88 protein-coding genes, 15 tRNA genes and 1 pseudogene (1 of these 104 only partly in view) are annotated in these 100,961 nt (G+C 40.3%); 55 read left to right on the top strand and 49 right to left on the bottom strand.

Going from position 1 to position 100,961, the window contains the following annotated elements; translation table 11 throughout:
• Positions 1 to 29 precede the first annotated feature (29 nt).
• The 6 genes from ND6B_RS06045 (at position 30) to ND6B_RS06070 (ending at position 2,861) form a co-directional block, all read left to right on the top strand.
• Positions 30 to 105 (top strand) — tRNA-Val (locus ND6B_RS06045).
• 167 nt (positions 106 to 272) lie between these two features.
• Positions 273 to 348 (top strand) — tRNA-Val (locus ND6B_RS06050).
• 49 nt (positions 349 to 397) lie between these two features.
• Positions 398 to 473: transfer RNA gene (locus ND6B_RS06055), tRNA-Val, on the top strand.
• Positions 474 to 624: 151 nt separating this feature from the next.
• Positions 625 to 700: transfer RNA gene (locus ND6B_RS06060), tRNA-Val, on the top strand.
• Between the two features lie 49 nt (positions 701 to 749).
• Positions 750 to 825 (top strand) — tRNA-Val (locus tag ND6B_RS06065).
• Positions 826 to 1,229: 404 nt separating this feature from the next.
• Positions 1,230 to 2,861 (top strand): response regulator, encoded by a 1,632-nt coding sequence (locus ND6B_RS06070; RefSeq protein ID WP_033103824.1) that lies wholly within the window; start codon positions 1,230 to 1,232, stop codon positions 2,859 to 2,861.
• Between the two features lie 357 nt (positions 2,862 to 3,218).
• Here ND6B_RS06070 and msrB read toward each other — a convergent pair whose 3' ends face one another.
• The 8 genes from msrB to ND6B_RS06110 all read right to left on the bottom strand — a co-directional run bounded on the left by msrB (position 3,219) and on the right by ND6B_RS06110 (position 12,158).
• A complete protein-coding gene (gene msrB / locus ND6B_RS06075; protein ID WP_033103821.1) occupies positions 3,219 to 3,659 on the bottom strand; it encodes a peptide-methionine (R)-S-oxide reductase MsrB in 441 nt (146 codons plus the stop codon).
• Positions 3,660 to 3,754: 95 nt separating this feature from the next.
• Positions 3,755 to 4,195 carry a hypothetical protein gene (locus ND6B_RS06080; protein WP_033103820.1) on the bottom strand — a complete coding sequence of 147 codons (441 nt, stop codon included), beginning with the start codon at positions 4,193 to 4,195 and terminating at the stop codon, positions 3,755 to 3,757.
• Between the two features lie 6 nt (positions 4,196 to 4,201).
• Positions 4,202 to 4,702: a DUF2919 domain-containing protein gene (locus tag ND6B_RS06085; protein WP_033103819.1), complete on the bottom strand. Its 501-nt coding sequence runs from the start codon at positions 4,700 to 4,702 to the stop codon at positions 4,202 to 4,204.
• The gene (locus ND6B_RS06090) at positions 4,699 to 5,043 is read right to left on the bottom strand and encodes a DUF3392 family protein (protein ID WP_013465302.1); all 345 of its coding nucleotides are present in this window, start codon (positions 5,041 to 5,043) and stop codon (positions 4,699 to 4,701) included. Before ND6B_RS06090 ends, ND6B_RS06085 begins: the two co-directional genes overlap by 4 nt.
• Positions 5,036 to 7,057, bottom strand: coding sequence for an NAD-dependent DNA ligase LigA (gene ligA / locus ND6B_RS06095; protein ID WP_013465303.1), 2,022 nt, complete (start codon positions 7,055 to 7,057; stop codon positions 5,036 to 5,038). Before ligA ends, ND6B_RS06090 begins: the two co-directional genes overlap by 8 nt.
• A gap of 79 nt (positions 7,058 to 7,136) precedes the next feature.
• On the bottom strand, positions 7,137 to 7,883 hold the full coding sequence (gene zipA / locus ND6B_RS06100) for a cell division protein ZipA (RefSeq protein ID WP_033103818.1): 747 nt from the start codon (positions 7,881 to 7,883) through the stop codon (positions 7,137 to 7,139).
• A gap of 73 nt (positions 7,884 to 7,956) precedes the next feature.
• Positions 7,957 to 11,358 (bottom strand): chromosome segregation SMC family protein, encoded by a 3,402-nt coding sequence (locus ND6B_RS06105; RefSeq protein WP_033103817.1) that lies wholly within the window; start codon positions 11,356 to 11,358, stop codon positions 7,957 to 7,959.
• Positions 11,359 to 11,426: 68 nt separating this feature from the next.
• A complete protein-coding gene (locus ND6B_RS06110) occupies positions 11,427 to 12,158 on the bottom strand; it encodes a TrmH family RNA methyltransferase (protein ID WP_028834951.1) in 732 nt (243 codons plus the stop codon).
• A 172-nt stretch (positions 12,159 to 12,330) separates the two neighbouring features.
• On the opposite strand from ND6B_RS06110, the gene ND6B_RS06115 reads away from it, so the two are divergent.
• From ND6B_RS06115 to ND6B_RS06125, 3 genes are read left to right on the top strand one after another with little or no spacing between them, the layout of a single operon-like run.
• On the top strand, positions 12,331 to 13,419 hold the full coding sequence (locus tag ND6B_RS06115) for a YjgN family protein (protein WP_033103816.1): 1,089 nt from the start codon (positions 12,331 to 12,333) through the stop codon (positions 13,417 to 13,419).
• Positions 13,419 to 14,459: a M48 family metallopeptidase gene (locus tag ND6B_RS06120; protein ID WP_033103815.1), complete on the top strand. Its 1,041-nt coding sequence runs from the start codon at positions 13,419 to 13,421 to the stop codon at positions 14,457 to 14,459. Before ND6B_RS06115 ends, ND6B_RS06120 begins: the two co-directional genes overlap by 1 nt.
• Entirely contained in the window at positions 14,456 to 14,749 is a 294-nt protein-coding gene (locus tag ND6B_RS06125; RefSeq protein WP_033103814.1) for a hypothetical protein, read from the top strand. Before ND6B_RS06120 ends, ND6B_RS06125 begins: the two co-directional genes overlap by 4 nt.
• 63 nt (positions 14,750 to 14,812) lie before the next feature.
• On the opposite strand, the gene speB is transcribed toward ND6B_RS06125, so the two are convergent.
• The 3 genes from speB to ND6B_RS06140 all read right to left on the bottom strand — a co-directional run bounded on the left by speB (position 14,813) and on the right by ND6B_RS06140 (position 18,255).
• Positions 14,813 to 15,736: an agmatinase gene (gene speB / locus ND6B_RS06130; protein ID WP_033103813.1), complete on the bottom strand. Its 924-nt coding sequence runs from the start codon at positions 15,734 to 15,736 to the stop codon at positions 14,813 to 14,815.
• Between the two features lie 3 nt (positions 15,737 to 15,739).
• Entirely contained in the window at positions 15,740 to 17,653 is a 1,914-nt protein-coding gene (gene speA, locus ND6B_RS06135; protein WP_013465311.1) for a biosynthetic arginine decarboxylase, read from the bottom strand.
• A 143-nt stretch (positions 17,654 to 17,796) separates the two neighbouring features.
• Complete coding sequence (locus tag ND6B_RS06140) at positions 17,797 to 18,255, bottom strand: GNAT family N-acetyltransferase (RefSeq protein WP_033103812.1); 459 nt, start codon at positions 18,253 to 18,255, stop codon at positions 17,797 to 17,799.
• Positions 18,256 to 18,457: 202 nt separating this feature from the next.
• On the opposite strand from ND6B_RS06140, the gene ND6B_RS06145 reads away from it, so the two are divergent.
• Positions 18,458 to 20,062 carry a methyl-accepting chemotaxis protein gene (locus tag ND6B_RS06145; RefSeq protein WP_033103811.1) on the top strand — a complete coding sequence of 535 codons (1,605 nt, stop codon included), beginning with the start codon at positions 18,458 to 18,460 and terminating at the stop codon, positions 20,060 to 20,062.
• 179 nt (positions 20,063 to 20,241) lie between these two features.
• On the opposite strand, the gene ND6B_RS06150 is transcribed toward ND6B_RS06145, so the two are convergent.
• A complete protein-coding gene (locus ND6B_RS06150; RefSeq protein ID WP_033103810.1) occupies positions 20,242 to 21,801 on the bottom strand; it encodes a BCCT family transporter in 1,560 nt (519 codons plus the stop codon).
• Positions 21,802 to 22,205: 404 nt separating this feature from the next.
• Positions 22,206 to 24,452, bottom strand: coding sequence for a putative bifunctional diguanylate cyclase/phosphodiesterase (locus tag ND6B_RS06155; RefSeq protein ID WP_033103809.1), 2,247 nt, complete (start codon positions 24,450 to 24,452; stop codon positions 22,206 to 22,208).
• A gap of 323 nt (positions 24,453 to 24,775) precedes the next feature.
• On the opposite strand from ND6B_RS06155, the gene cysZ reads away from it, so the two are divergent.
• Positions 24,776 to 25,486 carry a sulfate transporter CysZ gene (gene cysZ, locus ND6B_RS06160; protein WP_414704488.1) on the top strand — a complete coding sequence of 237 codons (711 nt, stop codon included), beginning with the start codon at positions 24,776 to 24,778 and terminating at the stop codon, positions 25,484 to 25,486.
• A 46-nt stretch (positions 25,487 to 25,532) separates the two neighbouring features.
• Here the strand turns inward: cysZ and rlmM are convergent, their stop codons facing one another.
• From rlmM to hemA, 12 genes and pseudogenes are all read right to left on the bottom strand, one after another.
• Positions 25,533 to 26,618 (bottom strand): 23S rRNA (cytidine(2498)-2'-O)-methyltransferase RlmM, encoded by a 1,086-nt coding sequence (gene rlmM, locus ND6B_RS06165; protein WP_024602652.1) that lies wholly within the window; start codon positions 26,616 to 26,618, stop codon positions 25,533 to 25,535.
• A gap of 17 nt (positions 26,619 to 26,635) precedes the next feature.
• Positions 26,636 to 27,004 (bottom strand): DUF423 domain-containing protein, encoded by a 369-nt coding sequence (locus tag ND6B_RS06170; protein ID WP_016900429.1) that lies wholly within the window; start codon positions 27,002 to 27,004, stop codon positions 26,636 to 26,638.
• The gene (locus ND6B_RS06175; RefSeq protein WP_033103807.1) at positions 26,997 to 27,653 is read right to left on the bottom strand and encodes an alpha/beta family hydrolase; all 657 of its coding nucleotides are present in this window, start codon (positions 27,651 to 27,653) and stop codon (positions 26,997 to 26,999) included. Before ND6B_RS06175 ends, ND6B_RS06170 begins: the two co-directional genes overlap by 8 nt.
• Complete coding sequence (locus tag ND6B_RS06180; protein ID WP_013465321.1) at positions 27,653 to 28,549, bottom strand: transcriptional regulator GcvA; 897 nt, start codon at positions 28,547 to 28,549, stop codon at positions 27,653 to 27,655. The genes ND6B_RS06175 and ND6B_RS06180 overlap by 1 nt, the downstream gene beginning before the upstream one ends.
• Positions 28,550 to 28,668: 119 nt before the next feature.
• On the bottom strand, positions 28,669 to 29,523 hold the full coding sequence (kdsA, locus tag ND6B_RS06185; RefSeq protein ID WP_008115184.1) for a 3-deoxy-8-phosphooctulonate synthase: 855 nt from the start codon (positions 29,521 to 29,523) through the stop codon (positions 28,669 to 28,671).
• A gap of 9 nt (positions 29,524 to 29,532) precedes the next feature.
• A complete protein-coding gene (locus ND6B_RS06190; protein ID WP_013465323.1) occupies positions 29,533 to 30,786 on the bottom strand; it encodes a DUF819 family protein in 1,254 nt (417 codons plus the stop codon).
• Between the two features lie 21 nt (positions 30,787 to 30,807).
• Entirely contained in the window at positions 30,808 to 31,635 is an 828-nt protein-coding gene (locus ND6B_RS06195; protein ID WP_033103806.1) for a tetratricopeptide repeat protein, read from the bottom strand.
• 131 nt (positions 31,636 to 31,766) lie between these two features.
• The gene (locus ND6B_RS06200) at positions 31,767 to 32,141 is read right to left on the bottom strand and encodes a SirB2 family protein (RefSeq protein ID WP_024602655.1); all 375 of its coding nucleotides are present in this window, start codon (positions 32,139 to 32,141) and stop codon (positions 31,767 to 31,769) included.
• A gap of 18 nt (positions 32,142 to 32,159) precedes the next feature.
• A pseudogene (locus ND6B_RS19665) lies at positions 32,160 to 33,714 on the bottom strand (DUF3369 domain-containing protein).
• 55 nt (positions 33,715 to 33,769) lie between these two features.
• The gene (prmC, locus tag ND6B_RS06205; protein ID WP_013465327.1) at positions 33,770 to 34,609 is read right to left on the bottom strand and encodes a peptide chain release factor N(5)-glutamine methyltransferase; all 840 of its coding nucleotides are present in this window, start codon (positions 34,607 to 34,609) and stop codon (positions 33,770 to 33,772) included.
• Between the two features lie 2 nt (positions 34,610 to 34,611).
• A complete protein-coding gene (gene prfA / locus ND6B_RS06210; RefSeq protein ID WP_008115176.1) occupies positions 34,612 to 35,697 on the bottom strand; it encodes a peptide chain release factor 1 in 1,086 nt (361 codons plus the stop codon).
• A gap of 7 nt (positions 35,698 to 35,704) precedes the next feature.
• On the bottom strand, positions 35,705 to 36,961 hold the full coding sequence (gene hemA, locus ND6B_RS06215) for a glutamyl-tRNA reductase (RefSeq protein WP_200882088.1): 1,257 nt from the start codon (positions 36,959 to 36,961) through the stop codon (positions 35,705 to 35,707).
• Between the two features lie 83 nt (positions 36,962 to 37,044).
• On the opposite strand from hemA, the gene lolB reads away from it, so the two are divergent.
• The 16 genes from lolB (at position 37,045) to ND6B_RS06295 (ending at position 43,575) form a co-directional block, all read left to right on the top strand.
• Positions 37,045 to 37,632, top strand: a complete 588-nt coding sequence (gene lolB / locus ND6B_RS06220; protein WP_028834962.1) for a lipoprotein insertase outer membrane protein LolB — start codon at positions 37,045 to 37,047, stop codon at positions 37,630 to 37,632.
• Positions 37,633 to 37,634: 2 nt separating this feature from the next.
• Entirely contained in the window at positions 37,635 to 38,492 is an 858-nt protein-coding gene (gene ispE, locus ND6B_RS06225) for a 4-(cytidine 5'-diphospho)-2-C-methyl-D-erythritol kinase (RefSeq protein WP_013465330.1), read from the top strand.
• Between the two features lie 86 nt (positions 38,493 to 38,578).
• A complete protein-coding gene (locus ND6B_RS06230; RefSeq protein ID WP_008115168.1) occupies positions 38,579 to 39,526 on the top strand; it encodes a ribose-phosphate pyrophosphokinase in 948 nt (315 codons plus the stop codon).
• 149 nt (positions 39,527 to 39,675) lie between these two features.
• Complete coding sequence (locus ND6B_RS06235; protein WP_013465331.1) at positions 39,676 to 40,290, top strand: 50S ribosomal protein L25/general stress protein Ctc; 615 nt, start codon at positions 39,676 to 39,678, stop codon at positions 40,288 to 40,290.
• 18 nt (positions 40,291 to 40,308) lie between these two features.
• The gene (pth, locus tag ND6B_RS06240; protein ID WP_008467968.1) at positions 40,309 to 40,893 is read left to right on the top strand and encodes an aminoacyl-tRNA hydrolase; all 585 of its coding nucleotides are present in this window, start codon (positions 40,309 to 40,311) and stop codon (positions 40,891 to 40,893) included.
• A 53-nt stretch (positions 40,894 to 40,946) separates the two neighbouring features.
• Complete coding sequence (gene ychF / locus ND6B_RS06245; protein ID WP_008467970.1) at positions 40,947 to 42,038, top strand: redox-regulated ATPase YchF; 1,092 nt, start codon at positions 40,947 to 40,949, stop codon at positions 42,036 to 42,038.
• Between the two features lie 311 nt (positions 42,039 to 42,349).
• Positions 42,350 to 42,426, top strand: a tRNA-Met gene (locus ND6B_RS06250).
• A gap of 69 nt (positions 42,427 to 42,495) precedes the next feature.
• Positions 42,496 to 42,580, top strand: a tRNA-Leu gene (locus ND6B_RS06255).
• A gap of 39 nt (positions 42,581 to 42,619) precedes the next feature.
• Positions 42,620 to 42,694 (top strand) — tRNA-Gln (locus ND6B_RS06260).
• Between the two features lie 5 nt (positions 42,695 to 42,699).
• Positions 42,700 to 42,776, top strand: a tRNA-Met gene (locus ND6B_RS06265).
• A 94-nt stretch (positions 42,777 to 42,870) separates the two neighbouring features.
• Positions 42,871 to 42,955 (top strand) — tRNA-Leu (locus tag ND6B_RS06270).
• A 41-nt stretch (positions 42,956 to 42,996) separates the two neighbouring features.
• Positions 42,997 to 43,071: transfer RNA gene (locus ND6B_RS06275), tRNA-Gln, on the top strand.
• 66 nt (positions 43,072 to 43,137) lie between these two features.
• Positions 43,138 to 43,222, top strand: a tRNA-Leu gene (locus tag ND6B_RS06280).
• 40 nt (positions 43,223 to 43,262) lie between these two features.
• Positions 43,263 to 43,337, top strand: a tRNA-Gln gene (locus ND6B_RS06285).
• A 39-nt stretch (positions 43,338 to 43,376) separates the two neighbouring features.
• Positions 43,377 to 43,461: transfer RNA gene (locus tag ND6B_RS06290), tRNA-Leu, on the top strand.
• 39 nt (positions 43,462 to 43,500) lie between these two features.
• Positions 43,501 to 43,575, top strand: a tRNA-Gln gene (locus ND6B_RS06295).
• A 124-nt stretch (positions 43,576 to 43,699) separates the two neighbouring features.
• On the opposite strand, the gene ND6B_RS06300 is transcribed toward ND6B_RS06295, so the two are convergent.
• Positions 43,700 to 44,881, bottom strand: a complete 1,182-nt coding sequence (locus tag ND6B_RS06300; RefSeq protein WP_033103804.1) for an FAD-dependent monooxygenase — start codon at positions 44,879 to 44,881, stop codon at positions 43,700 to 43,702.
• Positions 44,882 to 45,137: 256 nt separating this feature from the next.
• Between ND6B_RS06300 and miaB the strand changes: the two genes are divergently transcribed.
• Genes miaB through lnt form a run of 5 tightly spaced genes read left to right on the top strand, consistent with a single transcriptional unit; the run spans position 45,138 to position 50,597 of the window.
• On the top strand, positions 45,138 to 46,583 hold the full coding sequence (miaB, locus tag ND6B_RS06305) for a tRNA (N6-isopentenyl adenosine(37)-C2)-methylthiotransferase MiaB (protein WP_008467975.1): 1,446 nt from the start codon (positions 45,138 to 45,140) through the stop codon (positions 46,581 to 46,583).
• 54 nt (positions 46,584 to 46,637) lie between these two features.
• Positions 46,638 to 47,696 (top strand): PhoH family protein, encoded by a 1,059-nt coding sequence (locus ND6B_RS06310; RefSeq protein ID WP_008115160.1) that lies wholly within the window; start codon positions 46,638 to 46,640, stop codon positions 47,694 to 47,696.
• A gap of 4 nt (positions 47,697 to 47,700) precedes the next feature.
• Complete coding sequence (ybeY, locus tag ND6B_RS06315; protein ID WP_008115159.1) at positions 47,701 to 48,159, top strand: rRNA maturation RNase YbeY; 459 nt, start codon at positions 47,701 to 47,703, stop codon at positions 48,157 to 48,159.
• A gap of 22 nt (positions 48,160 to 48,181) precedes the next feature.
• A complete protein-coding gene (gene corC / locus ND6B_RS06320; protein ID WP_013465334.1) occupies positions 48,182 to 49,066 on the top strand; it encodes a CNNM family magnesium/cobalt transport protein CorC in 885 nt (294 codons plus the stop codon).
• Positions 49,047 to 50,597, top strand: coding sequence for an apolipoprotein N-acyltransferase (gene lnt / locus ND6B_RS06325; protein ID WP_200882087.1), 1,551 nt, complete (start codon positions 49,047 to 49,049; stop codon positions 50,595 to 50,597). The genes corC and lnt overlap by 20 nt, the downstream gene beginning before the upstream one ends.
• Before the next feature lie 67 nt (positions 50,598 to 50,664).
• Here the strand turns inward: lnt and ND6B_RS06330 are convergent, their stop codons facing one another.
• Genes ND6B_RS06330 through ND6B_RS06340 form a run of 3 tightly spaced genes read right to left on the bottom strand, consistent with a single transcriptional unit; the run spans position 50,665 to position 53,096 of the window.
• Positions 50,665 to 51,156 (bottom strand): hypothetical protein, encoded by a 492-nt coding sequence (locus ND6B_RS06330; protein WP_024601599.1) that lies wholly within the window; start codon positions 51,154 to 51,156, stop codon positions 50,665 to 50,667.
• A gap of 52 nt (positions 51,157 to 51,208) precedes the next feature.
• Positions 51,209 to 52,060, bottom strand: coding sequence for an alpha/beta hydrolase (locus ND6B_RS06335; RefSeq protein WP_033103802.1), 852 nt, complete (start codon positions 52,058 to 52,060; stop codon positions 51,209 to 51,211).
• Between the two features lie 25 nt (positions 52,061 to 52,085).
• Entirely contained in the window at positions 52,086 to 53,096 is a 1,011-nt protein-coding gene (locus ND6B_RS06340; RefSeq protein WP_033103801.1) for an RDD family protein, read from the bottom strand.
• A 186-nt stretch (positions 53,097 to 53,282) separates the two neighbouring features.
• On the opposite strand from ND6B_RS06340, the gene ND6B_RS06345 reads away from it, so the two are divergent.
• Complete coding sequence (locus ND6B_RS06345; RefSeq protein WP_033103800.1) at positions 53,283 to 53,807, top strand: CIA30 family protein; 525 nt, start codon at positions 53,283 to 53,285, stop codon at positions 53,805 to 53,807.
• A 56-nt stretch (positions 53,808 to 53,863) separates the two neighbouring features.
• Here the strand turns inward: ND6B_RS06345 and ND6B_RS20410 are convergent, their stop codons facing one another.
• The 5 genes from ND6B_RS20410 to ND6B_RS06360 all read right to left on the bottom strand — a co-directional run bounded on the left by ND6B_RS20410 (position 53,864) and on the right by ND6B_RS06360 (position 57,953).
• A complete protein-coding gene (locus ND6B_RS20410) occupies positions 53,864 to 54,142 on the bottom strand; it encodes a hypothetical protein (RefSeq protein ID WP_235420496.1) in 279 nt (92 codons plus the stop codon).
• Complete coding sequence (locus ND6B_RS20405) at positions 54,127 to 54,375, bottom strand: hypothetical protein (RefSeq protein WP_235420495.1); 249 nt, start codon at positions 54,373 to 54,375, stop codon at positions 54,127 to 54,129. The genes ND6B_RS20410 and ND6B_RS20405 overlap by 16 nt, the downstream gene beginning before the upstream one ends.
• 140 nt (positions 54,376 to 54,515) lie before the next feature.
• Complete coding sequence (locus ND6B_RS06350; protein ID WP_033103799.1) at positions 54,516 to 54,992, bottom strand: FKBP-type peptidyl-prolyl cis-trans isomerase; 477 nt, start codon at positions 54,990 to 54,992, stop codon at positions 54,516 to 54,518.
• On the bottom strand, positions 54,989 to 57,415 hold the full coding sequence (locus ND6B_RS06355; protein ID WP_008467997.1) for a Lon protease family protein: 2,427 nt from the start codon (positions 57,413 to 57,415) through the stop codon (positions 54,989 to 54,991). The genes ND6B_RS06350 and ND6B_RS06355 overlap by 4 nt, the downstream gene beginning before the upstream one ends.
• Before the next feature lie 79 nt (positions 57,416 to 57,494).
• Positions 57,495 to 57,953 (bottom strand): zinc ribbon-containing protein, encoded by a 459-nt coding sequence (locus tag ND6B_RS06360; protein ID WP_016898941.1) that lies wholly within the window; start codon positions 57,951 to 57,953, stop codon positions 57,495 to 57,497.
• 574 nt (positions 57,954 to 58,527) lie between these two features.
• Between ND6B_RS06360 and leuS the strand changes: the two genes are divergently transcribed.
• The 14 genes from leuS (at position 58,528) to ND6B_RS06430 (ending at position 71,647) form a co-directional block, all read left to right on the top strand.
• The gene (gene leuS, locus ND6B_RS06365) at positions 58,528 to 61,116 is read left to right on the top strand and encodes a leucine--tRNA ligase (RefSeq protein ID WP_033103797.1); all 2,589 of its coding nucleotides are present in this window, start codon (positions 58,528 to 58,530) and stop codon (positions 61,114 to 61,116) included.
• Between the two features lies 1 nt (position 61,117).
• Positions 61,118 to 61,609 carry an LPS-assembly lipoprotein LptE gene (locus ND6B_RS06370; protein WP_033103796.1) on the top strand — a complete coding sequence of 164 codons (492 nt, stop codon included), beginning with the start codon at positions 61,118 to 61,120 and terminating at the stop codon, positions 61,607 to 61,609.
• Positions 61,609 to 62,649: a DNA polymerase III subunit delta gene (gene holA / locus ND6B_RS06375; protein WP_033103795.1), complete on the top strand. Its 1,041-nt coding sequence runs from the start codon at positions 61,609 to 61,611 to the stop codon at positions 62,647 to 62,649. The genes ND6B_RS06370 and holA overlap by 1 nt, the downstream gene beginning before the upstream one ends.
• Before the next feature lie 10 nt (positions 62,650 to 62,659).
• Entirely contained in the window at positions 62,660 to 63,289 is a 630-nt protein-coding gene (gene nadD / locus ND6B_RS06380) for a nicotinate-nucleotide adenylyltransferase (protein WP_033103794.1), read from the top strand.
• Between the two features lie 62 nt (positions 63,290 to 63,351).
• A complete protein-coding gene (gene rsfS / locus ND6B_RS06385) occupies positions 63,352 to 63,669 on the top strand; it encodes a ribosome silencing factor (RefSeq protein ID WP_013465348.1) in 318 nt (105 codons plus the stop codon).
• 37 nt (positions 63,670 to 63,706) lie between these two features.
• Positions 63,707 to 64,177: a 23S rRNA (pseudouridine(1915)-N(3))-methyltransferase RlmH gene (gene rlmH, locus ND6B_RS06390; protein WP_002958522.1), complete on the top strand. Its 471-nt coding sequence runs from the start codon at positions 63,707 to 63,709 to the stop codon at positions 64,175 to 64,177.
• 9 nt (positions 64,178 to 64,186) lie between these two features.
• Positions 64,187 to 66,067 carry a penicillin-binding protein 2 gene (mrdA, locus tag ND6B_RS06395; RefSeq protein WP_033103793.1) on the top strand — a complete coding sequence of 627 codons (1,881 nt, stop codon included), beginning with the start codon at positions 64,187 to 64,189 and terminating at the stop codon, positions 66,065 to 66,067.
• Positions 66,064 to 67,170 (top strand): rod shape-determining protein RodA, encoded by a 1,107-nt coding sequence (gene rodA / locus ND6B_RS06400; protein ID WP_016898947.1) that lies wholly within the window; start codon positions 66,064 to 66,066, stop codon positions 67,168 to 67,170. Before mrdA ends, rodA begins: the two co-directional genes overlap by 4 nt.
• Positions 67,170 to 67,931 carry a septal ring lytic transglycosylase RlpA family protein gene (locus tag ND6B_RS06405; protein ID WP_028834084.1) on the top strand — a complete coding sequence of 254 codons (762 nt, stop codon included), beginning with the start codon at positions 67,170 to 67,172 and terminating at the stop codon, positions 67,929 to 67,931. The genes rodA and ND6B_RS06405 overlap by 1 nt, the downstream gene beginning before the upstream one ends.
• 53 nt (positions 67,932 to 67,984) lie before the next feature.
• Positions 67,985 to 69,145, top strand: coding sequence for a serine hydrolase (locus tag ND6B_RS06410; protein WP_029609897.1), 1,161 nt, complete (start codon positions 67,985 to 67,987; stop codon positions 69,143 to 69,145).
• A gap of 210 nt (positions 69,146 to 69,355) precedes the next feature.
• Complete coding sequence (gene ybeD / locus ND6B_RS06415) at positions 69,356 to 69,634, top strand: DUF493 family protein YbeD (RefSeq protein WP_016898950.1); 279 nt, start codon at positions 69,356 to 69,358, stop codon at positions 69,632 to 69,634.
• Positions 69,635 to 69,653: 19 nt separating this feature from the next.
• The gene (lipB, locus tag ND6B_RS06420) at positions 69,654 to 70,307 is read left to right on the top strand and encodes a lipoyl(octanoyl) transferase LipB (RefSeq protein ID WP_016898951.1); all 654 of its coding nucleotides are present in this window, start codon (positions 69,654 to 69,656) and stop codon (positions 70,305 to 70,307) included.
• A complete protein-coding gene (gene lipA, locus ND6B_RS06425; RefSeq protein WP_013465357.1) occupies positions 70,304 to 71,269 on the top strand; it encodes a lipoyl synthase in 966 nt (321 codons plus the stop codon). The genes lipB and lipA overlap by 4 nt, the downstream gene beginning before the upstream one ends.
• A gap of 138 nt (positions 71,270 to 71,407) precedes the next feature.
• Positions 71,408 to 71,647 (top strand): RNA recognition motif domain-containing protein, encoded by a 240-nt coding sequence (locus ND6B_RS06430; RefSeq protein ID WP_008109433.1) that lies wholly within the window; start codon positions 71,408 to 71,410, stop codon positions 71,645 to 71,647.
• Between the two features lie 105 nt (positions 71,648 to 71,752).
• Here the strand turns inward: ND6B_RS06430 and ND6B_RS06435 are convergent, their stop codons facing one another.
• The 5 genes from ND6B_RS06435 to ND6B_RS06455 form a co-directional block, all read right to left on the bottom strand.
• Entirely contained in the window at positions 71,753 to 72,826 is a 1,074-nt protein-coding gene (locus ND6B_RS06435; RefSeq protein ID WP_016898952.1) for a phosphotransferase enzyme family protein, read from the bottom strand.
• 475 nt (positions 72,827 to 73,301) lie between these two features.
• Positions 73,302 to 74,177 (bottom strand): nucleotidyltransferase family protein, encoded by an 876-nt coding sequence (locus ND6B_RS06440; RefSeq protein ID WP_033103792.1) that lies wholly within the window; start codon positions 74,175 to 74,177, stop codon positions 73,302 to 73,304.
• 15 nt (positions 74,178 to 74,192) lie between these two features.
• Complete coding sequence (locus ND6B_RS06445; protein WP_013465361.1) at positions 74,193 to 74,642, bottom strand: flavodoxin; 450 nt, start codon at positions 74,640 to 74,642, stop codon at positions 74,193 to 74,195.
• On the bottom strand, positions 74,643 to 75,407 hold the full coding sequence (truC, locus tag ND6B_RS06450; protein ID WP_013465362.1) for a tRNA pseudouridine(65) synthase TruC: 765 nt from the start codon (positions 75,405 to 75,407) through the stop codon (positions 74,643 to 74,645).
• Entirely contained in the window at positions 75,400 to 75,720 is a 321-nt protein-coding gene (locus ND6B_RS06455; RefSeq protein ID WP_013465363.1) for a YqcC family protein, read from the bottom strand. Before ND6B_RS06455 ends, truC begins: the two co-directional genes overlap by 8 nt.
• Before the next feature lie 103 nt (positions 75,721 to 75,823).
• On the opposite strand from ND6B_RS06455, the gene ND6B_RS06460 reads away from it, so the two are divergent.
• Complete coding sequence (locus tag ND6B_RS06460; protein ID WP_033103791.1) at positions 75,824 to 76,852, top strand: DUF3549 family protein; 1,029 nt, start codon at positions 75,824 to 75,826, stop codon at positions 76,850 to 76,852.
• Positions 76,853 to 77,152, top strand: coding sequence for a DUF3301 domain-containing protein (locus ND6B_RS06465; RefSeq protein WP_013465365.1), 300 nt, complete (start codon positions 76,853 to 76,855; stop codon positions 77,150 to 77,152).
• 597 nt (positions 77,153 to 77,749) lie between these two features.
• Here the strand turns inward: ND6B_RS06465 and ND6B_RS06470 are convergent.
• Positions 77,750 to 78,406: a GNAT family N-acetyltransferase gene (locus tag ND6B_RS06470; RefSeq protein ID WP_013465366.1), complete on the bottom strand. Its 657-nt coding sequence runs from the start codon at positions 78,404 to 78,406 to the stop codon at positions 77,750 to 77,752.
• A 295-nt stretch (positions 78,407 to 78,701) separates the two neighbouring features.
• Here ND6B_RS06470 and ND6B_RS06475 point away from each other — a divergent pair, with 295 nt between their 5' ends.
• From ND6B_RS06475 to ND6B_RS06485, 3 genes are all read left to right on the top strand, one after another.
• A complete protein-coding gene (locus tag ND6B_RS06475) occupies positions 78,702 to 78,938 on the top strand; it encodes a DUF2789 domain-containing protein (protein ID WP_013465367.1) in 237 nt (78 codons plus the stop codon).
• A gap of 97 nt (positions 78,939 to 79,035) precedes the next feature.
• Positions 79,036 to 79,302, top strand: coding sequence for a hypothetical protein (locus tag ND6B_RS06480; protein WP_024601586.1), 267 nt, complete (start codon positions 79,036 to 79,038; stop codon positions 79,300 to 79,302).
• Between the two features lie 13 nt (positions 79,303 to 79,315).
• The gene (locus tag ND6B_RS06485) at positions 79,316 to 80,089 is read left to right on the top strand and encodes a Zn-ribbon-containing protein (protein WP_033103790.1); all 774 of its coding nucleotides are present in this window, start codon (positions 79,316 to 79,318) and stop codon (positions 80,087 to 80,089) included.
• A 56-nt stretch (positions 80,090 to 80,145) separates the two neighbouring features.
• Here ND6B_RS06485 and syd read toward each other — a convergent pair whose 3' ends face one another.
• Positions 80,146 to 80,685, bottom strand: coding sequence for a SecY-interacting protein (gene syd, locus ND6B_RS06490; RefSeq protein WP_013465370.1), 540 nt, complete (start codon positions 80,683 to 80,685; stop codon positions 80,146 to 80,148).
• A gap of 59 nt (positions 80,686 to 80,744) precedes the next feature.
• On the opposite strand from syd, the gene queF reads away from it, so the two are divergent.
• The gene (queF, locus tag ND6B_RS06495; protein WP_013465371.1) at positions 80,745 to 81,590 is read left to right on the top strand and encodes an NADPH-dependent 7-cyano-7-deazaguanine reductase QueF; all 846 of its coding nucleotides are present in this window, start codon (positions 80,745 to 80,747) and stop codon (positions 81,588 to 81,590) included.
• Between the two features lie 43 nt (positions 81,591 to 81,633).
• Here the strand turns inward: queF and ND6B_RS06500 are convergent, their stop codons facing one another.
• The 3 genes from ND6B_RS06500 to ND6B_RS06510 all read right to left on the bottom strand — a co-directional run bounded on the left by ND6B_RS06500 (position 81,634) and on the right by ND6B_RS06510 (position 88,223).
• Entirely contained in the window at positions 81,634 to 82,518 is an 885-nt protein-coding gene (locus tag ND6B_RS06500) for a peptidylprolyl isomerase (RefSeq protein ID WP_033103789.1), read from the bottom strand.
• A gap of 291 nt (positions 82,519 to 82,809) precedes the next feature.
• On the bottom strand, positions 82,810 to 86,496 hold the full coding sequence (gene tamB, locus ND6B_RS06505) for an autotransporter assembly complex protein TamB (protein ID WP_033103788.1): 3,687 nt from the start codon (positions 86,494 to 86,496) through the stop codon (positions 82,810 to 82,812).
• A complete protein-coding gene (locus ND6B_RS06510; protein ID WP_033103787.1) occupies positions 86,496 to 88,223 on the bottom strand; it encodes an autotransporter assembly complex protein TamA in 1,728 nt (575 codons plus the stop codon). Before ND6B_RS06510 ends, tamB begins: the two co-directional genes overlap by 1 nt.
• Positions 88,224 to 88,415: 192 nt before the next feature.
• Between ND6B_RS06510 and ND6B_RS06515 the strand changes: the two genes are divergently transcribed.
• Entirely contained in the window at positions 88,416 to 88,748 is a 333-nt protein-coding gene (locus ND6B_RS06515) for a ribonuclease E inhibitor RraB (protein WP_008109396.1), read from the top strand.
• Positions 88,749 to 88,784: 36 nt separating this feature from the next.
• Here ND6B_RS06515 and ND6B_RS06520 read toward each other — a convergent pair whose 3' ends face one another.
• From ND6B_RS06520 to ND6B_RS06540, 5 genes are all read right to left on the bottom strand, one after another.
• Positions 88,785 to 90,536 (bottom strand): DEAD/DEAH box helicase, encoded by a 1,752-nt coding sequence (locus ND6B_RS06520; RefSeq protein WP_033103786.1) that lies wholly within the window; start codon positions 90,534 to 90,536, stop codon positions 88,785 to 88,787.
• Positions 90,537 to 90,794: 258 nt separating this feature from the next.
• Complete coding sequence (locus tag ND6B_RS06525) at positions 90,795 to 93,686, bottom strand: TonB-dependent receptor domain-containing protein (protein WP_028834069.1); 2,892 nt, start codon at positions 93,684 to 93,686, stop codon at positions 90,795 to 90,797.
• 493 nt (positions 93,687 to 94,179) lie between these two features.
• Complete coding sequence (locus tag ND6B_RS06530; protein ID WP_028834068.1) at positions 94,180 to 94,875, bottom strand: 2OG-Fe(II) oxygenase; 696 nt, start codon at positions 94,873 to 94,875, stop codon at positions 94,180 to 94,182.
• Between the two features lie 66 nt (positions 94,876 to 94,941).
• Positions 94,942 to 97,713, bottom strand: coding sequence for a TonB-dependent receptor plug domain-containing protein (locus ND6B_RS06535; protein ID WP_033103785.1), 2,772 nt, complete (start codon positions 97,711 to 97,713; stop codon positions 94,942 to 94,944).
• Between the two features lie 416 nt (positions 97,714 to 98,129).
• Positions 98,130 to 100,475, bottom strand: a complete 2,346-nt coding sequence (locus tag ND6B_RS06540) for a DNA polymerase II (protein WP_033103823.1) — start codon at positions 100,473 to 100,475, stop codon at positions 98,130 to 98,132.
• A gap of 60 nt (positions 100,476 to 100,535) precedes the next feature.
• Between ND6B_RS06540 and dinG the strand changes: the two genes are divergently transcribed.
• Positions 100,536 to 100,961, top strand: partial view of an ATP-dependent DNA helicase DinG gene (gene dinG, locus ND6B_RS06545; RefSeq protein ID WP_033103784.1) — the 5' end (the start) only. 1,650 nt of this gene lie beyond the right edge of the window; the window shows 426 of its 2,076 coding nt (coding positions 1-426); it begins with the start codon at positions 100,536 to 100,538; the stop codon falls past the right edge of the window.

Here is a 100,961-nt window from a genome sequence, read left to right as displayed (position 1 = left end):
TTTTAATAGTAGCGTTTTAATTTATATGTGGGTGATTAGCTCAGTTGGGAGAGCATCGCCCTTACAAGGCGAGGGTCACTGGTTCAAGTCCAGTATCACCCACCACATATAAAACTTATTATTATATTAATAGTCATGTTTTGAATTTGTAATATGGGTCGTTAGCTCAGTTACAAGAAATGAGAGCATCACCGCTATTTACAAGTAACGGCGAAGTTCACTGGTTAAAGTCCAGTACTATTTATTATAATAGTTTTGATTAATTTATATGTGGGTGATTAGCTCAGTTGGGAGAGCATCGCCCTTACAAGGCGAGGGTCACTGGTTCAAGTCCAGTATCACCCACCACATATAAAAACTTATTATATAAATAGTTACATGTTTAAATTTGTAATATGGGTCGTTAGCTCAGTTGGGAGAGCATCGCCCTTACAAGGCGAGGGTCACTGGTTCAAGTCCAGTACGACCCACCATTATTTGAATGGTGCATATTACAAGATGTCTAAATGGGTGATTAGCTCAGTTAGAAAAAGAGAGCATCACCGCTATTTACAAGTAACGGCGAAGTTCACTGGTTAAAGTCCAGTACTATTTATTTTAATAGTAGCGTTTTAATTTATATGTGGGTGATTAGCTCAGTTGGGAGAGCATCGCCCTTACAAGGCGAGGGTCACTGGTTCAAGTCCAGTATCACCCACCACATATAAAAATTTATTATATAAATAGTTACATGTGTAAATTTGTAATATGGGTCGTTAGCTCAGTTGGGAGAGCATCGCCCTTACAAGGCGAGGGTCACTGGTTCAAGTCCAGTACGACCCACCATTCTTTGAATGGTGCATATTACAAAAATCTAAATTCTCCAGTATCACCTTCCATTTTAATATTCATTATCTTCCACTCCTTTAGTTCACGTTCAGTATTAATTGCCATTTAGAAATTCGTATCAAGCAATTCTTTGGTTTCAAAAGATCAGTATTACCAATCACATGCTAAAAACCTATCTTCCGAGTTTTATTATCTCCAAAATCATTTTGTTTAAGCTTACTTTATTACGCGTGCTATCCATTTACTTTAAATGGGTTTTTAGCTCTTTTAAGATAAAAATATAAACCTTTAGAATTAATTTGCTTAATAAGCTCTCATCTTCGAAGCGAATCTTTAAATTACCTTGTAAGCGTCTAAACTGTTGATTATAGTCTGTGTTAAATTCAATTACGCTTAAGCCAATGTCTAAAAATATTTTTAATGAAGCAAAAATACTGATTGTAGAGGAGCAGCCACTTGCTCAAAGCTACATGAAACAGTCGCTCGAAAAAATTGGCTTTGGACATATGCGTTTTGCAGATCATGCTCTAGCGGCAAAAGAACAATGCTTACATGAAGAATTTGACTTGGTAATTTGCTCTTTTAATCTAAGCAAACGCCAAGATGGCTACCAGCTTTATGAAGAATTACGCGCTAAAGCATTAATAAAACACTCTACTGGGTTTATTTTTACATCTGCGGAAACTAGCGGAGAGTTAGTTCACAGTGTGTTAGAACTTCAACCCGATGACTTTTTAGTAAAACCTTTCTCTGTACAAGAGCTAAGAGTGCGCATAGAGCGTATTCTCAAACGCAAAAGCGACTTAAAAGCTATATACACTTTAATTGATGACGATAACCAGTCTAAAGCATTAAAACAAATTAATGCTCAGCTTGATAAAAGTAATAAATACAGCCCTATTCTGCTTAGATTAAAAGGTAATATTTTACTGGCGCTAAAACAAAACCAAGAAGCGAAAGACTTTTTTAAATCAGTTTTGAATATTCAAAAATTTGCATGGGCAAAAGTAGGATTGGTAGAAGCCTTAATTGCTAACAATGAGCATATTTTAGCTCAACGCATGCTTAAAACAATGCTTGAACGTAATGAAACACGACTAGTTGCATTAGACTTATTAGGCCGTTTAGAAATAAAACTAAACCAGTTTGAGTTAGCTCAAGAGTTTTTAAGTCAAGCGGCCCATATTGCTCCACGTAATATAGACCGTCAAAAGTCACTGAACAGCGTATCGCTCATTAATAGAGATTATGAAAGCAGCTACTTAACTCAAAAGGATATTGCCACTTTTGCTAAGTACTCTATGCATGATAGCCCAGACATTTATTTAAATGCCGCTCGTGCTGGGATTGATTTTGCACTAACCACAGATCAAAGTGATCAAATAAACAGAATTTCCCGTCAAACAAATAAATATATTAATGAGCTAAAAACACAATTCCCAACCAGTAATGCACAAACTCAAATCGATGTGCTCAATGCGCGCCTTTATTATTTAAAAGATGAACATAAAAAAGCGAAACAGTTGATTGAACAACTTGATGACAGCGATACTCAAATACGTTCAGTCGATGGTGCCCTAGATAAAGCAAAAGCATTACATGAATTAGGTTTTCATCAGAAGGCGCAAGCGCTATTTAGCCAAATTATTGATCATTGCGAACGCCACCCAAGTAGGAGCGACGCGACGTACTTGCGTTATATACAGCAACAGCAAAGTGAAAGACGTGATATTAAAATGGGGCCGAAGGAACTTAACAATCATGCAGTTAAACAGTTTGAGCGTGGCCAGTTAAATGTTGCTTTAGAGGCATTCAGTCAAGCCTTTAGGGTCATGCCACACAACCCAAGTATTGCGCTTAACTTATTACAGTGTTTAGTGGATAAATCAAAAAAACAGGGGGGCTCTTTCAATAGTCTATTGGCTCAAAAGTGCTTTAAACTATTAAAAAAATCACCCTTAGCAGAAGAGCAATCAGAGCGGTTCGATAAACTACTTCAGATTGCTAAAGAAATGAAACTAGAGATTAGCTAGGGCCTGTTGACATTTGCGGATTAAAACTTGTTCAAGCAAGGGACGATTTAATCGCGGCGTGAGGTTTGTAACCTAGTGGGCTCGATAACTGCTCCTGCGTTATTCTACTGGCTTACATCCATGTAAGAATAAGTAAAAGCCTAGCAAAGCTTCCGCGTCCTGCTCACGCCCCTTACCTACATCCATGTAGGCAACAAAGAGTTAATCGTCCCTTGGCAGAACCCTTTGGGCAGCGCCTGTTTGGAATTGATGCTACGTTATCGCCCATTTATGGGGAATAACCACACCACATAGGCTCTGCCTTGCCTAAATACCAAACAGACTGATGCAAATTTAACCTTGAAAGGCCAACAGGCCCTAGAGCTTTTTCATTGCCAGTGCGTTTACACAGTAGCGCAAGCCGGAAGGAAGTGGGCCATCAGGGAAAATATGCCCTAAGTGCGCATCACACACATTACAAACAACCTCAACTCGCTCCATGCCATGGCTGTTATCCATTACATATCCTATCGCATCAACCGTTGCAGGTTGTGTAAATGAAGGCCATCCTGTGCCACTATCAAACTTTTCATCCGCATCAAACAGTAGGTTGTCACAACACACACATACGTACTTCCCCGGTTCTAATAGTGTGCAACTAGTTGAACTATTTGGTCGCTCTGTGCCTTTTTTACGGGTCACGTAATATTGCTCTTCGTTTAACAGTTCACGCCATTGCTGATCTGTTTTAACTACTTTTTGAACCGGTGTCGGATTGCCATGGTTGGCAAAATTAACAATATCGTTCCATTTCAACATAACAACCTCATTGCGTTATTAATTTGCTTCATACTGAGCCAAAAGCATTGGCTGACAGCCTATCATTACGTCCGTGGCTAATACCACGATCAACGCTATTTAAACACTATACGGTGCTTCTCTGTTGCTGTAAGTATACGGCTTACATAAGCGTGTAATTGAGCTTGACTACCAGGAATACTCACGCTTAATTGCCTGTCATTATTACTATGCACTATTAGCTCATCGTCTTTTATCTCTATTGACTCAATATTGCTGATGACTAACCAATGCGGGCCATTCTTTTTATCAAACAACCCGGTTAAACTAAAAACAAACAAATGCTGCGCATCACGCTGGATAAAGTTATGCAGTGGGTTACGCATTTTAAATAACGGCGTTAACCGGTAACAGCACGAACAAAATACCACTATCCACAATAGCAATATCCCTTTAAACCAAATATGTTCGCCTAATGATAAAAAATAGCCAACGCAGATAATAATCAGCCCTATAAAGGCCACTACTTGCGCTATTTTTTTATTAATAGTGTGCATAATCTCTTACTTTTTATCGGTTGCTTTTTCTGTCGGCTCAGGCCAATCACGAAAAAAAACACTTAAATAACGACTTTTTGCCAAATACAGCAATACCCACAATACAATCACCATTTGTATGGCTAAAAACAGTGAAAAGCGATAATGACTATGGGCCGCCTGGATACTTAACCACGACAAGTCTATTAGCGCGCAAGCAATAAGCGGCCAACGCATGTATCGCCAAATACGCGCTAACCGTTTCGTAGCTTGATGCGAGTCTCTGGGTCTGCGTAAACAAAACAAAATAGTGGGTACAATTGCCACGGCACCAATTGCTATGGCAATAAAAAAATCATTTTTTGATTTAAAAAACAATGACATTAGATCAAGTTCAGGACGACGGCTCAGCGCGGCAATCACCCAAATAAAATAGGCCCGCAGTAACACTAAAATACTCAAATGAAACGCTATTGGCGTACGATAGCTGCCATATTTATCCCAATATTCAGGTCCATAACGGCTCACAACTGGTTTTTCCTATCGGCAATAGTGCCCAAAATAAAAAATGCAGCTAATAATGTGAGCCCCAACCACTTAGTACCAAAAAACAGTAAAGCTTTAGTTAGTAATGGGCTTAACCACACCACTAATAAACCAAACCCAAACGCGGTGATCAACACAAAACATGCCACTCTTATAATAAAGTGACGCCTAGCTACCACGCCTTTGGTGAGCTTTAAAATGTCATCCGCATAAAGCGACACTAAGCACACCATCAAAAGCAATGATAAATGCGGTAAATAGCCTTGTAGCCACTGGCCTAGGTCAATTAACAAGGTATTAAGTATATTTGTAAAACTAGCCATTATGAGTCTCTAACAAAGTAATTAAATCATCCTCTGTCAGTATTTCTATACCGAGTTCTTGCGCTTTAGTTAGTTTAGAGCCGGCTTTTTCGCCCGCCACTAGCGCATCCGTTTTGGCTGAAACACTGCCAGATACCTTGGCACCTAATTGTTGTAGGCGCGCTTTCGCATCATTGCGATTAAGCGTATTAAGCGTCCCAGTTAGCACATAAGTTAAACCCGCTAGCGGTTGTTCTTGCTCTGATGGCGCTGTTAACTGTGGCCAGTTAATGCCTTGGGCTATTAATTCGTTCACCACGGTTAAATTATGCTCTTCAGTAAAAAAGCCACGCACGTGCTTTGCCACTATTTCACCTACATCGCTTACTTCAATCAGCTGTTCAATGCTGGCATCGATTACGTTTTCAAGCGTTAAAAAATGATTAGCTAAGTTTTGCGCGGTTGCCTCACCGACTTCACGGATACCCAGTGAATATAAAAACTTTGCTAAGGTAGTCGTTTTTGCATCATCAAGTGCGGCAACTAAGTTTTTTGCTGATTTTGGCCCCATTCGTTCAAGTGATTCAAAATGTCCCTGCTTTAAAATAAATAAATCAGCCGGGGTTTTGATCAGCTCTCGGTCAACTAATTGATCAACAATTTTGTCGCCCAAGCCGTCAATATCTAATGCCTTACGCGATGCAAAATGCTTAATCGCTTGTTTACGCTGTGCTTGGCATACTAAGCCACCGGTACAACGTGCAACGGCTTCACCTTCAACCCGTTCAATATGCGAGTCACAAATTGGGCACATAGTTGGAAAGACAATCTCTTTTGCATCGCTTGGGCGTTGCTCAAGTACCACTTGAGTAATTTGCGGGATAACATCCCCTGCGCGGCGAATAATCACAGTATCGCCCACTTTAACGCCTAAACGAGCTATTTCGTCGGCATTATGCAGCGTTGCATTTGATACCGTAACACCCCCAACAAATACCGGCTCTAGTCGTGCTACGGGAGTAATTGCCCCTGTGCGCCCTACTTGAAATTCAACATCTAATAATTGCGTTATTTCTTCTTGCGCCGGAAATTTATAAGCGATTGCCCAACGCGGTGCACGAGCTACAAAGCCTAAGCGTTCTTGTAAGGCTTTTTTATTTACCTTTATTACTACGCCATCTATTTCATATTTTAGCTCGCTACGACGCGTTAAAATGTCATTGTAATAGGCAAGCGCAGCCTTTGGGCCTTCAACTAATTTGGTTTCTGGACACAGCGGTAATCCCCAATCGGTAAGCTTAGCAAGTTGCTGGTAGTGATCTTCAGGTAAGGTGCCATCGGCAACTAATCCGGTGCTGTAGGCATAAAACATCAATGGGCGTTTTGCGGTAATTTTTGAGTCGAGCTGGCGTAAACTTCCTGCCGCCGCATTACGTGGATTAACAAAGACTTTATCGCCACGTTTTTCTGCCTCTGCATTTAATTTTTCAAAGCCCGCGCTATCCATAAATACCTCACCGCGCACTTCAAGTTCACGAGGGTAATCATCACCGCGCAATTTTAATGGCACATTACGGATTGTTTTTACATTTTGAGTAATATTTTCGCCAGTAAAACCATCGCCACGGGTCGCCGCTTGAACCAGTACTCCATCGCGATAAATAATCGATACCGCTAAACCATCCAGTTTAGGCTCACAGCAAAATGTAAGCTCCTCAGTGCTCATTAAGCGCTCTTTAATACGACGATTAAAACCGCTAAATTCATCCTCACCAAAGGCGTTATCAAGCGATAACATAGGCACTTGGTGCGCTACTTGCTCAAACTTGGCAAGCGCCGCTCCTCCAACTTTTTGAGTGGGTGAATCGGCTGTTAAAAACTCAGGGTGCTGGGTTTCTAATTCACTTAGTGTCCGTAACAAGCGGTCATATTCGGCATCAGGTATGCTGGGTGTATCAAGCACATAATAACTATAATTGTGTTGCTCAAGCGTGGTACGAAGATGATTAATTTGCTCACTAATGCTGCTTGTCATGTAGACCTCAAAAAACATAAAAAAAGCCACTTTGACGAGTGAACGCCCAGTGGCTTACAAAATTTAACTTATGCGTATGTTACGCAGAAAATGCGCGAACCTGTTCAACATATTGACGAATACGCTCTACCGTCATTACATTTCGCTCTGCATCTAAAATATCGGCACCAAATTCATCCGCTATTTTTTTAGCGGCGCTGTGCAGCATGTTAAACGCGGCTAAACCGTCGCCATCGCATGGCAGAGTCATAAATAAGCTCACCCCAGCGGTGCTAAATTGTTCCATATTATCAATATCGAACGTGCCTGGGTTATACATATTCACCAGCCTAAATAACACCGGCCCTTGGCCTGCTGGGTCTAGGTGGCGATTAAAAAAGCCTTCTTCTGAATATTTAAAACCTAGCGTGTTAACAGCAGGCAGTAATTTACTGCCTTGCATAGTGAGCCCTTCTGGCATTTGAATATGCACAATGACAAAGTCTGCAACGTCTTTAGGGGCATCTTGTTGTGTGTCTGCGGCCTCTTCTGTTACCACTTCAAGGTCATCCTCGATAGGTGTATTTACTGGACTTTCGTCTATCTGTGGTTCATCAGCGCTGAAGTTTAACTCGCTCATTTGTGGCTCTTCTCGTTGCGCTAACGTTGGCTCTTGTGGCTCAGTATGTACAGATGAAGGCTGCTGTTCTTGAACAGGCTCGACTCGCTCATTTGCAGGGAGTTCAGCATTCTCTTTTTTTCTTACTGACCACAAACCGTGTATTAATAAGCCACCAATGACAAATACACTGATCACAATTAAAACCCATCTTAATTCTTCGGCCATCCCCTCACCTTTTATTATTAATATGCCTAACAGCCATCATTTTACCTAAAATAACCAGCAAATGACTATAAAATTATGCATGTGCAAGTTGCACCGCTTGTTCAATATCCACAGCAACCATGCGCGACACGCCGGGCTCTGCCATGGTTACACCCGTTAATCTACCCGCCATTTCCATTGCAATTTTATTATGACTAATATAAATAAACTGCACAGATTGTGACATTTCTTCAACCAAACGGCAAAAACGAACCACATTGGCATCATCTAATGGAGCATCTACCTCGTCCAGCATACAGAATGGAGCTGGATTGAGCCTGAATATAGAAAACACCAATGATAATGCGCTCAGCGCTTTTTCTCCACCACTTAACAAATGAATTGTCGAATTTTTTTTACCTGGTGGCCTTGCCATTATACTAACACCACTTTCGAGTAAATCGTCACTGGTTAATTCTAAGTAAGCACTGCCGCCGCCAAACACTTTGGGGAAAAGCTGGCCAAAATCGTGATTTACCTGATCAAACGTAGACTTAAAGCGCGTTTTTGTTTCACGATCTATTTTATGAATAGCGCCTTCTAAAGCTGTTAATGCTTGGGTTAAATCGTCCAGCTGATTATTTAAATAATCACTTCTTTGCTTCGCTTGTTCAAACTCATCAATAGCTGCAAGGTTAACGGCTCCTAATTGCTCTAGCTGATTACTTACTCCAGCAAGTTGACTTTGCGCCGCATTTAATGACAACTCTGCAGGAAGCTCTGCTAATACCTGTTTTAAATTTTGATTAAGCTCACTAAGTGGCTCTAGTACCGCTTGCGCTTTTATTAGTAAGCTTTGCTCTTCAATACTCAGCTTTTGATGCTGATCTTGCAATGCCACCAGCTCAGCTTGTGACGTTTTTAAACTCGCTTGTTTGTTTTGTAATTCTTGTTTTGCTTGAGCTAACTGCTGCTGAATATCCACAAGGGTTTGTTCGCCTTGTTGGTGCTGTACTAATAATTGCTCAATACTTAGTGCAAGCTCTTGCTCAGGAATAAGTAACGCTTCAATCTGCTCTATTATCTCTTGCGCACCCTCTTCGGCACTAGTAAACGCCTGTACAGCATGACTCAGTTTTGTTTGACTGAGCTGCCATTCACTTCGTGCTTTTTGCTCATTAAGGTTTGCCTGATGCGCTAGTGTTTTATATTGTTCAGCATTATTCAAAGCTTGTTTGTAACGCTCATCACTATTTATTCGTGTGCTATCGGCTTGGTTAAGCTCTTCAGCTAAGGCCTGTAACTGCTGTGCAAGCTGTTCATTTTTATCGAGCTCTTCGCTCAATAATTCGCTTAACTGCTGTTGTTGCTCTAGCAGAGGCAGACGCTGTTGTTGTAATTTTGTTAGCTGCTGCAGATGCTGATCAGCTTGCGCTTTAAGCATATCGCCACGCGTTGTTGCTACAGCAAGTTGTTGTGCTAATTGGTGAATAGTGTCTTTGCGCTCATTTTGCTGCTCGGTTATTAATGCAGCTTGCGCTTGATGATCTTCAAGTGTGGAGTGTGCGTTCGTCAATGCCTGTTGTTGTTGCTCAAGTAAGGTTTCTTGCTGCTTGAGTTTTTTGTGCATTAATAATAAGGAATTTTCTGCATTTTTATCGCCACTTACATGCCAGTTTCGACCGTGTAATGCCCCTTGCTTATCTATAACCGCAATATAACTATTGTCGTTAAGTGCGCTTATATCGCCGGCTTCATCATAAGAAATATGATTTAATAACTCAGGATACACGCCTGAGGTAATAAACGCGGCAATACTGTGCTTAGCTGCAGACTGCGATGAAATTTCCCACGTGCTATTTTCTGCTTTACCTTGTGATATATGAATATGCTCAAGTGATGACAGCGCCTGCTCGACTAAAAACTCATAACCCGACTGAACAGTTAACTGCTTAAATAAGGTTAAACTTTCATCGCTGCTTTTTTCAAGCCCAAGAGTAGTTTGTAGCCCCGCTATACCGGCTTTTAATTCATTTACTTGCTGAGATAAATGCTGCCAATCTTGCTGTGCATCATCTAGCTGTTGCTGCTGAGCAGTTTGCGCAGTTTGGCCTTTACTGTGAGCCGTTTGCGCTTTCGCTAGCTGCTCAGTCAGGGCTTGTCTGTGCTGTTGTTGCTGAGTTAATTGCTGCTCTATCTCACTGCGTTTTAACTCATCTATTTGCTCATCAAGCTGCATTAGTTGTTGCTTAACATAACTGATTTTCTGTTCTGTATGTTTTACTGCGTTGGTATGCGCTAACTGCTGATTATGCAATTGTTGATAATCTTCTGTTAGTGATTGCCAGTGTGATGTGTCAGCATTTTTAATCTCCAGCAGCCGATTAACCTCATCGCTAAGCTCTATAACCTGCTCGCTACACATTAAGTTATGCTCTACAGCCTGTTGTAAGCTGTCATCTAACTCTTGGCAGAGACTTTGTTGCTGCGTTTTTACTTCTTCACTTTGATTTTTTTGTTGCTCTAACTTGGCTAAATTTTGTTTCAGTGACAGCGTTTGTTGTTTAATACTAATTGCCTGCTGTTCACTGCGAGTCAATTCGGTATGTGTATGGTGCTGCTGTTGCTGTGCATCATTAAGTTTATCTTGCTGAACTTGTACTTGAGCTTCAAGACTTGCCAGAACATCATCATGGCCTGAATGCGCCGTTTTAAAAAAGCTGATTTGTTCATCCAGTTTTTTTATTTGTGCGCTTTTATCAACTTGTTGCTGATGCAGCTTTTGCCATTTTAATACCGCTATTTGCCCCTTTAAAGTGCGTTCTTGGGTTTTAAATTCGCGATATTTTTTAGCATCAACCGACTGTACTGCAAGTTTATCAAGCTGGTTTTGTAACTCTTGGCGAACATCGAGGAGTCGCTCTAGGTTTTCTCGGGTGCTCTTTATGCGGGTTTGTGTTTCACGGCGGCGCTCTTTGTATTTAGAGACCCCAGCCGCTTCTTCTAAAAAAACACGCAGCTCTTGCGGTTTGCTCTCAATTAAACGCGAGATCATGCCTTGTTCTATAATGGCGTAACTACGCGGCCCAAGCCCAGTGCCTAAAAATATATCGGTAATATCACGTTTGCGGCATTTGCTACCATTTAAAAAGTACAGCGATTGGCCATCGCGAGTTACCAAACGCTTAATAGCCACTTGGTTACGATCAGCAAAGGTATTGGGTAATTTACCTTGGGTATTATCAAATATGAGTTCAACAGAAGCTTGTGAGATGGGCTTGCGGTTAGTGGAGCCATTAAAAATAACATCCGTCATGGCATCGCCACGTAAATTTTTAGCTGAGCTTTCACCAAGCACCCATCGCACCGCATCAATGACATTTGATTTGCCACAGCCGTTAGGGCCGACAACACACGTCATTTGATCCGGAAATGGAATTTTAGTGGGCTCTACAAAGGATTTAAAGCCCGCTAATTTTATAGTGCTTAAGCGCATCTGTTTGTTTTACCAATTTTTATTATTTTTGTTAGTTGTTACAATTTAACCTATTTTTAGGCAAAAGGTTAAGCTTGGCGTTTAAAGTTATCTAAAATAATGCCCGTTGCCATTGCCACGTTAAGCGATTCAGCACCACCAAAGGCAGGGATGGTAATTTTATTTGTTACCAGCGCTGCGCACTGCTGACGTATACCATGTGACTCGCTGCCCATCAATAACACCCCTTTCCCAGCAAACTGGCAGTGATGAACATTCTTGCCCTCTAAAAATGCACCATAGATAGGCACATCCAAAGATGTTAAATAGCCAGGTAAATCAACTTGGCTTACCGATACACGAACAAATGACCCCATAGTGGCGCTAATTGTTTTTGGGTTATACGGATCGGCACTGTCAGTGCTGGCAACAATGTGTTTTATACCGTACCAATCAGCCACGCGAATGATGGTACCTAAATTACCCGGATCAGACACTCCATCTAAGGCCAATATTAAGCTGCTTTCATCAGGTAATGTGGTGCTTGGCATATCAACAATTGCAATCGCCGCATTATTACTTACCAAAGTACTGGCCTTTGTTAGCTGCTCTTCATCAGCAACAATAAAATGCGTATTGGGGTATGCCGCTTGGTTAGTATCAATAAAGTTTTGCGTTGCAAACACATCGGTTACTTTTAATGGGCTATTTAATAACTCCAATACGTTTTTTTCGCCTTGTACAAGATATTGATTAAGTTGCTTGCGGTACTTCTTTTGGCCAAGCTGGCGAATTAGTTTAAGTTGGTTTTTTGAAATCATGTCAGCCCCGTTAAATTATCTGCACAGTATACCAGAGGAGACTTAAAGTGCAGCCCTATAAACAGCAAAAGCAATAAAATTAGCCTACTTACAATCAGCTAGCTAATCATAAAGATTGTTTTTATTCTCTAAAAAGGGTAAATTTACAAAAAATTACAAGGACTTTTTTTAAATGGAATCAATACACCCAACTTCATCTGAGTCAAACCAAACACCCTCCTCTATTTTTAGCGGTAAAGTACAATTTAGCGGCAAAAGCGGCGAATTTTTTGGCATATGGAGTGTCAATATACTGCTAAGTATTATTACTTTAGGAATTTATTCTGCATGGGCAAAAGTACGCACCTACCGTTATTTTTACGGTCATACGCGTATCGACGGTCATAGCTTTGACTACCTAGCCACTCCTATACAAATTCTAAAAGGCCGCATTTTAGCGGTAATCGTGTTTTTAATTTACACCATACTAAGCAGCCTCGCACCGGCGATAGGCCTTTTATTTGCTATTGGTTTTTTATTTTTGTTGCCATGGATCATTAACCAAGGTTTGCGCTTTAACATGCGTATGACCCGCCATCGTAATGTACGCTTTGCTTTTTCAGGTAATTACGGCGATGCATTTATTAACTTTGTTTTATTGCCTATTGCAAGTGTATTCACATTACACCTATTACTGCCGTATGTATTAAAGCGAATTGATCAATATATGCATGAAAACATCAGCTATGGAAATAAACCACTTACAGTAAATCTTCAGGGCGAACGCTATTACATCGCAGCACTTATTACCCTAGGAGTTGCAATAGGTGGCTTAGTTATTTTTGGCTTCTTTGCTGGTGCAAGTGCCTTAACTATCGATAACTTAAACACACAAAACTTTAGCCTTTCGACAATTGTAGTGCCGCTATTAATTGCTGCGTTGTATGTTGCGTTTTTAACACTGGTAGGCGCTGTTTATCATTCGCTTATTCGAAATCATATTTTTAATAACAGTGAATTTACAGAAGTCGCTACCTTTGATTCGAACTTAAAAGCCATTGACTATGCCATCTTACTATTTACCAATGTACTGGCAATTATATTTACCTTAGGACTTGCCTACCCTTGGGCTAAAGTACGCAGAGCAAAGCTATTAGCATCAGTTACAGAAGTCACTATTTATAGCGGCGCACTTTCGTTGATTGATGTTGCACAAAATGAGCAGTCATCATTTGCTGAAGAAGCTGCCAATGTGTTTGATATTGATATTTCACTCACCTAATGAGTAATTATCCTATTTTTGGCTGTTATTATTACCCTAATAGCAGCCAGCATATTAAAAGCTATGCACACCTTTCCCATGAGCAAATAACACTTGTTGACTCTGAGAATACGACGTTACTTTCATCAACAATAGACGATTGCCAACTTGATAGCCCGTTACCTGGCATGGCATCAGAGTTAAATTTTGCTGATGGTGGGCGATTTATTCCTCAAGATGTAGAATTTAGGTGGCCATTCGCGCTTAAAAAGCATGGACTCAGTGAACGCTTAGAAAAAAATAAGATTCTTATTGTTGCATCCGTGCTGCTAATTCCCCTATTGCTTTGGTTAATTTTATACCGCTTAATACCATCAGTAGCCGTTTATAGCGTTAACTTAGCACCTGCCTCGACAATTGAAACGATGGGAGAGCAAACGCTCAGTGTGATAGAAAAAGTCGCATTAGAACCTTCTCAACTTTCTACTAATAAGCAATCAGAAATACAGCAACAATGGCGTTTAATGCTTAACTCACTCAATTTAGACAGTGCAAAATTTAAACTCTCTTTTTATCAGTCAGATTATTTTTCAGCTAATGCGTTTGCTCTTCCTAATGGGCGGGTTGTTGTGACTGACGAACTTGTTGAGCTATTAAAGAATGAACCTGATGCCCTGCGTGCTATTTTACTTCATGAAATTGGTCATGTTCAGCACCATCACAGCATTCGCCTTGCAGCACAAGCTGCAGCGAGCACCGTTGTATTTGCAGTTATTTTTGGTGATTTAGAAGGGATATTAGAGGTCGTGCTTGGCTCTGGTTCATCTTTTTTACAACAAGCGTTTTCACGAGATATGGAACAAGAGGCCGATGAATATGCTATTAAAAATCTTTTAAAATTAGGCTATTCTAACCACGACTTTGCTGATGCAATTGAAGCACTGGAAAATAATTTAAAAGCACAAGAGGCGACCCTTGATGATACTTGGTTAAAGTATTTATCAACGCACCCAAGCTCTCAAGAGCGAATAGAATATGCGAGGCAATATAAACCACTATGACCCCTGAACTGAATTTATTGTTATTAGTCATCATTATGATAACGCTTGGCTACGGGTTTATTTATCCGCGCTTTGCAGGCAGCAGCTTTAAAAAGGTATCGGTACAAGATTTATTTGCAACAGGCATTACGCTATTAATTGCATCTCGCCTTTATTACAACTCGGGCGTACAATTTAGCTGGTTACTATTTGAAGTTAATTGGTTTTGGTTTACTTTTTTAACTTACATAATAATCGAAATTCCGGTGTTTTTTATTTATGCTAAAAAGCACAATATGCAGTTTTCATAGTACTCTTATTTTTATACAAAAAAAGCGCCAAATTGGCGCTTTTTTGAGCTACATTAAAACATACTAATATTCATGCTTAAGTGCCCACAAATGCAATAATTCACTGGCAATCGTTGCTGCGGCAATGGCGGTGAGCTCACTTTGGTCATAAGAAGGCGATACTTCAACTACATCCATACCCACCATATTAATGCCTTTGAGTGCACGTAAAATTTTCAGCACTTTATCAGAAGTTAAACCACCACATACAGGTGTACCTGTACCTGGCGCAAAGGCAGGGTCTAAACAATCTATATCAAAGGTTAAGTAAACCGGTAAATCGCCCACTCGCTCAATAATCTGCGCTGCAATATCATTCGCATGAAGATCATTGGCTTGCATAGCATCAATCACTGCAAACTCATGCTTGCTTTGATCAAAGTCGGTACGAATGCCGAGCTGAATACTGTGATTAACATCAATCAACCCTTCCATTGGCGCATGATAAAACATAGTACCGTGATCAAAACGCGACCCATTACTGTAGGTGTCGGTATGCGCATCGAAATGCACTAACGCCATTTTTCCATGAATTTTTGCATGTGCGCGCAACAGCGGTAACGTTACGAAATGATCGCCACCTAAGCCTAATAATGTTTTACCTTGGCGAAGTATTTGCTCTGCCGCCATTTCTAGCTGGGCAGTAAAATACTCAGGATCGCCTACCGGATAGGTAAAATCGCCAGCATCCGCTACTTTTAGCCGTTCAAACAAAGGAAACGTCCACGGATATTTAGTATCTTCCCATGCTAAATGCACCGACGCTCTGCGAATTGCATCTGGCCCCAAGCGGGCACCAGGGCGCCCAGAGGTGGCTAAATCAAACGGTAAGCCTAGTACTACTACATCGGCTTCAATCGCGTTAATATTTTGTACCATAGGACGACGTAAAAACGTCATCCCATTTGAGTATAATGAGTGGTCAACATGACCAAACAAGCTAGACATTGCTTATAACTCTTCTAAATAAGTGTAGCCATCAAGGCCGCTTTGCAATTCGTCGAGGACGCTTTGCTGTTCATCTACTGCAATTTTTGCGCTGACTAACTGCGCATAAGACTGCTGAAAACCTTCAACATCTAAATGTACATAACGCATCATGTCAGCAACAGTATCACCGAGGTTAATTTCTGTAATGCTGGCAACACCTTGCTCATCCATATTGACAATAGCACTGTGCGTATCACCAAATAAGTTATGCATATCGCCTAGAATCTCTTGATAGGCACCCACCAAGAAAAATCCCATTAAATACGGTTTATCGGCTGAGTATTCAGGTACTGGTAACGTACTTTCAATACCTTGGCCATCTACATAATGCTCTAAAGCGCCATCTGAGTCACAAGTAATATCCAATAACACCGCGCGCTTTTGCGGTGCTTGCGTTAAACCACTTAATGGCAATACTGGAAACACTTGATCAATTCCCCACGCGTCTGGCAATGACTGAAACAATGAGAAATTTACAAAAAACTTGTCCGCTAAACGCGCATTTAGGTCATCTATAATCGGTCGATGAAAACGGTTTTTGTTATCCATTAATTTATTGAGTTCATAACAAACGCGTAAGTTTATTTGCTCTGCCCATGCACGCTGGGTTAAATCTAATAATCCCATCGCAAACTGACTATGCGCTTCGGCTAAATCACCTTGGCTGTCGTGAAAAATTTCAATTAATGCACGGTCATCAGTAAGCACATGTAATTGTTGCCATGACGTCCACATGTTTTTAAGTAGCTGCGGCGCTTCATCTGCTGGTGCTTCTATTTCTTCTGGTGTATACGTTTCGGTGCCAATTACATTGGAAATAAGCACTGCATGATGCGCCGTTAATGCTCTTCCCGACTCTGAAATAATGGTAGGGAAAGGCTGCTCATACTGCTTACAAATATCACCGATGGTGTACACAATATTATTTGCGTATTCAGCTAAACTGTAATTCATTGAGTTGTGTGATTGACTGCGCGTGCCGTCGTAATCAACCGCTAAACCGCCGCCTACATCAAGACACTCTATGTGTGCACCCAACTTACGTAATTCACAATAAAAACGCGCAGCCTCGCTTACACCTAAGCGCACATCACGAATGTTGGCCATTTGCGAACCTAAGTGAAAATGCACCAGTTGGACTAAATCTAGCTGATCTGTTTCTTTTAAACGGTTTACTACATACAGCACTTGAGAAGCAGATAAACCAAACTTAGATTTTTCTCCGCCACTGGCTTGCCACTTACCTTTGCCTTGCGATGCTAAACGCACACGAATACCAATGCGTGGTTTTACATTTAATTCTTTAGCTTGGCTAAGTACCATATCCAGCTCAGACAGTTTCTCAAGTACGATATACACTTTATGGCCCAGCTTTTCGCCAATCAACGCTAAACGCACATATTCTTTATCTTTGTAGCCATTACACACAATCACCGCACTGGTTTTTTCAGCCAGCGCTAATACGGTTAATAACTCTGGCTTGCTGCCTGCTTCTAAACCCAGCTGTTTTTTTTCTACTTGTGCTTGGCTGGCAACAATTTCTTCAACTACTTCGCGTTGTTGGTTAACTTTAATTGGGTAAACTAATAAATAGTCTTTTGGGTAACCATAGCTTTCTATAGCAGTATTAAATGCACCACATAAGCTATGCACGCGATGGTGTAAAATTTGTGGAAAGCGAACTAACGCCGGCAAACTTAAGCCTTTTTCTTCAAGCTGCTTAGCAATGTCTGTTAATGCAATGGTTTGCTGTGGGGCATCAGCCTTAGGCGCAACATACACATCACCTTGATCATTAATACCAAAAAAACCTTGGCTCCAATGACGAACGTTGTAGCTCGTACGAGCTTGTTCAAGTGATGTTGTCTCTTTCATTTATCTTTCTCTTTTATTTATGAATGCCAAACCGGCTAGTTGCGCGCATTAAAAGAAAAATAGCGATTCATGTCCAACAAGTATTTCTACTCGTAACGAGTGAGGATTAAAATTGATAAAGAAAAACAGTAAATAGCGTATTATTAGCTGAGCGCAAGCTCCATAAATAGGCTGTTCGGGTTTTCTGTGTATTCACCAAAAGGGGCACATTGTACAAACCCTAAATTCTCGTAAAGATGGATTGATTGTCTTTGCTTTGGCCCTGTTTCTAGCTTTATGATTGGGATTTCTTCTTCGCCAGCATGGTGTAATAATATTTGCATAATACGGCGCGATAAGCCTTTTCCGCGATAACTAGGTTTGACATATAAACGGCGTATCTCGCCATAGGGCTTGGTATCAAACTGCATAACAATCGCCCCGCAAGCAATAATCCCCTCTTCATTTTTCAAGCCTATTGCATAGACATTGGGTTGGCCCAATTGACTAACAGACAATGACTGTGCTGTCGCTACTGGATATAAAGAATTAATAAGTCTGTCGATATCAGAAAAAACATTAATCACATCGGGATCATCAGGGGTTAAATCTATTAACTGCATAGGTTATCTCTAATTTATTTTCTTATTTGTTAGCAAACTATAACGCATTGTAACAAATGAACAATAACTATGTTTTATGTCATTACTTTTAAAAAATACCGACACAAAATTATTATTGCAAAATAAAAAACAATAGTTTGACCTAGATGTACTATGACGGGCGTATAATGCAATCAATTAGAGTGTAAATTAGGAATAAATAATGTGGTTTAGCCCAAAAAAAAGAAAACAGGCGTTTGCAAAACAGCTAGTTAGTACACACGAAGCAGCTGCGATTATCGTTAACAACGACAACACTGTTATTGCAGTGAATGACGAGTTTACATCGCTAAGTAAGACACTTAACCAAACTAATGACACTAATACATTAACTTATTTAAATAAACGTTATAATCCAACAAGCAAAACCATTGCTTGTGGAAATAACTTGTTTTTAACCCAACACATTAGCCCGCTTACATTAAAAGAGCTTGATACATGCTCGCTCCATGTATTTAAGCCTGAGCCGATAAGAGTGTTAGATGAGCAAGCTTGGCAAACACTTCTGAGTTTAGGTGAAGATATCTATGCAGTCTTCGATGATAACTCAAAGCTTGTTGCGAATAATTTAGATACGTCGAACAGTGCCGACGCTGCACTACTGCCCAAAGAAAACACTAAATTGCTAAACGTTTTACAAGATGCTTTAAATAGCGAACACGGTTCACTGTGTTTATCTGTAAAAGACAATATTTATTATAATGTTGCCCACACTACTTTTAACTTCAATAATACCTTGTTGTCTGCATTTGTATTATCAAAACAATCACAAGTTGAAGACTATAAGCAATTTGAACTGTTATCTAAAGTGGTCAGCAATACCAGTACTAGTGTACTTATTACCAATAAAGATGGCTTAGTAGAATATGTTAACCCTGGCTTTGAAGTACTTTCAGGTTATACACTTGCAGAAGTAAAAGGCAAAAAACCAGGCAATTTCTTGCAGGGAGAACAAACAGACAAAGAAACCGTTAAGCGGATTTCAAAAAACCTTAAAAACAAACAACCATTTTATGAAGAAATACTAAATTTTGATAAAAATGGTGTGCCATATTGGATTGTTCTGTCGGTAAACCCAACATTTGATGATAATGGCCAGCACACAGGGTTTGTGGGCGTCAGTTCAGATATTCGCGAAATTAAGCGCCAAGTACTTGAACAAATAAACCAAAAAGATGCAATAAGTAGCCACTCGGCTGTGATTGAGTTTAATGAAGATGGCCAGTTCCTATCTGCCAATGAGTATACCAAAAAGCAATTAAACATATCTGAGGGCTCAAACATAGCGAGTGTGTTTGGTAATTTAAGGGATCATTTAGACGCTTCACGTATTCAAATACTCAACCAAGGCAAGCCGACTGAAGTAATGATGTCATTGACGCATCAAAATGAAGACGTAACGCTAGATTGCATTATTTCTTCTATTACCGATTTAAACGGTAAGGTTTCTAAATACGTTGTATTTGGTAGTAATGTCTCTTCTAGAAACAAATTGGTTACTGGAACGCATCAATCAATGTCAACCGTATTAGGGAAAATTCAAACTACGGTCACCACCATCAATGCCGTGGCAGATCAAACTAATTTACTTGCTCTTAATGCGGCCATTGAAGCTGCGAGAGCTGGTGAAGCTGGACGAGGTTTTGCCGTGGTTGCTGACGAAGTACGTAACCTTGCCAAAACATCAAACGAAGCAGCGGCACAAATTGGACTTTTAATAAATGAAACTCAAACGCACGTTGACGAGCTGGCTTCATTTTTAAAATAATTAAATAGTTTGAAAAAACTTAACAAACTTGCTCAATCAACAAATTAAACTGTTTGTTAGTGAATTATTTTAATCCGGTAGAGTCTGTGTGGCCTGAAGAAATGTGGCTGTTTTTTGTTAAAATTTAAGTGATGTATAAAATAGAAAAAGGCGCTAACGAGCGCCTTTTTTATGTGCTATTAGAGCCCTTGCTCATCTGCCATTTTTTTAACTATTTGTGGTGCTGTCCACAGTGACGGTAGTAACACAAAGGAAACTGGCACCGCGGTCACCACAATAAAGGACTGTAGCGCTGAAATTCCGCCCTCGCCAATTGAGATGAGTAATGCAGCCATTACCCCCATCATAACTCCCCAAAACACACGAATTGATGTTTGCGGATGATCGGTACCGGTCATCACCATAGATACCGAGTACGTCATTGAATCACCGGTTGTTGCCACAAAAATAGTGGTCAGTACTAAGAATAATACAGACACAACAAACCCCATGGGTAACTGCTCAGTAATGGCTAACAATGCCGCTGGTAAATTAAGCCCTGCGAAAGGTTCTGATATAACACCTGGATTATTTAACTCAAAAAATATGCCTGAGCCACCCACAATGGTAAACCAAAAGCAGGTGATCACTGGCGCAACCACAGAGATGAGTAAAATCATTTCACGAATAGTTCGGCCACGCGATATACGCGCAACAAACATCGCCATTAAAGGGCCATAACCTAAAAACCAGCCCCAAAAGAATACGGTCCACCAGTCTAACCATGGTTTATCGGCACGAAACGTAGCCATAGGAATAAAGTTATCTAAGTACAAACCGAAGGAGTGAATGTAGCTATCAATAATAAACGCAGTGGGCCCCATCAGTAATATAAACAACATCAGTACTACAGCCAAAACAACATTAAAACGGCTTAACAGCTGAATACCTTTAGTAACGCCACTTACCGCTGAAAGTGTATAAATACCAATTAAACTAAATAAAATAACCACTTGTGTGGTGTATGTGTCAGGAATGCCAAACAATTTATCTAGGCCAAAGCTCACTTGCAATCCCAAAAAGCCAATTGGGCCTACAGTACCGGCAACCACCGCTAATACACAACATGCATCAACGACAGTGCCTAGCGCGCCTTTCATTACGCACTCGCCAAATACGGGATAAAGCAAAGTACGAGGTTTAAGTGGTAAGCCTTTTTCGTAATGGAGATGCATATAAACAATGCCCGTTAAGCTGCCTAATATAGCCCAGGCTAAAAATCCCCAGTGCATAAAGCTTTGTGCAAGTGCGTTATAAGCGGCATCGTTAGTGCCTGTTTCACCACCAAATAGCGGTGGCGGAGAAATAAAATGTGCCATTGGCTCTGCTGCGGCCCAAAATACGCCGCCACCAGCAAGCAAAGTACACATAATAATACTTATCCACTTAAAGGTAGAAATTTCAGGGGTTTTTAAGCCACCCAGTACCACTGAGCCAGTGCGGCCGATAGCTAAGAAAATGCCAATCACAAAGGTTAATAAAAGTAGGACTTGCCAAAAGGCGCCAAATATTTTGGTTGAGAAGGCAAAGGCCGTATTTATCCAATCAGACATCAGTTTAATGTCGTAAAGGGCCAGCGCGGCAAATAAAACTAATATACCGCCACTGATTAAAAATACGGGTATATCAACCCCATCCAGAAACTTAACTCGGGAAGAATGTGTTTCACCCGACTTTAAAGTTGCTTTAGTGGTATTCATTTATCGCTCCTAATGGTTCTTTAAAGTTACCGACATAGCGACACACCATGACATCACACTAAACCCTAGTTTCAACAAACGACAAAGCAACTCAAAAGCGAGTTTTAAGTACTTGTCATGTTCACGTCTAGGTAATGTCACAACAAGTAGACTTATTGCCAATTCCTGACTAGTTTAACGCGTTAAAAACGCTAAACCAATGCCTCAGGAATGATTTGTGTAGTAGTTACACAATAATAAAAGATAAATTACATCACGGTATCAAACAAACAAAAAATATACATTTTTGCTTTAGCAAAAGCGCGGTACGTTATTAAACGTTGCTGCGCAGTGGGTACGCAAACAACGCGGCTTATCGATTAGGGCAACTAAACCTGTCGCCTCAGTTAGTGATAAATACAGAGTTATTGATGCTGTTTATGCCATGTTAAATAGTTGCTGTTCGTTAATGGTTTTGCAAATAAATAACCTTGCACTGCATTCACGCCCATCGACTTTAATATTGTTAGTTGCTCAGCACTTTCGACCCCTTCGGCCACAATGTTAATATTTAAGCTATGACCTAAGCCAATAATAGATTGCACAATACTTTGACCCGATGCGCTATTGAGCACTTTATCAATAAAGCTTTTATCAATTTTTAACTCATCAATAGGAAACACGCTTAAATGTTTTAAACACGAGTAGCCCGTACCAAAGTCATCAATTGAAAACACAAATCCCTGCGATTTTAATTCTTCCATTTGCTTTACGGTCCCCATCAAGTCACCCGCCAACATTGATTCAGTGATCTCTAATTTAATTCGAGTTGGCGAGACGTCAAACGCTTCAATTGCTTTAAATAGCTCACCTTTTAAAGTGGAAGAATTAAACTGACATTGGCTAATGTTAATTGATACGCTAAAGCTGTCATCGAGTAAGTTATTATCTCGAAGTGTTTCAAGTAAAATACAAATATCTCTTAATACAATATTTTGTAACTTTTGAATTAAACCAAATTGCTCGGCAATTGGAATAAATGCATTAGGGGGGATAAGTCCTTTGGTTGGATGATTCCACCTTATTAATGCCTCAGCACCCACAAGGGTTCCATCAATTGCTAATTGTGGCTGAAAATAAGCACAAAACTCATCGCACGCGATAGCCCTAACAATGTCAGTTTCAAGCTCAGTTTGATTTTCCAGTAAGGTTTGCAGTGCGGGGTCGTAAAAGCTACTACTATTACCGCCTTTCATTTTAGAGCGATACATAGCGGTATCTGCAAATTTTAAAATATTAGCGGTTATGGCATTGCTCGTGTTAATCAAACAAATACCAATACTACAACTGACCTGAAACGCTAAATCGCCCACTTCAAATTTTTCATAAAAGACACTTTGTACTTTTTTAGCAATCAACTCAGATTCACTATTAGCTTGCATGTGGCTATCACCGACATGCTCGATAAGAATAATAAATTCATCACCACCGACTCGTGCGAGGGTATCTGCCGGGTTCAAAATAGCTGTTAATCGTTGTGATAACTCAACCAGTATTTCATCGCCTGCATTATGACCTAGTGAGTCATTTATGCGTTTAAAATTATCTAAATCTAAAAATAAGAGTGCGCCAGAATGATCAGACTGCTTAATTCGCTCCACATACATACTGAGCCTATCATTGAGCATTCTGCGATTAGGAAGGTTAGTGAGCGGATCGAAAAATGCTAACCGTTGTACTTCTTCTTCGGCAGCTTTGCGATTAGAGATATCTCTGGCCATCCACACCACATGTCTCAGTGACGGGTTATTAGGCTGGTAACTTTCAAGGGGAGCTGTTCGCCCTTCAAATGTAAGCTGCTTACCTTTTATATTGAGCTGATATTCAAACACTTGAACTTCATTAGTTTGCAACGTTTTGTCAATCACCGCCAGAATAGGATTTGCATCTTCAGGAGGCATAATATCTCTGACATTTTGATTAATAACGTGCTCTTGGCTTAAATATAAACTTTCATTAGCTGTGCCGTAAACATTGGTATACTCCCCCTCTTCACTCAGAATGAGGGTTAGATCAGGAAGCACTTTTGTAAAGGCTTTAAACTTTTCATTACTTTGCTGTAATTCAAAAAGCAACGCGTTTAATCTTAGTGACTCGGTGTGCTTTTCAAGAGCAATACTGGTGAAATCAACAAAAAAATCTATTAATTCTAAATCTTGTGGTGTCGGTGACTTTGCGCTGTCATGATAAATTGCAAAAGTGCCTAATATGTCTGATTTTGTTGAAATTATGGGGGTAGACCAACATGACCTTAAACCATAACTTAACGCCAATGCTCTATAATCATCCCATAATGGCGATGTTGAAATATCTGCGGCTATAATGCGTTTTTTTTCATAGGCTGCAGTACCGCATGAACCGACAGTTGGCCCTATTTTCACACCATTAATTGCTTGGCAGTAACCCTGTGCAATATTAGGTGCCGCGCTATGAAATAGCTGCTCTCCTTTGAGCGTTAATATAGAGCACTTTGCAGAGGAGTCTTCAATAAGCTCCTCAATAGATAAACAAATATTTTCCAGTACCTCATCAAGTGGCGCACCGAGTGCTATTTTCGATAATATACTTTGTTGCTGAGAAAGCAGCTTTCTGACTCTCATTATTTCAATCAAATTATATTCCTCAACAATCACTAACGCTAAATGCGTCGCTCTATTTTAGGGCCTGTTTATAATAATTTATTATAGTCTTTTGACTATACATAATATTGAAATCAGCATCTATGCTATTTTCGTCTATTTCACGAGCGTTTGCCATTCAATACAAGGTGGCGATTTGAAATGTACTTATCAACAAATCATTTATTTACATACCATCTGTAAATACCCTTTATTAAATACTTTGTTACTTAAAAGTACTGTTTAAAATCATCAAGCTATTTATAATAGCTAAAACATAAATAATCGATGAGGTTAGTGTGCAAATAACACAAGGTATGGAATATTTTTTTTCAGGGTTTAAGTTAATTAGTCAAAAAGGGCTAAAACGCTTTGTACTTATACCCCTACTTATTAATATTTTATTATTTGGTAGCTCCTTATTCTTTTTATTTGGCTGGCTTAGTGATGGCTTTAATGCCGTAAACGCCATGCTCCCAGAATGGCTAAGTTGGCTCGAATGGTTAATGTGGCCAATTGCTGTGCTGGTGGTGCTGTTTAGTTACAGTATGTTATTTACCGTTATTACTAACTTTATCGCCGCACCTTTTAATGGCTTACTAAGTGAAAAGGTAGAGCTTTACTTAACTGGTCAAAAAATTAACGACGACGGATTAGCTGATTTAGTTAAAGATGTTCCGCGAATGCTGGGCCGGGAATGGACTAAGCTTTGCTACTACCTCCCACGCGCTATCGGCTTTTTTATTTTATTGTGGGTACTACCTGTAATAGGCCAAGTGCTATGGGTGCTTTTTACCTGCTGGATGTATGCGGTGCAATATAAAGATTATGCTTTTGATAATCACAAAATTAGCTTTACACAAATGAAAAATGACTTAAAAAGCAAACAAGGGTTATCTTATGGGTTTGGCTTTGCCGTGATGCTGCTAACCGCTATCCCATTTGTAAATTTAATTGTTATGCCTGTGGCGGTATGTGGTGCCACACGATTATGGGTTGAAAATTACCGACCACAATACCGTAGTTAAAATAAAAAATGGGCCACTTGGCCCATTTTTTATACTCGCTAATAGATTAACTATATAAGCTCTGTGGCACTTTAGTGACATTTAAGTGCACCGTTATTTCTTCACGATCATGGTATAAATGCTTAGCTTGAAGTTCATAGCTTATGCCGTACTTCGCCATTTCTTCTCTGATCATTTTTAAACATTCATACACACTATCAAAGCGTTTTTTCATCGGTAATTTCAGATTAAAAATAAGCTCTTTTGCATAAGCATTTACTGCCCAATCAATCATCAAGTTAGTCACTTTAGTCGGCTTTTCTACCATATCGCAAACCAACCAAGTGATGTTTCTTTTTTCTGGACGGTATTTAAAACCATCTTCTCTAAAATGCTTTACCTGACCCGTTTCCATTAAACTTTCGTTCATTGGGCCGTTATCTATCGCGCTAACAAACATACCACGGCGAACTAACTGATAAGTCCAGCCACCTGGGCATGCACCTAAATCAACGCTGCGCATCCCAGCTTGTACGCGTGACTCACGCTGTTGCTCAGGAATAAACACATTAAACGCTTCATCTAACTTAAGCGTTGAACGACTTGGGCCATCGCTTGGCATACGTAAACGTAAGATCCCCATAAAAAAAGGAGAGTTGTTATAACTATATGAGTAACCCACATACGCAGTATTATTAGCTAAAAACAGCACATGCATTACTGGGCGATTTGCTTTTGGCTCACGCAATACAGTGTTTTGTTTCTCGAGGGCTTTTTTAAGCGGGGTCGATATTTTTTTACAAAAAGTCAGTAACTCTTTGCCCTCGTTGGTATCGGGTGTTTCTACTCGTAGTTCAGAGCATAAAGTAAAATCTTTTGCGGCATCTACAATAGCGCCTACTCTATCTTCTACGGGCATATTTTCAATTAGGTTACCGGCAAACCATTGGCGTGCAAACACCATATTTTTAAAATCAACTTTTTTGATTATTTCGTCGCTGTGCTGCGCTTCAAAACATTCATAAATAACATAACCGGTATTTGGTTTTGCTTTTACATACCCACCAAATCCTTGTTCGGCAGCGTGAAACGTTATTTCAGCAGCGGCATCGTTTTCAAAACCACTACGACAGTAAATCACAACACTAGACATATTAACCCTTAAACTCTTTAAAACTTAAATCGTGCAACTTGCACTAAAATAACTATCCAACCAATAATAAAGCACAGCCCACCCAATGGGGTAATTGGGCCCAGCCACTTCAACCCTGTTAAGGCCAATAAGTATAAGCTGCCACTAAATAACAATGTACCGGCAATAAAAAAACCACCCGCCATACTGAGGTGCATACCCCACTTAATTAAAATAGCCACTGCAATTAACGCCAGCCCATGTACCATTTGATACTCAGCGGCGGTTTTAAAAATACCAATGGAGTACTCTGATAAACGACTTTTCAGACCATGAGCAGCAAATGCGCCCAGTATCACTGAAAGCATGCAAAAAAAGCTGCCTGCTAATAAAAATAGTTTAATCATGTTTATCCTCTTTTAAATTTTCAAGCGTATTCATTATAAAGCTTGCTGCCTGTATTGCCGCAGCATTCAGGTTTTGTTGCTCAGTCACGCCACTTTTTTTACGCGGTTTTAGTGAGTGGTCACCATCCGTTAACCATACATACTTTGGCTGCTTTGGCATGGCCATTGTGGCAAGCTCTTCGCGGGTGCCAAAGGTATCCCTTTCCCCCTGTAATACTAAAAAAGGACACGGTATGTCTGCAAAATGATCTGTACGCAGTTTTTCTGGCTTGCCCGGAGGATGAAACGGATAACCAAACGCAAGCACACCTAAAACAGGATGAGAGGTCGAACAGGCAAGCATCGATGCCATGCGCCCGCCCATTGATTTACCCCCTATAAATAGCGGTAAATTTGCATCAGCTTGAGTCACTATATGTTCAAAATAAGTAAGTAGTTTAGGCGCTCGCTCTGGTGGGCGACGTTTGTTAGTTTGTTTAGCAATTTGCATATATTCAAAATCAAACAAGCCAACGTCAATACTGTACTCACTAAGTTGTTTAGCCATGATTTGCATAAACTCAGAATCACTGCCAGCCCCTGCGCCATGAGCAAATATAAACTGTGCGATTGCCGGTTGCTGACTACTTCTAACCCATTCGATGCTCATTAATATTCTTGCTCCTGCTCAACTAAACTTAACATCCAGTCTTTAAACGATACAATTTTGCCTAACTCATTTTGTGACTCACGGATCACTAAGTAATAGGCATTCTTACTCTCTAAACTGTGATTGAACGGGATCACTAAACGTCCTGCATCAATATCTGGTTTTGCTAGTACGCTGTTACCAATTGCAACACCTTGGCCATGTACCGCAGCTTGTAACACCATAGAAGAATGACTAAATATAGGTCCTTGGTTAACTTGTACATTACGTACGCCGGCGGTTTTCATCCAGGTTTTCCAGTTTTTACGGGTGGTGTCATGTAGCAAGGTATGGTTTGCTAAATCACTGGGTTGGTTAAGCGCTCTGGGTCCATTTAACAGTAACGGGCTACATAACGGCACTAAATACTCAGTGTGCAGTTTATAGGCTTGCACCCCACTCCAATGACCGCGACCATAATAAATTGAAATATCAACATCGTCTGTTAACGAGTTTTCATCCTGATCTTGGGCTTTAATTCGCACATCAATTTCTGGGTGTAATTCGTTAAATAAGCTCAATCGAGGAATGAGCCATTGAATCGCAAAACTGGGGGTTAAACTTACGGTTAACGAGCCTTTGGCACCACGGGCTAGTAGCTTTTCAGTTGCATCTATTAGCTGAGTAAAAATCTCTTTAATATCTAAAAAGTAACCTTGGCCTTCTTCGGTTAATAATAACGAGCGATTTTTACGTAAAAACAGCTTTAAGCCTAAATGCTCTTCAAGCGTTTTTATTTGATGACTCACCGCAGCTTGCGTGACATACAACTCTTCTGCGGCTTTAGTAAAGCTTAAATGACGTGCTGCAGCTTCAAAAGCTTTCAGCGCGTTTAATGGAGGAACTCGTCTTGACATGGCAACCAAGCTTAGAATTAGTTTTTCTTATGCGGTGAATTATATACCTATGCTAGGAAAGAGTATATTCAAGCCATAAAAAAAGCGACCTAAGTCGCTTTTTAAAGTGCTAATCAACTTTATAAATCGCTAGCACTGGTATCAAGAGGGGCAAAGCTCTTGATTAAATCATCCACCGCTTTCATTTGCGATAAGTACCCTTCTAACTTGCTCAATGCTAATGCACAGGGGCCATCACATTTTGCTTCATTTGGATTGGGGTGCGCTTCAATAAATAAGCCTGCAATACCCAGTGCCATACCGCTTCGAGCAAGTTCGGCAGCTTGGGCACGACGACCATCGGCTGAGTCTGCTCGACCGCCAGGACGCTGCAGTGCATGAGTTGCATCAAATATAACGGGAGCCATGGTTTTCATATCATCCATACCTAGCATATCAACCACCAGGTTATTATAGCCAAAGCTTGAACCACGTTCACATAAGGCCACATTATTATTTCCGGCTTCATTAAATTTAGTAATGATATGACGCATTTCATGCGGAGCTAAAAACTGTGGTTTTTTCACATTAATGATCGCGCCTGTTTTAGCCATTGCAACCACTAAGTCTGTTTGACGAGCCAAAAACGCTGGTAGCTGAATAACATCAACAACCTCTGCAACCGGTGCTGCTTGATGAGGTTCATGCACATCGGTGATAAGCGGAATATTAAAGGTATTTTTAATCTCTTCAAATATCTTTAAGCCTTCTTCCATGCCTGGACCACGGTAAGAATTGATGGACGAGCGATTGGCTTTATCAAATGACGCCTTGAATACATAAGGAATATTTAATTTAGTGGTCACTTCAACATAATGCTCGGCAATACGCATCGCTAAGTCGCGTGATTCAAGCACATTCATGCCACCAAATAAAACAAAAGGTTTATTATTTGCCAGTTCTATTTGATTAATATTTATAACTTGGTTGTTCATTTTAATTCCTTATGGTGCAACTGCTTGCATCATTAATCCACAAATATACGCCATATATGTACCTACACCATAGCCAAGTACAGCTAATAATACGCCGACCGGTGCCAGTGACGGATGAAACGCAGCGGCCACAACAGGGGCAGAAGCTGCGCCACCTACATTGGCCTGTGAGCCAACAGCCATATAAAATAACGGCGCTTTAATTAATTTAGCCACAATGAGCATTAAGCTTGCGTGAGTTAACATCCAAATTGCACCAATAACAAAATACATCGGTGAATCAAAAATCGCCATTACATTCATATGCAGGCCAATCGATGCCACTAAAATATACAAAAAGGCTGACGCCACTTTCGATGAACCAAACGCCTCAATATGGCGTACTTTGGTAAACGATAAGCAAATACCTATCGTCGTTGATATAACAATAAGCCAAAAGAACTTACTGTTTAAACTGTATTCTTTTGCCCACGCATAATTATTGGCAAAGAAGGGCCCTAAAATATCTGCACAAAAGTGCGCTAAACCGGTAATACCAAAGGCAATAGCAATAATCATCATGTAATCATTTAGCGTTGGCATACGCGCATGCTCTGCATGGTATTTTTCAACACGTTGCTTTAAGTCTTCAATCGCGGTGGTATCTGCACCGGCTTTAGCGTCAATCGCTTTATGATTAGCTGCCATTAATAATAATACTGCCATCCATAAATTAGCCACTATCACATCCACGGTGACCATGGCTGAGAAAATATCGCCACCCACTTCAAACATTTCTTTCATAGATGCTTGGTTTGCACCGCCACCAATCCAGCTGCCTGCAATGGTTGTCATACCACGCCAAACAGCGTCAGGGCCATGTCCCCCTACCGCTTCTGGATAAACAGCACTCATTATTAAAATAGCTAATGGGCCACCAATCACAATACCTACGGTGCCGGTTAAAAACATAATTAATGCTTTAGGACCTAAATTAATAATCGCTTTTAAATCAATACTGATGGTAAGCAAAATTAAACACGCTGGCAGTAAATATCGCGAAGCGACGTAATATACGTTAGATTGAGAACCATCAACAATACCAAAGGTATTTAACAATGACGGCAAAAAATAACACAGCAATAATGCCGGTACATATTTATAAAATGCCACAAGACCTGGGCGTTGACTATTTGAGGTTTTGAAAATAAACCCTAAAATAATCGCCAATAAACCAAGTACAACGGCATCATTGGTAATTAATGCAGTTTGGGGATCAGCCATAACATTTCCTATTTTTTATTCTTAGTGGTGAGTTTTATGATTGTCTTCAAGTTCTTCAATTTGATGTAGAATGATTTCAATAGCAGGATCATCAGGACATTCATCAACAAAAAACTGTAAATCATCTCGTGCCATTTTAGGGCAGCCAAGCTGATTTAGTAAATAACCTCTGTCGCGTCGCTCATAGGGATCATCACCTAACATTTCCATTAATAAATCGACGCAAGTTAATGCATGACCAAATTTATTTTCACTAATGAAAGACCATTTTTGCTGCGCTAAAAATAATTTATACACTTCGTCTTCAAAAATAAGCTCTAAAGGCTCTTGTTCTTGAGGATTTTCTTCATCAATATTTTCAGGAATGATGTACCAACTTTGTTGGCCACTGCTAGGGTCGACAAGATAACCCTCTTCATCACTCATTGCGACGTGAATGCCCACTTCGCCTTGAGTTATGCTTACACTGGCATCGAGTTTAGCATGCTGTAAAAAGTGGCATAACAAAATAGCTAAGGTTGTCGGTGTGCCACTGCGCATACACAAGGTGTAGCTGATGCTATTTAACTTATACTCAGGAACTTTCAAGCTTGATGCACTAAATAGCCACTCACTATAAAAGCTATCAAGTAGTTTATCTAGGCGATCGTGTTCGTCCGGCATCTGCTGACAAATAGACTCTATTTGCTGCTCAAACGCAGTGAGTATTTCAAGACTTGGTGTTAAGTCAATTTGAGGGTCCCATTTAGCTTCCGCTTTGATACAACGATATATAGCCGGCGGCAAAAAATCATCGTAAGCATCTTCTATATAAGATTCATCGTGTTCATCAAACCCGAGGGTGGTCATTCATACTACAACATTCTAGAAAACGAGGACGTAGTTTACCTAATTTTAAAGCTAGATACCAATAATCAGAAATGAATTGAAGAGGTAAGCTTTACACCTTTGGTGTGCAAAGCTTAAATAGGCATTGTTAATTATAACAACAGCGGGGCTTTCGCTGTTGCTAAGTAACCAATAGCTAAAATAACAGCGGTGTTAAGTACTAAAAATACGACTTTTGGAACGGTTGTCGTTTGTTTAGCGCTAATAATACCCACAACAATATAAACGATAACTAGAATAATTTTTTCTAATAACCAAAGCTGCTCTAATGGGTTTATTTTAGCCATTGCCATTAAGCCGATGGCTGAGACAATTAATAAAGTGTCTATACTGTGGCTACCAATAAAAACCAATTTATTTTTGGCAAGGCTGCCACTGCCCATACGAGAAAAAGAACGTACGTAAAATAAAATAATACTCACTAGCGCAATGGCCATGTGTGAGTGTTTTAATGCTAAATAATCCATATGTATTGTTACTTCTGTTTAGTTATGTGTTTTGTCAGGAAAGCGTAAAAGTACCGCTTCGAGGTCTTCAAGTTTATCATTAAATACATCAACAAGTTTAGGATCAAAATGCGTTCCTTTATTTGCGTTGATCTCCGCAACCGCTTCTTCAAGTGTCCACGCACCTTTATAACAACGTTTATGGCGCAGTGCATCATACACATCAGCCAATGCCACTATTCTGGCAAAAATATCAATACGCTCCCCCTTTAATCCACTAGGGTAACCAGAACCATCCCACTTTTCGTGGTGCTGCTGTGCGATTAATGCCCCTGCGCTGACTATTTTACGCGGTGAATCTTTCAAAAATAGCATAGCCTTTGCCAGCATGAGTTTTCATAACTTCCCACTCTTCGCTATTTAACTTGCCAGGCTTATTTAAAATTGCATCCGGAATACCTATTTTACCCACATCATGTAAAGGCGATGCAAAGCGAATTAAATTCGCTTGCTCTTCAGATAACCCGTAGGCTAATGCTAATTCATAGCAAATATAAGCAACCCGTTTTACATGATTACCCGTTTCGCACGAGCGCTGTTCAACGGCTTCACTTAAACGATAAACAAGCTCTTGTTGTGTGGCTTCAACTTCAGTATGTAACTGCACATTTTCAAATGCCAACTGCACATTTTGAGAAAAGATTTCAATTAGGTTTCGTTGTGTATCCGTCAACTTTGACGGCACACCTGATACAAACAACATTGAATTATGGTTAAATTTACTGCTGCAATAAGCAAACAAATAATCATCTCTGTACACAATTGCTTTGTTAGCAAGGGCCTCTTGGCATGCTAACAGTTGGTCTTCTGCTAGTACGGTTTCTAGCTCTTCTCCCTCGCGCTTAGCAAAATCGCCGGTACCAGAGCAAACAATCAGTTTTTTATTCATCTCCTCTGACGGATTTTGTGCAACTAAGGTGGTGGCATACATGGCTTCATCAGCAACGTTTAGTAAAGAAGTAAGCTGCTGCATCACGCCTTCAATAAAGTTATCCATTGAATGGGTTGCAAAAATATTGCGCGAAGCGGTGATTATTTTTTCTAGCCCTTCACGCGATTGCTCAATCGAAATAATATCGCGATACGAGCGAAGACTTGCCATCATAACGGTGAATAATTTTTGTGCGGTAAGTTCTGTTTTAGATTTATAGTCATTAATATCGTAATTTACGATTACTTGGCGCTCGGGTGCTTGGCCTGGCTGCCCGGTTCGTAGAATAATGCGAATATAATTATTTTTAACGGTATCACGAATGTATTTTGCTACTTGCAAACCCGCATCGTCTGTTTCCATAACAACATCGAGTAGGATGATGGCCGCATCAGGATGATCATCAATCAACTTTTTCGCTTCTGCGCCGGAATAAGCACTAATAAACTCCAAACGTCTATCTTGAAACTTAAAATCACTCAACGCTAAACGCGTAACAGCATGAACCTCGGGTTCATCATCAACAATTAGAACTTTCCATGTTCCTTGCTCTTCACTTACTACTTCAGGTGGTTGTTCATTTGAAAATAAAAAATCTTCCATCACAAAGAGTTCCTTAAAACATATGCAAACAAACAACGGGGCTATTTTTAATAAGTTAAGGCCATTGTCCGAAAGTTACGCGGTCGTTATTACCAAGATCTTTCACTGTGCTTACATTTATAAACGCCATTTGGTTGAATATATGGCGAACAGCTGCACTTTGCTCAAATCCGTGTTCAATTAAAAGATAGCCATTAGAATGTAAATAGTCACGTGATTGTGTAATTATTTGTTTAATATCAGCTAATCCAGCATCATCTGCAACCAATGCAGACAAAGGCTCAAAGCGCACATCACCTTGGTGCAAGTGTTTATCGTTATATTCTATATAGGGAGGGTTGGTTACAATTAGATCAAATTTTTTATTATTTAACGCGCTAAACCAATTGCTTTGTTCAACACACACATTATTTATCGCTAATCGTTTTTGATTACGTTTGGCCAGTGCCACCGCATCATCAATACGATCAACGGCAATAATATCCCATGTAGGCATTTCACTACCAAGCGCAAGTGCAATTGCTCCAGTGCCTGTGCCCAAATCGAGCACTTTGGCGTCATTTGGTACATTACATGAAAGCGCAAGCTCAACTAAGGTTTCTGTATCAGGGCGAGGAATGAGTGTTGTTGGATTTACTTCAAGCTGTAAACTCCAAAACTCACGATACCCTGTAATGTGCGAAACAGGCTCGCCGTTTAAACGACGCTCACATGCACGCTCAAACGCTTGTGATTGCTCATCCGTTAATTGTTTTTCTGGCCAAGTAAATAAATAACTACGTGGCTTTTGTAAAATATTAAGCAGTAGTACTTGAGCATCTAACTTTGCGCTATCACTACTTGATGCTAATAAATTAGCACCGGTAGTAATAGCGTTTTCAACAGTGAGGTTCACGATTAATCGTCGCCCATCGCTGCTAATAAGTCGGCCTGATGCTCTTGCATTAGCGGCTCAACCACAGCGCCTAAATCACCAGCTACCACTTCGTTTAAACGATAAAGCGTTAAGTTAATACGGTGATCGGTAATACGCCCCTGCGGATAGTTGTATGTGCGAATACGCTCAGAACGATCGCCACTGCCCACTAAATTACGACGTTCAGACGCCTCAGCTGCATGACGTTTTTCATCTTCAGCCTGTTGCAAACGCGCTGCCAATACCGACATCGCTTTTGCACGGTTTTTATGTTGAGAACGCTCATCTTGACACTCAACCACAACACCGGTTGGTAAATGAGTAATACGAATGGCAGAGTCGGTTTTATTAACGTGCTGACCACCGGCGCCCGATGCTCTAAAGGTATCAACTTTAATATCGGCGGTATTAATTTCTATGGCTTCGGCTTCTGGCACTTCTGCCATGACAGCAACAGTACAGGCTGAGGTATGTACGCGCCCTTGTGACTCAGTTTCTGGGACGCGCTGTACACGGTGCACGCCTGATTCAAATTTTAATTGCCCATACACACCTTCACCGCTGATGTTAGCAATTACTTCTTTGTAGCCGCCATGTTCACCTTCGTTGGTCGTCACAACTTCTACTTTCCATTTTTTTGTTTCTGCGTAGCGGCTGTACATTCTAAACAAGTCGCCAGCAAAAATAGCGGCCTCGTCGCCCCCTGTTCCGGCGCGAACTTCTAAAAACACGTTGTTATTGTCTTTCGGATCTTTAGGCAACATAAGCACTTGAATGTCGTCTTCTAAAGTCGAAATTTGTGCTTTTGCTTCTTTATATTCTTCTTGTGCCATTTCGCGCATTTCAGGATCTGAATCTTTTAGCATTTCTTCAGCGCTACTCAAGTCTTCTTGTGCTTGCTGGTATGCTAAAAACGTTTTCACCACTTCTTCAAGCTCAGAGTATTCTTTTGAAAGAGTACGAAAGCGGTTTTGATCACTAATGACCGATGGGTCACTTAGTAGCGCTTGAACTTCTTCATAGCGCTCAACTAAGGTTTCTAATTTACGATAAACGGACTCTTTCATTTAACTGTTATTCCTGATCTATACCTAACATTTTTTTCAATTGGTTTAACTGAGCCACTTCACCTTTTTTCGCTGCATCTTGGATGGCACGGGTAGGCGCGTGCATTAAGCGATTGGTTAATTTATTGGCCAGCTCTAAAATTACTTTTTCTGCGTCTTTACCTGTATTTAGCTGACTAAGCGCCCTATCTACAAGTTCTGCTTTTGTTGTTTGTACATCATTACGGTAGTGGCGAATTAAATCCACTGAATCAAGCGAGCGCAACCACATACAAAACTCTTTGGTGCGCTCACTAATAATAATTTGTGCTTGCTCTGCCGCTTGCTCACGAGCAGCCATGTTTTCACTAACAATGGCTTGTAAGTCATCGACCGAGTACAAGTAGGCGTCGTCGAGCTCACCGACTTGGCTTTCAATATCGCGTGGTACAGCTATATCAATAAACAGCATCGGCTTATAGCGGCGTTGTTTCAGTGCTTGCTCAACTACACCTTTACCAATAATGGGCAAAGTGCTGGCGGTGGAGCTAATCACAATATCAGCTTGATGCAAACGTTCAGGCAATTGTGCCAACGCAATAACATCGGCTGATACTTCATCGGCTAAACTGCGCGCTCTTTCTATTGTTCTGTTGGCAACAGTAATTTTTTGCGGCTCATTTTGGTATAAATGTTTTGCTACCAGCTCTATGGTTTCACCGGCACCAATGAGTAACACCTTGGTTTTATCCAGCTTTCCATAAATATGCTTTGCTAAATTAACCGCCGCAAAGGCAACCGATACAGCACTGGCACCAATGTTGGTTTCGGTACGGACTTCTTTTGCCACCGAAAACGTTTTTTGAAACAAACGGTCAAACGTAACGCCCACCGCATCATGGGTTTTGGCACTATTATAGGCTTGTTTTATTTGCCCTAAAATTTGTGGTTCGCCTAACACCAGCGAGTCAAGCCCACAGGCTACACGCATCAAATGATTTATTGCAGCGCTGTCTTCATGACAGTAGATATTTTTACTCAGTTCATGTTCATCTAAACCATGGAAACTGGCCAACCATTGCAACAATGTTTGGGAATTTTGCTGTGCAAGGCTACAATACACCTCAGTGCGATTACAGGTAGAGACAATAACCGCTTCATTAAAGTCGGCATGGCCACTTAATTGTTGTAGCGCCTCTGAAATTTGCTCAGGCGAAAAGGCCACTTTTTCTCGTAATTCTACGGATGCGGTTTTGTGATTAATACCAAGTGCTATTATGGTCATATCTGCCAAATATTGCTGAGCCCTACTACATAGGCGGCAATTTTATCAAAAATCTCAGGAATATGGAAAGTAAGGAACAACATTTGACTCGACAATATTTGATTTTAACACTGCTATTTGTATTTTTAACCGGCTGCGCAAGTAAAAACAATTACAAAACAGAGCTTTACGAAGACTGGAAGTTACGCCTTGGCGAGCAAAAAACTTGGCAAGTAGACGGTAAACTTGCGTTTATTAGCCCAGATGAGCGCCAATCTGCCAACTTAAATTGGCAACAAACACAAAATAGTAATTATTTAGTGTTAACCACGTTTATTGGCACACGGATTTTATCGCTTAAACAAACCGCTGTCGGCGCCGAATTAATCTTTGATGACCAACCGTATTTTGATAGTAACGCCAGTGCACTTTTACAACGTTTAACAGGGTTTACTTTACCGGTTAATAACGCAGGCCCATGGTTAAAAGCTACCATTGACGATCACACCTTAGAAATTGATCAGTTAGGGCGTGCTAAAAGCGTGTTATGGTTTGATGATAATGGTAAAAAGTGGCAAATAAGTTACACAAGTTACGTCCAAAAATACGGTTTTTGGTTACCGAATGCTTTAACCTTAACCCACGAAAAGATTAAAATTAAAATCAAACTCTATGACTGGCAGTTTAACTAACTATGTATACTCACTCTGAATTTTCGCTGATTGCCCCAGCTAAGCTTAATTTATTTTTACACATTAATGGCCGCCGTGATGATGGTTACCATGAATTAGAAACTTTATTTACGTTTTTAAATTATGGTGACGAGCTCCATTTTAAACTAAGCACGGATACTCTTATAAGTATTAGCGGCGACACCAATGGCATTGCGCTAACCGACAATTTGATTTACAAAGCGGCGTTATTATTACAAACCCACTGTAAAGTGGATATGGGTGCAAAAATAAATTTAACTAAACGCTTACCCATGGGGGGAGGTGTTGGAGGCGGTTCATCCGATGCTGCATCAACGCTTTTAGCTCTTAATACGCTTTGGAATACAGCCCTATCTTTAGATGAACTGGCTGATTTAGGCCTGAAACTCGGTGCTGATGTGCCTGTGTTCATTAAAGGTAAAAGTGCCATAGCACATGGCATTGGCGAGCAATTAGAGTACCTAGAACTGCCGCCGAAGTGGTATTGTGTTGTCTTCCCAAATCAACATGTCAGCACAGCACAAATATTTACTCACCCAGATTTAAAACGTGATACACCAAAACTTTCTGGCGACTGGCAACAGCAAATTTTAACCAACGATTGTGAGCCTTTAGTGAAAAAGCTGTGCCCCGAGGTTGAAAAAACCCTGCAGTGGTTGCTAAAATACGCTCCATCAAAGATGACCGGAACAGGTTCATGTTGTTTTGTTGAATTTGCTAGCCAAGTTCAAGCACAAGATGTACTTGCTAACCTCCCCCATACTTGGCAGGGTTTTATCGCATCCAGCGTTAGTACCTCTCCTGCTCATACGGAGTTAGCCGCCATCATTGATAAATGAAGTAACGTACAAGTAATCATAAGTTAACCTACTTTGTTCACTCAATGTAAGTTAGTCCAAAAATTCAGTGCCTGAGGAACCCTACCGTGCCTGACATGAAGCTCTTCGCTGGTAACGCAACACCTGACCTAGCTCAAAAAGTTGCAAAACGTTTATATATTGAATTAGGCGATGCTGTTGTTGGCCGTTTTAGTGACGGTGAGATCAGTGTTCAAATTAATGAAAATGTTCGTGGCTCGGATGTTTTTATCTTGCAATCAACCTGCGCCCCTACTAACGATAACCTGATGGAACTTATCGTTATGGTTGATGCGTTACGCCGTGCATCTGCCGGTCGTATCACTGCTGTTATCCCTTATTTTGGTTATGCTCGTCAAGATCGTCGCGTACGTTCTGCCCGTGTACCAATTACAGCTAAAGTGGTTGCGGATTTCTTATCAAGTGTAGGTGTTGACCGCGTTCTTACGGTTGATTTACACGCTGAGCAAATCCAAGGCTTCTTTGATGTACCAGTGGATAACGTATTTGGTAGCCCTGTACTATTAGAAGATATGAAAAACCGCGACTTTGATGACGTGGTTGTTGTATCACCTGATATTGGTGGCGTGGTGCGTGCCCGTGCAATTGCAAAACTATTAAACGATACCGACTTAGCAATTATCGATAAACGTCGCCCTCAAGCTAACGTTTCTCAAGTAATGCACATTATTGGTGACGTTGAAGGCCGCGATTGTATTATTGTTGATGACATGATTGATACCGGTGGTACATTGTGTAAAGCCGCTGAAGCCCTTAAAGAGCATGGTGCTAAACGTGTATTTGCTTACGCTACTCACCCTATTCTTTCTGGTACAGCTGCAGAAAACTTACGTAACTCTGTGATTGACGAAGTGATTGTAACTGACTCAATTCCACTGTCTGACGAACTAAAAGCGCTTGATATTGTTAAAGTATTAACGCTTGCAGATATGTTAGCAGAGACTATTCGTCGCATTAGCAACGAAGAATCTATCTCGGCAATGTTTGAACACTAAAGTTAAACATTAATGAGTATAAAAGCGCCTTTTGGCGCTTTTTTTGTAAGCGATGTTTATTTTATAAACCCGCAGTGGTATGATAGCGCGCCTTTTGGCTAGGGACCTTGGTCGCAAAGGCCCTAACACTTTTAATTATTGGAGACATCATGTCTAACACAACTTATACTTATGACGCTGAACTTCGCGTAGAAACTGGTACTGGTGCGAGCCGCCGCCTACGTCGCGAAGACAAAGTGCCGGCAATCCTTTATGGAGCTGATAAAGAAGCGGTATCGCTTACTTTTGCTCATAAAGATATGATCAAAGCACAAGAAGACGAAGGCTTTTACACTCACATCCTTACATTAAATGTAGGTGGCGAGAAAGTTGAAGCAATCTTAAAAGATATCCAACGTCACCCTTTCAAGCCTAAGCTTACTCACCTTGATTTCCAACGTGTAGACGCAACTCATAAACTAGTAACTAAGGTTCCTTTACACTTCATCGGTGAAGAGAAAGTAACTAAGTTAGGTGCAACTGTTGTTCACCAGTTAACTGAAGTTGAGATTTCTTGTCTTCCTAAGTCACTTCCAGAATTCATCGAAGTAGACGTATCTGATCTTGTTGCTGGTGATTCAATCCACCTTACAGATCTTGCGTTCCCTAAAGGTGTTCAATCTGTTGAGCTTGGTAAAGGCGAAGGCCACGATCAGTCTATCGTTACTATCAAAGCTAACAAAGCAGCTCCAACTGAAGACGACGCTTCAGACGCTGCAGAATAATATTTAAGGTCTCGCACCTTGAATTCTATTCAAATGCTTGTGGGCCTGGCTAATCCAGGCCCCGAATACGCAAATACACGCCACAACGCAGGTGCTTGGTTCATTCAAGAACTCGCTGCACGCTACAACTGCACGCTAAAACACGACCCTAAATATCACGGCCTTACTGGCAAAGTGATTATTCAAGGCAAAGAATTCAAATTACTGATCCCCACCACTTACATGAACTTAAGTGGCAAAGCGGTGAGTAGTTTAGCCAATTTTTTTAAAATCCCCGTGGAAGACATACTTGTTGCCCATGATGAATTGGATTTAGACCCGGGCGTTGCTAAATTAAAAAAAGGCGGCGGACATGGCGGTCATAATGGCTTAAAAGACATTATTGCAAAAATGGCAAATCAAAAAGACTTTATGCGCTTACGCATAGGTGTAGGTCATCCAGGACATCGCGAAATGGTCACCGGTTGGGTGCTTGGTAAAGCAGCCAAAGACGATCAAGAAAAAATGGATGCCGCAGTTGATGAAGCAGTTCGTTGTATGGAAATACTTGCTAAAGACGGTGTGTTAAAAGCACAAAACAGACTACATTCGTTTAAACCCTAATTTTTGGGTATACGGTCGCACGTATTAAACGAATCTAAACAAGGTATCTTACTATGGGTTTTAAATGTGGCATCGTTGGCTTGCCTAATGTTGGTAAATCAACACTTTTCAATGCATTGACTAAAGCGGGTATTGAAGCCGCTAACTTTCCTTTTTGTACCATTGAACCTAATACAGGTGTGGTACCGGTGCCAGATCCTCGCCTAGACGAACTTGCTAAAATTGTTAACCCACAACGTATTCTTACAACCAGTATGGAATTTGTGGATATTGCAGGTTTAGTTAAAGGTGCATCGAAAGGTGAAGGCCTAGGCAATCAGTTTTTAGCAAATATCCGTGAAACAGATGCGATTGGCCATGTAGTTCGTTGTTTTGAAGATGAAAACGTTATTCACGTAGCGGGTACTATCGACCCTGCTGACGATATTGACGTGATCAACACCGAGCTAGTACTTGCTGATATGGACAGTGCCGATAAAGCAATGTTCCGTAATGCAAAAAAAGCAAAAGGTGGCGATAAAGACGCAAAAGAGCAAAATGCGGTACTTGAAAAAGTAAAAGTGCATCTTGATGAAGGCTTAACTTTACGTTCTTTAGCGCTAACAAAAGAAGAAAAAGCAGCCATTGCGCCTATTAACTTCTTAACTATTAAGCCAACTATGTATATTGCTAACGTGGCTGAAGACGGATTTGAAAATAACCCATTGCTAGATCGTGTCCGTGAAATAGCGGCTGCTGAAGATGCGGTTGTTGTGCCTGTGTGTGCAGCTATCGAATCTGAGCTATCTGAGCTTGACGAAGAAGACAAATTAGAGTTTATGGCTGACCTTGGTCTTGAAGAGCCAGGACTTAACCTTGTTATTCGTGGTGGCTATGAGCTACTACATTTGCAAACCTACTTTACTGCGGGTGTTAAAGAAGTACGTGCATGGACTATCCCAGTGGGTGCAACAGCACCACAAGCAGCGGGTAAAATTCATACCGACTTTGAACGTGGCTTTATCCGCGCACAAACAATTGCTTTTGATGACTTTATTGCATTTAAAGGTGAAAGCGGTGCAAAAGAAGCAGGTAAAATGCGTCAAGAAGGTAAAGAATACATTGTTAAAGATGGCGATGTAATGAACTTCTTGTTCAATGTATAATTAAACACTGCACCACCTTGAGTGGCTAATTGTTTTAAAAGGCTCGTTTTTACGGGCCTTTTTTATTTTCAGCCGAATATTAGTCTACCCTAGTAATAAGCTTTCAAACGTAAAGCAAAGCTAAAATTATAATACTCAGCTCATAAGGAGTGTTAAAAAAGCAACGTTTTAATTAAAAAGTAGCCGGTTAGCCTATTTTTCCTGCAAACAAACCAACTTAAGTGTTTTTTTGCAAAAAAGGTGTTGACGAATTTGGGGCATATCAGCATAATACGCCCCGCACTCAGCGATGAAGTGTTAACAAAAAAGATGGCTAAGTAGCTCAGCTGGTTAGAGCACATCACTCATAATGATGGGGTCACAGGTTCAAATCCCGTCTTAGCCACCATTTATTTTTTGTTGCTCAATGAAGAGTTTAAAATAACTACCATTTCTTTGATTAATTCAAAGTGATAATGCGGGAGTGGCGGAATTGGTAGACGCGCTGGATTTAGGTTCCAGTATCTTAGGATGTGAGAGTTCAAGTCTCTCCTTCCGCACCATATTCTTGATAAGAATTAAAACTATCAATTGTTTATTGTTGGGATATCGCCAAGCGGTAAGGCACCAGGTTTTGATCCTGGCATTCCCAGGTTCAAATCCTGGTATCCCAGCCAACAATGGCTAAGTAGCTCAGCTGGTTAGAGCACATCACTCATAATGATGGGGTCACAGGTTCAAATCCCGTCTTAGCCACCATTTCTTTTTTAGAAGTGGCTCTGCAAGAGTTAAATTGCAGCTCAATGAAGAGCTTAAAATAACTACCATTTCTTTGATTAATTCAAAGTGATATGCGGGAGTGGCGGAATTGGTAGACGCGCTGGATTTAGGTTCCAGTATCTTAGGATGTGAGAGTTCAAGTCTCTCCTTCCGCACCATATTCTTTGATAAGAATTAAAATTATCAGCAATTTCTTAGTTGGGATATCGCCAAGCGGTAAGGCACCAGGTTTTGATCCTGGCATTCCCAGGTTCAAATCCTGGTATCCCAGCCAACTTCTTCTACCAAAGAATGTTGAATTAAGAAATACTCTGTTAGGAGTATAAACATAAATTTTTATGCGGGAGTGGCGGAATTGGTAGACGCGCTGGATTTAGGTTCCAGTATCTTAGGATGTGAGAGTTCAAGTCTCTCCTTCCGCACCACATTCTTGATAAGAATTAAAATTATCAGCAATTTCTTAGTTGGGATATCGCCAAGCGGTAAGGCACCAGGTTTTGATCCTGGCATTCCCAGGTTCAAATCCTGGTATCCCAGCCAACTTCTTCTACCAAAGAATGTTGTATAAGAATAAGAACTGCGGGAGTGGCGGAATTGGTAGACGCGCTGGATTTAGGTTCCAGTATCTTAGGATGTGAGAGTTCAAGTCTCTCCTTCCGCACCATGTTCTTAAGTAGAACTAAAACTCATCCAAATTTAGAGTTGGGATATCGCCAAGCGGTAAGGCACCAGGTTTTGATCCTGGCATTCCCAGGTTCAAATCCTGGTATCCCAGCCAATTTGCACACTTTTTTGATTGCCCCCCACATTAGCTTCAAAATCACTAATATTTTTACTTTTATAATCCAATACCACATTTTTTCAGATATAAAAAAAGACCCAAATTTGAGCCTTTTCATCAACTAACTAAGCTCACCACTTATTGCGTATTTTAATACCCAGTTTTTTACCGGCCCTGTATTATTAGCTAACTTTAAAAATGTGCTGCGCGCCCATTTTAATGGGGCTATTTGGTTTGAGAAACCAAAGTAGCAAGCATCCATCATACTCATCATTAATAAATTAGCGTTACGACGACTACGTTCGTACTCTTTAAGCATTAGCGGGCAACCTACATCATCAGCTGTACGCAACACTTCAGCTAAGGCAGCCACATCTTGAAAGCCTAAATTAACGCCCTGTCCTGCCAGAGGATTAATGGTGTGCGCCGCATCACCCACTAAAACGAGTCGCCCTTGTGAATAATTATTGGCATGCTGCCTTGCTAGAGGAAATATAGCATGACTTTGTACTTCAAAATCACCAGCAAGCTTTGGAAACTTTTCAATAATATGAGCCTTTAATTCGCTAGGTTGTAGGGCTTTAAATGCTTTGAGGGTATTTGCATCGTCATACCAAATTAAATTTGCATAAGGTGCTTGCATAGGTAAAAACGCAACAGGCCCTGTAGGTGTAAACTGCTGCCATGTTTTAACTTGTTGTGGTGCATCGAGCTTTATTAGCACGCCCATACAATGCTGCTGATATTGCCACCCAGTTATACCAATATTGGCTTTGCTACGTAATTGTGATTGCCCACCATCGGCTGCAATGACTAAATCAGCAGTATAGCTTTGTTCGTTATAGTGCAAGGTAATGCTATCAGGGTTTTGCTCTATTGCAGTTAAAGCCGATGAAGGATTAATCATTTCAATATTATGCTGCCCAAATTGCTGCCATAAGCTTGCTTGAATTAACTTATTCTCGATTAAATGACCTAAATGCGTGGTATTGATGGCATGGCAATCAAATAATAAATGATCGTTACCACGCTCAAAAGCTTCTAATTGCTCATAGGGAGCGAGTCTATTTTCGCGCAGCAATGGCATAGCACCAAGCTGATCAAGCAGTTTTTCCGAAAAGCGGTTAATAGCTGATACACGTATATCAACTGCATCACTACTAAGCACTAGTGATGCATCTATTGGGTGTTTTTCAATAACACGTACGGCTTTACCTTGTTGCGCTAATTTAATAGCCATAGCGGCACCAACCATGCCGCCCCCTACTACAATTACATTATTTTTAGTCATGTTTTTCATCATTTTAATTCTGACTTAACTCTGCTTAGATTGTATCGTAATTAGTTTGCTCAGTGTGAGCGCTTCGCTTAATTCTATTATTAAACCCATACTATATTGATTTCAGATCACAAACATGAAATCTATACTTGGTTTTGAGCGTGTATCCAGCTAAAATACGCGTCCTTTAAGTCGAGCAAAATTTAATAATTGCGCCACTTATACCTGTTTCTAGCACATGTTTGTGCCACTATCGAATTGAACACGAGGCTATATTTCAATGAGCAAAAAGCTGCATATTAAAACCTGGGGTTGTCAGATGAACGAATACGACTCTCAGAAAATGGCTGATCTTCTAGATGCGACCAACGGCTATCAGCTAACTGAAGAAGCTGCTGATGCTGATGTTATATTACTTAACACCTGTTCAATTCGTGAAAAAGCGCAAGAAAAAGTATTCCACCAATTAGGTCGTTGGAAGTTATTAAAAGATGACAAACCAGACCTAATTATTGGTGTTGGCGGCTGTGTAGCATCGCAAGAAGGCGATTCAATTCGTCAACGCGCGCCGTTTGTCGATGTTATTTTTGGCCCACAAACATTGCACCGTTTACCTGAAATGATCAAACAAGTGCAAGGTAACAAAGGGTCATCAGTGGTTGATATTTCATTCCCAGAGATTGAAAAATTTGACCGTCTTCCTGAGCCAAAAGCAGAAGGTCCTTCTGCGTTTGTATCAATTATGGAAGGGTGTTCTAAATACTGTACTTTCTGTGTTGTACCTTACACGCGTGGTGAAGAAGTAAGTCGCCCTGTTGATGACGTGTTATTAGAGGTTGCACAGTTAGCCGAGCAAGGCGTACGTGAAGTTAACTTACTAGGTCAAAACGTAAATGCGTACCGTGGTGATACACACGATGGTGAAATTTGCTATTTCTCAGATCTAATTCGTTTAGTGGCTGCAATTGACGGGATTGACCGTATTCGTTACACCACTTCACACCCCGTTGAGTTTACGCCTGACATTATTGATGCGTATGCCGATGTACCTGAGCTGGTTGATCACTTACACCTTCCAGTACAAAGTGGCTCAGATCGTGTTTTAAACTTAATGAAACGCGGCCATACTGCACTTGAGTACAAATCAACTATTCGTAAGCTACGTAAAATTCGCCCTAACTTAAGTATGTCGTCAGATTTCATCATAGGTTTCCCAGGTGAAAGCAAGGCCGATTTTGAAGCGACCATGAACCTTATCAACGATATTGGTTTTGATATGAGCTTTAGCTTTATTTACAGTGCACGCCCAGGTACGCCAGCGGCCGATTTGCCAGATGACGTAACCGAGCAAGAGAAAAAAGAGCGCCTGTACTTATTACAAAACCGTATTACACAAATGGCACAGCAAATTAGCCGCCAAATGTTTGATACCGAACAACGTATTTTAGTTGAAGGTCCTTCTAAGAAGAACCCAATGGAATTACGTGGCCGAACTGAAAACAACCGTGTAGTTAACTTTGTTGGCCCACACACAGTGATCGGTCAGTTTGTTGATGTACGTATTACCGAGGCACTACCAAACTCTTTACGTGGCGATTTAATTCGTACAGAATCAGAAATGAACTTACGCCGCGAAATTGCCCCTTCTGCTATTTTAACCAAAGCAGCGAGTGAGCAAAAAACCGAGACAGCTAACGAAATTGGCGTTGCTACTTTCGTACCTTAGTTGCAAAAATTCATTGTGCCAGTTAACGCTGGCGCACTGTAATAGGAAGTAATTTTGAGTAATCAGTTAAAAACATTAGAGATTTATTTAGAACCTGCCGACAACAAACGCCTTTCTTCATTATGTGGCCCGTTTGACGAAAACATCAAACAAATTGAACGCCGTCTAGGTGTTGAAATTATTCATCGTGATAACTTTTTTAAAGTAACCGGTAAACTACACAGTAGCGCCGGCGCGGTAGAGATCTTAAAAAACCTTTATATTGATACTCAGCCTGTCCGTGGGGAAATTGGCGAAATTGAGCCTGACAACGTCCATTTAGCCATCACTGAGTCTAAAGCGCTTGAGCAAGACACCTCAAGTAGCGCCTACGGCAAAGAAATGATGATTAAAACCCGTCGTGGCGTTATTAAACCGCGTAACGATAACCAAGGCTTGTATGTTGCTAATATTTTGCACCACGACATTACCTTTGGTATTGGCCCTGCGGGTACAGGTAAAACCTATCTTGCCGTTGCGGCGGCAGTTGATGCACTAGAGCGCCAAGAAATACGTCGTATATTGCTCACTCGCCCTGCGGTTGAAGCGGGTGAAAAACTTGGCTTTTTACCCGGTGATTTAAGCCAAAAAATAGACCCTTACTTACGCCCACTTTACGATGCCTTATTTGAAATGCTTGGCTTTGAGCGTGTTGAAAAGCTGATTGAAAAAAACATCATCGAAATTGCGCCACTGGCTTATATGCGCGGACGCACACTTAATGATGCGTTTATTATTTTAGATGAAAGCCAAAATACCACCACAGAGCAAATGAAAATGTTCTTAACCCGTATTGGCTTTAATTCTAAAGCGGTGATCACCGGCGACATAACCCAAGTTGATTTACCTCGTGGCGCGCGCTCTGGCCTTCGTCATGCTATTGAAGTATTAGATGGCGTTGATGAAATTAGCTTTAACTTTTTCAAATCGCATGATGTAGTACGCCACCCTGTGGTAGCACGTATTGTTGAAGCCTATGAGCGCAACGATGAACGTGAGCGCCTTAAGCGATTAGAGAAACAACAAGCTAAAGAAGCGCTTGCCGCCCATGAGCAACCTGCGACTAAAGAGTAATACCGTGAAAACAGAACTTGATTTACAAATAGCGTGTGAGTTTGACAACTTACCCAGCCTTGAGCAGTTTGCAATGTGGGCCGATAAAGTACTTAGCCAATACCGCGATGAGTCTGAGCTGACCATTGTCATTAGCGATGAAGCACAGTCGCAACAGCTCAATAATGACTACCGTGGTAAAAATAAGCCTACCAACGTATTATCGTTTGAATTTGAAGCGCCACCGGGCATTGATATCCCACTTGTGGGTGACTTAATTATTTGTCCAGCCATCGTTTTGGCTGAGGCGCAAGAGCAAGAAAAGTCATTTCATGACCACTTTGCCCATATGGTTATTCATGGATGCTTGCATTTACTTGGATTTGACCATATAAAGAGTGAAGATGCGTTAGAGATGGAAAGTATAGAAAAGCAATTACTTGCTGAACTAAACATAGCAGACCCATACCGGGACGATATTTAAATAAACGGAGCAATTAGACGTAATGAGCGACGATAACTCGCAATCTAGCCAGGGTTCTTCTGGCAGGACTTGGCTGGGCCGTATAACCCACATGTTGCAAGGGGAACCCCAGAATAGAGAAGAGCTGGTTGAGGTGATTGCCGATGCCCAAGAGCGGGATGTAATCGATCCTGAAACCAAAGAAATGATTGAAGGTGTGCTTGGTGTGTCTGAGCTTAAAGTGCGAGATATTATGATACCGCGCTCACAAATGGTCACTTTGGAAATTGATAGCCCGCTTGAAGAGCATATACCTATGATGGTTGACTCTACCCACTCTCGTTTTCCGGTTGTGTGTGAAGATAAAGACCATGTAGAAGGGATTTTACTCGCAAAAGACTTATTACCTCTCATTTTAAACAAAGATGAGCATTTACCATCGCTACGTGACTATTTACGTCCAGCTATGGTGGTGCCTGAAAGTAAACGGGTTGATACCCTGCTTAACGAATTTCGTCAGCAACGCTACCATATGGCGATTGTGATTGATGAATACGGCGGCGTATCTGGTTTGGTCACCATTGAAGATATTCTTGAGATCATTGTTGGCGAAATCGAAGATGAGCACGATGAAGAAGAAGAACAACAAGATATTCGTCAACTAGCTAAACATGTTTACGTTGTGCAAGCACTAACCCCTGTAGATGACTTTAACGAGCATTTTAAATCAGGCTATAGTTCGCAAGACGCCGATACTATTGGTGGTACCGTATTACATGCCTTTGGCCATATGCCGAGTCGTGGCGAAACCATTGATATAGACGGATTTCAGTTTAAAGTAACTAATTCTGATAACCGTCGTATATTACAACTGCAAGTCACCATTCCTAAGGCTGATGATAACGACAGTGAAGAAACTGCTAACTAGCCTCACCCTACTAGCAAAAGATAAAAAAGCATGGCTCGCACTGGTTGCGGGCCTTGTTTTGACTTTTAGCTACGCGCCTTTTGGTCTTTGGCCAATTGTATTTTTTAGCTTGGCCGGATTATTTTATTGTATCCCTGCAAACCTCACTGGAAAAAAACACGCTAAAACCGCGGCTAAATATGGCTTTATATTTGGTCTAGGCTGGTTTGGTGCAGGCATTAGCTGGGTGCATGTATCTATTGCCACCTTTGGTGGTATGCCACTTATCGCTTCCATTTCGTTAATGGTATTACTGTGCAGCTACCTTGCATTATTTCCTGCGTTGGCGCTGTGGGCAACCACTCGTTTTTCAAACAGCTCCATAAGTTGTGCAGCGCTACTACTCCCTTGTTTTGCGATTAGTGAGTATTTGCGAGCCAAGCTATTAACCGGTTTTCCTTGGTTAAGCTTTGGTTATACACAAACAGATAGCCCACTGAATGCCCTTGCTCCTTTTATTGGTGAATTTGGACTCACGCTATTATGTATTGCCATTGGTTTTGCATTGTACAGCTTAACCCAAAAACAATATAAAGTGCCTGCTATTACCGCTGCTGTGGTTGTTTTAGCTTTTGCAGGTGCACATTTTACAAAGGCACCCCATTACTCCAATAAAGACCTTTCTGTGCTGCTTGTACAAGGTAATATAAAACAACACTTGCGCTTTGACCCCAGTGAGTTTTGGACCACCATGAGTAAGTATCAGGATATGACGCGCCGTCACTGGGATGCTGATTTAATTGTGTGGCCTGAAGCCGCAGTCCCTGAAATAGAAGCCCTCGCTGATTCATATTTAGCAGGCTTAGACAGTGCCGCCTCATTTAATAAAACCGCGCTAGTAACGGGTATTGTCGATTACCAACGCGATACAAGAACCATTTTTAATACGCTGATTGTGGTCGGTAACAAAGAGCAAAATAATGAACACGGCCACTACCGTTACTTAGATAGTAACCGCTATCAAAAGCATCAGTTATTGCCTATTGGTGAATTTGTTCCCTTTGAAGACATACTGCGCCCTATAGCTCCGTTATTTGATTTACCTATGTCGTCGTTCTCTCGCGGTGATAAAGTGCAAAATAACTTACGCGCGAATGGCTTTAATCTACTGCCCGCTATTTGCTATGAAATAGTCTTTGCCGATTTAGTGCGGGGTAACTACAAAAGCGACTCTGATTTACTATTTACCGTAAGCAACGATGCCTGGTTTGGTGATTCAATCGGCCCCCACCAGCATATGCAAATTGCCCGCATGCGCGCCCTTGAACTACAGCGCCCATTGGTACGTGTTACCAACAACGGCATAAGCGGTGTATATGACCCCATAAGCCAAACACGTCAAACTATGCCACAGTTTGAAGCTACCACACTTAAAGCCAATATAAAGCTCATACAAGGGGATAGCGTGTATAGCCAATACGGCAATATGGTTGTGTGGGGAGTAATGGTGTTGTTGGGTATGATTGGATTTGGGGTTAGGTTTAGAAAATGAATGGAATTGATAGCTGTCGGTTGTCAGCTATCAGTATATAAATACAACCCCAATAATTTAGTAAGATTTAAACATCAGGGTAATTTTTTATCCATTGATCAGTACACCCTCTTTCAAGATAAATTGAGATTGTTTTCTTTAAAAGACGACTTGTCATGTCCATTAATGCAGTTGTTCCCCCAGTAATTGCATTTTTCTCATAAATATAGCGACTTTCAATAAAGGTATGTCGATATCTTTCAATCAGTATCAATGAAAGGTCGCTTGAAAATTTATGCTTAATTGAAGTTGGTAACGCATTAAATAGATACACCAAATCATGTGCATTTTCTTTTTTATTAAGAACCTTAGCGTTAAATTGATATTTTTCGTTTATTAATCCATCATTGCTTACTACTTTGCAGTTAAAGCTTTTAAGTAATATCTCCAAAGCTAATGCTGCATTAGCTATCGAAATACTAATTGAATGACTCCACATAAGCTCTGATGCCTTCAAATATAGATATGATGTTTCAATCATATGAGGAGCTAAAACCCAATCATAGCTGTCATCGTTCATAGCCTTTCCTTAAAAATAATCTAAATATTTTTATTCTTATAAAACTAGGTTTCTAGTTACTTAATAATTCTTTAATCCCATAATACCAACTAAGTGCGGCGACTGTGCCATGGGTTTCATCTTCAAAATAACGTTGATTTATAACTAAATTATCGCTCGGGTGCGCTTTTAACTTTTTAGCAAACGCTAAACCCCATTGGTAATTTGTTTTACCAATTTCGCCAAACGCTTCGACATTATTTGCAAAGGTAAAATACACATTGCCGTTAAGCTGCTTATTTATAAATTGGTTATCATTAAAATAACGATTGAGGTAGTTATTATCCCACAGATAGGTTGCATCAATAATTAAGTAATCTGTAAATAGCGCATGGTTGGTAAGCAATACATAGCTGGCAAATAAGCCACCGAAAGACTCGCCAATTAATACGCGTTTAGTTGATGTCCGGTAATTTTTATTAATGAGTGGAATAAGTTCTTTTTCAAAAAAGGCGCTGTAGTTTAAGGCGTTGCCGATATTTTCAAATCTTTCTAGGAGTTTACCGTTAAATGTCCAATCAACATTGGTTGGGGTAAAGTCACGCTCTCTTATCGCATTTTTACTATTAGGAATGGCTACTATAATTGCTTGCTGTATTTGCTGCTCTAGCCGGTCCGTACTAAGTGCCTCTACTAGCCCAGCTACGGCTTTTAGATGTGTTTGGTCACCATCGAGCAAGTAAATAACTGGATATACTTTATTAGGGTTTTCATTATAGCTTGGCGGTAAATAAACGCTAAAGCTGCGTTGCTCACCTAAAATAACAGACGTAAGCTGATGCGTTTTTGCGAACACAATATTTTCTGACGCATACGAAACCGTAATAAAATACAGATTAATAAATACAATTAATAAAGCTTTCATAACCATCCTTGTAATAAGAGCAAAATTAACTTTTAACAGTCTCTTCTACCGTTTGCACATTTACAACTTGGTTAATACTCCCTTTAATAACCACCGTGGCTGATATTTTATCTTGAATAGCTTGTCTGTTTGGGTCCCAGTACACTTGTAAAAAGCCTAACAAGCCGGTGGCAAAACCTGCGCCGTAACCACCGTAGCGGCCAAAACAATCAAGTAAACCCAGCGGTTCACCACTTAATGCAACCACTCGGGTGTTACAGAGCTTTTTACCAGGGGTTTGACCGCGCCATAATAAAGAAAACAGTGTGAAGTACACAGCCGCCCAGCCAAAACCCAAACCTAAATCTTGAATAATACCTTTACCCCACTGCAAAATACTGTGCGTGCTTGTTTGTGCGGGTTTATCTTCTATTAACTGCGCAAGCTTTAATTCATTATTTTCACCAAACACTAATAATTGTAAAAATGCTTTTGCAAGTTGTGGGTTTTGTAAGTCGTCCATTTCGGCTAATTTGGGTACTTGCCCTATCAAATTATCAAGCGCATTTTGTTGGCAAAGTTGCTCACAGCTTTCGTCGGCTGTTTGCACTAAGTAGGCATTTACCTGCTTTTTTTCTGTGGAGGTAAGCTGAATGTCATCCTGTATTTTTAAGCCTTTAACAGTTAAGCCTTGAACAGGGTCATCGCCTTCTAAGTAATCTATGCCAATTGAAAGCACAGCAAGAGCGCTTACAAATAAAATACTTGCTGCTACTATTTTTAATATTCTTCGCCACACACTCGACATTTTAGGAAGGTATTGCTGCGCCGTTCCTTTGTAAAAAGCCATCGCAGCAACGAATGCAATAATAGTCGCACTGAGCTTTGCAGCTATGAATATTAATGCAACATCAATAATCATAGCTAATGCGCGCCGAGTCGGCGAAGCCAAAGGCAAGCCAAGTAAAGCATTATCAACCTCAAAGGCATATGGCGTGATCACTTCTCGAGTTTCGGCTTTAGATAACGCTAATTGTTCTAATTCTTGTGCTTTCATTATTATACTTGTTATTAAAATAGGTAACGCGATTAAATTACGCGCTTTTTAATTTTTGCTCAAGCGAATAAAATGGATAACGAGAGTTCACATTGAAAATAGCCGCTAGTAATAGATTAATTCTTAAAAGAGTGAACAATTAATCTATCGTATCGTATTAAATATAAAAGCTACGAGGAAGAGCTTATGACAACCAAACAACTCTCATCACTTTTCGTTTTTAACTTACTGTTTGCCACAACCGAGGCAAACGCCAATGCTCGCTGGTATGTAGTGAATGATTCGGTGATGGGTGGCATTTCTAATAGTCAGGTTTTGTATGAAAACGACAATTTAGTGTTTACAGGCAATGTATCGCTTGCAAACAATGGCGGGTTTGCTTCTATTCGAACGCTATTGGATGTACAAAGCCAAGACATCACTAAAATTATGCTACGTATTAAGGGCGATGGTCAAACCTATCAATTACGTTTAAGAACCAATGAGTACATGGATGGTGCGGCTTATACCCGCTCGTTTAGTACCACAAAGAACGAGTGGCTTAATATTGAGTTTTTACCTGAGGATTTTCAGCTTACTTATCGCGGCCGCTTACTTGAACAACAACCTACAATTAACTTTAAAGATATAAAGCAGCTTGGGTTTATGATTGCAGGTAAACAAGCGGGAGAATTTAGGCTTGAGGTAGAAAAAATTGAGTTTAAAAACTAACTTTTCTGCGTACATTACAAGGTTAAATAACCTGAACTAATACAGTTAGACTTTGGTTAAATAGTAAAGTCGTCGCCTCGCCTTTTCATTTCGTTGATTACTAGCTCAATAATTTGTTGTTTTATTGCTGCCTGCTGTGACTTTACCTCACTAAGTTGCAGCTCCAATCTATTTATCTCTTCTTGTTGTTGCTCGGTTTTATACTTTTTAGCTCCCATATGCTCAGCATCCATAGTTAAGCGACTATCGCCTTCAGCTGGCCCATATTGGCTATTATCTATGGTTAAACTGCGTTGTACCGTACTCTGCTTAAGCTTATTTACTTGTTCTTGCAATGCAACCACTTGCTGGGTGAATATTTATATGCCTTTTCTAAATTTTGATATTGCTCAGCAAATGTTGCGTTATCTTCGCTGTATTTTTGAACCTTTGCATCTAAAAACTCTGATAAAACATAGTCAGGTTCTTCCTCTGATTTATCATCAATGCGTTGCTGTTCTGATTCTATTAAAAGCTGGTTGTTGTAATTAGATGCTTGATATTGGATTGAGCTGGTTGAAATCTTCATTATTTTATCCCTAAAATGAATTTGTCACTATTTTAGGTATCGACTGATATTTTAAATTCTTGAGTAGGATTGACTGATAAGAGCAAATAAAAAAGCCCTACTTGATTAAAGCAGGGCTTAAAGTATTTTTTACCTTAAAATTACGACTCAATAGCCAGTAATTCCACCTCAAAAATAAGCAATGACGCAGGAGGTATACTCCCTACCCGCTTTTCACCATAGGCAAGCTGGTGCGGTATATAAAACTGAAATTTATCGCCCGGGCTCATCAGTTGCAGACCCTCAGTCCAGCCTTTTATAACTTGGTGCAAGCCAAAGCTAATCGGAGTTTTACGCTCCACTGAGCTGTCAAATACAGTGCCGTCGATTAAAGTGCCGTGATAATGCACTTTCACCATACTCGTTGAGCTAGGTGTATTTTCGCTATCCCCTTTATGGATTATTTTATATTGCAAGCCAGACGCGGTTTCTTGAACGCCTTCTACCTTTGCATTGGCAATTAAGTAATCACTTTCAATTTGCGCATTAGCGATTGCTTGCTGCTTGGCTTTTTTACTGTTTTTAAAAATCAAAACGCAAAAAATAGCGATAACAATCAGTAAAATAATATTGATCATAACTCCCCTTTTTCATCTTCTGAGTCGTCTTTATCGTCGCTGTTATCGCCGTTAACAATATCAGCAATGTCTTTTAATCGTGCTAATGCAATGCCATTCACTGAATCTTCTGGGTACTGCTCATCAATCATGTCACCCGCGTCAATGTCCATTAGTAAGTTTAGCGCTTGGTCAACTGTTTCAACGGCGAAAATATTAAATTTACCCAGTTCAACCGCATTGAGTATTTCATCATCAAGTACTAAGTTAACTTGGTTTGATTTTGGAATAATAACGCCTTGCTCACCCGTTAAGCCACGCATTTTACATAGCTTAAAGAAGCCTTCTATTTTTTCATTTACGCCACCGATTGCTTGCACATCACCATGCTGATTAATAGAGCCAGTTAGTGCAATAGATTGGCTTATTGGTAAACTGGTGATCGCCGATATTAGCGCACAAAGTTCAGCAAGAGAGGCGCTATCACCATCTATGTAGCCATAGCTTTGTTCAATGGCTATATTCGCACTGAGTGTTAAGCTAAAGTGTTGCGCATATTTGTTACCTAAATAACCGGTAAGCAACATTACCCCTTTTGAGTGAATTGCTTTACCCAGCTCAGCTTCGCGTTCCACATCAATAACGCCATCAGCACCCGCATAAACAGTGGCGGTAATGCGTGCAGGTGTACCAAACGAAGTATCACCAATGTGCAGTACCGTTAAACCGTTTACTTTACCTACGGCTTGCCCGTCGGTCGCAATTAAGGTGTGGCCTTCTTTTATATCGCTGAGCATATTTTCACTAATTTGCCCTGTACGGTATTGTTTGCCTTCAATCGCTTCGTCAATATGGCGAGCATCAATCACCGTCAGCTTATCTTGCTTAGCGTAAAAACTAGCCTCAGCCACAAGCTCTAGTACATCAGCAAAACGGGCTGAGAGTTTATTATGGTGCTCAGCTTGGCGATAACTAAACTTAAGCAATCGCACCATTGCTGATTCGTTTAACGTGCACTTTAATGTTTGCTCGCAGTAATCACTGACTTTAGTAATAAACTGATACTGCAGCTTATCGCTGCTTGGTAAGTAATAATCAAAATCGGCAAGTACTCTAAATAACTCGGCAAATTCTTCGTCGTATTCACCGATGGTGTAATAGAGTTCACGTGAGCCGAGTAAAATAATTTTCACATCAAGCGGTATTAACTGCGGGCGAAGCGTAAAGCTACTGCCAACTACACTGTCTTGATAAGGTAAATCATTTTTTATTTGATGCGTTTTTAGCGACAGCTTTAGCCCATCCCACACTTGGGGTTGAGCCATTACTTTTTCAGCATCCATAATTAAATAGCCGCCATTCGCGCGGTGCAATGCACCTGGTTGAATTGATCGATAGCTGGTAATTAACGACCCTTGCGATGTGGCATATTCAATTTTGCCAAAAATATTACCAAAAGTGGGGTTCGGCTCGTAAACAACCGGTGCCGCATCGCCTTCTTTATATTCGACCAAAATATTAGGCGCAAAAAAGTCGGTAAGCATGCCTTTACGATCAAAGTCTTCTTTGTTTTCTTCGCTTTCACCTTCATCATCAAGCCATTCAAGGACGGCATCAATAATTTCTACACGTATATCTTTTAAATAACGCAGTACACCAATATGGCTGGCATATTTATGTTCTAAATCTTTTAATAACGGTTTAGTGGCTTGCTCAGCAGTAGACTTTTTAAGGTTGCGGAGCTTTTCTTTCGACTCGCGTTTCCAGCGCGGTAACTCAATAAGCGCTTCAATGAGGGCATCTTCTAATTTTTCTATACGCTCAAAAAACATCTCGCGTAAGTCATCTTCAAGATCAGAAAACTCATTATCGGTAAGTTGTTTACCATCAATCAGCGGTGCAAAGCCGACTACGCCTTTTTCTTCAATTAGTGCCACGCTTTGTTCAAGCGCGGCTATTTCTACCGCGGTAATTGCACCGTCGTAAGCATCGTTAAATTCACGGTCTATCGATTTTTTCTTACGCTGATAGGCTGGGTTATCAAATGCAGCAGGAAAAGTGTCGAGCACTTCATCAATAAATGAGTCAATATCATCGGCTAATTGTTTGCTTTGCCCTGCATGCATAAATAACGCAATAGGCTCACGGTGATCGTCGTAGTTATTAACATATAACCATTCGTGCGGTGTTGTGCGCTCTTTAGCGTGTTGTTTTAATTTGTCTTTTACTAAAGTAAAACGCCCGTGTGCCGCCTCTCCCATTACATAAACATTATAACCGGGTAGGTCCATTCCTAAAGAAAAGTCCAATGCACTTTGCGCACGTTGTTGGCCTATAAAGGTAAGTTGCTCAGGGTATGGATTACTCATGCAAGTGTTTACATGGCTCGATGAAATACTCGGTGCAAGATTTGATACGGGTAGTGGCAGCAATTTTTTCGTCATTCTAACTTCTTTTTTTACCAGCATATTCGCTAGATTTTGAACGTATTGAGTGGCTATATAAGCCACTCAATATTCATATTTAAGGTTGTAAAGCCTGGCGGCTAAAATAGATGCCATCACACTGTGTACACGGAATAATTTGCGTTGCATGATAAACATCGTAACTATGGTTGCAATTCTTACATACTAATGTGCCCATGGCTATCCATTCACCTGCGTGATAAACACCATTATGCTTAAAATCTTCACTTAATGACTGCCATTCAAGTTGTGTTTTGTCTTCAATATGAGAAAGCTCAAACCACAATGACTCTTTAAGCTCCTGCCATGCAAGCGAATTATAGTAGTTGTTATTTTCTTGTAGATGAGAAATGTCACGCATTAGGTAATTACGATAAAGATAATATTTTTCTTCACCTAAATCTTTAAGTGCCTGCTCGGATTCAATAAATCGCTTTACTGCTGCTTTAACTTCATGCTCTTTTACATCTTTTAACCAATCGGTTAAATCGCTTAGCCATGCTCTGTAATCTGCCATTTTTTACTCCTTCAAAATTGTGAGGGGACTGATATTTATACGGCGCTATTAGCTGTTGATAAAAACAACACCATACAGGCTTTGTTTAGGGTCTGTTGACCTTTTAAGGTTAAATTTGCAGCAGTCTGTTTGGTATTTAGGCAAGGCAGAGCCTATGTGGTGTGGTTATTCCCCATAAATAGGCGATAACGCAGCATCAATGCCAAACAGGCGCTGCCCGAAGGGTTCTGCCTAGGGGTGATTTACTCTTTGTTGCTCGGTTTTTACTTAGCCCACTAGGTTACAAACCTCGCGTCGCGATTAAATCGCCCCTAGTTTGAACAAATTGTAATCCACAAAGATCAACAGACCCTAGCTTAAACCTCAAATACTTGCGTGTAAACTCAACTAAAAAGATTAACAAACGCTAAGTTAAAACTGACTCCTAACATAGATAAGTATAGGTTAACCTGCACTGAAAACTAATTTAGCGGCAAATTTATAAAAAGCGCCGCTTTGGCGCTGTGAATAACGCTTTATTTGGGGTATCCTATCGACAATTTTTTATTAGTATGCAAGAAGTTTGGAAACGTAAATGCAAGAGCAATATAACCCACAAGACATAGAGTCAAAAGTCCAACGCTACTGGGAAGAAAACCAAGTATTTAAAGTCACAGAAGACGAGAGCAAAGAAAAGTACTACTGCCTCTCAATGTTTCCTTACCCAAGTGGTCGACTGCATATGGGTCATGTGCGTAACTACACCATTGGTGACGTGGTTTCTCGCTTTCAGCGCTTGCAAGGCAAAAACGTAATGCAACCTATGGGTTGGGATGCGTTTGGTTTACCTGCAGAAAACGCGGCTATTAAAAATAAAACAGCCCCTGCAAAGTGGACTTACGAAAATATTGATTACATGCGTAACCAACTTAAGCAATTAGGGTTTGGCTACGACTGGGATCGCGAAATTGCGACATGCCACCCAGAATATTATAAATGGGAACAATGGTTCTTCACTAAGCTTTACGAAAAAGGCCTAGTGTACAAAAAAATGTCAACGGTTAACTGGGATCCTGTGGATCAAACAGTATTAGCTAACGAACAAGTAATTGATGGTCGTGGTTGGCGTTCAGGTGCGGTAGTGGAACAAAAAGAAATTCCACAGTGGTTTATAAAAATTACCGACTATGCTCAAGAGCTATTAGACGACTTAGACAAACTAGAAGATTGGCCTGAGCAAGTTAAAACCATGCAGCGCAACTGGATTGGTCGCTCTGAAGGGTTAGATATCGAGTTTACGCGTACCGACAATAACGAAAAGTTTAGTGTATACACCACTCGTCCAGATACGTTTATGGGCGTGACATACCTAGCCGTTGCCGGTGGCCACCCAATCGCGCAAGAAGCGGCTAAAAACAACGACGCGATTGCGATGTTTGTTGAAGAGTGTAAAAACACTAAAGTTGCCGAAGCGGATATGGCAACCATGGAGAAAAAAGGCATTGCAACGGGCTTTTACGCCACGCATCCATTAACGGGCGAGCAAGTGCCTATTTGGGTTGCAAACTTTGTATTGATGCATTACGGCTCAGGCGCGGTAATGGCAGTACCAGCGCACGACCAACGTGACTTTGAATTTGCCACCGCTTATGGCCTCGATATTAAACAAGTTATTGCCCCTGCTGAAGGTTCAGAGCTTGAAGTAAACCTAAGCAAAGAAGCATTCACCGAAAAAGGCGTACTGGTTAACTCAGGTGAATTTGATGGCCTTGATTTTGAAAACGCCTTTAACGCTGTTGCCGACAAATTAGAAGCATTAGGTGTAGGTGAGCGTAAAGTAAACTTCCGTCTTCGCGATTGGGGCGTAAGCCGCCAACGTTACTGGGGCTCTCCAATCCCAATGCTGAGCGATGAAGACGGGAACGAGCTTGCTGCCACTGAAGATATGCTCCCTGTGCGTTTACCAGAAGATGTGGTAATGAATGGTGTTACATCGCCAATTAAAGCCGATCCAAATTGGGCTAAAACAACTGTAAACGGTGTACCCGCTACTCACGAAACAGATACTTTTGACACCTTTATGGAATCATCGTGGTATTACGCTCGCTACTGTAGCCCACGTCATGACGAAGGCATGTTAGACCCTGCAGCAGCTAACTACTGGTTACCAGTAAACCAATACATTGGTGGTATTGAGCACGCTATATTGCACTTATTATATTCGCGCTTTTTCCACAAATTATTACGTGACTTTGGTTTAGTTAATTCAGATGAACCATTCGACCGCTTACTTTGTCAAGGTATGGTACTTGCTGAAACATTTTATCGTAAAGATGAAAAAGGTGGCGACATTTGGATTTCGCCAAGTGATGTAAACACCGAAACCGACGACAAAGGTCGCGTAACTAAGGCATGGCATAAAGATGATGGTGAACCGGTGTTCTCATCTGGCATGAGCAAAATGTCTAAGTCGAAAAACAACGGTATAGACCCACAAGAAGTTATTGCCCAATACGGTGCAGATACAGTGCGTTTATTTATGATGTTTACTGCACCACCAGAGCAAACACTTGAATGGTCAGATTCAGGCGTTGAAGGCGCACATCGTTTCTTAAAGCGTGTGTGGAAATATGCGGTAGATGTTAAAACAGTAGGTTACCAAGCACTTGATAAATCGGCGCTTACTAACCCGCAAAAAGTACTACGTCGTGAGCTACACAAAGCAATCGCAAAAGTGAGCGATGATGTAGAGCGTCGTCAAACCTTTAACACCGCTATTGCCGCAATTATGGAGCTTTCAAACAAACTATTAAAAGCGCCTTTAAACGATACACAAGATGTTGCCATTGCTAACGAGGCACTGGAAGCATTAATAATTATGCTGGCACCTATTACACCGCATTTATCGCATCAATTATGGCAAGACCTAGGTAAAGAAGGTGATATTTTAGATGCGGCATGGCCAAAAGTTGACGAATCTGCTCTTGTTGAAGATGAAAAACTAATCATCGTACAAGTAAACGGTAAGCTGCGTGCAAAACTAACAGTGGCTGCTGATGCTACGCAAGAGCAAGTAGAAGCTTTGGCATTTGCAGAGTCTAACGTGACTAAATTTACTGATGGTGCAACGATACGCAAAGTCATTTATGTACCAGGTAAATTACTTAACGTGGTAGCTAACTAATATGGCTGCTTTAAACGCCATTAAAAACGGACTAGCCTTAGTGCTAGTCTGTTTTTTGTTATCGAGCTGTGGCTTTCATCTTAAAAAAACATCAAGCCTACCCGATGATTTAAAACAGCTAACGCTTGTGGGGGATGATCAAAAATCTGCTTTATTTAGCTATTTGCAAAGCGAACTGGCTATGAGCGATGTCACTTTAGTGCCTGCAAGTAAACAATCAGCGCAGCTTTATTTATTTAAAGAACAACTAGAGCGTCAAACCTTATCGTTGTTCCAAAACGGACAAGTAGCTGAGTACGAACTGGCATACAGCGTAAGTTATGTAGTAAAACGCCCGAAACAAAAAGCCATCGAAAAACGCTTTGAGTTATACCGTAACTACCAAGACGATCCAGATAACGCACTAGCAAAAGCAAAAGAGCTTGAGCTGCTAATTAGCGAAATTCGCCAACAAGCGAGTCGTCGTATTGTTAGAGAGTTGTCGCAACTATAATGCGTTGTTATGCAAATCAGCTATCGAGTGAATTAAAAAAAGGCTTAAAACCTTTTTATTTGGTTTTTGGCGAAGAGCCTTTTCAAGAAGCGCAATGTGTACAGCTCATTCGCGACACGGCAAAGGCACAAGGATTTGATGAAGTAATTAAATTCACTTTAGCTCAGGGCTTTGATTGGCAAGAAATAATCGCGCAATACCAAAGTATGTCGTTGTTTAGCGCGCGCACTATTATTGAGCTTGATTTAAACCAGCAAAAACCGGGGACACCCGGCGCAAACACCTTTAAAAAAATAGTAGAGCTTGAAAACCCTGATACGATCTTAATCGTAAAAGGCGCTAAGGCCAGTCAAGATGTTCAGCGCGGCGCGTGGTTTAAAGCACTTGATAAGCATGGGTTATTTGTACCCTGTTACCCACTTAGCGGAAATCACTTAAAGCGTTGGCTTGATGAGCAGTGCCAACGTTTGTCACTAAATATTCAAAACGAGGCCAAACTCAGTTTGATTAATGCCACTGAAGGCAACTTACTTGCGTGTTACCAAGAGCTTGAAAAACTAGCATTAATACACGGTGACGCTCTGATCACGCAACAACTGGTGATGCAAGGACTACTAAACCAAGCTAAGTTTGATATTTTTGATTTAAGTGATGCGCTTTTAAACGGCCACACCGCTCAGGCTATAAAAGTACTCAACAAACTTGCCAGTGATAACACTGAGGTTGTGAGTATCTTATGGGCTATCAATAAAGACCTTAATACATTATTGAGTGTGCAGCAGGGATTATTGCAAGGTGAGTCATTAGCAACCTTATTTAAACAAAAAGCTATTTGGAAAAATCAACAAGCGCCAGTACAAACAGCCATTAACAGGCTAAACATTCATACCCTAGAGAATATTAGCAGTGAACTGGCATTGTTTGATGCAAGTTACAAGCAAGGTGCATTGATTGCCCCTTACCAAGCATTGGCGCATATTTGCATTAAGTTCTGCCAACCGCTCGATATTCCACTTCCCTGCCATAGTAACCGTCAGTAAAGGGAAATACATGATTGCAATTTTTGGTGGTACTTTTGATCCCGTTCATTTGGGACACCTTAATATGGCGCAGCAATGCGTTGCGACCTTTAAATTACACTCACTCTATTTTATGCCCTGTGCAATACCTGCGCACAAAGCAGCACCGGGGATCAGCACCGAGCATCGTATAGCAATGCTTAAAGCCGCAATTACACCTTATGCGCAGTTCAAGCTTGATTTACGAGAACTGCAACGCAGCGGCCCGTCGTATTCTTTATTAAGTTTGCAAGAGCTAAGAGCAGAAAACCCCGATACCCCTATTTTATTTTTAATTGGCATGGACTCATTCAACAATTTCGATAAATGGTATCAATGGCAAACAATAACTCGCCTTTGTCATCTGGTGGTGTATCAACGCCCTGGCCAAAGCTGCCATGTACTGGGGGAACTTAAAAACTACAAACAGCAGGCTGTGACCAACGATATTTCTCTGCTCAACAAAACAAATGCCGGACACCTTTACTTTTTAGAGGGGGAACAGCTGGATGCCGCATCCAGCGAGATCCGTCAAGCCCTTAAAAAAAGTACTAAAAAGAGTGAACTATTACCCGACGCCGTGAGTCACTATATTAAGCAGCACCAGCTTTATCAAGAGTGATTGGTATAAACCCCTCAGCGTGTTAAAATAACCGCTATTAAATTTTAAATTGAGACAAAACCTTGGATTCGAAACAACTACTCGCTTTTGCACTAGACAAAATTGACGATATGAAAGCACGTGATGTGATTCAACTTGACGTAACTGGCAGCTCAGACGTAACCGATTACATGATTGTATGTTCAGGCACATCAAGACGTCATGTATTGTCAATTGCTGATAACTTAGCAAAAGAAGCTCGCCACGCTGGTGAAGAGCCATTAGGGTATGAAGGCCAAAGCGATGGTGAATGGGCACTCGTTGATTTAGGTGATGTGATTGTTCACGTTATGCAAGATCAAGCACGTAGCTATTACGATCTAGAAAAGCTTTGGGGCTAATTGCTCCCTATTTTAGACAACGCTTGGAAGTAACGTCGTGAAAATACAAATGATTGCTGTTGGTACAAAAATGCCAGCATGGGTAGAGACAGGTTTTGCAGAGTATCAACGCCGCTTTCCCAAAGATATGGCATTGGAACTCATTGAGATCCCTGCTGGTAAACGTGGAAAAAATGCCGATATAAAGCGTATTTTGCACATTGAAGGTGAAAAAACCTTAGCCGCCATACCTAAAGGCAATCGTATTGTCACACTAGAAGTAACCGGTAAAGCACTGGATACTCATCAACTAGCGAAAAACATGGAAAAGTGGCAACTAGATGGTCGCGATGTCAGTTTATTAATTGGCGGACCTGAAGGCTTAGCCCCAGAGTGTATTGCTGCCTCTGAGCAAAAATGGTCGTTATCAAATTTAACGCTCCCACACCCTTTAGTACGCATTATTGTTGCTGAAAGCCTCTACAGAGGCTGGAGCTTAAATAACAACCATCCTTATCATCGCGAGTAGTTTCTTGCCATGCTAAAACGAAGACCCACCATTCGCGACCACTCAGCAGAAGCTAATTTATTTGCTCGGCGTGCATTCGTGGGTTTTATTTTTATATTAGTCCTTGTAGCAATATTGCTGTCTAACTTGTATAAAATCCAGGTTGATGATCATCAAGATTATCAAACTCGTTCTAATGATAACCGTATAAAAGTTATACCTATAGCCCCCAATCGCGGTTTAATTTACGACCGCAATGGTGTTTTACTAGCCGAAAATAAGCCCGTTTATAACCTTGAGGTGATCCCCGAAGAAGTTGATGATTTAACCGCCTCTTTGAAGTCTATCAGCAAAATCATTGAAATAACCGAGCAGCAACAAGCTGATTTTCTTGATGATATAAAACATACTCGACGTTTTAAAAGTCAAGTCCTCAAAGCCCGTTTAAATGAAAACGAAGTAGCGATGTTTTCAGTAAACCAACATAAGTTCCCAGGCTTTAGTATTGAGGCACGCCTAGCGAGATATTACCCCTTTGGCGATACTTTAACCCATGCATTAGGCTATGTCGCAAAGCTCAATAGAAAAGAATTAAACAAGCTTGAACAACAAGATGAAGCCACAAACTACCGAGCCACGCATGATATTGGTAAACTGGGTATCGAAAAATACTACGAGCCGTTATTACATGGCCAAGTTGGCTCACAACGAGTTGAAGTTAATAACCGCGGCCGAATTATCCGCACTTTAAGTATGGATCCACCGCAAGCGGGTGACGACTTAGTACTTACTCTCGACATTGGTTTACAACAAATAGCCCAACATGCACTTAAAGATATGCGCGGCGCTATTGTGGTAATGGATGCAAAAGATGGCGGCGTTTTAGCGCTGTATTCAAACCCAAGTTATGATCCCAATTTATTTGTGCACGGTATTAGCAGTAAAGACTACAAAGCCTTACTCAACCCTGATCGTCCACTGATCAATCGCACGACTCAAGGTCGCTACGCACCAGCATCTACTGTTAAACCACACATGGCTATTTTGGCATTAGAAGAAAATATAGTGCAAGAAACCACCAGCATGTGGGATCCGGGCTTTTTTCAAATTCCCAACGTAGAGCATAGATGGCGTGATTGGCGACGTTGGGGCCATGGCCATGTTGATGTTTATAAAGCAATAGAAGAGTCATGCGATACCTACTTTTATGACGCAGCCTATCGAATGGGGATCACAAAAATAAGTAACTTTATGGCTCGCTTTGGCTTTGGTGAATTATCCGGTATTGATATTCATGAAGAAACAACCGCTATTTTACCCTCAAAAGAGTGGAAAGAAGCCCGTTTTAAAGAGTCTTGGTGGCCTGGAGATACTATTTCTGTAGGAATTGGCCAAGGTTATTGGACTGCCACCCCCATTCAAATAGCGAATGCCACTAATATTTTAGTTAACAGAGGGATAAATCACCCTCCGCATTTAGTGCAAGTTGCTAAAAAAGAAGATCAAATTACTCAGCTCAATAATGAAGAAAAACCGCCGGTTGTACTCAATAACGAAGATAACTGGCGCATCGCGATTGATGCCATGCATAACACCGTTAAAAAAACCACCGGAACTGCCCATCGTGCGTTTAAAGGGGCTACTTATGACCCTGCAGGTAAAACCGGTACTGCCCAAGTGGTGAGTATTGCTCAGGGCGAGCGTTACGACGCCGATGCACTCAAAGAGCGCCAACGCGACAACGCCATTTATATAGGTTTTGCCCCGTTTAATAACCCACAAATTGTTGTCTCTATTGTGGTAGAAAATACCGGTGGGGGAAGCTCAGTAGGTGCGCCCATTGCGCGCCAATTAATGGATTACTATTTTGCAGCTAACCCAATCCAACCTTCAGGGGACAAAGCACCATGACGGCTTTACATGATAAACGCTCTATTTGGCTGCGACTGCATATTGATTTGCCACTTTTTATTGCGTTATTGCTGATGATGGCCGGTAGTATCACCATTGTATACAGCGCCTCAGGGCAAGACGCTGCCATGATGGTTCGCCATATTACGCGAATGGCTGGCGCCATTATAGGTATGTTTGTACTTGCTCAAATTCCACCAGCGACTTTAAAACGCTTAGTTATTCCCATGTATTGCCTAGGATTACTCATGCTGGTTGGGGTACTGCTATTTGGTGTAAGTTCTAAGGGAGCTCAACGCTGGTTAGATTTAGGCATTACTCGCTTTCAACCCTCAGAGCTAATGAAACTAGCGGTTCCGATGATGGTTGCTTGGTATATTGGCCGCCACCATTTGCCGCCGCGTCCGTTACATTTAGTCATTGGCTTTGCCATTGTTATGCTGCCTACCCTACTAATTAAAGAGCAACCTGATTTGGGTACCTCAATTTTAATCGCCAGTTCCGGTGTATTTGTGTTGTTTTTATCAGGCTTAAGCTGGCGTTTAATCGGCTTTTTAAGCTCGGTTGTTGCTTTGGCAGCATGGCCATTTTGGCACTACGGTATGCACGATTATCAAAAGCAAAGGGTACTGACCTTTTTAGATCCTGAGAGCGATCCGCTGGGTTCTGGCTATCATATTATTCAATCAAAAATTGCCATTGGTTCAGGCGGTATCGAAGGTAAAGGCTGGCTGCAAGGCACGCAATCGCAACTAGAATTTTTACCTGAGCGACATACTGACTTTATTTTTTCAGTACTGAGTGAAGAGTTTGGCTTATTTGGTGTGTGTGTTTTACTTAGTTTATATTTATTTATTATTGGCCGTGGGCTTTATATTGCGGTTAACGCACAAGATGCGTTTGGTAAACTATTAGCCGGCTCACTCACACTTACATTTTTTGTTTATATTTTTGTAAATATTGGCATGGTATCGGGTTTGCTGCCTGTTGTAGGTGTACCGTTACCATTAATTAGTTATGGCGGTACCTCGATGGTGACCCTGATGGCTGCATTTGGCATTATTATGTCGATTGCCACAGATAAAAGGATGCTCTTAAAATAATGCGCCTTTACAAACAACTTATAATTATTATTCTCGTTAGCCTCTTTTTAAGTGCATGCAGCAGTTCAAATAGTCGTTACAGCATGCGCCATGATGCGGCGCCGCTTCGTGCACCGACCGAATTAGAAATGCAAGATGCCATTGTTACTCAAGTTATTAAAAGTGCGAGTACTACGCGCCCCTACGAAGTGCTTGGCAAACGTTATACCCCGATGCTCGATGAAACCGGCTATTCAGAAACGGGCATTGCTTCGTGGTATGGCCGTAAATTTCATGGGTATCACACCTCTAATGGCGAAATTTACGACATGTTCGCGATGACCGCAGCCCATAAAACGTTGCCTTTACCTAGTTTTGTGCGGGTAACAAATACGGCTAATGGCAAATCAATTATTGTTCGTGTTAATGACCGTGGCCCCTTTCATGATAATAGAATTATTGACCTTTCTTATGCCGCTGCATACAAACTTGGATACCATAAGTATGGTACAGCAGAGGTTAAGCTAGAAGCCATTACTCTAGCCGATACCCATGCACGAAAAACCTACGTTCAAGTTGCCGCGGGCAGTACCTTAGCCAACATAGAAGCGTTAGCAAGTACACTGCGAGAACAGTATAAGTTACCGACAAATATCGTTGAAAAAGACGCTATTTATAGATTGCACTTAGGGCCAATAAAAGATGCCCAACATGCGCAACAAGTACTAGAAACATTAAAACAAAATCAATTTCAAAACGCGTTCTTGCTTTACACTCAGTAAGCCCTTTAGAATGGGAATACGCATATTTTTAACTTTAACCATTAATGAGTATGATGAAATCTATTAAACATAAAATTCTTACTGGTGTTTGCGGCTTAGTCTGTTCTGCCGCCGTATTTTCAGCCACCGCCCAAATTATTCCAGCGCCTCCTCAAGTTAATGCAAAAGGTTACTTTTTGGTGGACTTCACCACAGGTAAAGTCATTGCACAAGGCGAGGCTGATACCAAACTCGCACCGGCCAGCTTAACTAAAATGATGACCAGTTATGTAATTGGTACCGAAATTAATGCTGGTAATATTGCGCCTACCGATATGGTTACTGTTAGTGAAAAAGCGTGGGCAAAAAACTTCCCTGAATCATCAAAAATGTTTATTGAAGTCGGTAAACAAGTTAGTGTCGATGATCTTAACCATGGCATTATTATTCAATCAGGAAATGATGCATGTGTTGCTATGGCAGAGCATATTGCTGGTAGCGAAAGCGCGTTTGCAGATTTAATGAATGCTCACGCCGAAAAAATAGGCATGACTAATACGCATTTTGTTAATAGCCATGGCCTTGATACTGATGCGCATTATACAACGCCACGCGACATGGCAACATTAGGGGCTGCACTTATCAGAGATGTGCCTGATGAATACGCTCTATATAAACAAAAGTCTTTTACCTTCAATGGCATAAAGCAATATAACCGCAACTCTTTGTTGTGGGATGAAAGCCTAGATGTAGATGGTATTAAAACGGGTCACACATCTGATGCCGGTTACAGCTTAGTCACCTCTGCAACAAAAAACGACATGCGTTTAATTGCCGTTGTAATGGGCACCTCAAGTGAGCGCGCGCGTAAAGTAGAAAGTAAAAAACTACTAAACTACGGTTTTCGCTTTTTTGAAACAATTACCCCGTATAAAGCCGGCGACAGCTTTGCTGAGCAACGTGTTTGGATGGGCAATAAAGAGAATGTTTCTTTAGGAATTTTAGAAGATACACCTATTACTATTCCTCGTGGTCAGCATAAAAACCTTAAAGCAAACTTTGAGCTAGACGATACCCTTGAGGCACCTTTAGCTAAAGGCACAAAAGTAGGTACTTTATTTTTACAGCTTGAAGGCGAAGATATTGCACAATATCCGCTAGTTACACTTGAAGAAATACAAGAAGGTAGCTTCTTTAGTAAAATATATGACTACTTACGCTTACAGATTATGTAATTGCGAGTAAAGTAATATGAACGCCTCCACTGTGAGGCGTTTTTTTTTGCTTGAAAAGTGCTAGAATGCGCCCCATATATACCAATCGTATTGAATGACTATCATTGGCTTGGGTCAACAATAGCATCATTTCAAGATTGCCATTAGCCTGTCAGTTTTAAGCTTCGCGTTTTAGCAAAGCCAACACTTTTTGTTTGAGGAGTTCCCGTCGTGGTTGAACCTGTTAAAGACACTAAATTTGATGAGTACTTAGAGTACCCTTGCCCATTTACATTTAAAATTATGGGTCTAGCTAATGTAAACTTAACTGATCAAATTTTAGCTAAATTACAACCTATTGCTCCAGGTGATTATGCGCCAAAAGTAAAACCAAGCAGTAAAGGTAATTACGAGTCTGTAACGCTAGTAGCTACTGTAACAAGCGGCAAACATATTGAAGAAATTTACAACGTGATCAGCAACATCGATGACGTACGCCATATGCTTTAATCCATAGTTGAGATTTGTTGTGAGCGAAAACACCCTAATCGTACGCCAACTGGGTCGTCAGCGTTACATGCCGATTTGGCAAAAAATGCAAGACTTTACCGACACCCGTGATGAAAATACCCCAGATGAAATTTGGCTGGTAGAGCACGAAAGTGTATTTACCCAAGGCCAAGCCGGTAAAGATGAGCACTTGCTCGCCCCAGGTGACATTGAAGTGATTAAAGTGGATCGTGGCGGACAAGTAACTTACCACGGCCCAGGTCAGCAAATGATGTATGTATTATTTAACTTACGTCGTTTAAAGATTGGCGTACGAGAGCTAGTAACATGGCTTGAGGAATGTATTATTGAATCCCTTGCTGAGTACGGTATTGATGCATACGCAAAAGCCGATGCACCCGGTGTTTACGTGAACGACAGCAAAATTGCCTCTTTAGGCCTAAGAGTTCGTCGTGGCTGCTCATTTCATGGTTTAGCATTAAATGTTAACATGGACCTAAGTCCATTTTTACGCATTAACCCTTGTGGTTATGCGGGCATGAATATGGTGCAAACTAAAGAATTAAATGGCCCTCAAAACCTTGAAGCTGCAGGTCAAGGGCTGGTAAAACACATGATCAAAAAGCTTAATGCAACACAGGTTAAGCATACTGAAGGGTTTGAAAACGAATGAATAAACCAGTCAAAATGGAACCAGGTGTAAAACTACGCGACGCAGAAAAAATGGCGTTGATCCCCGTTAAAGTTTTACCAACTGAAAAAACCGAAATGCTCCGTAAGCCAGAGTGGCTTAAAATCCGCTTACCTAAGTCAACCGAGCGGATTGACGGCATAAAACAAGCAATGCGCAAGCATGGCCTTCACTCTGTATGTGAAGAAGCCTCGTGCCCTAACTTATCAGAATGTTTTAACCACGGTACGGCGACCTTTATGATTTTAGGGGCTATTTGTACACGTCGTTGCCCATTTTGTGATGTAGCACATGGCCGTCCATTAAAGCCCGATGCAGCAGAGCCTGAAAAGCTTGCACTGACCATTAAAGACATGAAGCTAAGCTACGTAGTGATCACTTCGGTAGACCGTGATGATTTACGTGACGGTGGCGCTCAGCACTTTGCCGATTGTATCCGTGAAATTCGCAAGCACAATCCAGAAATCACCATTGAGATATTAGTCCCTGATTTTCGTGGTCGTATGGACAGAGCGTTGGAAATATTAATTGAAACGCCGCCAGATGTGTTTAACCACAACCTAGAAACAGCACCACGTTTGTACAAATTGGCGCGTCCAGGTGCTGATTACAAGTGGTCACTTGAATTATTACGTCGCTTTAAAGAAGCACACCCTGAGGTTAAAACTAAATCGGGGTTAATGGTTGGTTTAGGTGAAGAAATTAGCGAAATTGAAGAAGTACTGCGTGATTTACGTGAGCACAACGTTGATATGCTAACCGTAGGCCAATACCTACAACCCTCTAAGCATCACTTACCAGTAAAACGCTACGTGCCGCCTGCTGAGTTTGATGCACTAAAAGAGTATGCTGATGAAATTGGCTTTACACACGCGGCTTCTGGCCCGTTTGTACGCTCAAGCTATCACGCAGATCAACAAGCAGCGGGTAAAGAAGTAAAATAAGCCTGCTGATTAACAAAAAGCTGCCAACGAGCAGCTTTTTTTGTTTATGGGTGTTATTTTCAGCAAATGTAAAATAAAGTTAGGCTAAAGCGGGGTTACTTGAGATAATTACCGCTGATACCCTTAATTAGGTTCATTATGAAACTATTAGTTCGCAACTTATCTCGTGCTACCACTGAGCATGAGCTTCGTACTTTATTTACAGCGCACGGTAAAGTGACCACCTGTAACTTAGTACTCGATAAAGAAACTGGCCAATCAAAAGGTTTTGCTTTTGTAGAAATGCCAAACGACATTGAAGTTAAAGGCGCTATTAAAGCCCTTAATCAAACAACCGTTGATAAAAGCAAAATCCGCGTAAAACTAGCCGATGCTTAATAACGATTGAGGGGTTGGAAGTTTATACGTATTTTCAGCGTTTAACCTCGCTTTATATTGCTCAAAGCTTAGCTTTAACACTTTGAGCAATATAACCAATTGGGCTTATATCTGAGTTAACATCGCCTTTAATACCTGCTGCTTACTTACTATATCCCTGTACAACGCAAATTGATTTTTTGCGCGATCTAAATTGTGTCTCTCATATTTAACACTAAAGTAATTATCGCCGTCTATATAGTCGGTTAAAAAGCGTAAGCCAATCATAAAAGGCATTACTTTAGCACCTAACCAAAAGCTTTGTTTTTCTGCGGCCGTTAATACTGACTTTAATGGTTCAACGTAACCTTTAACAATTGCTGCAAAAATGTCTTCACGAACACCTACTTTTTCAAGCGCTGTTGAATCTTCTTGCTCTGCAGAGCAGAATGTTCTGACCATATCGCCAAAGTCATTAAGCCAATAACCTGGCATACAGGTGTCTAAATCAATCACCGCTTTTGCATCATTTGAATCTGAACAAAATAGCATGTTGTTTATTTTAGTATCGTTATGACACACGCGAATAGGGACTTTTCCAGCTAATGCATTGAGCTCATCAATGAGTGAGAACTGCGACAAGCAAAAATCAACCTCCTCCTGACAATGAGCTACACGTTTATGAGGATCGGCGTTAATAACTTGCTTAAAAACCTCTGCACGCATGGCTAAATTATGAAAGTTAGGGATAACTGCATGTAATTTGTTAGCGTCAAAATCCTCTAATGCTGCAGCAAATTGGCCAAATGCATTAGCCGCGGTTTGCGCTTGGCTAACAGTATTAACCACATCTTCGCTGTAACTGCCACCAATAAACTCAAGGGCTCGCCAAGTATCGTTATTATTATTTACTAAATAGTCATGCTGAGTTGTTGCTACATGCCGCACAATTGCTAAGTTGAACTCACCGACTTGCTGCTTTTTGCTTAAGTGTCGTTCTATTAATCTTGCATTATCAACAAGTAACTGTGGTTTTGGGAATACCACCGTATTGAGCTTTTGTACAACCAATGACCGCTTAGGTGTGCTCAATAACATGGTAGTATTGATATGCCCACTACCAATGGGTTTTATACTCGCATGCTTATCGTCAAGGCCAAAATTCTCAGATAAGTAAACTTCTATAGGAATTGAATTCATTTTCTACTTCACTCTTTTCGCCCAAGGCGACAATAATTTATATCAATTGCATTAGGGTCTATTGACCTTTCAAGGTTAAATTTGCAGCAGCCTGTTTGGTATTTAGGCAAGGCAGAGCCTATGTGGTGTGGTTATTCCCCATAAATAGGCGATAACGCAGCATCAATGCCAAACAGGCGCTGCCCGAAGGATTCTGCCTAGGAGCGATTTACTCTTTGTTGCTCGGTTTTTACTTAGCCCACTAGGTTACAAACCTCGCGCCGCAATTAAACCGCCCCTAGTTTGAACAAATTGTAATCCGCAAAGGTCAACAGACCCTAAATTAGTGAACGATTACAGCGACAAGGAAATAACGCGATAGCAAGGCGAAAATTATGATACATAGTTGTTCTATATAAATAATTTTTAACGCAGGAAGCGGGTTATTTAATACGCTAGATTGATCATATTTTTAATAAAATTGCTATTAACACCTTTACGCTTGACGCAATGCGCACAAAGTAGCCGCAATGCTTGTCAGTTCTGATTTATAGGTAACACCAAACCAAGGCTCTTTTGCAGTGTATACAAATACAGGCTGTGCTTTTACATTAATCGCTTGCTGGATTTGATCAGGTAAGTAATATTCTTGCTGAGTATTAGCGTTATATTGCTGTAAAAACGTCTCAAAACCTTGTTGCAAATAATCAAAAAAGCACGGCGTGATCCCCCAAAAACTCATAGATCCTAGCGCATCTCGGCTAATTTTTTCACGCAAGCCCTGCGGATTATTTCCAACAATATGTGCAGACTCTTTTTGAATATTTAAATATTCCGTCACTGCAACAAGCCTTCCATCAGCAATACTACATACTCCGCGATTAACCCCACCGTGTTCAGAGAGGGTGTTGATAATCGGGTACCCCACCATTGCCCATTCGGGGCTATTTTTAAAATGCTCACTAAGCAATAAAAATGAAGACGCACCATAATAGTCATCTGCGGTAATAACAATTGCAGGGTTGTTAATATATGCTTTGGCACACAGTAACGCATGCCCTGTGCCCCATGGTTTTATACGTTGCTGTGATAGTGCTTTGTATGCATCAGGAACAAGCGCGTTATGTTGCTCTACTAATACCACGTCAAGGGCTTTTGGTAAGCGAGGTAAAATAGTGTTTTCTATCTCACTGCGAACGGCTTGATTGATGATCAGTACAACCTGTGTCACACCGGCGCGATACGCATCAGTAATGCTTAACTCCATAATCGTGCAATTTAGCCCAGGTATTTCTGCTATTTGTTTATTGCCACCAAAGCGACTACCTAAGCCACCCGCAAGCACAACCAAACTCAGTTTATGTTTTTTCATTTAGAGTCTGCGCATTTATGAGGGTAATTTACCAAGCCAAGCTTGCAACCAAGGCTCAGTTACCGGCCATGGCTCAAAGTCTTCACAGGCATCGATTTCTAGTCGGTTACCAACAGGTTTAGCTTGTAAATCACGTAGTAGCTCATCAAAGCTGCGCCCTGCCCCACAAAACGTATCACCGTAACTTCTATCACCCATGGCAACAATACCAAAAGGCTTGTCTGTTAGCATTGGAAAAGTACTATTTAATTGATGATAAAGATCCGCTAAATTATCAGGAATATCGCCTTGCCCAGTGGTCGAGGTAACAATTAAAATATGCGAAGCATTTTTTATATCATCTAAAGTAGGCTGCTCGAAGACACTAACCTGATGACCAGCTTGCTCTAGCGTGTCGCTAACTTGCTCACTTAATCGCTCTGCACCGCCATACACGCTGCCAACAAAAATACTAATATGTGCCATTTAATAATCCTCTTCTTGTTCTGGCCACCCCAGCTGTTTGCAAATGTTTAACATTGCATCACCCAGCGGCGCTTTAATTGTTATGGGTTCATTATTGTAAGGGTGCACAAAGCTAAGCTCTGATGCAAACAACATTAGACGGCGAAGCGAAAAATGCTCCCTAAAAAACTGATTATGCTGGTTATCGCCATGATTTACATCACCAATAATAGGTAAAGACAAGTGCTTTAAATGCCGGCGTATTTGATGTTTGCGACCCGTTTTAGGAAAACACTCTACCAAAGAATAACGAACCGTTGGGTATTTTCCTATTGGGATAGGCAGCGCAGCTTGATGCAAACAATTAAATTGGGTTTGTGCTTCTTGCGCGGCTTTGTCTTGATCAGCAAACTTATCGGCTATTTTGTCGAGTTCTTCTTTTAACGGTTTATCTAAAAAAACAGATTCAGGCGCAAACCCGCGTACCAACGCTAAATAACGTTTTGTTATTGTGCCCTCAATAAATAATTGATTCATATCACGCGCCGCCTCTGAGCTTAATGCAAACAGTAATACACCCGAAGTAGGCCTATCAAGACGGTGAACAGGAAACACATGTTGCCCTATTTGATCGCGCAGCATTTGCATTGCAAATTGAGTTTCATGTTTATCTAAAAATGAGCGATGAACAAGTAGCCCAGAGGGTTTATCTATTGCTACATAATTTTCATCTTGATAAAGAATCGACAGTTCGCCGTATTCAATAGGCTCTGGGCGCTCACTCATTAGGCTCTCCTAAATATGAATCTAATTGGGTCAGTAAAGCGATAATGTCTTCGCTGCCTGATTTATCAGTGAGTGTCATTTGCGCCATCGGGGCGACTGCAAAATTGCGCGGTAACGGCTGCTTGTTGTCAATTAGCCGCTGTAACTTTTCAATAAATACAAACTGCAACCATTGTTCAAATGCCAGTGTATCGTGACAAAACGGTACGCTAGAATCTAATAAATCGGGATTCAGTGGCTCAACCTGCCACAGTTGATGCTTTTTAAGTAGCGCCGCTAATTGCTGTAAATATATGTGGGTTTGCTGGTACATAATCACCCTTTGGTCTGTGTATTATGCAATTATACCCTGTTCCCACAACAGTCGCTATGGCGTATAATTAATGTAATTTTGTAGTAAAAACAGTTGGAAATCCATGAGTGAACATATAGCTACGTTAGGCCAGCTTTTAGATGGTGCAGGCACTCAATGGCGTGCTTTTGATATTGGCAGGCACATTACCAAGCTTGATAAACAACAATTTTTAGCCGTTGAACAAGCGCAAATTCCTTACCCTTACCCATTAGCAGGTCATGCATGGTTAGCGATTCAGTTTTGGGATAGCAAAGCCAGTAAAGAACCCTATGTGTGGTTCTTAAAATTCCCACTTGATGAGCAAAGTAAGTTAGTAAGCGCGAGCCGTGATCACTTTGCAGATATGGTTATTCAGGCACTAGGAACAGAAATTACCGGCGAGCAAGCCGATGGCACACTCGATAACAACCCTTATGTATTTACTCCGAACGCGAATAAATTAGCGGCGTTTAATGCACAAGTTAAAGTGTTGCTAAAGCAACCAGCGTCGCAATACTACGAGCACGCCCAACTCTACTTTAGTGGCCAAATTGGCTTTGATAATTGGCAAAATGTCGCGTTACAAGGCATTGCCGATTTTGCTTATCGTCTTCATAGTGCTGATAACTTAAAGCACTTACAAGCAGCGTGGCCTAAATTACCAGTTGAAGTATTACAGCCATTAAGTGCAATGCTTGAACACATCGAAATACCGCCCTCGTTAAGTGAGTTATTGTTAAGTTATGGGCAAAACGCCCTTAGTAATAATGATGTTGTTGCGGCCTCTGCCGCGCTGCGTGCAATATCATCAGGGCAAGCAGCAGGGCTTAGCGCACAACTTGTTGACTGCGCGCTTAACTCACCTTTAGGGCAAGATTCTGATATTTTGTTGACCATTGCTGGTCGCTGCTTCAAACAGTTAGAACAGCCACAGCGTTTACATGTGTTTATGGATAACTGTGCGCATCATGAGAAAATAGCTGAATTATTTCCTAGCGTTTTTGCAGATTTAGTTGCAATTGCGACTATTCGCCCTCACTTATTAGCTTTATTACGTGAAGAAAACAGAAGCGAGACATTAGCTCGCGCAATTGGAAGGTTATTCTCTTAAATGGCTAGTTTATGGACGTTCATACTTATTGGTGCTGTAATTTATTTTTTTTGGCTAAATCGTAAAATAGCCGAAGCAGCGAACGTTCATGCCAAACGCCAAAGCGAGCAATTGCAAGTGCAACTTATGAGTGTAGCTTGCAACAAGCGTCGATTTGGCATTTTAAAAAGTGGTAAACCGGGCATGAAAAGCGAATTTATTTTTGAGTTTTCAAGTGACGGTGAAAACGCCTACCAAGGGGTATTAATCATGGAAGATGAAAAACTAAAAAGTGTGGTTGTGCCACCACATAGAATATAATTTCTTAGCACAAAAAACTAAGGCGTAACCTCAGTTACGCCCCAATTGCAAACATCCTGTAAGGTATCCTTTACCTATTCCCTGTTTATCATCCTCTGAACGAGCAAACTACCGTGTTTACTCTCCATTGCATCCTGCAATATCCACTTGCCGCCTTGGCTATCCTGCGTAAACTAACGCTCCTGCAATTTCCTATCGCATCATCCTTGGTGTCCTTTAAATAGCTCCCAGCTATTTTAGTACTCCGTGTACTTCCTGTTTCATCCCTGCATCCGTGTTAACTTGTCCTTTGTGCTTCCTGCTAGTAACTACTTAGTTGCCTGATTCCTTACCCGTGGCAGTAGCTCAATCATTGGGCTATGTCGTCTTGACAAAGTAAAGTTTAAAGCAAACGGCTTAGTATGATAGTGAGGAAAACAAAAAAAATTACGGTCATAAAATTGAAAAATAAAAATAACTATAAATAACAATAGCTTGATGTTTTTAAGAAGATAAAATACGGAGTTAAACTGACAAGGCGCACGTTAATGTAAGATATATCTCACGTAAGTGCGCCCTATTTGGAACATTGGCTTACATAATCACAATTCTAAACACCTAGCCTTGTACAGATAGAGCAGCTTTAAAAAGTAATTCACCTTTAACTCGGTTAAATGTGAGCTGCTTAAAGTGCTCAAAGCCTTGTGATTTAAAAAATTGCGTATGTTCGTCACGAGTCACAAATACCGCTATACCAGAGGACTCAGGATTGTCATGTAATAAACCATCTAAGCCTTTAAGTAATTGGCGGCCAAACCCTTGACCATGAAAATGTGGGTCAACGGCGATAAACGCTAAAAAGTAGTAATTGCCTTGCGGCTTTAGTGCATCACGAATAGTTTTTTCTTTTTCAATTAATTGATTCGTTTGCAAATAACCGGCACTTAACATCAACTTTAATCGCCAATGCCAATAACGCTCTGCTTGAAGTTGGCTACTTGACTCAAATACACAAGCAACTGCTTTTAACTTATCGTTACGGTAAAGGCCAATTAAAGGCTGTTTTTCTTGCCAAAAGCTACTGAGCTCTTCGCGAATAAGCGCACGGAGTTTTTTTTCATAGTCCAGAGGGCTTTTTTCGTTATACCCTAGCAGAGTTTGTAAAATAGGGTCATTTTGGTAGGCCTGATATATAAGACTTGCAGCGGTACTGATATCTTCTGGTGCAATATGTTGCACGCTAAACGTGTCTGTGGATTCTGCTGTGGCTGTCATTTTATTTCCTTTATTATTTTATACCCTTTGTCATTACGCCGCGTAACTTGTTTGGGATTAATTTTGAACTACAACGATGACCAAATGCTCATATAACTATATACCTAAGTGGGACAAATAAGCGAATTTACATTTTAGTTAGTACGCTCACCCACTGCATTGAGTCAGATCATGCTTTAGCGACTTACTACTGAGTAAATAAAGCGTAAATTCAGTAAGGGTTAAACTGGCTAGATATATCATTCCCCCCTAGAGTTAATAAGTATTAAGTATTAATTCATTAAGGAGCACGATTATGGATACGACTAAGCACGACATAAATACATTGTTCGCACAATTAGGGTTACCTAATACAGAAGCAGAAATAGATGCGTTTATTGCATCGCATGCCATTTCGGATACCACATTATTGCAAGATGCTCCCTTTTGGGATGAAGCCCAACAACACTTTATTGCTGAATCGCTGGCGGTTGATGGCGATTGGAGTGAGGTAATTGACGAACTCGACTCTCGCCTTCGTCAAAATAATTAAATCGCACATTTTAATGTGTCTGAGCCACTTTATTGTTACCATACCTGCTCGCAACTTCCATGTTGCGAGCTTACTTTATTAAAGAGTTATAAATCGAATGAATGCTGCTGTATTTGAAGCTATTAAAGTCCTTCTTGATGAAGGCAAAGTCCCCACTGTTGCACTAACTAAAAGCCGTTTAGTAAAACCACTTCCTATGCCGGTTATTATTGCGGCAGTGAGTCAATATAAAAATAATCCCGATTCAATTTATAATTTAATGAAAACACCCGAGCAAGCAAGTAACTCAGATCCTAAAAACACTCAGTTAGATAGAATTGAGCAAAAACTTGACCGATTACTTGCTTTGCTAGAGCAAAAATAATTTGAGACTATAAATGTTTGTTGTTGATTTAACATTTGATTGCTACCAAGACACAACCCTAGAGCAAGCCGAGCAGGCAATAAACCGCTTAGTGAATGCATTACGCTTTAATGGCCAAATCATTGGAGAGGAATTTCCAACGGTTTTAAAAGATGGCTATTTTATTACTCGTGTAATGTGCCCGACCGAAGACTCCATGCACCCACTTAATAACAGTGCGTTTGTTAAACACAGTGTTGAAAAGCTTCATGGCGCTGGTTTGCTTGCTCCCAAAGTAAAGGTCATCGGCCAAGATATTCACTCCAATGGTGCCGATGGCTGTAAAGAGCCATCAAGCTATATTTTATATACCACCTATGTGCATACATGTAGCCCACTGTATTGTGGCGATGACTTTTTACCCGTGCCGCTATTTAATATTCCTGCGATTGCTAATGGTGACTATAAAACACTAATTAAATGGCAAGAAGATTGGCAAGCGTGCGATCAAATTCAAATTAATGGTGCAACACGCTGTGAATTTCCAGCGCTTGAAGAAATAGCCAGCACCCAAAGTGATTTATACCGCCGTGGTAAAGATATAACTAAACGGATTAGTTTTTTAACTAAAAAGCCTGTTTACTATTATTTATACCGTGTGGGGGGGGTTGATAAAGCCTCTGAACTTGAGCGTAAATGCCCGAGTTGCCATGGTGAATGGAAATTACCCGAGCCTTGGTTTGGCTTGTTTGATTTTAGGTGTGAACCGTGTGGTATAGTCTCTAATATTTCGTGGGATTTTCAATAAATCCCACACTTAAGGTGCTATGTCTAAAAACATCACACCTTAAAACTACCTTATAATTATACTGTCAACGATGCTATAAATTCACTGAGGTTTTTGGCAAGTACATGATGTGGTTTTTTACCTACATACTCTAGGCACACCTCACCTGTTTCTACTAATACGGTAACAAGCAAATCGTCTTGGTCGGTTAACCCAATAAATACACTTGGCGCTTGTTTGAGTTTACGTTTCATTAAAACATGACCGGTGATATTTTGTTGCAGTAGGTCAAAATCATCTTCATTCCATGCTTGTAATAATTCCACTTGATGTCCGTCAATATTGGCTACAACACTGCCAGCAAACATATGACCATAAAATTGACTCAACGCCTCTGGAAACTCAAGCTCCAATGCGTTAGCGAGATCGGTTAATGAACCTGAAGGCTCTCTAACTATCGCTTGCCATTGGATCATACCATGTTCATCGGCGCTACCTATTTCACATGGGCTTGGCCATTGCTCATCGTGGACGATTAATGGGCGCTTTTGTGTATTAGTAATCGTTTGTTGGCTAAATTTTTCGTGAAGTTGAGCTAATTGCATTGCAACAGACATACTGTGAAACTCATTTAATTTATATATAATGCCCCCATTGTAACTATTTAAGAGCAAACATGACAGATTACAGCAATTCTCCTGATCTTAAAGGCAGCGTACTTGGTCAATCTACTGAGTATGTCGATCAATACACGCCCAGCTTGCTTTTTCCTATTGCTCGCAAGCTTAATCGTGATTCATTAAGTATTGATGAAACTGCGCTGCCGTTTAAAGGCCAAGACATATGGACAGGTTACGAACTGTCTTGGTTAAATACTAAAGGTAAGCCTCAAGTTGCGGTGGCATTGTTTACTTTCGAATGTCAAAGTAGTCATATTATTGAATCAAAGTCGTTTAAGCTTTATTTAAACAGCTTTAATCAAAGCCGTTTTGGGAGTATTGAAATTGTTAAACAACATTTAATTGACGACTTATCCAATGCGGTAAACAGCCCTGTAAAGGTAACCTTATACAGCGCTGATGACTACAATTGTATTCCTTGCACACCACTGCCAGGTGAGTGTATAGATGAGTTAGATATTGAGATAGATAACTACCATATTGATGCCCATTCACTTAAATCACAAAGCAATAAAATAGTCACCGAAACTTTGCATAGCCACTTGCTTAAGTCTAACTGTTTAATTACTTCACAACCGGATTGGGCGAGTATTATTATTCGCTATACCGGTGAGCAAGTTTGTCGTGAGTCATTATTACGCTATTTAATTTCATTTAGAACTCACAATGAGTTTCATGAGCAATGTGTGGAACGTATTTACAGCGACTTAACCACTCAACTCCATATTAAAAAACTTGAAGTATACGCTCGTTATACGCGCCGTGGTGGGCTTGATATAAACCCATATCGCTCAACACATTATAACGAAACCCCATTTGCGGTAAAAATAAACCGACAATAAGTGTCGCGTTACCTTAACAAAAAAGGAGCCTGAGGCTCCTTTTTTAGTCATTAAGTTGCTTAGTTGGCACCGCCATGCCACACACATCAATATAATTATGGCTGTACGCAAACCATTCCTCGCTGCGGTTACCCCTAGCAATAATTAATTGTTTGAATGAATCAGAGTCTGTTTTCATTACTTTAAATTGACTGCTATCGTCTGCTACATCCGCTAATACTTGTAGATCTGTAATGGGGTTAAACTCGGTATTCTCAGTTGGCGTTCGCGCTAGCTGATGAAAATGTGCCATGCCTTTAAGCACCCGACCAAACACGGTAATATTTTTGTCTAAATAACGCGGCCCTTGACCTATGGTGACAAAAAACTCACTGCTGGCACTGTTTATATCGTTATCGCGCGCCATTGCAAATATGCCATGACAATGGACTTGCCACGTTTGTGTATGCGCTTGGTTTTGTGCAACCGCAAAGCCACCTAAAAACCCCGTTACGGGTGCATAACCATCACTGCCCATCTCGGTTATTGAAAGTGGCTCAGTGGTGGTTAAATAAAATTCCGCTGGCACCGTGCTATGTTTAGTTTTGGCTAACTTTTTACCCGTACTATCGCCACCTTGAGCTACAAACCCTTCAACAAAACGGTAAATGTGAGTACCTTGATAAAAGCCTTGTCTTGCCAGTTTTTTAATATTCGCAGTGTGTTTAGGCGCAAGTTTGGGGTTAAGCTCAATATATGCGGCGCCTGTGGGCAGGGTTAACTTTAGAATATTCTCTGATTCGACCCATCGCCATTCATCATCTTTAGCCGCCGCAATAATCTCACTGCTTGTTAGCTTTTTAGCCGATGAGGCTGATGATTGAGTACTTTGCTGGGCACACCCACCTAACAAGGCCGACACTAAAAGGGTCACTACACACTTTTTCATACCTTTCCTTTTTTATTGTTATCTATTAGGGTCTGTTGACCTTTCAAGGTTAAATTTGCAGCAGCCTGTTTGGTATTTAGGCAAGGCAGAGCCTATGTGGTGTGCTTATTCCCCATAAATAGGCGATAACGCAGCATCAATGCCAAACAGGCGCTGCCCTTCGGGTTCTGCCTAGGGGCAATTTACTCTTTGTTACTCGGTTTTTACTTAGCCCACTAGGTTACAAACCTCGCGCCGCGATTAAACCGCCCCTAGTTTGAACAAATTTTAATCCGCAAAGGTCAACAGACCCTAGTCCCAATCAAACTTATACAGTATGTCTACGTTTTGGTATAAGCCACTGGTTATTTCTATGTATAGTTTAGAGAGTAACTGGTAGCGCACAGCCACTTCACTGAGTGAGTCGAATACCCCGACACTGTACTTAACCTGTAAGCTTGGGGCTATATAACCTGATATCTCTACTTTTGTTTGCTCACCACTGCCTTTAGAGCTTAAGCTTACATCAGATAAACCAAAGGTTTCACCCACCTTAGAAACCACTCCCTCACTGCGACTCACACCTTGAGAAAGTAATAACTGAGTTAACATAGCATCTGTAGAGCTGTCGCCCTCTCCTAATGGTTGCCCATTGAGTAAATAGGCTAAGGCTTGGGCTTGATCCATCGCAGGCTCAGAAAATACTTTTAACGTAGGTTGCTCAACACTGCCGGTTAAAGTCACCCCGGCAATCACACCATCAGCGGTATTATCTGGGTTACGAATCGCTTTAATGTTGAGATACGGTTTGTCGATTGCGCCACTAAAACCTACTTGCCCTGTTCTAATTATCAAGTCTTGCCCGAAGGCTAAATACGTCCCTTCTATTAAATTAAGCTCTCCGGTTGCAATAATTGGCGTACCTTGGCTCATTTTAAGCGCTAAATCACCAGTTACTTTAGACTTGAGTCCAAACGATTCGACTTTTACATCATTTTTTACTGTTACTTTTAAGTCTATATCGTAATCAAAAGGGACTTTTTTAGCCTCTTGTGTTTTTTGATCAATAATTATTTCATCATCGCTTACTTGCACTGCGCCCTCGGGCAACTCTTCAATTTCTATACGCCCATAAGGTACAACCACTTCACCAACAAGGTTAAGCGCGTTATCTGCTATGCCGATTTTTAGATCGGGTGATACTTTAAATATCACACCCTGCTGCGCTCTAACAAAAAACTCATTGCCAACAACTGCAACATTAACCGCGGGTTGCTCACCTTGCCAATCAACATCACCGGTAAGTTTAACTTGCCCGCCTTGAGGATCACTTAAGTTACCTTTAATCGTTGCCGTGGTTTTATTAAATAAAATATGTATATTAGAGTCTTTAAGTGCAACGGGTAATTGCTCTCCCTCTAAATTAATGTCTGCTATCTTAAGCTCACCATCTAACTGAGGATCTTTGAGCGTTCCTGCTAATGTAACCTGTCCGCTGATTGCCCCTTTAAGTTGCTCAAGCGTATCTAAAAATGGCTGAATGTCTGAGAGTAAAATTTTATCTATATTAACGTTACCAGAGAGTGTTTGTGTGTTTTGAATGTCGTCAATATTTATATCGGTAGCTATTTTACCTAGCACACTGGATGCCAAGTTAGCTTTAATTTTACCAACTTGCGAATCTGAAAAAGCACGAATACTGAGTGTTTCTATTGGGAGTTTAAATCGATCCTCTTCTGAGGTTAGCACTGCATTTAATCCATTAGAATTTACATTAGCTCTGAGTGTTTTAAGTGCACCTGACTGCCAATTAGCAGCAAAATCACCTGTTAAGTCTCCGCGTGTGCGAATATTATCTGGTAATAAGTGCTTAAGCTCTGCAAGTGAGAGGTTAGCAAGCTTTGCATTAAACTGCCCTAGCGCTTTTGTTTGCGACAAGGTATCTATACACAACTTACTTTGAGCTGATTGCCAACAATGAGCACTCACATTAAAATCCCCGTTTTGTGTATTCACCATAACGGATATTTTTTTAGTATTATTAAAACTCAGCTTTTTATCACTAAGGGTTATGTCACTTAGCTCACCATTCCAAATGGCATTTTTCATTTTGCCATTAAGCTCAAGTTCCACCGCGCCTTTTTCGGCATCAATCGACGCGCTAAGTTGATGATCTGTTTTATCACCACTGGCAGCTATGTTTATATTATTAATTTGCTGCCCAGCGACCAGTGCAGATGCAACATTAACACTGAGATCAGTTTGCCAATCAGCGGCCGTATCTAGTTGAGATTTTATAGCAAGTTTATTAATGTTTATCTCATTAAAAATAAAACGCTCTAGTATGACGGCTAAGTTAACCGAAGGGGTTAATCTATTGCCGCGTACTTTTAAATCCGCTTTACCGTTAGCAATAAAAGGAAGGTTAGCCTGCTCATCACTATTAAGTGTAATATCACCGTCAACTTGCCATGTATCATCTACCTGCCCATTCAAAGTTAACTTGTTAGCACCACTACTTAAATAAAAACTATCGATATCCGCTTTTAATTGATTATCTAACTTAAAGTTTGCAGCAAACTCTAAGGGAATGTTGTTTAAAAAGCCAGCTAGCTTAGTATTGTTCATTTGTAGCTGCCAGGTATCGGCTTGAGCGTTAAATACGCCTTTAAACGTCCCTGAAACATCACTGGTTAGGGCATCGGTTAAGTATTGCGCTTTTAAATTTGATAAAACGCCGGTAAAGTCCGCTTTAATTCCCTGTTGCCAATCAAGCTGTGCTTGAATATTCGCAGCGCTATCGTTAGTTTTTAAAGCAAGCGTTTCAAGCGTCGCGTTGGTTAGTGTGCCTTTTAGCTGAGCATTTAAATCTACACTTGGATAAGCATCTAGCTGAGTATTACCCGTTAAACTTAATTGATAGTCGTTAGCATTACCTTGGGCACTTAAATTGATCTTTTTAACCTTTAGCTCATTATTTTGTGTATTAATAAGCCATTGATTAATTTTGCCATTAACACTAAAGGGATAATTTTTCTGTTTGAGGTTGGCTGTTGCTCTCAAATTTAAAGGAAATAATCCTGTGGTATCAAGCGCAATGTTAAGCTTGGCTAGATCACCATTTATATCAAGAGTAGCTCCGTGTTCATTCCCTTTTAAGCTAATGTTGCCGTTAATAGGCATAGCCCCTTCCAGTGTTGCATCAAGCTGAGTATTTAACTGCCACTGCTGATAACCTGCCGATAGTGACTGTACCTTAATAGTGGCATCTTCTACGCTCATTTGCAGGGCAATATCATCAATTGAATAGTGTTGCTCGCCCTGATTTATTGTCACGTTGGTGATATTGAACTGCTCAACATTGATGTTAAGTGGCGAGATAAAATCGATATTGGGTAAAGCTGGTAATTTCTTAATAGCCGTTGTTGTTTGTTGATTAGCCGCTGCTTGTTGAGCTGCGGTTTGCTCTTTTAATACCACATTAATACGAGGAATGGTCAAGCGTTTAATTGTAACATCAGACCCTTCAGCCTTTGCCGACAATTGCAGAGTGTTAAGTGTTACATTTGCACTTGAATGATTTAAAATAAATTCATCAATAGCTAGATTTTTTAATGCAATATTAAAGGGTAAGGTTATTTTTTCTAATGCTTCGGTTGGCGTATCGTCTTTATTCTCAGCGCTTTTTGGCAAGGTTAATTTAATCGACTTAGCGCTTAAATTATCAATACAAATACCATCACATTGCCACCAAAATAAATCTATCTTTAGTTGCTGTGCATTAACGCTTACGCCATTTTGGTCAAACTGTAAGTTAAATGCGTCATTGTATAAAAATCGGCCATTTTTTATTTCAATGGTTAAGCCATCAACCAATTTATTCGCTGTATAAGCAAGCAATTGATTACCAGGGGCGGTAAACAAAACGCAAAACAGTGTAACTAACAGCGTTGCTAAAACGGCGCTAACTATCGCCGTTACTTTTTTAAATACTGACATTAAATTTCAGGCCCTATGGTAATACTTAAACGGGTACTTTTACTTTCTTTTGTGAGCCCCCACGCGTGATCAACTCTTATCGGACCAACCGGTGTTAAATAACGAAAACCAAATCCTGCACCTACTTCAAATTGTTCTGAAAAATCATTGGTTGCGGTCCCCCCATCAACAAACAGCGCAGCTCGCCAATTTTTAGCAAATTGGTAGTTGTATTCAACGGTACTCGCTAATAAATATTTACCACCAATACGCTCACCCTGCTCGTTTTGCGGAGAAATCGACTGATAAGCAAAACCCCTGACACTTTGATCGCCACCGGCATAAAATCGCAAAGAAAATGGCACGTTATTTATATCATTAACAATCATTGCGCCCACGTTTGCTTTTAAAAAGATCAGATGGCGGTCAAGGTAAGTACGTAACCAAGCATGCTGTAATTGAACTCTAACCAAATTGGTACTTGAGAGTACGCTATCGAGTCCAAACTCAGCTGAAATAGACCACTGCTCCCCCCAATAAGGTGTGGTGCCACCCTTTGATTGTTTACGCGCATAACTGATCCCAGGCATTAACATTTCACTTGTTTTTTCTTCGTCATCCCCTATGCGGTAGGTTTCTTGCTCACGCCTTAAAAAAGCCGTTCGTACCCATTTATGCTCAGTTAACCACTGGCGCTGTAACTGACCTGTTAGTATTTCACTGTAGGTTTCATTGGTTAATTCATCTTCCAACTTATAACCGACAGAAAAGCGCCATAAATCATCGTTCGGATCATTCACCGGCACGGTGTAAGCCATGGAAATATCTTGCTGTTTTTGAGAAACATTTAAATTGCTTTCAAGATAGTGCCCGTTATCGGTGATCCATGGTTTACTCCATTTAAAACGTACTTTCGGCCCTAAATCTGTACTAAAGCCACCACCAATTTCATAACTATTTTCTGGTTTATGTAACACATCCACTTTTATAGGAACTTGCTTGTTTTTTCTCGCTGTAATATCGGCGTAAACACGCACGCTCTTAAAATAAGGGGTACTTGATAAATCAAGATTATAATCGGCAATATAGGATGCTTTGTACGACTGACCCATTTTAAATGGCGCCAAAGAGCGGATATATTTTTCGGCTGGAGTATTTCTGGCAATTAAAATATCACCAAATTGATAACGAACTCCGCTATCAATAGTAAAAGTAATGGTTGCGCTGTGTTTTTTTAGTGATACTTCAAATTTTCTAACAGGCCATTTTGCATCGAAATATCCATACTCTAGCAACACTGACTCTATTTTTTTATGCGCGCTGCTATAAACCCCATGATTTAAAATATCACCTTGTTTTAAATTAAGATCTTCAATCGTTTTTTGAACGAACGGATCCTGTTTTGCTTCACCATTAATAGTTATATTAAGTGACTCAATACGTGTGGCTGGGCCTCGCTCTATATTTACAACAAGTTCGCGCTCGTCTTTATCAAAATCAATATTTACTACTGGACTGTAATAACCTAAGGCTTTGATACTGTTCTCAACTTGCGTTTTTGCATACCGACGAAGTGTACGGGTTGGTTTTTCACCAACAAGTTGTTTTAAATAAAGTGCAACGTTATTTTCTAAGTCGCCACTGATCCCTTTAATTTCATAATCTTCAATTATATTTTCAGAGGCAATAGAAGACAGGCTTACTAATAAGCAAAAAAAACAAAAAAACTTTAAAAGCTGATTGAACAAGTAAATATCCTTACTGTGGTATCCATAAAATAAACCGCTAAACAGAGATATACTACCATAGCCACAATGAGCCTAACATTAACTTAATCGCAATTAACACTCAAAGATGCAGTCAAAATTTAGTACGCGTTAACGGTTTATTTTGGTTACAATAGCTATAACGAGTACAAAATAAAATTAATGAGTTTTTTAATGCAATTCCCTGATGATGACAATGGCCAGCTACTTGCTGAAATTTCCGCCGCTGGTGTAGATTTAAGTAAAATGCAACAAATTGATTTTTACATTTTATTTGAACAACAGGTTGATGCCGAAAAATTTGCAACTGAGATTGTAAACGATGCATTAGTGCAAACTGCTGATGTTGAAAAATGCAAAGATACCGGCGTTTGGGAAGTAATTGCCCATGTACAAATGGTGCCTGAACATGCACTGTTAGGCCAAGCAGAACAATACATTGAAAGCATAGCGAACAGCTTTAATGGCTATGGTGATGGTTGGGGATTAGACGCAGAAGAGGCATAATCCCTAATTTAAATGATGAATGATATCCAGCTTAGTCTATCGACTTAGCTGGTTTGCTTTTCTGAAGCTGCCTTTATAATCAAAAAGTTTATCTGCTACTTTCCAGCCATATTTTTTACTTTTTCGCGCAATCACAAAATCCGGTGGTATTAAATCAAACTGCGCTTTCATAGCTTGCTCTGCACTGACAAATTCAATCGGGGATTGGCCCTGACTTACACGCTTACCAAACTGCTGATTAAAGTAATACCGAGCACCTTTGTTTGATAAATCAAAAATTTCATCACAACTGGCTCCGTCTTCATCAAAATAAGTAATTTTTAACAATTGCACTTTAAGTTTAGTCACACTCAAGCCACTACAACGAAGTACTAATGCATCTTTAAGGTTTAACGCATTACGTAGTTTATCATCAGGATCGGCCATCACAGCACCACAGTCATGGCATTTTCGGGCAGCAATATCATTTTGTGCGCCGCACTGCTCACACTCTTTAAAACGAAAGCGGTAATCGCATTGCTCGCTTAAACCGTTATCATCTTCTAGCAAACCTTTACAACGCCTGCCGAAGTGCTCGATTACTTTGCCATCAGCATCTGTTTTTCCCCAAAATATATTGGCAAAGCCACACCCAGGACACAGGACTTGCACGGGTTCATTATCGCTATCGCCTTTTTTATCTCCCACTTCTGGGTAGAATAAGTCAAAGCCATTACCCGCATAGTCAATCACTAAACAATCATCTTTACCCTCAGCCAACCTCAAGCCTCGACCGACAATTTGCTGGTATAAACTTACCGACTCCGTGGGGCGTAAAATAGCAATAAAATCAACATGAGGTGCATCAAAACCCGTCGTCAGTACTGATATATTTACTAAATATTTTAACTGTTTAGCTTTGAACTGCTTTATTATTTTATCGCGTTCGCTATTCGGCGTATCCCCCGTGATCAGCGCACTGTGATCCTTTGTTAGATAAGTCATTATCTCTTGTGCATGCATAACCGTAGCTGCAAAAATCATCACGCCGTAACGATTTTCACTGTATTGTATAACCTGTTGTAAAATTGTTTGAGTTGCACGGGTCGATTTCTTTAACAGCGCATTCATGTCCTCATTGCTATATTGCCCAAATGCATTGCTAGTTAAAGATGAAAAGTCATAATGGCTAATTGCAGCATCAACCTCTTTAGGGGGCGTTAAATAGTTATGCTTAATCATATAGCGCAAAGGTAATTCAAAAATACAGTGTTTGAATGGACTCTCTTTATTGCCTCTTACAAACCCATGGTAATGATGATGATAAATCCAGCCTAATCCAAGGCGGTAAGGCGTTGCTGTTAAGCCTAATACTTTTAATTCAGGGTTGTGAGATTTAAGTGCATTAATAACCTTACCGTATTGGCTTTTCTTTTCGCCATTCACTCTGTGACACTCATCAATAATGAGTAATGAGTAGTGCTCATTAAGTTTGTCTAAATTACGCGATAACGACTGCACACTCGCAAAAGTGACCTGATGGGTTAACGACTTCTCTTTTAATCCGGCTGAAAATATACTTGCCTCAAGACCAAAGCTTTTATACTTTTGAGCATTTTGCTCAACTAATTCTTTTACGTGCGCCAACACCAATATTTTTTGTTTAGCAATACGTGCAAGCTCAGCTATCACTAAACTTTTACCCGCCCCCGTAGGCAACACAATAACGGCAGGTTCGTTAGTTTTTCTAAAGTGTAAAACGGTGCGTTCAACCGCCTCGCTCTGGTAGGGTCTGAGGGTGTAGGTCATCAAAGGTAAGAATTCTTAATCTAATCAATGGTTAATTTTTAGAAAGACAGCTCTATTTCACATTCGTTTTAATATTTATATTCATAAATAATCAGCTAACTTTGAAACTATTTATAAATTTAGAGCACTATATTATGTATAAATATAAAAAAAAACCCTTAATCAACATCATTAAGGGTATTTAATTATTTACTGAGCTTACCAGCAATTCTAAGGAACTTTATTAGTATAAAATTTTTATACTAATAATTAGTAGCTTTAGAATTTGTATGTAGCTTGTAGGTAGGCAAAACGACCGATATTATCATAAATCGCTGAACCTGCGCCCGTACCGGTTGTTGAGCCCGGTAATCCACGATTGAATAAGTTATCAACACCTAACTTAAAACCTACTCCGCTATCAAATTTATAAGCGACTGAAGCATCAGTTATAAAGTATGAACCGTAACGCATTTGATTTGAAGGATTCGGGTTTGTTTCGATTGATTTATGATCGTATAACTCAACACCATTAATAAAGCGAGTGCTGAAATCTACAACAAGGTTTTCATATGTATAATCAACTGAGATACTACCCTGCCATGTCTCATCACCTAAAACACCTTCATAATCAGTGTAATTTTCTGGCTCAGCTGAGAATGGAAAGTCTTTTGCTTCAATCAAATAAGTACCAATAAAGCTAGTACCGAAGCTACCACCTAAAGCGTCGAAGTCATAGCCAAACTCAAAGTCAACACCCGAGTTAAGACTGCGTGCAATGTTAAGCGCAAAACCTTTTAGAAGTGTAATTTCACTAGTATTAGGGTCACGCGTAATTAGTTTACAGAACTGGTTATCAATACCGGTTGGAGAATCTACACAACGATCGATAATTGTTTGGAAACCAATGCCACTGATTGTGTCATCAATATCAATTTCCCAGTAATCGGCAGTTACACTGAAACCCTCTAACCACTCAGGTTGGTACACAATACCAGCGGTAATAGATCTAGATTCTTCTGGTTGTAGGTCTGGATTACCACCAACTAATGTCTCTAGCGTTGCACTATCATAATTTGAATCAAAGTCAGCTGGAACACCTAAAGCAGCACAGTTAGATTCGCGAATAGCTCGGCCTGCATCACTTAATTGTGCAAGCTCTGAAACTTTACAGCTATCGTCAACACCTGCGAAAGACTGACTTTGACCAGAAAATAACTCGTCGATATTAGGCGCACGCATTGCTTCAGATAAGGTAAAGCGAGCGCGTAATTCTGGTGTAATAGTCCAATCAAGACCTAACTTCCAGCTTGTTGCATCGCCAATAGTAGAGTAATCAGCGTAACGAACCGCGGTATCAAATACTAATGTATCTATTAGAAATACATCTTCAATCAGTGGCACTGATAGTTCGAAGAAAGCTTCTGTTACATCATAACCACCATCCGTTTCACCAAGTGCATTAAAGAATGTAGCCCCAGTTTTAGCAAAAGCATCTTCAATCGTCACACTTGTCTCATCACGGTACTCAACACCACCAGCAAAACCAACCATACCCGCTGGTAGTTCATAAATTGCCGAATTACTAAATGTTGCATTAAAAACTGTTTGCTTGATTTCTGATGTACCAATTGAAGTCGTTGTCACATAGTCAATAGCTTCTTGGCTAATTGCTCCATCACCCATTATATTTGCAGCAACACATCCATCAGCTCGAGCTGCTGCGTCACGACATACAATATTGTTATTGTCATCAAACACAGCGTCAATCGCATTAGCATAATTATCCATAATAACGTTTGCACCGTTAATACGTTCAATTTCTGACTTACCATGCACTAAAGAGATATCCATTGCCCAGTCATCACTGATATAACCCTGAATACCTGCTACAAACCGAGTTGTTTCACGAGTATTTTCTTCAAGACGACGACCTATATCGTTAAACATTTTGTTCACACCAATAAATGGCAAATCATTATCATCCATTAATTGTGCAACATCAGGTGTTAAAAATGCGTTGTCGCGTTGTATCAGGTTTGCACCAGAGTAAAAACGGAAGAACGGTTGGCCTACATTCTCGCCCTCTGTTTTAGAGTATTTAGCTTGGAAGTATGCGTTTAGCTCGTCTGTAACATCATAATTTGTTTTAAAATTAAAATTAATACGATCAAATTTAGGCTGTATCTCTGAATATTGACGTAGATTAATGAAATCACAACCCGGACTCGCACAAAAAGAGCCATCTGCAATCGGACCACTATAGACATCACCAAGGGTACTATCACCATTGAACTTGCCCATAATCCCACCAGTAAACGGGTTCCATACAGTACCTTGATTAGAAATTAGGTAGTAACCAGCATTTGGCATTACGATTTTATCTGGGTATTCTTCACTATCGAGTTGATCGTCAGGGCGAGCTTGACCTGTTACTACTTCATAAGGTAGTGATGCGTAGGATGTTGCAGTCCATGGGTTATCAAGCGCATTTAATGAGTCTTGTGCGTTGTACTCTAAAGAGAAAGCGGCATTACCACGCCCTTCTGCAAAGTCTTGGCCATAAGAGACAGTGAATTTTTCATTTTGATATGAGCTATTATCAGCAAAGCCTTTTGTTGCTGATACATTAAAACCTGTAACATCTTTTTTTAATATAAAGTTAACTACACCCGTTACCGCATCGGCACCATAAACAGCCGATGCACCACCAGTAATAATCTCTACTTTCTCAATCCAAGAGCTAGGAATTGTATTCGTATCAACCGAAGATGTACCTGGAGCACTTGCAACATGGCGCTTACCATCAACAAGTACCAGAGTACGAGCACTGCCCATACCGCGTAAATCTAGTAAGCTAATACCCGCAGTGCCGATAAAACGACCAGAGTTTGCAAGTGAATAAGTAGTCGCTAAGGCTGGCAGTTTATTTAATACTTCACCGATATTCATCGCACCAGTGCTAACCAAATCCTCACCTGTAATTACAGTTACCGGTGATGGTGAAATTGCACCTTCACGTAATATACGTGAACCTGTTACTTCAATGCGTTCTACTTTTTCTGCATTTTCTTCTTCTGCAGCAAATGCACTTGCTGAGAAAGCAGCTGTAGATGCTGCACCAAAAGCGATCGCTAAGCGAACTGCTTTTGAAACTTTATTGTTCAACATTAAATTCTCCCTAAGGTGTTATTATATTTTTTATTTAACTAAACAGGCAAATATCAGCATTAAAACCTGTCTGTTATTTAACATCTTAAGCTTAATTTATGCACAAGGTCAACAACCCATTTACATATAAATTACAAGAACACAATTTTTAACTTTATTTTTTTACATTATCACCAAGTTCTTTCAAAGGTTAAATAAACGATTTAAATTAAAAGTATACTTTTAAAAAAATTAATTATTTAGTATCAAAAGCTTGGGCTAATTATAAGGTTTAAATACTAAATAACTTAATTTGACTTAAGTAATTATTTTGTATGAGTTTATTATCACAATACTTGCTTTATTTAGAGCAAATAATAATTTTTTCATCTATCAATTTCTTAGAATTACATGGCTCCTCGTCTAAATAGAATTTTACTGATTACCTATTACTCATATTAATAAAGATGTTAATTAGTCTTAATAAAACTAACTTGGCATCGCTTAAATAATATTATTTTAAGTTAAACCAGCCAGTAATTGAGTATCTTGCAGCACGAGCAAATGGAGTTACATAAGAAACAGAATGTGGTAATTGCACATCAAAAAGGGATAAAACATTACTTTTGGGCATAAACGTCTCTGTCAGCATTCCATCCATTTCATAAAAATGTAACAAACCACCCCAGTCTGGGTGCCACTGTGGTGTAAAACCAAAAACAAAAGCGATTGCTCTTTGCTTTGTAGGGAGTACATCATTATGTCGTGTCAAAAAATTTCCTGGTACATAGCGTGTTAATTGCACACTTGCACTTTTTAAACCCTTTACACCTGTAACATCACTAATCAATTTTAAAACTTCTTGGCCATTAAGATAATTAAATAGCTCCTTTAGTAACTCATCTTTTTCATTCTGAGTTATTTCATATCGCCCATAAAAAAAGCCAACCCCTTTACTCGCATTTTCATAAATAGTCTGCTGAAGCGCTCTCATTTTATTGGGAGACATATTTTTTAATTCATCATCTGATGATTGAATGTATTGGCCATTTAAAGAATATGCATTCAAATAAGGAATATTGTGTTTTAATTTTTCTGTAATTTTAGAAAAACCATCAAACTCTAAAACACTATCAACCATAATTCTCTTATTTTTAGAGTATTCCCTATGTAAATTAACTACATCAATATTTTTATTTAGTTGAATCATAAATATTCCAAAAATAAAAAAGCCACTAAAAAGTGGCTTTTAAATAAAGTTTAAGTTTCTAAGTTATTAGAACTTAATTGTAGCTCGTACATATACAAAGCGATCCATATTAACGTCGTACTCTGTAACAGAGAAGTTGTTAGTTGAGATTGCAAAGTCATTGTTAGTGTATTCACGAGAAGGTTCTTTCGCGAATAAGTTCTCAATACCTACACTAATTTTAGTGTTGTAAGCGTCTAGCGCATAACCTACAGATACATCATGTACAAAGTAAGAACCAATGTAATCAGCCATACCTGGGTAATTTTCTGCGCCGTAAGCTATGTCATAGTAGTTTTGCATACGGTCAACATAACGTGTTTGCCAATGCGCATCAAAGTCACCTTGAGACCAATCTAGAGCAAATGTGCCTTTATATTCAGGATAACCAGCATCACCATACTGTACGCCTACTTGATCTTCGCCATCGAACTCGTTAGTCATTACATAAGACAAATCAAGAGATGTTCTGAAGCTACCGTACTCAGTATCAAACTTGTATGCAGTATAAAAATCTATACCTTCAACATTGTAGGTACCTGAGTTTTGTAGGAAGTTACGTAAATCAACGATATTACCGTTAGCATCACGGTCAATGTAATCACAAGAAGATGCATTACTTCCTGAAGTACACTCGTTCAATATACGATTAGAACCGTAACGACCAATTGAGTTTTCAACTTCGATATCGTAGTAATCGATTGTGAATTCTAAACCATCAACATAGCTTGGGTTATAAACAATACCAAACGTTTTAGATTCTGATTCTTCTGGTTGTAAATCTGGAGAAGAAACGCGAGTTTCACGGATCTGTGTATTAGCTTGCGTGTAACCATTTGGTACGCCAGCACAACCAGGTAGGCTTGGAACAACACCTTCTACAGAGTTACACGGGTCTGTTAATGTAGGGTATGCATCTGCATTACCTGCATATAAGTCAGAGATTGAAGGAGCTCGGTAACCTTCAGCCCAAGTACCACGAAGAAGTAAATCATCCATTGGACGGTATTCAACACCAACTTTAGCTGTAGAATTGCTACCATATGCGCTGTGGTCAGAGAATCTAATTGCTGGTGCAATAGTTAAACCATCAAATACTGGAATTGAAAGTTCTACATAAGCTTCATCTAAGCGGAAGCCACCTGAAGTTGCATCACGTTGGTTACCTGAAGTTTCACCACTTTGAGTTAGTGGATCAGGCGTATCGTAACCTGACTCTTCACGACGTTCAAAGCCAACGGCCATACCTACAACACCTGCAGGTAACTCAAATGCATCACCAGCAAAGTTTACTGTGTAATCTTTAAGTTCTAAACCTTCACGAGAAACACTGTCAAATGTTACAAAATCAACCATATCTTGTGTAATTGAGCCAGCACCACCAAATAGGTTAAGTGGTACACAAGAAGTAGATGCATTACAGTTGTCACCTAATGCTTGGTTTATACGAGTAAGGTTAAGTAGACCTGTTGTTAAAACGTCTTGGCTATTCTTACCATAAATGTAAGAAGCATCCCAAACCCAAGATGTATCACCAATACCGCCCTCTAAACCAACCATTGCACGGTAAGTAGTATCATTTTGTCTGTAAATACGGTTACCAGCTTCTACAAAACGACGTTGACCAGCAAATGGGATATAACCTTCTACACCTGAGCGAGAAGCATCACCATAAAGTGTTTCACCAAATGGGTTGTAGATATTATTTTCGTGGATGTCTACTCGGCTAGCTGCTGCACCAAAAGATGCACCAATTGTTAATGGCATCGCTGCAAGTAGCTGTGAAGATTTACGGTTAGTCATCATGAAATCTGATACGAAACGAACGTCATCACTTAAGTCATAAAAAGCTTGAACATAAAAACTGTTACGCTCTTGTGGCGTTGCAAGGTAGTTTTCAGGCGCGTAGTTGTAAACATCACCAGCTCGGTCACGGAATGAATCTAAACCTACAGCTGAACCTGCGCCATTAGGAACTAAATCAAAACCAGCGTTTGACTTACCAGCGTTGTTTTCAGTGTAACCTTGAGCAAGTAAGCTATCACGAAGTTCAGGGCTGATTGCACTTGAAGTAAGACGTAAACGGCCTTTTTCAGTTGTAGAGCTGTTACCCATAGAAGAAATATCGCGATCACCTGCCCAAATTTCTTGTTGAGTTACATGGCTAGCATTAAACATTAAGCCACCGCGGTCTGAAGTAGTACCAACAGTGATGTCTGCAGAATACTGGCGACCATCGTTGTACTTTAAGTTTTCACCACCGTATACAGAAACCTCAACACCTTCAAAATCTTTACGAGTGATGATATTTACAACACCAGCAATAGCATCAGAACCGTAGATAGCAGAAGCGCCGTCTTTAACAACTTCAACACGTTCAATCGCTGACGATGGGATTGTGTTTAAATCAACTGTAGAACCTAAAGATGAAACCCAGCGCTTACCATTTACTAATACAAGAAGACGTTGTGCGCCTAAGTTACGTAAATCCATGTTTGTTGCGCCAGTACCACCGTTATTAAAGGCAGTATTAAGTGCAGCACCCGCAGCTGGAATTTGTTGAAGAATGTCACCGATGCTTAATTGACCACTAACATTTAAATCATCACGGCTAAGAACTAAAACCGGGCTAGCACTTTCTAAATCAGTACGCTTGATGCGTGAACCTGTAACCTGAATACGTTCAACTTTTTCTGCGCCTTCTTCTGCAGCAAATGAACTTGCTGAGAAAGCAGCAGTAGAAGCTGCACCAAAAGCGATCGCTAAGCGAACTGCTTTTGAAACTTTGTTATTTAACATTTGATTCTCCCTAGAATACTATTTGTTTTTGTATTTTTTTGATCACACCTTGTTAATTAATTTGTGATCACGCTTCAGATGATAATACTTCAAACACAACGCGGTCAACATTAAATTAACTTTAAAAGCACTTTGCATGACTTTTCATTATCATTTTTGGCGGTATTTTATTAGTTTTTTAAATTAATTTATGGATACGATTTAGAAACAAACTTGAGAATTAAAAACAACATCATGGTAAACAATTGATTTTTATGAGTTTGAATAAATGATTTTTTAAATTACGCTTTGTATTCTTTTTAGATAAAATTGTAACCAAGGCCACAATTGTTAATTTACCTTTAAATTTTTTATTCACCTTTGAAGTTTATAGGCGAATAATTAACTATAAAAGACTTTTTAAGCTCATAGTTAAGCTAAAACAACGAGGCTTGTGTAGATTCAGATGCTGTGTTTAATGCGCTTAATATCATTTGCGCAACAGGGTCGAGCTGTCTTTGAATGTACAGTGGGTAGTTCAGTATGTTTTTACCGTTATAAAGTTCAGCGCCGGTTACTGCGTAAACATATTCAATCACCTGCCCGCGTTTTATTTCAAACTCAGGATGATTCGCTTTGTATTTTTTAACAGCTTGAACATGAGGAGGAATATTTTTGATGTAATCGTTAAGGTGCTGCCCTAACCGCTTTCTATATACTAATTTACGGTCGAACTCACCATTATAAAGTTTTTGAGTGTAGCTATTTATAATATCGTGCAGTTGCTGTATTTCGAAGTTGTCAGTAAATAACGTCTCAAATAATTCGGTTTGAAATTCTTGTGCAAATTCAGTCCAGTCACTACGTACCGTTTCCATACCTTTAAATACCAGTTTTTTTTCATTATTTTTGGTTACTTGCCCTACATATCGCTTTTTAGAGCCTGTTTTTTTACCTCGTATAGTTGGCATAAAAAACGGACTGTAATGAGTTTCAAATTCAATTTCTAAATAACTTTGTAAATCATAGCGTTGTTTTAAATCAGCTTGCCACATGGTATTAATATGATGAACAAGTTGGCAGCCAATTTCGTTACACTCCTGAGGGCTTTTATCTTCGCAAAGTTTTACAAACGTAGAGTCGGTATCACCATATATCACCTCAAAGCCTTGCACTTCTATCCATTTACGGGTTGTTTGCATTATCTCATGGCCACGTAACGTGATAGAACTCGATAAACGCGGGTCGTAAAACCGACAACCCTTAGAGCCGAGTACGCCATATAAACTATTCATAATAATTTTAATCGCTTGCGAGAGCATAGGTTGATTAGTGTCTTTTGCCTCTTGCCGTGTTTGGGTGAGGTGGGCAATTAATTTGGGGAGATGGTGCTGCGTTCTTGAGAATAACGCCTGATTAAATCCTTCAACCGCATGCTCTGGTGCATTTAACCCTGCGATTAAACCTAGCGGGTCAATACAAAACGTACGCATAATTGAAGGGTATAGGCTTTTAAAATCCAATACCAAAACGTTTTTATACAGCCCTGGGGTCGACTCCATCACATAGCCACCAGGGCTCTCAAATGAGAGCCCATGATCACCTAAGTTGGGGGCAACATAACCACTGCGATGTAATAACGGTAAATATAAGTTTGTAAATGCGGCAACCGAGCCACCCATGCGTTCCAGTTCGAGCCCTGTTATTTGGGTTCTGACAATGGCAAATTCAAATAGCTTTAATTTTTCGAAAATTTGATTAACCAAAATACAATCTTGACGATTATAAGCCGCTAGAGAAAGCTTATCTTCGTTAAATTGACGAACAATTTCAGTTAGTCGGTTGTCGGTTTTTATTAATTTAGATTCGTTAAGCACACGCTCTGCAACATTGGCTAATGAAAAGCTGTCAAATCGGTAAGTGGCATTTTTTAATGTATCAATGCCATCAATGACGCACCGCCCAGGAAGCGTTAATCGGGTGTAATGGCCTTTATTAATATACAAAGGTTGATTATCTCGGCCAAAGTTAAGGGTAAGTCCTAACGCCTCTGCGCGTTCTTGCAATAAACTAAAGTCAAAATCAATAACATTCCAACCAATAATAACATCAGGATCGTTATTTATAATGTACTGCTGCAACTTGGTAAGCAGGTTAATTTCGTCATAGCACCAGTCTATTTCAAATGTCGAATCACTTTGCTGCGGCTCCCCTATCATCAATACACAATCTAAGCCATTTCCCACAAGTGCTACACTAAATAACACTCCATCGCCATTACATTCTATATCCAAAGAAACAGACGTAAGCGTTGGCGTGTAATCTTTGTTTGCTTTTAACTTTGCGTCACTAATTTCAATAAAGCCATTTTTAGTTGTGGCGTTACCCGTTACCCACACACCTCCTTTAATAAAGCGCTCCATTAAAAAGCGGTCGCTGTGGCGTACATCGGCTTCGTAAATAGGCATTGCTTGCTCTAAAAGAGCGCGTGCAGTATATAAACTTTTTATATCGTTAAAGTAACAGGCAACACATTCGTTGCCACTAAAATGACACAACTCAACCTTATTAAACTGCGCTTTTATATTTGCCTGTGCGAGTAAAGTATTTGCAGAATGTTGCGCTGACAATGAGATGAAAAACACTGCCTGCTGGTTTTCAATAATAACTTTAAGTGGGCCATGTTCAGAGCTTAGCCAATAGCACAAAGTAATACCTTGCGTATTTTTAGCGCTGTATTGTTGCCTTGATAAAATAAAGCCCTGATAGATTGCTTGTGTCAATGTTCGATCCCACTTAATATATACACTGTAATTATATACATATTTTAGGTTAATCATCACATGCTATCGAGCTCACTTAAAAAAACAATTAGACAAGTACACCAGCATGTTGCAAATAACCTAACCGATTACCGCCCTCGCAGTAGTCAAAACTATTTAGTTGCTGAAATCGCCAAAACATTAGCCGGTGAATACCATAAAAAACAACGTATTTGTGTTATTGAAGCAGGCACAGGCACAGGCAAGTCATTAGCTTACTGCCTAGGCGCTCTGCCACTGGCATTAGCACAAAAAAAGAAACTGGTTATTTCTACGGCTACTGTGGCTTTGCAAGAGCAGTTAATCGCTAAAGAACTGCCGTTTTTTAAAAAGCACTCAGGACTCGATTTTAAATTTGATTTAGTCAAAGGTCGCCAACGTTATATTTGTGCACACAAACTTCATAATGCACTAAACAGCGATAGCCAAACTCAAATGGAGTTTATG

Origin of the sequence: Pseudoalteromonas sp. ND6B (genome assembly GCF_000764215.1) — a bacterium.
Lineage (GTDB): Bacteria > Pseudomonadota > Gammaproteobacteria > Enterobacterales > Alteromonadaceae > Pseudoalteromonas > Pseudoalteromonas tetraodonis.
Note: the sequence above shows the minus strand (reverse complement) of the source record. Positions and strands in the feature narration are given on the sequence as shown.

Coding starts and splice junctions, on each gene's coding strand:
- ND6B_RS06140 (WP_033103812.1), bottom strand. CDS start 18,255: ATGCAGTTAATAGATTTAACCCCTGATGATCCCGATGTGATTAATGTT.
- ND6B_RS06070 (WP_033103824.1), top strand. CDS start 1,230: ATGTCTAAAAATATTTTTAATGAAGCAAAAATACTGATTGTAGAGGAG.
- ND6B_RS06200 (WP_024602655.1), bottom strand. CDS start 32,141: ATGGATTATTTAGCATTAAAACACTCACACATGGCCATTGCGCTAGTG.
- hemA (WP_200882088.1), bottom strand. CDS start 36,961: ATGACCATAATAGCACTTGGTATTAATCACAAAACCGCATCCGTAGAA.
- ND6B_RS06435 (WP_016898952.1), bottom strand. CDS start 72,826: ATGAATTCAATTCCTATAGAAGTTTACTTATCTGAGAATTTTGGCCTT.
- ND6B_RS06335 (WP_033103802.1), bottom strand. CDS start 52,060: ATGAAAGCTTTATTAATTGTATTTATTAATCTGTATTTTATTACGGTT.
- nadD (WP_033103794.1), top strand. CDS start 62,660: ATGATTGCAATTTTTGGTGGTACTTTTGATCCCGTTCATTTGGGACAC.
- zipA (WP_033103818.1), bottom strand. CDS start 7,883: ATGGCCGAAGAATTAAGATGGGTTTTAATTGTGATCAGTGTATTTGTC.
- ND6B_RS06440 (WP_033103792.1), bottom strand. CDS start 74,177: ATGAAAAAACATAAACTGAGTTTGGTTGTGCTTGCGGGTGGCTTAGGT.
- tamB (WP_033103788.1), bottom strand. CDS start 86,496: ATGTCAGTATTTAAAAAAGTAACGGCGATAGTTAGCGCCGTTTTAGCA.
- ND6B_RS06485 (WP_033103790.1), top strand. CDS start 79,316: ATGTTTGTTGTTGATTTAACATTTGATTGCTACCAAGACACAACCCTA.
- ND6B_RS06125 (WP_033103814.1), top strand. CDS start 14,456: ATGACCCCTGAACTGAATTTATTGTTATTAGTCATCATTATGATAACG.
- ND6B_RS06455 (WP_013465363.1), bottom strand. CDS start 75,720: ATGTACCAGCAAACCCACATATATTTACAGCAATTAGCGGCGCTACTT.
- ND6B_RS06475 (WP_013465367.1), top strand. CDS start 78,702: ATGGATACGACTAAGCACGACATAAATACATTGTTCGCACAATTAGGG.
- ND6B_RS06175 (WP_033103807.1), bottom strand. CDS start 27,653: ATGAGCATCGAATGGGTTAGAAGTAGTCAGCAACCGGCAATCGCACAG.
- ychF (WP_008467970.1), top strand. CDS start 40,947: ATGGGTTTTAAATGTGGCATCGTTGGCTTGCCTAATGTTGGTAAATCA.
- ligA (WP_013465303.1), bottom strand. CDS start 7,057: ATGACAAGCAGCATTAGTGAGCAAATTAATCATCTTCGTACCACGCTT.
- ND6B_RS06405 (WP_028834084.1), top strand. CDS start 67,170: ATGCGCCTTTACAAACAACTTATAATTATTATTCTCGTTAGCCTCTTT.
- miaB (WP_008467975.1), top strand. CDS start 45,138: ATGAGCAAAAAGCTGCATATTAAAACCTGGGGTTGTCAGATGAACGAA.
- ND6B_RS06350 (WP_033103799.1), bottom strand. CDS start 54,992: ATGATCAATATTATTTTACTGATTGTTATCGCTATTTTTTGCGTTTTG.
- corC (WP_013465334.1), top strand. CDS start 48,182: ATGAGCGACGATAACTCGCAATCTAGCCAGGGTTCTTCTGGCAGGACT.
- speB (WP_033103813.1), bottom strand. CDS start 15,736: ATGTCTAGCTTGTTTGGTCATGTTGACCACTCATTATACTCAAATGGG.
- ND6B_RS06410 (WP_029609897.1), top strand. CDS start 67,985: ATGAAATCTATTAAACATAAAATTCTTACTGGTGTTTGCGGCTTAGTC.
- ND6B_RS06110 (WP_028834951.1), bottom strand. CDS start 12,158: ATGATTTCAAAAAACCAACTTAAACTAATTCGCCAGCTTGGCCAAAAG.
- ND6B_RS06445 (WP_013465361.1), bottom strand. CDS start 74,642: ATGGCACATATTAGTATTTTTGTTGGCAGCGTGTATGGCGGTGCAGAG.
- kdsA (WP_008115184.1), bottom strand. CDS start 29,523: ATGAACAACCAAGTTATAAATATTAATCAAATAGAACTGGCAAATAAT.
- truC (WP_013465362.1), bottom strand. CDS start 75,407: ATGAGTGAGCGCCCAGAGCCTATTGAATACGGCGAACTGTCGATTCTT.
- ND6B_RS06340 (WP_033103801.1), bottom strand. CDS start 53,096: ATGAAAGCACAAGAATTAGAACAATTAGCGTTATCTAAAGCCGAAACT.
- ND6B_RS06430 (WP_008109433.1), top strand. CDS start 71,408: ATGAAACTATTAGTTCGCAACTTATCTCGTGCTACCACTGAGCATGAG.
- ND6B_RS06090 (WP_013465302.1), bottom strand. CDS start 5,043: ATGGCTAGTTTTACAAATATACTTAATACCTTGTTAATTGACCTAGGC.
- ND6B_RS06300 (WP_033103804.1), bottom strand. CDS start 44,881: ATGATGAAAAACATGACTAAAAATAATGTAATTGTAGTAGGGGGCGGC.
- ND6B_RS06195 (WP_033103806.1), bottom strand. CDS start 31,635: ATGACCACCCTCGGGTTTGATGAACACGATGAATCTTATATAGAAGAT.
- ND6B_RS20405 (WP_235420495.1), bottom strand. CDS start 54,375: ATGAAGATTTCAACCAGCTCAATCCAATATCAAGCATCTAATTACAAC.
- leuS (WP_033103797.1), top strand. CDS start 58,528: ATGCAAGAGCAATATAACCCACAAGACATAGAGTCAAAAGTCCAACGC.
- lipA (WP_013465357.1), top strand. CDS start 70,304: ATGAATAAACCAGTCAAAATGGAACCAGGTGTAAAACTACGCGACGCA.
- syd (WP_013465370.1), bottom strand. CDS start 80,685: ATGTCTGTTGCAATGCAATTAGCTCAACTTCACGAAAAATTTAGCCAA.
- rodA (WP_016898947.1), top strand. CDS start 66,064: ATGACGGCTTTACATGATAAACGCTCTATTTGGCTGCGACTGCATATT.
- mrdA (WP_033103793.1), top strand. CDS start 64,187: ATGCTAAAACGAAGACCCACCATTCGCGACCACTCAGCAGAAGCTAAT.
- rlmM (WP_024602652.1), bottom strand. CDS start 26,618: ATGTCTAGTGTTGTGATTTACTGTCGTAGTGGTTTTGAAAACGATGCC.
- ND6B_RS06120 (WP_033103815.1), top strand. CDS start 13,419: ATGAGTAATTATCCTATTTTTGGCTGTTATTATTACCCTAATAGCAGC.
- ND6B_RS06370 (WP_033103796.1), top strand. CDS start 61,118: ATGGCTGCTTTAAACGCCATTAAAAACGGACTAGCCTTAGTGCTAGTC.
- speA (WP_013465311.1), bottom strand. CDS start 17,653: ATGAAAGAGACAACATCACTTGAACAAGCTCGTACGAGCTACAACGTT.
- prfA (WP_008115176.1), bottom strand. CDS start 35,697: ATGAAAGAGTCCGTTTATCGTAAATTAGAAACCTTAGTTGAGCGCTAT.
- ND6B_RS06105 (WP_033103817.1), bottom strand. CDS start 11,358: ATGCGCTTAAGCACTATAAAATTAGCGGGCTTTAAATCCTTTGTAGAG.
- msrB (WP_033103821.1), bottom strand. CDS start 3,659: ATGTTGAAATGGAACGATATTGTTAATTTTGCCAACCATGGCAATCCG.
- ND6B_RS06500 (WP_033103789.1), bottom strand. CDS start 82,518: ATGAAAAAGTGTGTAGTGACCCTTTTAGTGTCGGCCTTGTTAGGTGGG.
- ND6B_RS06360 (WP_016898941.1), bottom strand. CDS start 57,953: ATGGCAGATTACAGAGCATGGCTAAGCGATTTAACCGATTGGTTAAAA.
- ND6B_RS06180 (WP_013465321.1), bottom strand. CDS start 28,549: ATGTCAAGACGAGTTCCTCCATTAAACGCGCTGAAAGCTTTTGAAGCT.
- ND6B_RS06470 (WP_013465366.1), bottom strand. CDS start 78,406: ATGACAGCCACAGCAGAATCCACAGACACGTTTAGCGTGCAACATATT.
- ND6B_RS06345 (WP_033103800.1), top strand. CDS start 53,283: ATGACAACCAAACAACTCTCATCACTTTTCGTTTTTAACTTACTGTTT.
- holA (WP_033103795.1), top strand. CDS start 61,609: ATGCGTTGTTATGCAAATCAGCTATCGAGTGAATTAAAAAAAGGCTTA.
- ND6B_RS06235 (WP_013465331.1), top strand. CDS start 39,676: ATGTCTAACACAACTTATACTTATGACGCTGAACTTCGCGTAGAAACT.
- ND6B_RS06080 (WP_033103820.1), bottom strand. CDS start 4,195: ATGCACACTATTAATAAAAAAATAGCGCAAGTAGTGGCCTTTATAGGG.
- queF (WP_013465371.1), top strand. CDS start 80,745: ATGACAGATTACAGCAATTCTCCTGATCTTAAAGGCAGCGTACTTGGT.
- ND6B_RS06465 (WP_013465365.1), top strand. CDS start 76,853: ATGGCTAGTTTATGGACGTTCATACTTATTGGTGCTGTAATTTATTTT.
- ND6B_RS06355 (WP_008467997.1), bottom strand. CDS start 57,415: ATGACGAAAAAATTGCTGCCACTACCCGTATCAAATCTTGCACCGAGT.
- ND6B_RS06525 (WP_028834069.1), bottom strand. CDS start 93,686: ATGTTGAACAATAAAGTTTCAAAAGCAGTTCGCTTAGCGATCGCTTTT.
- ND6B_RS06515 (WP_008109396.1), top strand. CDS start 88,416: ATGCAATTCCCTGATGATGACAATGGCCAGCTACTTGCTGAAATTTCC.
- ND6B_RS06190 (WP_013465323.1), bottom strand. CDS start 30,786: ATGGCTGATCCCCAAACTGCATTAATTACCAATGATGCCGTTGTACTT.
- ND6B_RS06535 (WP_033103785.1), bottom strand. CDS start 97,713: ATGTTAAATAACAAAGTTTCAAAAGCAGTTCGCTTAGCGATCGCTTTT.
- ND6B_RS06460 (WP_033103791.1), top strand. CDS start 75,824: ATGAGTGAACATATAGCTACGTTAGGCCAGCTTTTAGATGGTGCAGGC.
- ND6B_RS06520 (WP_033103786.1), bottom strand. CDS start 90,536: ATGACCTACACCCTCAGACCCTACCAGAGCGAGGCGGTTGAACGCACC.
- cysZ (WP_414704488.1), top strand. CDS start 24,776: ATGGAATATTTTTTTTCAGGGTTTAAGTTAATTAGTCAAAAAGGGCTA.
- ND6B_RS06480 (WP_024601586.1), top strand. CDS start 79,036: ATGAATGCTGCTGTATTTGAAGCTATTAAAGTCCTTCTTGATGAAGGC.
- ND6B_RS06115 (WP_033103816.1), top strand. CDS start 12,331: ATGGAATCAATACACCCAACTTCATCTGAGTCAAACCAAACACCCTCC.
- ND6B_RS06530 (WP_028834068.1), bottom strand. CDS start 94,875: ATGATTCAACTAAATAAAAATATTGATGTAGTTAATTTACATAGGGAA.
- ND6B_RS06170 (WP_016900429.1), bottom strand. CDS start 27,004: ATGATTAAACTATTTTTATTAGCAGGCAGCTTTTTTTGCATGCTTTCA.
- ND6B_RS06145 (WP_033103811.1), top strand. CDS start 18,458: ATGTGGTTTAGCCCAAAAAAAAGAAAACAGGCGTTTGCAAAACAGCTA.
- ispE (WP_013465330.1), top strand. CDS start 37,635: ATGTATACTCACTCTGAATTTTCGCTGATTGCCCCAGCTAAGCTTAAT.
- ND6B_RS06330 (WP_024601599.1), bottom strand. CDS start 51,156: ATGAACGATGACAGCTATGATTGGGTTTTAGCTCCTCATATGATTGAA.
- ND6B_RS06150 (WP_033103810.1), bottom strand. CDS start 21,801: ATGAATACCACTAAAGCAACTTTAAAGTCGGGTGAAACACATTCTTCC.